Consider the following 102,175-nt stretch of genomic DNA (forward strand, 5'->3'; position numbering starts at 1 on the left):
AGGGATCCTGCTCGCCCTCTGGGTGCTGGCGTTGATGATCCACATGCAGGGAGCAAGCCAGGCCGCATTGCACAGCGCGGCGCGGGACAGAGCCCAGGCGCTGGTCGCCTACGCCGCCCGGGACATGCGGCGCTGGATCAAGGAGGACAAGGAGAGCGAGCTGGAGCGGCTGGCACAGGATCTCGCCGCCGAACCCGAGATCCTCGATGTCACACTCTATGATGCCCGTGGTATCCCGCTCGCCCAATCGGATCAAGCGGTACCTCTGGACAGCCTGTTGCCCATCGGCACCGACAACAAGTCACTGCCGGAGCAGGGCAAGGGGCGCACCCAGTTCGTGCAGGAGATCCAGGAGGGTAACCTGACCCTGGGCTACCTGAGGATCACGCTGGAGGAGCAGACGCTGATCGCCGCGCAAGACACCCATCTCAAGGTGAGTCAGGAGAAACAGCGGCTGATGCTGCTGGTGATGCTGCTGGCCGGCCTGCTCATCTCCTACGGGGTGCGCCGCAACTACATGCGGGTACGCAAGCACAAGAAGAGATCGGTGCAGAGCCAGGCCTCCGCCGATCACGCCCCGCCGCCCGGCATCGAATAAGGCGCAGTTCGCAAAACGCGTTGCTCATGTTATTCCCCCCAACTGTTCGAGCTTCTGATCGAACAGAGTATCGAGACACTTGGCATCGCGTCATCGCTGAGGCGTTCGTTAACGAAGTGACGATCCACGATCACCTCATGCCGCAGTTGCTTGAGCAGCCTATCCAGCCATTTTCGCTGTATCGACATCCAACTGTGCTGCGCCTAGTTCTTCTCCATCCCCAAGTACATTGATTGAATCTCAAGCCCACCGAAGGCGGTATCCCATAGCCCTTAACTTCTCAGGTCTGCCCACCTGACTTTGGTGACATCCTGGGGTTCAGGCGTAGCTTGAGACTGAAGCAAACGAATTTTTCACACCTTTCCAGCCGGTTTGGGGTGTGATCTCGATTAGTGGTTTATGTTTTCGGTATGAGACGCCCGCATTGAATGCAATGAGATACAACGTTTGTAGACATCTTCAGGCAAGAGGCGCATCAGCCACTCCAGCAGAAGGAAACAAGGTCATGAAGCAACCCCTATTTCGCCGTAGCGTGTTGGCGGCCGTGATTGCCCTCGGCACGGTATTGGCTGCCTGTAAAGAGGAGCCCCCCCCCGTCACGCAAAGTGTTCCGCCCAACGTAGCCTCTGCTGCCAACCCAACCAGTGATGCCAGCCCTGCGGTCGCACCGCAAGGGCAGCCCGTTAACGCACCTGCATCGACATATACCCCGGAGGCGCTCGAGACCCTGCTTGCGCCCGTAGCGCTTTACCCTGATGCGGTATTGTCTCAGGTGTTGGCCAGCGCCACCAATCCGCAAGAGGTGCTCGATGCCGGCAACTGGCTGGTCGCCCACCCCGATCTCAAAGGGAAAGAGCTGACCGCCGCCATTGCGCCGCTGGGCTTTACGCCGCCCACCATGTCGCTGATGCACTTCCCGACCGTCATGGACATGATGTGCTTGAAGATGGATTGGACGACCGAGTTGGGCAGTGCCTTCCTGGCTGATGAGCCGGGCGTACTGGCAGCCGTTCAGCGCCTGCGTCAACAAGCGATGGAGGTCGGCAACCTGAAAGACTCGGAGCAGATGAAAGTGGCCAAGGATGAGCAGAACAATCAGCAGATCGTCACCATTGCGCCAGCCAACCCTGACGTCGTTTATGTCCCACAATACGACCCGAGCGCTGTCTATAGCCCGCCAGCTGCCGGGCCAGCTCCCGCACCGGTGACCACAGCAACCACGACAACGACCGTGCCTGCGACAACGACCACGACAGTGGTGGAACATGACGATCACGACAACGATGATGAATACGACCGCGGTGATATGGTCTTGACGGGCTTGCTCGCCTTTGGCGCGGGCATGCTGGTCAACGAGGTCTTCAACGACGATGATGAGGGCGATTATTATTACCCTAGGTGGGGATCAGATTATCCCAGCGGTTATGCCCCCTATCGTTATAACCCCAACTATGGTAATGGATTCCGTCCCACCAGCGGGTACAACCGTCCGGTCAACTATCAGCGGGGCTCCAACAACAATATTTATATCAACGCCAAGGGGAACGATTACTTCAACAAGTTTGAGCGCGGCCCCAATAACTACCTGCGCCAAGCCGACAGCCCCATCACGGCGGTGCGCCCCAACCGCCCTGAGCTGGCTCCCCTGGGACAACGCTCGCAGAATAACGCGGCAGGGGCGGTCCAGCGAGATATCACACCGAAGGGGAGTTATGCAGGGATCAATCGCCAGCCTGAAGGCGCATACGCTGGCGCCCCGCGCGCTGTCAATGAGGTGAACAGAGAAGCTCGCGTCACCGCGCCGAAGGGAACCTATGCGGGAGCCAACCGCCAACCCAAGAGCGACAATGCCAAGGTGACGCGCGACGTCAGACAGGCAAACAGGGAAGCAAATGTGGCCCAACGCACGCCGCGCCAGGGCGACTACGCAGGAGACAAAGTCAGGCGGCAGCAAATCACGCCACAGACCGCAGGAGCCCGTGATCGCGGCTATGTCCAGCCACGCGCCACTCACAGCAAGAGCACAGCACAGACGGCGACGCGCAGAGCACCTGTTGCCTCAAAGAGTGCCTTCCAAGGGGTACAGAATTCGGGTAGAACCGAGCGCGCCGCCAGCCAACGTGGGCGTGAAAGTGTGGCTAGCAGCGCGCGTGCCGGGCGCACCACTCAACCCAGACGGAGTACGCGATAATGAAGCGTTTGTTGAAATGGAGTTGGGCCCCCTCATGGGGTTTGGCCCTGCTGGCTCTGACCGTTGCCTGCGACGCAAGCGCCATGGCACAGCGTACCTTCGCCACCCCGGATGAAGCGGTGCAGGCCCTGATCTCGGCCCTGGAGCGGAATGATGTCACCGCACTGACGCTGTTGCTCGGCGAAAATAGTGAGGAGGCCATTACCTCGGGGGATGAGGTGGCCGATGCCAATGATCGCACCGCCTTCGTCGCGAGCTTCAAGAGCAAGCACCAACTGATGGCCGAAGGTAAGGATAAAATGATACTGGTCGTGGGGGAGTCGGATTGGCCACTGCCCATCCCCCTCGTGGCCGCAGATGGCAAGTGGTATCTCGATGGTGCCGCCGGTGCCAAAGAGATCGCCTATCGCCGCATCGGTCGCAATGAGCTGGGGGCGATTGCGGTGTGCCGTGGCTTTATCGACGCGCAGATAGAATACGCCGCCATGGGGCATGATGGCCAAACTGCGGGGCTCTTTGCGGCAAAACTGCGTAGTGATGCAGGACAACAAAATGGACTCTATTGGCCTGTAGGCGAGGGGGAACCAGCAAGCCCGGCCGGAGAGGAGGTCGTCAGTGCCGCGGCAGAGGGCTACAAGACCGTGGTCGGTCAACGCACACCCTATCATGGCTACTACTACCGTATCCTGTATGCCCAAGGGGCCGCAGCCAATGGGGGGAGTAAAGAGTACTTTGTCGAAGGACAATTGAGAGACGGTGTCGCCCTGATCGCCTGGCCAGCCGATTATGCCAACAGCGGGGTGATGACCTTCATGGTGAATCACGAGGGGCGGGTTTACCAAAAGGATCTCGGCGCCGAAACGGCAACTGTCGTTGAGGCGATCCAGCTGTTCGATCCCGACAAGAGCTGGTCGCTGGTGGTTAGCGAAGAAGGTGATTAGGGTTCTTTATCTACCACTGGATCTTGGCGACTAGCATGGCGAGCGCGGCGTGATTGAGATCACAGGAGGTGATGCGGGGCCAGCAGGTTCCGTCATCGGCCAACAGAAAGGACATCGTTGTCGATCTGCGGATCTGCCAACCCTTGCCTCACCTCTCGCTGGCCCACGCGATGTTCGGCATCAGAATGAAGCGCCGCTGAGTCAGAATATGCCGTCGTTTCATGGTGTTGCTCTCGTGGTGGGCGGCCAGAAAGGATAAACGACACACCCAGCCCTCCGGGCTTCCTTCCCCAATTAGGCATAAAAAACGGCGACCCAAGGTCGCCGTTTTGCATGGAGCCGAAGCCGCGGGATCAGTCGCCCAGCAGCACGGAGTCCAGTGCGATTTCGATCATGTCGTTGAAGGTCAGCTGACGCTCTTCGGAGGTGGTCTGCTCACCGGTACGGATGTGATCGGAGACGGTGCAGATGGTCAGTGCCTTGGCACCGTACTCTGCGGCCACGCCGTAGATACCGGCGGCTTCCATCTCGACACCCAGGATGCCGTATTTTTCCATCACGTCAAACATGGAAGGATCCGGGGTGTAGAACAGGTCGGCGGAGAAGATGTTGCCCACGCGCACGGCCACACCCTTGTTCTTGGCGGCTTGCACGGCATTGGCCACCAGACCGAAGTCGGCGATGGCCGCGAAGTCGTGATCCTTGAAGCGCAGGCGGTTGACCTTGGAGTCGGTGCAGGCACCCATGCCGATCACCACGTCACGCAGTTTCACGTCTTCACGCACGGCGCCGCAGGAGCCCACGCGGATCAGGGTCTTCACGCCATAGTCCTTGATGAGCTCGGTGGCGTAGATGGAGCAGGACGGGATGCCCATGCCGTGGCCCATGACGGAGATGCGACGGCCCTTGTAGGTGCCGGTGAAGCCGAGCATGCTGCGCACGTCACACACCTGCTCGACGTTCTCCAGGAAGGTTTCGGCGATGTACTTGGCACGCAGGGGATCCCCTGGCATCAGCACGGTATCCGCAAAGGCGCCATCTTTCGCATTGATATGAGGAGTTGCCATTCTCTTGATTCCTTCACACTAGGTTGAGTTTTATTGTTTTATAAAATTGCCCGCCGCCGGAGTGGCGGGCGGGTAAGTTACAGGAAACTGGTGCCGTATTGCAGCTTGGGCAGACCGTGATAGGTCGCTATGCTCTGGCCGATATCGGCGAAGGTCTCGCGGCGGCCGACGGAACCGGCCTTGACCGGCTTGCCGTAGAACAGCACGGGGATGTATTCACGGGTGTGATCGGTGCCATTCCAGGTCGGATCGCAGCCATGGTCGGCGGTCAACACCACCACATCGCCATCTTGCAGTATCTCGAACAGCTCCGGCAGGCGGGAGTCGAAATACTCAAGCGCATCGGCATAGCCCTTGACGTCACGACGGTGGCCGTAGGAGGAGTCGAAGTCCACGAAGTTGGTGAAGACGATGGTGTTGTCACCAGCCGCCTTCACCTCTTCCAGGGTTCTGTCCCACAGCTCGATCAGGCCGGTGCCCTTCACCTGCTTGGTGATGCCTTGCTGGGCATAGATGTCGGCGATCTTGCCGATGGAGACCACCTGGCCACCCGCATCCTTCATGTAGTCCAGCACGGTCGGCGCCGGCGGCAGCACTGAGTAATCGTGACGGTTGCCGGTGCGCTTGAAGTTGCCCTTGCCGCTGCCCACGAACGGACGGGCGATGACGCGGCCTATGTTGTAGGGCTCCAGCAGCTCACGCACTATGTGGCACAACTCATAGAGCTTCTCGAGGCCGTAGGTCTCTTCGTGGCAGGCGATCTGGAACACGGAGTCGGCAGAGGTGTAGAGAATGGGCTTGCCGGTACGCATGTGCTCTTCGCCCAGGTCGTCCAGCACCTGGGTGCCGGAGGCATGGCAGTTGCCGAGGTAGCCCGGCAGACCGGCCTTCTCGACGATGGCGTCCAGCAGCGCCTGTGGGAAGCTGTTGTGGTGATCGTGGAAGTAACCCCACTCGAACAGCACGGGCACACCGGCGATCTCCCAGTGACCGGACGGGGTGTCCTTGCCGGAGGAGAGCTCCTGGGCGAAGCCGTAGGCACCGACCACCTCGATATCCTTCTTCAAGCCAGCCGGGAAGTAGCCGGAAGCCTGCTCCCCCGCGTGGCCCAGGCCCAGCTTGTTGAGGTTGGGCAGGTTGAGGGCGCCACGGCCTTCGATCTCACCGGCGGCGCAGGCCTTGGCGATATGGCCAAGGGTGTTGGCGCCCACATCTCCGAACTTCTCGGCATCGGCGGCAGCGCCAATACCGAAGGAGTCCATCATCAGAATAAAGGTACGTTTCATGGGTCTTCCCCTTGTTACAAATCGGCCAGACCGATGCGACGGTAAACCTCGGGCAGTGCCTGGGGTCGAGTGTCACCGATCTTGACGGCTGCCTGCACCATGCGGGCGGCCTCGGCAAATTGAGCTTCTGTCTGAGCGTGGATCAGCGCGAGCGGCTTGTCAGCCTCGACGCTCTGCCCCAGGCGGATAAAGTCGGTCAGACCGACCGCATAATCGAGTTTGTCCCCCGCAGCGCGGCGACCACCGCCCATGGCGACCACGGCCAGGCCCAGTTCGCGGGTATCCATGGCGGTCACGAAGCCGCTCTGCGCGGCATACACGGGGCGCACTATGCCAGCCTTGGGCAAATAGCTGTCGTAACGCTCCATGAAGTCCGCCGGACCACCGAGGCCGGTCACCATACGACCGAAGATCTCGGCAGCCTTGCCGTTGTCCAGCACTGCCTGCAACTTGGCACGGGCGTCATGCTCATCGCTGGCGAGGCCCGCGGAGATCAGCATCTCGGCACACAGCGCCAGGGTCACTTCGTGGATGCGCGGGTTGCGATACTCACCGGTCAGGTAGCGTACCGCCTCGCGCACTTCCACCGCGTTGCCAGCGCTGGAGGCCAGTACCTGGTTCATGTCGGTGAGCAGCGCCGAGGTGCGGCAGCCGGCACCGTTGGCCACGGCGACTATGCTCTTGGCCAGCTCCTCAGATGCTTCGAAGGTCGGCATAAAGGCGCCTGAGCCCACCTTGACATCCATCACCAGGGCTTCCAGCCCGGAGGCGAGCTTCTTGGAGAGGATGGAGCCGGTGATCATGGCGATGGATTCGACGGTGGCCGTGATGTCCCGTACCGCATAGATACGCTTGTCGGCCGGGGCGAGATCGCCGGTCTGACCTATGATGGCCACGCCGGCCTCTTTCACCACTTTCAGGAAGCGATCGTTGTCGACCGAGGTCTGGTAGCCGGGGATGGCATCCAGCTTGTCCAGGGTACCGCCGGTGTGGCCCAGGCCACGGCCGGAGATCATGGGCACGAAGCCACCGCAGGCGGCGACCATGGGACCGAGCATCAGGGAGACCACATCACCCACACCACCGGTGGAGTGCTTGTCGACGATGGGTCCCCCCAGGTTCAGATGATCCCAGGTCAGCACCATGCCGGAGTCGCGCATGGCGCAGGTCAGGGCCACCCGCTCATCCATGGTCATGTCTTTGAAGTAAACAGCCATGGCCAGCGCCGCAATCTGGCCCTCGCCTATGGTGTTGTTGGTAATGCCCTGGACGAAGAATTGAATCTCTTGGGTACTGAGCGCTTCACCGTTGCGCTTCTTGCGAATGATTTCTTGAGGCAAAAACATCTTTCATTCCCTCCGTGCGCCGTGCACGAACACAGACCGAACAGGGGACGGCGTGCCGCCCCCTGTCACCGCTTAGTAACCGCTGGTGTTGGCCGGCTTGTCGCCGTGGCCCAGGGTCGCCAGCAGGCTGGCCAGCAGGCTGGAAGCGCCGAAGCGGAAGGTGCGCGGGGAGACCCACTCCTTGCCCAAGATCTCTTCTGCCATGGCCAAGTACTGACCGGCAACGGCTGCGTCTTTCACGCCACCGGCAGGCTTGAAGCCCACCTTCGGGTTCTTGGCCTTGATCACTTCCATCATGATGCGGGCAGCTTCCGGGGTCGCATTGACCGGTACCTTGCCGGTAGAGGTCTTGATGAAGTCGGCACCAGCGTCGATGGAGATCTCGGAGGCGCGACGGATCAGCGCCTCTTCCTTCAACTCGCCGGTCTCGATGATCACTTTCAGCAGCACCTTGTCGCCACAGGCTTCCTTACAAGCTTTGACCAGATCGAAGCCGACCTGTTCATTGCCGGCCATGAAGGCGCGGTACGGGAACACCACGTCCACTTCATCGGCACCGTAGGCGACGGCGGCGCGAGTCTCGGCCACGGCGATCTCGATGTCGTCGTTACCGTGAGGGAAGTTGGTCACGGTGGCGATGCGCACGTCGGCAGCACCGATCTCACGCAGGGTTTTGCGAGCGATGGGGATGAAACGGGGATAGATGCAGACGGCGGCGGTGAGGCCAGCCGGAGACTTGGCCTTGCGGCACAGGTCGATGACCTTCTGATCGGTGTCGTCATCGTTCAGGGTGGTCAGGTCCATCAGGTTCAGGGCGCGTTGAGCGGCCAGTTTCAGATCAGTCATGCTATGTCTCCAAAGTCTCGATAAGTCCCCCCACCCACGATCAACCTCCAGCGAACACTCAGGATCGGCAAGAGAAGATCCCGGACGAACGGGATATGGAATTACAGCGCAAATGCACAGGCAATACGGCTGCAAATAAGGCAAGAGCCCTGTCACTTTCTTACAAAAGTGCGGACTTGGTTCCATGAAGACTTGAGAAAGGCCGACAACCGCAGACCCGACTTCCCAATCAATTCCATTTGACCGCCAACACCCACTTCATGTGGGCATTAGTCAATGCCAGCACCCTGCTGGCATCGCCTATTTCAGCCGAGATACCCCTTGTTTGCAAGCCGGATTTGCCAATTTCAGAGGTACCTCACACCCGGCAAATCCAGCACTGGTAGGTGCTTAAGAGAAGAAGCGGGTCAGGATCCAGGAGTAGGCAATCCCCCCCAGATAGACCCCCACAATCCCCATTACCCCGGACAGAACGGGAGGTGCCGGGATCGGCAACTTGAGGAAAGAAAACAACACGCCAACGATAAAGCCGGCAGCAATCGCCAGTAGCACTTCATTCATAAAACCTCCGATTTGACTCATTTTATTATTAGTCTAGAAAGGAAAACGGTTGTCACCGCCCCAAACGAGAACGCCACAGCTTTTCGCTGTGGCGCTCGTTTCAACTTGTCTGTCAGACAAGCATTACATGGCTGTCAGTGCCAAGAAGAAGCCTGCGATGGTGGCAGACATCAGGTTGGACAGAGAGCCGGCCAGCACGGCCTTCAGACCGAACTTGGCGATGGTGCCGCGACGGTTCGGCGCCATGGACCCCAGACCACCCAGCAGGATGGCAACGGAGGACAGGTTGGCGAAGCCGCACAGGGCGAAGGAGATGATGGCCTTGGTGTGGTCGGACATGGCCACGCCGTTGATCAGCACTTCATCCTTCAGGTAGGGAGCGAAGTTCAGGTAAGCCACGAACTCGTTCACTACCAGCTTCTGACCGATGAAGGAACCGGCCACGACGGCTTCGCTCCAGGGCACACCGATCAGGAAGGCCAGCGGGGAGAACAACCAGCCCAGCAGCAGCTCCAGGGAGAGCTCAGGCATGCCGAACCAGCCACCCACGCCGGAGAAGATGCCGTTGATCATGGCGATGAGGCCGATGAAGGCCAGCAGCATGGCACCCACGTTCAGGGCCAGCTGCAGACCGGCGGAGGCACCGGCAGCGGCGGCGTCGATCACGTTGGCAGGCTTGTCGTCCAGATCGCCATCGGCAGAGTTCTCGTCGTAGCTCGGGGTCTCGGTTTCCGGTACCAGCAGCTTGGCGAACAGCAGACCACCCGGGGCAGCCATGAAGGAGGCGGCGATCAGGTATTCCATCTTGACGCCCATGGAGGCGTAACCGGCCAGCACGGAGCCGGCAACGGAGGCCAGGCCACCACACATGACGGCGAACAGCTCGGAGTCGGTCATCTTGGAGATGAAGGGACGCACCACCAGCGGGGCTTCAGTCTGGCCGACGAAGATGTTGGCAGTGGCAGACAGGGATTCGGTACGGGAGGTACCCAGCACCTTCTGCAGACCACCACCCAGCAGCTTGATCACCCACTGCATGATGCCGAGGTAATAAAGAACAGCGATCAGGGAAGAGAAGAAGATGATGACGGGCAGGACACGGAAGGCGAAGATGAAACCACCGCCACCGAACACTTCGAACATCTTGTTGCTGACCAGACCACCGAACAGGAATTCGATGCCGTTCTGACCATAACCGATGACGCTGGAGACGGCGTTGGACACGCTCACCAGAATATCCCGGCCAACCGGGACATACAGCACGAAGGCACCCAGGCCTGCCTGAATGGCAAAGGCACCGCCCACGGTACGAATTTTGATTGCCTTGCGATTGCTGGAGAACAGCACCGCGATAAGGATGAGCGTTGCCATCCCCACCAGACCCATTATCAGATTCATTATTAACACTTCCTCTTTGGTAGCACCTGCCAGCTTGTTAACGTTTTGTGTATGAAAGCCGCTAATCAAGGGTGCGCATTATACTAATTACGGTGCGACAAAATAGAATACTGGTCACATTTTATAAGCCTGAAATGGGCTGAACGTCGTTTAATTAGACCGCAAACGATTTTTATGGGTCCTGTTTTTTATCACACCGGCATCAGTCGTTAATCCGCTGTTAAATTCATGGTCGCACGCGGGAAAAGCCGCAGAGTGGATTCATGTAACACCGAAATAACATCCGCCAGCGGTTGCTGCCGTAATTGCGCCAACAGCAGGGCTATGGTCGGCAGGCTGGCCGGGGTGTTGATCTCCCCCTGGCGCCCCTGCAGCGGCATGTCGGGGGCATCGGTTTCCAGCAACAAGGCCTCCAGCGGCATGGCGCGGATCGCCTCCCGGGTCTTGTTGGCCCGCTCATAGCTGATGACACCTCCGATCCCCAGCCTGAAACCCAGTTGCCAGAACGCCTCGGCCTGATGCAGGGAGCCGCTGAAGGCGTGAATGACACCGCCTCGCGCCGGTTTGAAGCGCCGCAGGATCTTGGCCACCGTGTCGTTGGCCCGCACCGAGTGGACGATGAGGGGCAGATCATGAGCCATGGCCAGCCTCACTTGAGCCTCTAACAGCGCGAGTTGCCCCTCCTGGGGCACCTGGGTGCGCAAGTCCAGCCCGCATTCGCCGATGGCCACCAGCCCCCTGGGCTTGCCCGCCAGCAAGGCCTCCAGCCTTGCCAGCGCCCCCTCCGTCTGGGCCCCCACATACCAGGGATGCACCCCCAGACCATAACGAATGCCTTGATGGTGCTCGGCCAGCGCCATCACGCGCCCCCAGTTTTCCTCTCCCACGGCGGGGATGATATACTCGCCCACCCCCAGCTGGCGCCACTGGGCCAGCAATGCCTCCCGATCGTCATCGAACACCGGAAAATCCAGGTGGCAGTGGGTGTCTATCAGTTCCATGTCGCGCTTACCTGTTTGTCGTACTCAATGGGTTGATTCCATGCCAAAACACCTTTCCTACGGCTTTACCCTGCTCGAACTGGTACTGGTCATCGTCGTGCTGGCCATACTCGCAGTCACCGCCCTGCCCCGCTTCATCAATATCCAGGACGACGGGCTCAAGAGCAGCGTCTCGGCGACCGCGGGCGGTTTTGCCAGCGCCGTGCAACTCGCCCATGCGGGCTGGGCGGTCAAGGTGAAGGGAGATCCGCTGGCACTCTATAACTTTAGCGGCATGGGCAAGCAGGATCTCGACATCAACCACTATGGCTGGCCAGTAGGGACCGATGAAAATCGACCTAGTATGGGGATTGACACCATTTTCCCTGGCGGAAAAAGCAATGAAATATCTGTCAACAGCAGAGCAGACTGCGAGCTTCTCTTCACCGGACTACTCGATACAGAACAAACAGTGGCGGATGAAGATAAAACAGGTGCCGAACCAGATTATATTTCGCAACTCATCCCTGCATACGATCAAACAGAGGCTGGAGGCCTAGAACACAGCAACTGCCGCTATACCCTGCGTGACTCCATCGGCCGCTTCCCCGCTTATCCGGACGGGTTGGGATTTGAGTACAACAGCGTTACCGGGGCCGTGACGCGCAATTTTGATTGAGTGGCGAGGCATCGCCCTCCGACGTCGGCTCCTCCTGCTCGTCTTCGTCATAACGCACCGGCACGCAGCAGCGCCGGTTCTCCGGAGTGAGTCCCCACTCCTGGCACCAGGCATCGTAGCGAGCCAGCCAACGCAGCAAAATCCCCTTCATGGGTCCTCCTCGTCTCTATTATCCTCCCGCTACAGCCTGCCCGAATCGTGTGCGCCGGGCCAGCATCACGGGTCCAGCGGCGCTATGGTGTAGTGGGCGGCAATAGCAGCCCCATGCTGATCTCGTCGACATAGCCCTCGTCCAGCCGATACGCCTGCCGCCGCAGCCCCTCATCCATGAAACCGCACTTGCGATAAAGTGAATGAGCCACCTCGTTATGAGCCATCACCCCCAGCTCCAGTCTGCTGATGCCGCAATCCGGTGCACTCGCGATCAGGGTACGCAGCAGCCGCTCGCCCCAGCCCTGGCCGCGCGCACTCGACCGCAATCCCATCACCACCTGGGCGCAGTGCCGGTTGCGCGCCAGGCCGCCGCCGATGAGCACGGCAAACCCCTGCACCTCTCCGGCCAGCACCAGCAGCCACATGGCCTGATTGGGGACCGCCGCCATGGCCTCGAGCCGCTGGCGCTGCCCCTCGATATTTGAGGGTCGCTCCCCCACCTCATAGAGCATGAAGCCGGTCTCCCGATCCAGCTGCCCAAAGAAGTGATCCAGCGCAGCTGCATCCTCCACGTCCGCCAAACGAATCATCACCCCGCTCTCCCTGACTGGTTGCCATGCCGGTCCACAGCCATAAAAAAACGACTCCATTTGGAGTCGTTTTTATCAGAGCCATCTGGCTAATGCCATGCCCTTATGGCGCAGCAGCCCGATCAGGCTTTCTCTGGCAGGCTCAGACGAGCGACCGCTTCCACGTGCATGGCATGGAGGAGGAACATGTCAATCTCTCCACACCAATGCCCGCTCAGGCTTTGGCCGGCAGGCTCAGGCGGGCGACCGCTTCCACGTGCATGGAGTGCGGGAACATGTCCACCGGCTGCACCTCGTCCAGCACGAAGCCCTGCTTGACCAGCCAGGCGAGATCCCGGGCCAGGGTCTGGGGGTTGCAGGAGACATAGACCAGCCGGCGCGGCGCCATGCCGACCAGGGTCTGCAGCACCGCCTTGTCACAGCCCTTGCGGGGCGGATCCATCACCACCACATCGGCAGTCACGCCCTGGGCGTGCAGCTCGGGCATCAGTTGCTCGGCCTTGCCCACGTGGAATTCGGTGTGCTCTATGCCGTTGAGATCTGCGTTGCGACGGGCATCGCTGATGGCGCTCTCCACCGACTCGATGCCCACCACCTTGGCGGCCTTGCCAGCCAGGAACAGGGAGATGGTGCCGATGCCGCAGTAGATGTCGAACACCGTCTCGTTGCCGGTCAGCTCGCTGTATTCCAGCGCCTTGGAGTAGAGCACATCGGTCTGGCTCGGGTTGTTCTGGAAGAAGGAGAGCGGCGAGATCTCGAACGCGAGCTCGTGGATCTTGTCGCGGATCACTCCTTCCCCCAGCAGCACGCGGTTGCTCGTCCCCAGGATGCGGTTGGTGCGCTCGTCATTGATGTTCTGCACCAGGGTAGTGATGGGCAGATCCCTCAGGGCCGCCAGCAGTTCGGCCTCGAAGGGCAGCTCCTCGCCCAGGGTCACCAGCACCACCATCAGCTCGCCGCTCTTGAAGCCCTTGCGGGTCATCAGGTTGCGCACGCAGCCGGTGTGGGCCACTTCGTCATAGGCGGCAATGTCGTGCTCACGCATCCAGCCGCGCACCCGGGCATTGAGCTCCACATGCAGGGAGTCCTGCACCGCGCAGTCGTCGGCGGTGATGAGATCATGGGAGTGCTTGCGATAGAAGCCGATCTCGGCGCCGGCCTCACTGCCACGCACGGCGTACTGCGCCTTGTTGCGGTAGGCGAAGGGGCTGTCCATGCCGAGGATGGGGTTGACCTGGGTCTCACCCAGCCCAACCTGCTCCAGCGCGCTCTGCACCAGAGATTGTTTCAGCTTGAGCTGGGCCGGATAGGCCAGCGGGCGCACCTGACAGCCGCCGCACTCGGTGTTGGGGCAGAAATCGGGAACCCTGTCGGCGGACGGCTGGGTCAGCTCGACCAGCTTGCCGTGCAGATAGTTCGGCTTGACCTCGGTCAACTCGACCAGCGCCTGCTCACCGGGCAGCAGACCCTCGACAAACAGGGGGCGATCGAACAGGCGACCCTTGCCATCCCCCTTGTCGGTCAGTTCCAGAATATCGATCTGATGTTGGTGTCCCACTAACGGCATGAGCGGCTCCGAAGGCATAGAAGAAAGGGTGGAAGCAGGGCTGACCCGGCTACCCCAAATAAAGGGTGGCAGAGTTTAGCGGAGATCCGGCCAAATTGCAGGCATAAAACATCCCTTGAAGGAAATAACGGCAGGCTGGATCAGGGGGCTCTGGATAGGGGGCGCCTCATGGGTCGCCATAAAAAACCGCCGGACAAGGCCGGCGGCAGGTGGTCAACGGGAGCCTGAGGGGATCACAGGCTGTAGGCTTTCTCCCCATGGCTGGTGACATCCAGCCCTTCCCGCTCGGCATCTTCCTTGACCCGCAGGCCAATCAGCAGATCCACCAGCTTGTAGGCCACGGCAGAGACCAGGGCAGTCCATGCCACCGTCACCAGCACACCGATGACCTGGATCTTCACCTGGGTCAGGATGGAATAGCCCTCGGCCACCTGGTTGGTCACATAGTCCCACACCCCGGTGCCACCCAGATCCGGGCTGGCGAACACCCCGGTCAACACGGCCCCCAGGATACCGCACACCCCGTGCAGGCCGAACACATCCAGGCTGTCATCGGCCCCCAGCAGGCGCTTGAGGCCATGCACGCCCCACAGACCGGCCACACCGCTCAGCAGGCCTATGATGAGGGCACCACCGACACCGACGAAACCGGCGGCAGGAGTGATGGCCACCAGGCCCGCCACCGCACCGGACACGGCGCCCAGCAGGGAGGGACGACCCTTCATCATCCATTCGGCCAAGGTCCAGGAGAGCGCGGCACCCGCCGGCGCCAACCAGGTGTTGACGAAGGCCAGGGCGGCCGTGCCGTTGGCTTCCAGCGCGGAGCCGGCGTTGAAGCCGAACCAGCCGAACCAGAGCAGGGCGGCGCCAATCATGGTCATGGTCAGGCTGTGGGGAGCCATGGGATCACGACCGTAGCCAACCCGCTTGCCGACCATGAAGGCACCGACCAGACCGGCGACCGCCGCGTTGATGTGCACCACAGTGCCGCCGGCGAAATCGAGGGCGCCGTGCTGGAACAGATAACCTGCGGTGGCACCGGCAGCCTCGGCGGCGGCGGCATCCGTGTAAGCATCCGGACCGGCCCAGTACCACACCATGTGCGCCATCGGAATGTAGGCGAAGGTGAACCAGATCACGGCGAACAGCAGCACGGCCGAGAACTTCATCCGCTCGGCGAAAGCACCGACGATGAGCCCGCAGGTAATGGCGGCAAAGGCCCCCTGGAACACCACATAGATGAACTCGCTGATCCCCACCCCTTTGCTGAAGGTGGCGGCAATAGACTCGGGGGTCACCCCGACCAGCAGCAGCTTGTCGAACGAACCGTAAAAGGCGTTCCCCTCGGTGAAGGTCAGTGAATAGCCGTAGATGACCCAGAGCACTGTGATCAGGCAGAACAGGGTGAACACCTGCATCAGCACACTCAGCATGTTCTTGGCGCGTACCAGGCCACCGTAGAACAGGGCCAGCCCCGGGATGGACATCAGGATCACCAGGGCGGACGCCAGCATCAACCAGGTGTTGTCTCCCTTGTTGATGGTCACGGTCGCGGCAGCCTGCACCACGTCGGCCTGAGCGGCTACCTCTTCTGCCCAACCTGGGGTGGCCATGGTGGCGCTCAGCGCCAGCAGGCCAGTCACTACGAGTCTCTTGAACATACAGCCCTCTCCTTGTCGTCCCGGCACCCGGCCGGGTCCATTTCCTGATATGAATGTCAAACTTGGCCACTTGCACACATCGTCACATCCAGCGTGCCACCCCCTCGGGCATGACTCGGCGGGCTCTTCATGGCGACCTGATTTATCTAAAGCATAAAGCAGGCCAGAAAATATAATTCTTTATTTTCAATCACTTGAATTTGATTGTGCGATCTGATGCACCATATTGGCGCATCCCGCCCACAATCAGGCAGGGAGGCGCACTTCGGCTGTGCAGTGCCGGGCGTTGCACCAGGATGGCACCTGGGCATACCAAACGGGAAAAATCCCGGGGCAACGGGGGCCCGGCTGGCCATGGCGCTCATTTATTGAACAAATGGGAAACGCCTTTGCATGACGAAGTCACATGATGGCGTAGGTTGGGCATCATCCATCTGAGGGAGAGGATGGGAGCGTAGAGGGGGATTCGCCGCCTGATCTGGTCTGAGCCCGATCTTCCTGACCATAGCGGCGCGACCAGGTTTGCCCTGTCACCCGAACGAGGAGCCTATACCCTGTCTCGCCATGCCCAAAATCAAGGCGTTCGTGCCTGCCCGCGACATCAGCCTCTCCAGGCAGTGCTATCAGGTTCTCGGCTTCACCCTGGCTTCCGACGGCGAGGGGTGGCCTATTTCCATTTCGGGGCGGTGAGCTTCCTGCTGCAAGACCATTACCACGAGGCGCTGGCCGAGCACTTCATGATGCTCATCCTGATGAAGGACGTGGCCGCCTGGTGGGCTCACGGGGAGGAAAGCCAGATCACCCCCGTTACGGCATCAGGGTCACGGAGATCGCCACCAAGCCGTGGCACATGAAGGAGTGCAGTCCCTACGACCTCTCAAACGTGCTGTGACGGATCGGCCAGAGCATCGATTGAGAGGCCGCGAGTGCTGAAAAACAAAAGGCCATCCGCGAGGATGGCCTTTTATCATGAATTAGTTGATGGTGCCCGGGGTCGGACTCGAACCGACACGTCTTGCAACGGCGGATTTTGAATCCGCTGCGTCTACCGATTTCGCCACCCGGGCAACTGCGAGGGATTATACGAATGGCGTTTTGCCATGCAAGGTGTTTTTCTTGCGCGGCCACCGTTTGCTCAATTATTCAACGCCTTGCCGATGTTCGGCCAGTTACATAGAATGCCCGCATCATATTAATGGAATAATCATCATGGCCAAGCGCAAGACCCCCTCCTCTCTCCAGCCTCCCCCCCAGCACCAGCACCCTTCGGCCGGCCTGCTGCGGCGCCTGGGTGCCCTGCTCTATGACTACCTGGTGGTCATCGCCTTGCTGATCATCGCCGGTTTCATCGGCATGGGGGTGGCGCAACTGCTGCTGGCTACCGGGATGGCGACAGTCCCGGAGGGCAAGGATGCGGCCTGGCTGCTCACCAGCCCTCTCTACAGCGCCTGGCTCGCCCTGGTGATCTGCGGCTTCTACACCTGGTTCTGGACCCGCGCCGGCCAGACCATCGGCATGCGAGCCTGGCGTCTGCGCATCCAGAATCTGGACGGCAGCAACATTCGTATCACCCAGGCCCTGATCCGGCTCGCAACCTCGGCCTTCGGTCTCGGCAACCTGATGTGCGTGTTCAATCGTGCACGGCCCCGCGCCTTCCAGGACATCTGGGCCGAATGTGAAGTGGTGGTGCTGAGCAAGCAGGAGAACCTGGAGCAGCTGAACAAGTGACCAGCCGAGTACGAGATGAGAAACAAGAAGGGCACCCAGTGGGTGCCCTTCTTGTTTCTTGTCGTCTCACACCACCGCCAGTGTCACTGCTTGCGGCTCAGGATATAGAAGGAGATGCCACCAAACAGCAGGCTGGGTGCAATGGCAGCCAGGATGGGCGGTACCGCATACACCAGGCTGACCGGGCCGAATACCCGATCGCTCACATAGACAGCGAAGCCGGTCATGATCCCCATCAGCATCCTGGCCCCCATGCTCACCGAGCGCAGCGGGCCGAAAATGAAGGAAGACGCAAGCAGTATCATGGCCACCACCGACAGCGGCGACAGCAGCTTGCGCCACATCTCCAGCTTGTAGCGTCCTGCGTCCTGCTTGTTGGCGTCCAGATAGCCGATGTAATCCCGCAGTCCCGAGATGGGCAGGTTTTCGGGATCAATGCTCACCACCCCCAGCTGCTTGGGAGTCAGCTCGGACTGCCACTGCATCTGGGCATGTTTCTCGTCCAGGATCTGCTTGGGATCGTCGAAGCGGGTGATGTGCACCTGCTTGAGCAGCCAGTGATGCTGCTCGAACACCCCTTCCTGCGCCTGGACCACGTCGATCAAGGCTCGGGACGGAGTAAAACGATACAGTGTGATGCCGGTCAGGGCGCCGTCGTTGCGCACCCCGTTGATATTGACGAAGTTGTTGCCATCCCGTGCCCAGACACCGTAGGCCGAGACGGTGAGTCGCCCTTCCGACATAGCACCCGCCTTGATGTCATCCGCCATCCGCTTGGCGGCCGGGGCGACGTACTCGCCCATCAGACCGACCAGCAGCATCAGGGGGATCGCCGTCTTGAGCGCCGCCATCACGATGCTGATCTTGGAGCGACCCGATGCCTGCATCACCACCAACTCGGAGCTGGTGGCGAGCTGCCCCAGGCCGATGAGGCCACCCAGCAGGGCCGCCAGGGGGAAGAACAGCACCGCCTCCTTGGGCATGGAGAGCAGTACGAAATAGAGGGCGTTGAGCATGTCGTAGTTGCCCTCCCCCACGGCTTTCAACTGCTCCACATATTTGATGAGCGCCGCCAGCCCGACCAGGGTCAGTTCACACAGCAGGATCGACATGAAGATGACCCTGCCGATGTATCTATCGAGAATGCCGAACATCAACAGAAACTCCTATGTTGCAGCATCATGCTGATTTGCCTTTGAAAAAGTGACCCTTGACCCCGTTCCACCAACTGGTGCCCTGCAGGTTGAGCGGCACCCCGATCAGCAGCAGATAGACCAGCGGCACCAGGAACATGCCTGGCCAGTGAGGCAGACGCCCGCTGTCGATGGCTGAACGGGCGGCACTGAGCAGCAGGAAATAGGAGAGATAGAGCAGGATGGCCGGCAACAGTTTGGCGTAACGCCCCTGGCGGGGGTTGACCCGGGCCAGAGGCACCACCAGAACAGTGAGCACCAGGATGGAGAAGGGCAGCGACAGACGCCACTGCAGCTCGGCCATCAGCTGATTGTCCTGGGTACCCAGCAGCGCCATGGTCGGCTTGGCCGCCGCCTTGCGGTTGGAGCGCTCCATCTCCTGCTGACGGATTACCAGGCTGTATTCGCTGAACTCGGAGACCTGGAACTGCTTGCCGGTGAACTGACCTTCATAGCGGGAACCGTCCTTCAGAGTCAGCCATTGCAGGCCATTGCTGTCGGCGGTCACCTGTCCCTCGTTGGCCACCACCACGGAAGGGGGCGAACTCCCTTCGGCACGCTGCAGCACGAAGATCTTCTGCAACTCGGATCCCTTGTCGTTCAGATCCTGGATGTAGGCAACCAGGCGCCCCTTGTCGAGCTCCATGAAACGGCCGGCCTGCAGGAAGGAGATGCCAGGATCGGCCTTGAACTCGTCGATCACCTGATACTCGCGCTCCTTGGCCTGGGGGGCGATCCAGCCGGTATTGAATGCGGCGACGGCTGCTGTCAGCAGAGCCAGCAGCAGGGCACTGCCCATCACGAAGCGGTGGCTGAAGCCTACCGCATGCATCACCGTCATCTCGCTTTCCGCATACAAACGACCGTGAGCAAACAGAATGGCTAAAAACAGACTGATAGGCAGCATCAACAGGGCCATATTCGGCAGGTTGAGCAGCAACAGGGTGGAAACCAGGCGCGTCGGCACCTCACCATCGGCAGCATCGCCGATGATCTGGATAAATTGCTGGCTGACGAAGATAAGCAGCAGTACGAACAGCACCGCCAGCTGGGTTTTCAGGGTCTCCCTGAACAAATATCGGAAAACGATCACAGTCATTCCCAAGTAAACTTGTGTTTTTAGTCGAATGCCTGAAAAATAGGGCCCTATATTGGATTTTTACCAGTTTGAACTGCGGAGCCTGTGGCTGTTCGCTCCGCCTCTGATACCCCAACAAGCACCGCATTATTCAATAAATGGTGCCTTTTGTCTTTAGGATGTAGGAGATTCCATGGAGTTCAGTGTAAAGAGTGGCAGTCCTGAGAAGCAACGCAGCGCCTGCGTCGTGGTCGGCGTTTTTGAGCCTCGCCGCCTCTCTCCGGTTGCCGAACAGCTGGACAAGATCAGCGACGGCTACCTCAGCTCGCTGCTGCGCCGCGGCGATCTGGAAGGCAAACCAGGCCAGATGCTGTTGCTGCATCAAGTACCGGGCGTGCTCAGCGAGCGCGTGCTGCTGGTAGGGTGCGGCAAGGAGCGGGAACTCGACGAACGCCAGTACAAGCAGATCATCAACAAGACCATCACCACCCTGAACGAGACCGGGTCCATGGAAGCGGTCTGCTTCCTGACCGAGCTGCACGTCAAGGGCCGGGATACCTATTGGAAGGTGCGCCAGGCGGTAGAAACCACCAAGGCGGGCCTCTACAGCTTCGATCAGTTCAAGACCAACAAGGCCGAACCTCGCCGTCCGCTGCGCAAGCTGGTATTCAACGTGCCGACGCGTCGGGAACTGACCATAGGCGAGCGCGCCATCACCCACGGCCTGGCCGTGGCGAAAGGGGTACGCATATGCCGCGACGTGGCGAACATGCCGCCCAACGTCTGCAACCCGGCCTACCTCGCCTCCCAGGCCCGCCGTCTGGCGGATGCCTATGACAATATCACCACCAAGGTGATCGGCGAGCAGGAGATGGCCGAGCTCGGCATGAACTCCTACCTGGCGGTGGCCCGCGGCTCCGAGAACGAAGCCATGATGGCCATCATCGAATACAAGGGCAACGCCGACGCCAAGCCCATCGTGCTGGTGGGCAAGGGGCTGACCTTCGATTCTGGTGGCATCTCCATCAAGCCGGCGGACGGCATGGACGAGATGAAGTACGACATGGGCGGCGCCGCCTCCGTGCTCGGCACCATGCATGCCCTGGCCCAGTTGCAGCTGCCCATCAACGTCATCGGCGTGCTTGCAGGCTGCGAGAACATGCCGGGCGGCAACGCCTATCGCCCGGGTGACATCCTCACCACCATGTCTGGCCAGACCGTCGAGGTGCTCAACACCGACGCCGAGGGTCGCCTGGTGCTGTGCGATGCCCTCACCTATGTGGACCGCTACGATCCCGAAACCGTGATCGACGTGGCGACCCTGACCGGCGCCTGCATCATCGCCCTGGGTCACCACACCTCGGGCCTGCTGGCCAACCACAACCCCTTGGCCCACGAGCTGCTGAACGCCTCCGAGCAGGCCGGCGATCGCGCCTGGCGTCTGCCGCTGTTCGACGAGTATCAGGAGCAGCTGGAGAGCCCGTTCGCCGACATGGCCAACATAGGCGGCCGTCCGGCTGGCACCATCACGGCCGCCGCCTTCCTGTCGCGCTTCACCAAGAAGTACAACTGGGCTCACCTCGACATCGCAGGGACCGCCTGGAAGAGCGGCAAGGATAAAGGCTCCACCGGTCGCCCCGTGCCCCTGCTGACCCAGTTCCTGCTCAATCGAGCCGGCGTGGCGGATGTCGAAGACAAGGAGTGATTCCTCACGCCCGCCGCACCCTGTGCGCGGCGGGGAGGAGTGACCCGGTACAACAAGGAAGAGGCCTGCCTCTTCCTTGTTTCATTGAGAGAATCCGGGAAGAGCGTGCCTGGCACGGCTCCCCGCAGACGGCCAATCGCTGTCCGTCACAGCCAAACGGGACCAACCTGATGAGCCAAGTGACCTTTTACCTGATGAGTGAGCCGGACGACGCGCAGGCGTCTGCGGTCGAACGGCTCGCCTGCCAGCTTGCGGCCGATGGCTGGAGTGCCGGCCACCTCTATCTGTTTTGCAACGACGAGGCCCAGGCCCTGCGCCTGGACGAGCTCTTGTGGCAACTGCCACCGGATCGTTTCGTGCCGCACCAGTTGCAGGGGGAGAGCGGCCAGGCCCCGGTGGAGATAGGCCATCAGCCACCGAAACGGCGCTATGCCCGCCTCATCAACCTGGCAGAGCAGACACCTTTGTTTGCAGGACACTTCGCTCAAGTGGTAGATTTTGTCCCCACTGACGAAACGCAAAAGCAGCAAGCCCGCGAGCGCTACAAGCACTATCGCCAGGCGGGCCACACCCTCGAAATGAGGGATCAGCCCGTCCTTGCCGCACCGGATCCGACGCAGCCCTGACTGCGCCACCCTCGATCCACGACGACTCAACACCAGACTCCATCCATCCAGAATACGGCGAGACCATGGAAAAGACTTTTAATCACAACGCCATCGAACAGGCGCTCTATCAGCACTGGGAAGCCCAGGGTTACTTCAAGCCCCACGGCGACACCAGCAAAGACTCCTTCTGCATCATGATCCCGCCGCCGAACGTCACCGGCAGCCTGCACATGGGTCACGCCTTCCAGCAGACCCTGATGGACACCCTGATCCGCTACAACCGCATGCAGGGCAAGAACACCCTGTGGCAGGCAGGCACCGACCACGCCGGTATCGCCACCCAGATGGTGGTGGAGCGCAAGATCGCCGCCGAAGAGGGCAAGACTCGCCACGACTACGGCCGTGATGCCTTCATCGACAAGATCTGGCAGTGGAAGGAAGAGTCCGGCGGCACCATCACCCGCCAGATGCGCCGCCTTGGCGACTCCGTGGACTGGGAGCGCGAGCGCTTCACCATGGATGAGGGCCTCTCGGCGGCCGTGCAGGAAGTCTTCGTGCGTCTGTATGAAGATGGCCTGATGTACCGCGGCAAGCGTCTGGTGAACTGGGATCCCAAGCTCAACACCGCCATCTCCGATCTGGAAGTGGAAAACCGCGAGATCAAGGGCCACATGTGGCACCTGCGCTACCCGCTGGCCAACGGCGCCAAGACCGCCGAAGGCCAGGATCACCTGATCGTCGCCACCACCCGTCCGGAGACCATGCTGGGTGACACTGCGGTCGCAGTGAACCCGGAAGACCCGCGCTACAAGGCGCTGATCGGCCAGCACATACTGCTGCCGCTGGTGAACCGTCTGATCCCCATCGTCGCCGACGAACACGCCGACATGGAGAAGGGCACCGGCTGCGTGAAGATCACCCCGGCCCACGACTTCAACGACAACGAAGTGGGCAAGCGCCACAACCTGCCGATGATCAACATCTTCACCCTGGACGCCCACGTGCGCGCCGAGGCCGAAGTGGTCGACACCAACGGCAACCCCAGCACCGCCTATGACGCCGCCCTGCCGAGCGAGTTTGCCGGCATGGAGCGCTTCGCCGCCCGCAAGGCCATCGTCGCCAAGCTGGACGAGCTGGGCCTCTTGGCCGAAATCAAGGATCACGTGCTGCAACAGCCCTACGGCGATCGCGGCGGCGTGCCCATCGAGCCCATGCTGACCGACCAGTGGTACGTGCGCGTGGCACCGATGGCCAAGACCGCCATCGAGGCGGTGGAAGATGGCCGCATCCAGTTCGTGCCCAAGCAGTACGAGAACATGTACTTCTCCTGGATGCGCGACATTCAGGACTGGTGCGTCTCCCGTCAGCTCTGGTGGGGTCACCGCATCCCGGCCTGGTATGACGACGCCGGCAATGTCTACGTGGGCCGTGACGAGGCGGAAGTGCGTGCCAAGCACAGCATACCGTCCGTGACCACACTGCGTCAGGACGAAGACGTGCTCGACACCTGGTTCAGCTCCGCCCTCTGGACCTTCTCCACCCTGGGCTGGCCGAACAACACAGAGGCGCTCAAGACCTTCCACCCGACCGACGTGCTGATGAGCGGCTTCGACATCATCTTCTTCTGGATTGCCCGGATGATCATGATGACCATGCACTTCATCAAGGACGAAAACGGCCAGCCGCAAGTCCCGTTCAAGACCGTCTACATCACCGGCCTTATCCGTGACGAAGAAGGCCAGAAGATGTCCAAGTCCAAGGGCAACGTGCTGGATCCCCTCGACATGATCGACGGCATCTCCCTGGAAGATCTGCTGGAGAAGCGCACCGGCAACATGATGCAGCCGCAGATGGCCGAGAAGATCGGCAAGCGCACCGCCAAGCAGTTCCCGGAAGGGATCGAGGCCCACGGCACCGACGCCCTGCGCTTCACCCTGGCGGCGCTGGCTTCTACCGGTCGTGACATCAACTGGGACATGAAACGCCTGGACGGCTACAACAACTTCTGCAACAAGCTGTGGAACGCCTCCCGCTACGTGCTGATGAACACCGAGGATCAGGATTGCGGTCTGCACGGTGGCGAGATGCAATTCAGCCTGGCGGATCGCTGGATCCAGTCCCAGCTGCAGGTGGCCATCCGTGACTTCCGCACCGCGCTCGATACCTACCGCTTCGATATCGCGGCCGGTGTGCTGTACGAATTTATCTGGAACCAGTTCTGCGACTGGTATCTGGAGCTGACCAAGCCGGTGCTGGGCAAGGGCTCGGAGGCCGAGCAGCGTGCCACCCGTCACACCCTGGTGACCGTGCTGGAGACCCTGCTGCGTCTGGCGCACCCCATCATCCCCTTCATCACCGAGACCATCTGGAAATCGGTCGCTCCGCTGGCTGGCGTACACGCCGACACCATCATGCTGCAGGCCTTCCCGCAGGTAGACGAGCGTAAGCTGGACGAAGCTGCCATGGCGGATCAGGAGTGGGTGAAGGAGTTCATCGTCGGCATCCGCAACATCCGCGCCGAGATGAACGTGGCGCCGAGCGTCGCCCTCAACGTGCTGCTCAAGTGCGATGGCAAGGACGCCCAGCGCGCCGGTGACAACGAGGCCTTCCTCAAGTCCCTGGCCCGTCTGGAATCCATCCGCGTGCTGGCGGACGGTGAAGTGGCTCCCCTGTCGGTGAAGAAGCTGATCGGTGCCACCGAGCTGATGATCCCCATGGCAGGTCTCATCGACAAGGAGGCCGAACTGGCCCGTCTGGCCAAAGAGGTTGCCCGTCTGGTCGGTGAGTGCGGCCGTATCGAAGGCAAGCTCGGCAACGAGGCCTTCGTCGCCAAGGCGCCGGATGCCGTCATCGCCAAGGAGCGCGAGAAGCTGGAAGATTACCGTCTCCAGCTGACCAAGCTGGAAGCCCAGCAGGCCGAGATCGCGGCGCTCTAAGTGCCCCTCGCCAGTCCAAAAAGCCCCCGTCTATCGGGGGCTTTTCATTTTCCGCCCCCGGATGACAAGCCCGCTTATATAGTCCCGCTGCCAATCTGACGACGAGTCCGTTCAGGGCTGATGCCCTCTTGTCATGGATGGAATTGAAAAATTCACGGGCCAAATCACTTCCTTTCACAAGCGCATCGCCCGCAAATTCATTACACTGCCAGCGATCTTTTCTACCGGGAGTGCTGCTGCAGTATGGAAATATTGATCCTGCTTGGATTGATTTTGCTCAATGGCGTCTTCGCCATGTCGGAAATCGCCATCGTCACCGCTCGCAAGGCCCGTCTCAGCAAGATGGCCAGCGAGGGGAGCCGCTCTGCCGCCATCGCCCTCAAGCTGGGGGAGAATCCGACCCATTTCCTCTCCGCCGTCCAGATCGGCATCACCAGCATAGGCCTGCTCAACGGCATCTACGGTGAGTCGCTGCTGGCCCAGCCCTTCGCGCAGTGGTTGCAGGAGTGGGGCCTCTCTCCCAAGAGCAGCAGCCTGCTCGCCACCGTGATTGTCGTGGTACTGGTGACCTACCTCTCCATCGTCGTGGGGGAACTGGTGCCCAAGCGCCTCGGTCAGCTCAGTGCCGAGCGCATCGCCTGTCTGGTGGCCCGCCCCATGCTCTGGCTGGCGACCCTGACCCGTCCCTTCGTCTGGCTGCTGTCCGCCTCCACCCACGCCAGCCTGCGCCTGCTGCGGGTCGATCAGAACAACAGCAACAACGTCACCCAGGAGGAGATCCACGCCATGCTGGTAGAGGGCTCCGAAGCCGGCGTGATCGAAGACCACGAACACACCATGCTGCGCAATGTGTTCCGCCTCGACGAACGCAGCCTCTCCTCCCTGATGGTGCCCCGTAGCGACATCCGCTACCTGGATCTCTCCCTGCCGCTCGAGACCAACCTGCAGCGACTGGTGGAGTATCGCCACAGCTTCTTCCCGGTCTGTGACGGCAGCCTCTCTGACCTGGTGGGCATCCTCAACGTCAGCAAGGTGCTGCACGCCTACATCAAGGGGGAGCCCATCGATCTGGCGGCCCTCACCCAGGATGGCAGCCTGCTGCCGGAGACCCTCAACGGCCTGGAGCTGCTCAACCACTTCCGCGCCCACGCCGAACACATGGTGCTGGTGGTGGACGAATATGGCGAGCTGCAGGGGCTGGTCACCCAGCAGGATCTGCTGGAGACCCTGGCGGGCGACTTCCAGCAGGAAGACGGGGAGAACAACTGGGCCTTCCAGCGTGCCGATGGCAGCTGGCTGCTCGACGGCTTGATCCCGCTGCCGGAATTGAAGGACTGTCTGGAGCTGGTTCGCCTGCCGGAAGAAGAAAAACATCACTATCACACCCTCGGAGGGCTTATCATGCTGCTCCTTGGCCGCCTTCCCCAGACCGGAGACCTGGTCACCCTGGAACAGTGGCAACTGGAAATCGTGGATATGGACGGCCTGCGCATCGACAAGGTGCTTGCCATGCCCTTGACCGACCAACCCAGCTAACCTGCGGAGTTTGCATGTATGGAGCAGTTTTACCACCTGGCTCACGCCTTCATTCATCAGGATCTGGCGACCCTGTCCGACCCCAAGATGGTCTTCATGGTCTACATAGTCCTGCTGACCTTCCTGGTGCTGGAAAATGGCTTCATCCCGACCGCCTTCCTGCCCGGTGACACCCTGCTGATCCTGACCGGCGTGCTCATCTATCAAGGGGTACTGCCGCTCGCCGTCATCCCGCTGCTGATCCTGGCGACCTTCTTCGGCACCTGGCTCGGTTACATGCAGGGGCGCTTCCTCGGCCACACCCAGATGTACCACAGGCTGATGTCCCATCTGGACGAGAAGCACAAGGAGAAGGTGCACTACCTGCTCAACAAGTACGGCATCATCACCCTGATCACCGCCCGCTACATCGCCTTCGTGCGCACCGCCTATCCCTACATCGTCGGCGCCAACGAGATACCCCAGGGTCGCTTCCTGGTGGTGAACCTCATCAGCTCCATCATGTGGATCTGCCCTCTGGTCGGGCTGGGTTACTACCTGAGCCACACCAAGCTGGCCGCGCAGTATGAGTCCCAGTTCCTCAGCATCATCCTCTGCCTGCCGCTGGTGCTGCTGGTGGGCGGCTTGATAGCGCTGGTCTGGCGCTGGCTGAGCAAACGCAAGGTCCACGTCTCAAGGGATTGAGACAAATCACAGGGGTCGCCGGCAGGCGGCCCTTTTTTATGGAAATAGTGACGAATTCCATCTTCTCGCTCTTGTAAAGCGAGGGCAAAAATGAGTGAATCTAGCGCCTTTTTTCGCTGTGGATGGAGTCGGTTGTATGGGGTGTCGAATTCGCGCAATCGCGCTGGTATGTGGATTGATGGGACTGCTCGGATCGCAGGCAGCCCTGGCGGCGCCCAACCCGGCCAAGCTGCAACTGAAATCGGGCAGTGCCCTGGTGATGGACATCAACACGGGCAAGACGCTCTACCAGAAGAACCCTGCCCAGGTGCGCCCCATCGCATCCCTCACCAAGCTGATGACAGCCTTGGTGGTGCTGGATGCCCGCCAGAACCTGAATCAGACCCTGACCATCGATCAGAACGACAGGGACAACCTCAAGCACACCTACTCCCGGGTGCGTATGGGCACCAAGGTGACCCGCCGTGACGCCCTGCATCTGGCGCTGATGTCCTCCGAGAATCGCATGGCCTCTGCCCTCGGCCGCCACTATCCGGGTGGCCGCTCGGCCTTCATTCGCGCCATGAACAACAAGGCCAGGCAGCTCGGCATGCGCAACAGCCGTTTCTACGACTCCACCGGCCTGTCGACCCGCAACGTCTCCACCGCCCGGGATCTCGCCAAGCTCATCGCCGCCGCCTATCGCCAGCCGCTGATCCGACAGTTCACCCAGGACACCAACAAGGAGATGCGCTTCAGCACGCCCGCCTACAGCCTGATGTTCAACAACACCAACCCCCTGGTGAAGAACCCGGACTGGGACGTGCGCCTCTCCAAGACCGGCTACACCGACGAGGCGGGCCGCTGCCTGCTGATGCGCGCCAAGCCGGACCAGCAGGAGCTCGCCATCGTGCTGCTCAACTCCGTGGGCAAACGCACCCCTGTCGGCGATGCGAATCGCATTCGCAAGTGGCTGAAAAGCTGACTCTCTCCACGAAGACAAGAAAGGATGCCGCGGCATCCTTTTTTATTGCCCGCCAAAGGCTGCTGTCGGCCACCAAGGCGTTCAACGTCCAGAGCCTGGGTTCATGCCGCCCTAGTGGTGCCAACGAGCCTGTAGCAGCGCGGTGAGCAGCTGGAGGTGGCATGGGGCTGGGATGACAAGACGCTGAGTGGCAGGGTCTGGTTCCGGATAGAGGGGAAGATAGGACGAAGACAGGGAGTGATGTGGCGGGAATAGCAAGTGTCGTTCAATACGGCGGCACATCGATCGCCATCAGGGCCACAGATCTCCAGGACCGGGAGAATGGCGCCCATAAAAAAACAGCCCCGACTAATGTCGAGGCTGTCTGTATGGTGCGCCCGAGAGGATTCGAACCTCTGACCACCTGGTTCGTAGCCAGGTACTCTATCCAGCTGAGCTACGGGCGCTCATCAACTTTTGGTACTGCTAAAATGGTGCGCCCGAGAGGATTCGAACCTCTGACCACCTGGTTCGTAGCCAGGTACTCTATCCAGCTGAGCTACGGGCGCTCACAAACTTTTGATACTGCTAAAATGGTGCGCCCGAGAGGATTCGAACCTCTGACCACCTGGTTCGTAGCCAGGTACTCTATCCAGCTGAGCTACGGGCGCTCATAAATCTTTGATTTCACTTTAAATGGTGCGCCCGAGAGGATTCGAACCTCTGACCACCTGGTTCGTAGCCAGGTACTCTATCCAGCTGAGCTACGGGCGCTCTGATTTAAAGCGATAAAAAAAGCTTACTCAACAGTAAGCCTTTTCTAGCGTACCGACCTGCCGACGGTCGACACATGACTCATCGTGAGTCTAATATGGTGCGCCCGAGAGGATTCGAACCTCTGACCACCTGGTTCGTAGCCAGGTACTCTATCCAGCTGAGCTACGGGCGCAAAATGGCGGAGAAGGGGGGATTCGAACCCCCGATGCGGGTATAAGCCGCATACTCCCTTAGCAGGGGAGCGCCTTCAGCCTCTCGGCCACCTCTCCGTTTGCGGGGCTGATAATACTTCACAGGGATTTTTAGTCAAACACTTTTTTGGAGAAAACAGCGAGTTCGCTCAGCATTTGGCCAAAGCGTGGAATATTCAAGCAATATCGACACTTACCCCCTGGTTCCGCGCCTCGCAAGGCGATTTGCAGGGCCCGGAAAAACAAAAGGCGACACCTGAGATGTCGCCTTGAGGCTGCCAATGGAATGGCTTAGAAATTCGGTTGGCCCGGTACTTTCTCGGCCTGTATCCGCATGTAGATCTCTTCGCGGTGCACGGAGACCTCTTTGGGTGCATTCACACCGATACGAACCTGGTTACCCTTAACGCCCAGCACGGTGACAGTCACTTCGTCACCGATCATCAGGGTTTCCCCTACACGACGAGTCAAAATAAGCATTCGCTTGCTCCTGTATCCTGTTTTGTATTTATATCGATATGCGCCATTATCTTACAAAGATACCGATATGGTAAATGGTTGAAACTAAATCAATCAGGGATTGTTCCCCAAGGGCTGCTCATGAGGCTCATTATCCAGCCCGAACGCTGAGTGCAACGAACGCACGGCCAGCTCCAGGTACTTCTCGTCAATCACCACGGATATCTTGATTTCAGAGGTGGAGATCAACTGCATGTTGATCCCCTCCTCACCCAATACCTTGAACATGGTGCGCGCGACCCCGGGATGATTCCACATGCCGACCCCGACGATGGAGACCTTGGCGATCTCCCCGTTACCCTGCACACAGGCGGCCCCCAACAGGGTGGCGGTCTCCTCCAGCAGGGCGCGAGCCCGGCGATAGTCATCGCGATTCACCGTGAAGGTGAAGTCGGCGGTGCCATCCCCCATGGTGTTCTGCACTATCATGTCGACATCTATGTTGGCGTCGCTGATCGGATTCAGGATCTGCGCGGCCACCGTCGGCCTGTCCGGCACTCCCAGAATGGTTAGGCTGGCCTCGTTGCGATTGAACGCAATGCCGGATACCAGGGGTGCTTCCATCCTCTCACCTCCATATGTGATTAAGGTTCCCTCTCCGTCGACGAAACTCGACAGCACCCGCAGCGGTACGCGGTACTTGCCCGCGAATTCCACCGAACGGATCTGCAGCACCTTGGCCCCCAGGCTCGCCATCTCCAGCATCTCCTCGAAGGTGATGGTGGAGAGGCGGCGTGCCTTGGGCTCGATGCGCGGATCCGTGGTATAGACCCCATCCACATCGGTAAAGATCTGGCATTCATCGGCCTTGATGGCGGCCGCCACGGCAACCGCCGTGGTGTCCGAACCACCTCGCCCCAGGGTGGTGATGGCGTTGTGCTCATCACGGCCCTGGAAGCCGGCGATCACCACCACCTTGCCCGCACCCAGCTCGGCCTGAACCTGCTCGGTGTCGATCTGGGTGATGCGCGCCTTGCCATGGGCGGAATCAGTGTGGATACGAACCTGATCACCGGTCATTGAGACCGCAGGGCAACCCCGTTTGTTCAACGCGATGGCCAGCAGCGCTATGGTGACCTGTTCACCGGTGGAGACCAGCACATCCATCTCGCGCCGGTTGGCATCCGGATCCAGCTGCTGGGCCATGCCCAGCAACCGGTTTGTTTCGCCCGACATGGCGGAGACGACCACCACCACATCATGCCCCTGGGCGCGGCTCAGCTGAACACGATCAGCCACCGCCTCGATCCGCTCCAGCGTGCCGACCGAGGTGCCGCCGTACTTCTGTACATAGAGTGCCACAGATCACCTCGCCCGTTTACAGGCGCTCTTCCAGCCAGGAGTGAACGGATTGCAGGGCCGCCGGCACCGCAGCAGGTTGGGTACCACCCGCCTGCGCCATGTCAGGACGACCACCACCCTTGCCACCCACCTGCTGGGCCACCAGATTGACCAAGTCACCGGCCTTCACCTTGGCGGTCAGATCGTTGGTCACACCGGCGATCAGGTTGACCTTGTCCTCGCTGCTGGTTGCCAGCAGCACGACACCGGACTTCATCTGATTCTTCAACTCGTCCAGCATGCCGCGCAGGGACTTGGGATCGGCACCTTCCAGCGCAGCAATCAGCACCTTCTGGCCATTGATCTCGATCACCTGGCTCAGCAGGTCGCTGCCGGCCTGCGCCGCCAGCTTGGCCTTGAGCTGTTCCAGCTCGCGCTCCATCAGCTTTGCCTTGTCCATCATCTGGCGAACCTTGTCGGCGATGGAGAACTGATCCCCCTTCACCAGGGCTGCCGCCTCTTCGATCTGCTCGCCCAGCTGGTGCATGAAATCGATGGCACCTTTGCCGGTGACCGCTTCGATACGACGCACCCCTGCGGCGATGCCGCTCTCGGCGATGATCTTGAAGAAGCCGATGTCGCCGGTGCGCTTGGCATGAGTACCGCCGCACAGCTCGGTGGAGTAATCCCCCATACGCACGACGCGGACATCATCTTCATATTTCTCGCCAAACAGGGCCATGGCGCCGGCGGACTTGGCGGCCTCCAGATCCATCAGCTCGGTGCTGACATCGTGGTTGGCACGTATCTGGGCATTGACCAGCTCCTCGACTCGGCGAATGGTCGCCATGGTCAGGCCTTCGAAGTGGGAGAAGTCAAAACGCATGCGCTCCGCACCGACCAGGGAACCCTTCTGGGTCACATGGTCGCCCAGCGCCTGGCGCAGGGCGGCGTGCAGCAGGTGAGTGACCGAGTGGTTCAGGGCGATGGCCTGACGGCGCTCGCCATCGACCACGGCTTCCACCTCGGCGCCCTTCTCCAGGGTGCCCAGTTCCAGATAACCTTTGTGAATGATGGCCTTGCCAGCTTTCTGGGTATCGGTCACGGCGAAGATGCCGTCATCCACTTTCAGAATGCCACTGTCGCCCACCTGACCACCGGATTCGGCGTAGAAGGGGGTCTCCGCCAACACCACCACAGCCTCTTCGCCGGCGATGAGACCGTTCACCTCGACGCCATCCTTGTAGATGCCGACCACGGTCGTCTTTTCGCTGAGCTGCTTGTAACCGGTAAATGGGGTTTCGAAATCGAGTTTCAACACCTCGTTGTAGTTCACCCCGAAGCTGGAGGCTTCCTTGGCACGGGCGCGCTGCTTCTCCATCTCGGCCTTGAAGCCTTCCTCGTCGATACCGATCTCGCGCTCGCGTACCACGTCGGCGGTGAGATCCGCCGGGAAGCCATAGGTGTCATACAGTTTGAACACCACCTCGCCCGGAATGACCTTGGCATCGCCGAGGTTCGCCAGCACGTCTTCCAGCAGCAGCAGGCCGCGGTCCAGGGTGCGGACGAACTGTTCCTCCTCGATGCGCAGCACGCGCTCGACCAGCGGCAGCTGGGCGATGAGTTCGGCAGCCACGTCCTTCATCTGCACCGCCAGTTCGGCAGCCAGCTTGTAGAAGAAGATCTCGGTGGCCCCCAGCTTGCGGCCATGACGCACGGCGCGGCGGATGATGCGGCGCAGCACATAGCCGCGGCCTTCGTTGGAGGGCATGACGCCGTCAGCCACCAAGAAGGCGCAGGAGCGGATGTGGTCGGCGATGACGCGCAGGGACTGGTTGCTCAGATCCTCGGTGCCGACGATCTCGGCCGCCTTCTTGATCAGCGCCTGGAAGATGTCGATCTCGTAGTTGGAGTGCACACCCTGCATGATGGCGGAGATGCGCTCCAGGCCCATGCCGGTGTCCACGGACGGACGGGGCAGCGGCTCCATGGTGCCGTCGGCCTGACGGTTGAACTGCATGAAGACCACGTTCCAGATTTCGATGAAACGATCGCCGTCTTCTTCCGGTGAGCCGGGAGGGCCACCCCAGAGGTGGTCGCCGTGGTCGTAGAAGATCTCGGTGCAGGGGCCGCACGGGCCGGTATCGCCCATCTGCCAGAAGTTATCGGAGGCAAAGGCGGCTCCCTTGTTGTCACCGATACGCACGATGCGCTCGACCGGCACACCGATCTCATTGGCCCAGATGTTGAAAGCTTCGTCGTCCGTTTCATAGACGGTCACCAACAGGCGCTCTTTGGGCAGCTTGAGGGTACCGGTCAGGAATTCCCAGGCAAAACGGATGGCGTCCTGCTTGAAGTAGTCACCGAAGCTGAAGTTGCCCAGCATCTCGAAGAAGGTGTGGTGACGAGCGGTATAGCCGACGTTTTCCAGGTCATTGTGCTTGCCGCCAGCCCGTACACAGCGCTGGGCCGTGGTTGCACGGTTGTAGCCACGCTTGTCTGCGCCAAGGAACACGTCCTTGAACTGGTTCATCCCTGCGTTGGTGAACAGCAAGGTCGGATCGTTGTGCGGCACCAGCGAGCTGGAGGAGACAACCTGGTGCCCCTGAGAGCGGAAATACTCGAGGAACGCTGAGCGTAACTCTGACGTGGACATATACATGGAAAATCCTGCTTGATTCGGATACGGACTTTTAATCGCAATAATGTAAGTTTTCTGCGGGGTAAAGTAAAACGCGCGGGCCCGTCACGGGTGAAAAAGCCCCCAATGGACGGGGCTGCAGCAGAACACCTGACAAGCGCAGGCGGAAAGGGGAGTCGGCTGGGTGGCAGATCATGGCGCCATGGCCCTCAGGGGCAGGATAAAACGAGGGAAATGCCTCCCATCTTACGCGCCGGAGGATCACGCCACCTGGCAGCACCATGGCCAGAACCAGCCCGTTAGTCGTCCCCCTGCTGCATGGCAGAGATGGCGTAACGCGCCTGCTCCTGGGTAAAACCCCGCCCAAGCAAATACTTGAGCCACTTCATCTTCAGCTTGAAATCACCGAGATCGGCGACTCTGGCACGCCGCTCGAGCAGGACGAACGCCAGTTCGAACCAGTCCAGCTCGGGCTGGTCAAAGGCGGCGTCGATCTGCATATCATCCAGCCCCTTGCGGCGCAGATCGAAGCGGATCTTGATGGGACCATGGCCCTTGGCCGCACCGGCCCGCACCGCCATGGCGCCGTACCGATCGTCATTGACCCAGTTGTAGCCACGGCAATACTCGACAACGGCCTCGATCACCTCTTCATTGAAGCCCTGCAGCCGCAGCCGCTTGGCCAGCTCCGACTCGGCGCTCTCGCGGCGAGCCAGACTGCGCATGGCAAAGGCGCGGGCGGCAGCAAACCGTTCTTCAAAGGAGAGTTCAACGGATTCGGGGGAAGATTCATCGACCATAAATGACAAGGCCGGGTATCAACCCGGCCTTCCTTGTTCCTTATTCGAACTCTTGTTCGCTTTCGTCTTCAAACTCTTCGGCGACCGCGGCCACCGGCTTCTCGACCGGTACGGCACCGGAGAGCAGCAGCTCACGCAGGCGGGCTTCCACCTCGGCAGCCATCACCTTGTTCTCGGCGAACAACTTCATCACGTTGGCCTTGCCCTGGCCGATCTTCTCGCCGTTGTAGCTGTACCAGGCGCCGGCCTTGTCGATCAGCTTGTGCTTGACGCCCAAGTCCACCAGTTCGCCCTCTTTGGAGATGCCGGCACCGTAGAAGATCTGGAACTCGGCCTGCTTGAAGGGCGGGGCCACCTTGTTCTTGACCACCTTGACGCGGGTCTCGTTACCGACCACTTCGTCACCTTCCTTGATGGCACCGATGCGACGGATATCCAGACGCACGGAGGCGTAGAACTTGAGCGCGTTACCACCCGTGGTGGTCTCGGGGCTGCCGAACATGACGCCGATCTTCATCCGGATCTGGTTGATGAAGATGCACAGGCAGTTGGCGTTCTTGATGTTGGCGGTCAGCTTGCGCAGGGCCTGGGACATCAGGCGGGCCTGCAGGCCGACGTGGGAATCCCCCATCTCGCCTTCGATTTCCGCTTTCGGCGTCAGGGCTGCCACCGAGTCGACGATGATGACGTCAACAGCGTTGGAGCGCACCAGCATGTCGCAGATCTCCAGCGCCTGTTCACCGGTATCCGGCTGGGAGATCAGCAGGTCGTCGACGTTGACCCCCAGTTTGGCGGCATAGATGGGATCCAGCGCGTGCTCCGCATCGACGAAGGCACAGGTCTTGCCTTTCTTCTGGGCTTCCGCGATCACCTGCAGGGTGAGGGTGGTTTTGCCTGACGATTCCGGACCGTAGATCTCGACGATGCGACCGCACGGCAGACCACCGATGCCCAGCGCCACGTCCAGGGAAAGGGAGCCGGTGGAGATGGCTTCGATATCCATGGTCTTGCTGTCGCCCAGACGCATGATGGAGCCTTTGCCAAACTGCTTTTCGATCTGGCCCAGCGCAGCCGCCAGTGCCTTCTGTTTGTTCTGATCCATGCCAATCTCCGCTGGGAATCGTGATGTAGAAGTGAAGTTGGGCTAAGTATACTGTTTATGCATACAGTATCAAGCCCAATTTATCTGAGCAGAGCCAGCAGTCCGGACAAGGCCTGCCTGACCGCCTGCTGGCGCACCTGATGGCGGTCGCCATCGAAACGGGCGAGCAGGGAGTGATGACGGCCTGTGCGATCCGCCCAGGCGAACCAGACGGTGCCGACCGGCTTGTCGTCACTGCCACCACCAGGCCCGGCGATGCCGCTGATGGCGACGCAGATCCCGGCATCGGAACGGGCGAGGCCCCCTCTGGCCATCTCCAGCACCACGGCCTCGCTGACGGCGCCATGGCGCAGCAGGCTGTCGATGCTCACCCCCAGCATCTGCTGCTTGGCTTCGTTGGTATAGGTAACAAAGCCGCGATCGAACCAGCCTGAGCTGCCCGCAATATCCGTGATGGCCGTGGCGACCCCGCCCCCGGTACAGGACTCCGCCGTTGCGGCCAGCCAGCCTCGCGCCAGCAATGCCTCGCCGAGCTCCCGGGATAGACGGTCGATTTCTGCCTCTAGTCCCATCCTCATGCCCTCTCTGATCCCTTTCGGGGGAAACATGGGGGTCATTATGCAGTTGCCCCGAATCACGAGCAACCTACCCGGGAGCGGCTGCGTCAGCGACCGGCATGGCCCTGCCGAGCATTTGGCGCAAGCGCGCCACAGTGGCAAGTCACCCACGCTTAAGCTCCAGTACATGGGGGCTTCCTATAATCAGCAGGCACCGCCCTGTATGCGGTTTCTATCTTTTTGGATACTGGAGAAAGCAGATGAAGCATCAATTTAAAGTCGCCATGACTGCCCTGGCGATCTGTTTTGCCACCAATACCTTCGCCGCCGAGAGCGCCCCCGAGCTGCAGAGCGAAACCACCCTGGCGCAAGAGCTGAACCTCTCCAGCGCACAGGTTGAACAGATCAAGAGCCTGCGTGAGCAGGCGGCCAAAGAGCTCGGCGCGGTCAAGCTCGACGCCATCGGTCAGGACGTCATCATCAACATGATCAAGACCGGCAAGTGGGACGAGGCGGCCGCCAAGAAGCAGTTGCAGACCATCAGCAACGTGCAGGCCGAGGCCCGCTACTACCGTGCCCATTACCTGTTTGAAGTCAGCAAGGTGCTGACCCCGGAGCAGAAAACCAAGCTGCACGAGATGCTCAGTGGCAACGAAGCCATGTATTGAGAGACGGCTCCCGTTTCTGTGATGCCAATCCCCGCGCTGATGGCGGGGATCTTGTTTCCCCTTCCACGCCTTGCGCACAATTCCCCGCTCCCGCCCTCCCGACACGGCTTGCCACTCCCCTCCCACGCCAGTGAAATCCCAGGACAGCCTTCCCCAAAGCGAGATAACCCCTCACCATCTCGGCCCGACCATGTAGAATGGCACCAGATTCAGACCCATTACGGCAGACGCTTGCCCGCAAGAGCCCCTTCTGGAATAGAACATGACCGCACAACACCACGCTACTGGCGCTGCGCCAAGCGCCAATCTCAGCGCCCACACGCCCATGATGCAGCAGTACCTTGGCCTCAAGGCCGAGAACCCGGAAATCCTGCTGTTCTACCGGATGGGCGACTTCTACGAGCTGTTCTATGACGATGCCCGCAAGGCCTCCCAACTGCTCGATATCTCCCTGACCAAGCGCGGCCAGTCGGCGGGCAGCCCCATCCCGATGGCAGGTGTTCCCTATCATGCCATCGAGGGTTATCTGGCCAAGCTGGTGCAGCTCGGCGAGTCGGCCGCCATCTGCGAACAGGTGGGGGATCCCGCCACCAGCAAGGGGCCGGTGGAGCGTAAGGTCATTCGCATCATCACCCCGGGCACCGTCTCCGACGAGGCGCTGCTCAGCGAGCGGCAGGACAACCTGATCGCCGCCGTCTACCACGATGGCCGCCGCTTCGGCTATGGCACCATGGACATCGGCTCCGGCCGCTTCTTCATCAACCAGTTTGATAAAGAAGAGACCCTGTTGGCGGAGCTGCAACGCACCAATCCGGCCGAGCTGCTCTATCCCGAATCGTTCGAGTTCCTGCACCACATCGAGGGTCGCCGTGGCCTGCGTCGCCGCCCCGAGTGGGAGTTTGAGCTGGGTACCGCCCGCAAGCTCTTGTGCCAACAGTTCGGCACCCAGGATCTGGTGGGCTTTGGCGTCGACAAGAGCGAGACAGCCCTGTGCGCCGCCGGTTGCCTGATGCAGTACGTCAAGGACACCCAGCGTACCGCCCTGCCCCACATTCGCAGCGTGCGCCTCGAGCAGCCCGATCACGCCGTCATCATGAATGCCGCCACCCGCCGCAATCTGGAGCTGACCCAGAATCTGGCTGGCGGCTACGAAAATACCCTGGCCGAGGTGCTGGACCGCACCGCCACCCCCATGGGTAGCCGCCTGCTCAAGCGCTGGATCCACCAGCCGATCCGCGATCGGGTGATCCTGAAAGGGCGCCAGAGCACCATCAAGGAGTTGATCGAGCAGAACCTCTACGACGAGCTGGGCAACCTGCTGCGTCAGGTGGGCGATGTGGAGCGGGTGCTGGCGCGCCTCGCCCTGCGTTCGGCCCGCCCGCGCGACCTCACCCGCCTGCGGCAGGCCTTCGCCCAGTTGCCCGAGTTGCAGCGCCTGCTGGCGGACAACGAGCACGAAGCGGTGCAGCAACTGGCCGAGCGCGCCAGCACCTTCCCCGAGCTGCTCGACCTGCTGGAGCGCGCGGTGATGGAGGTGCCGCCGGTGCTGATCCGCGATGGCGGCGTCATCCGTGACGGCTTCAACCAGGAGCTGGACGAGCTGCGGGATCTGGCCAACGGCGCCACCGCCAGCCTCGCCCGCATCGAGGAGCGGGAGAAGCTGCTGACCGGCATCAACACCCTCAAGGTGGGTTACAACAAGGTGCACGGCTTCTATATCGAGGTGAGCCGCGCCAACAGCCATCTGGTGCCGGCCCACTACATCCGCCGTCAAACCCTCAAGAACAACGAACGCTACATCATCGATGAGCTGAAGAAATACGAGGACAAGGTACTCACAGCCCAAGCTCAGGCACTGGCGCTGGAGAAGCGCCTCTACGAAGAGTTGCTCGACACCCTGCTGCCCCACCTCGGCGATCTGCAGGAGTCCGCTGCCGCACTGGCAGAGCTGGACGTGCTGGCCAATCTGGCGGAGCGGGCAGAAACCCTCGACTACCGCTGCCCGACGCTTATCGATGAGGATCAGATCCTGATCGAAGCGGGCCGCCATCCGGTGGTAGAGCAGGTAATGACAGACCCCTTTATCGCCAACCCCATCCGGCTCGAGCGGGAACGGCGGATGCTGATCATCACAGGCCCCAACATGGGCGGTAAATCCACCTATATGCGCCAGACCGCGCTGATCGTGCTGCTGGCCCATATCGGCGCCTTCGTCCCGGCCGACAGCGCCCGCATCGGCCCCATCGACCGCATCTTCACCCGCATCGGGGCGTCGGACGACCTCGCCTCAGGCCGCTCCACCTTCATGGTGGAGATGACCGAAACCGCCAACATCCTCAACAACGCCACCGCCCGCAGTCTGGTGTTGATGGACGAGATTGGCCGCGGCACCAGCACCTACGACGGCCTGTCGCTGGCCTGGGCCTGCGCCGAGCAGCTGGCGAGCAAGATTGGTGCCTACACCCTGTTCGCCACCCACTACTTCGAGCTGACCCGCCTGCCCGAGCTGATGAGCGGGCTGGCCAACGTCCACCTCGATGCGGTGGAGCACGGCGACACCATCGCCTTTATGCACGCGGTGCAGGAGGGGGCGGCCAGCCGCTCCTACGGTCTACAAGTCGCCGCATTGGCAGGGGTACCGAAATCGGTGATCCAGCAGGCCCGTCACAAACTGCACGAGCTGGAAAGCGCCACTCCGGTGGCCGCCGGTGAATCTCGCCCGGCTCCGGTGACTCTCGCCCCGCAACCCCATCCGGTGGTGGAAGAGCTGGAAGCGGTGCGTCCCGACGAGCTGACCCCCCGTCAGGCGCTCGATCTGCTCTATCGCCTCAAGCAGATGCTGTAAGCATCCGCCGCCTCGCAAGCATGCAAAAGGGGAACCGCGAGGTTCCCCTTTCATTTGCCTTAGCCTGTCATCAGCCCGGGCCGATGCGATCCAGCAGGCTCAGATTGACCGAGCCGGGATGGCGCTTGAGCTTCTGCCGGTATTCGAACTGGTGCTGGCTCTCCTGCTTGAGCCCCTGCATCAGCGAATAGCACATGGCCAGCATGATCAGCGAGAAGGGCAGCGCGGCTATGATGCTGGCCGCCTGCAAGGCCGCCAGGCCGCCGGAGACCAGCAGGATGGCAGCCACCAGCCCCTGACCCAGTCCCCAGATGGCGCGGTGCAATACGGGGGGATCCTGATCGCCGATGGAGAGCAGCGTCGTAATCACGAGCGTCCCCGAGTCGCTGGAGGTGATGAAGTAGGTGCAGATAAGCAGGGTCAGCACCCCCTTGGCAATCCAGCCGAAGGTCTCCCAGTGCATCAGTTCCACCGTCTTGTAGAGCGCCAGGGTCACGTCCTGATTGACTGCCGCCACCACGCCACCGCCGCCGAACAGCTCGAGATGCATGGCTGTACCGCCGAACACTGTGAGCCAGAACATGCCGAGCAGGGAGGGCACCAGCAGTACGCCGAGCACGAACTCGCGAATGGTGCGCCCCTTGGAGATGCGGGCGATGAACATGCCGACGAAGGGGGCCCAGGCTATCCACCAGCCCCAGTAGAAGGCGGTCCAGCTCGATTGCCAGGCCGAGGTACCGTTGGCTTCGGTGTTGGTCCAGAAGCTCAGTTTGACGATGTTCTGCAGGTAGTCGCCGATGTTCTGCACATAGGCGTTGAGGATGTAGGTGGTCGGTCCCAGCACCAGGAAGAGAGCGAGGATGAAGGCGCTGAGCCAGATGTTGAGCTCGGAGAGGATCTTCACCCCGCGCCCCACGCCGGAGATGGCCGACAGGGTGGCGATCAGACTGATGCCGCCGATGAGCCAGAGCTGGCTGTGTTGGGAGACTTCCATGCCGAACATCTGGTTGAGGCCGGTGTTCATCTGGGAGACGCCAAGCCCTAAGGAGGTCGCTACCCCGAACACGGTACCGAACACCGCCAGCACGTCAGCGGCATGGCCCCAGAAGCCGTAGATCCGCTCGCCGAGAATGGGGTAGAGCACGGAGCGAATGGCCAGCGGCAACTTGCGGCGGTAGCTGAAGAAGGCCAGCGACAGGCCGACGATTACATAGATGGCCCAGGGGTGCAGACCCCAGTGGAAGAAGGTGAGGCGCATGGCCATCTGGGCCGCTTCCGGCGTCATCCCTTCGGTGACGAAGGGGTTGCCCTGCAGGTGATACATGGGCTCGGCGATACTCCAGAACACCAGACCTATGCCCATGCCTGCGCTGAACAGCATGGAGAACCAGGCGAAGTAGCCGAACTCCGGTACCTGGTCGTCGTCGCCCAGTCGAATGCTGCCAAAACGGCTGAACATCAGGTAGACGGCGAAGAACAGGAACAGGGCAACCACCAGAATGTAGTACCACTTGAAGCCAGCAATGATGGTGTCCTTGGCGCCGGTGAACCAGGTTCCCGCGGTATCCGGGTCAAACACCCCGAACAACAGGAACAGGGTCACGACGGTCAGGGCCGTCATGGCCATGGTGGGATTGAGGCCTTTCAATAGCCCTTTGGTTGCTCTCATCTGGCCTCCTTAGTCATTGTTGAAAAAATCTTCACCCACGTGATCCCCCGCACCACCGATGGCGCGATAGACCAGTCGACCCGCCACCCGCTCGCGGTGATCCACCAGGGTGACCGAAGGCTGGCCGTTTACGGCGTGACGCTTGCCGAGGAAGATGGCCATGGGCACTCCCAGACTGGAGACCCCGCTGGTAATCCAGAGCCGGTTGAAGTCATAGGAGCCGCCGATGAACTCGAGCTGGGCCAGGCCATTGTCCAGACCGGCCAGGTAGAAGTTCATGGCACTCTCGTCGGGGAAGAGGTGCACCAGCACATAGGCGTAGCGCAATTCGTTCACCAACTCCTTTAGACTGAAAGAACCTGTGTCGCTGCAGGAGAGCGGTAGCTCACCATCATAGTGATGCACTTGCAGGTTGTTGGGATCCTCGTCATAGGCGGGCTGATAACGCACGAAAGCCGAGGTATCTGGCAGTTCATAGCGGACCCTGACCACGCGAAGGTCGGCAACCAGGGACTTGATATCCAGGTCGTCATTCATGATGTCACTCCTCAAATATCGGGTTTAAATGCGGCAATTGTCCAATAATCTAACATAAAATTCATTAGAGCAGAAATGATTACACCAAAAACCATATTGACCTTGTTGTGGATTAGGCGGAGAATTTTGCGCCTCTCCACTGCCCTGCGATGACCTCCGACTCCATGGAAAAACATGATGAAGTGCTGATTGCTCTGCGCCAGATCATCCGTGCCATCGACATGCACTCCAAGCGCCTGATCAAGGAGGCCGGGCTGACCTCGCCGCAGCTCCTGCTGCTAAAGGGGATCAACGAGCTTGGCCAGATCTCCATGCGCCAGCTCGCCGATCACACCAACATGAGCCAGGCCACCGCGACCACCATCATGGACAGGCTCGAGAGCCGCCAGCTGGTGCAGCGCATCCGCAGCGAGACCGACAAACGCAAGGTGCATGCGACACTGACTGACGCGGGGCGCGCCCTGCTCGCCCAGGCCCCTACTCCGCTGCAGGAGAGCTTCATCCAGCGCTTCCAGGCCCTAGAAAACTGGGAACAGGGATTGCTGCTCTCCTCCCTGCAACGGATCTCGGCCATGATGAATGCCGACGGCATCGACGCGGCGCCCGTGCTGAGCGTCAGGCCGCTCACCGAAGAGCGCGCCTGAACAAACGACGGCCATAAAAAAAGCTCCCGAATGGGAGCTTTTTTTATGGGAAGCGTGCGGGGAGATCACTCTTCCAGGCTGATGCCTATGTTGGAGACGCCGTCCTGGGCAGCGAAGGTGCGAATGGCCAGGATGCGATCACTGTCGCGCTCATGAGCGACCCGCTTGAGCAGTTCGACCTGGAACTCCAGCTCGGCTTCCATGTATTCATGCTCGTAGAGCTCTTCGTCGCTGAGATCCCGCTCTTCCAGCATCTCGATGAAACCGGCCACGGTACCGATCGAGGCATGACTGGCATCGTTGGCCTCTTCACCCACCCGGCAGATCACCGAGTTGTAGGCGCAACCCAGCGCCACACAGGCATCCAACGCCGGATAGGCGCCGTAAGACTCAAATTTGCCAGGCTCGGGAATATAGACTTCAAACGCCTCCAGGATCGCTCCCAGATTGACGCGGGAACCCTTCACCGTCAGGTAATTCCACATCTGATCCAACGCGTGGCGAAATGCCTTCGCATCCCCGAAGCCGGAGGCCTGGGTAAACAGCGCATAGTTGGGATACATGCGCTCTGCCAGCGCCAGGGTGTAGACGGTCTGCTGCCAAGGCTGTAGCTCGGCCAGTCGCTTATAAAACTTGTCACCAAACACTGGAGTCGGATCCTTTGCAAAATGTGGGGCAGATTGTAGCCCACGAGGGGCGTGGCGAAAACGAAAAAGCGCCCTGGTCGACTATCTTGCCCGATCAACTGGGGTAAGATGAGGACAGACCCCTCCTCCTCCGTGCCGTAAACATGATAAGGAACAAGAGTATGAGTCAACGTACCCTGCTTCTGCTCAGCCAGGACAACAACCACTATGAACGCCTGCTCAAGGCCGCCCGCCTTCCTCATCTGCACATACTGCGGGCCGACAACCAGAGCGACGCCGAGAAGCTGATCGGTGATGCCCATATCCTGATGGCTGAGCCGGCACGGGCCAGACCCCTGCTGGCCAAAGCCGGCAGGCTGAGCTGGCTCCAGTCCACCTACGCCGGGGTCGACGTGCTGCTGGATGCCAGCTGCCGCCGTGATTACCTGCTCACCAATGTGCGCGGCATCTTCGGGCCGCTGATGAGCGAGTATGTGTTCGGCCACCTGCTCAGCCTGTCGCGACAGTTGCCACTCTACCGCGAACAGCAGCAGCAGCGACTGTGGCAGAGCCATCCCTACCTGGGGCTCAAGGGACGCACCATGTTGATCCTGGGCACCGGCAGCATAGGTCAGCACATCGCACACACCGCCAAGCACTTCGGCATGCGAGTGCTCGGCATCAGCCACGGTGGCAATGAGCGCGCGGGCTTTGATCAGGTGTATCAGCTGCCGGCGCTGAACAAGATGCTGGCCCAGGCAGACGTCATCGTCAGCGTACTGCCGGCGACCCGCGAGACCCGCCATCTGTTCACCACCGATCGGTTCAATCACTGCAAACCGGGCGCCATTTTCTTCAACGTCGGCCGGGGCAATGCCGTCCATGAAGGCGACCTGCTGGCAGCATTGCGCGGCGGCAAGCTTGGTACGGCTGTGCTGGATGTGTTCGAGCAGGAGCCCCTGCCCGCCGACAGCCCGCTCTGGCATCAGCCCAATCTCATCCTCACTCCCCACAACAGCGCCTACAGCTTCCCGGAAGATGTGGCCCAGATCTTCATACGCAACTACATCCGCTTCATCGACGGTCAACAGCTCGATGGCCGCATCGACTTCGACAAGGGCTACTGAGTCCAGGCCTCCAGCAAAAAGGCCCCGCCAGATTGGCAGGGCCTTTTGGTATCCGGAGAGAGGGGATTAACCCGCCTCCATCTCCTTGCGATAGCTCTTCACCTTGGCAAGGAACTGGCGCTTGTCTTTGCCGGAAAGCGGTTCCGCCATCGGCAGCTTGACCTTCATGGCATCCACCGGACGGTTGTTGAGCCGCACCTCATAGTGCAAATGAGCGCCGGTTGAGCGGCCCGTGTTGCCGGAGAGCGCTATCTTGTCTCCCATCTTCACCTTCTGGCCGGGTTTGACCAGCAGCTTGCTCAGATGCAGATAGCGAGTCATCAGGGTACGACCATGCTTGATCACCACATAGGTGCCCGCGAGGGGGTGACGAGTCGCCTTGAGCACAACACCGTCGCCGGTCGCCATCACGGGCGTCCCCACCGGCAGGGCAAAGTCAGTCCCCTCATGGGGGCGAACCTGACCGGTAATGGGATGGCGCCGGGCCGGGTTGAAGTTGGAGCTGACCCGATAGCGACTATGGGTCGGGTAACGGCGGAAACCTCGCTCCAGGCTGTTCGCCTGGCCGTCATAATAGTTGCCATCTTCCGACAGCCAGGCCGATACCGTCTTACCCTGGCTGAACACTTCCACTCCCAGCAGCTGGGTGTTACCCGTGCTCTTGCCCTCGACCGTCTCCTGTCTCACCAACACCTTGAACTTGTCGCCTCTTTGCAGATCCTTGGCAAAATTCAGGCGCCACTGGAACAGGTTGGCAATTTTCTGAATGTGGTTGGCCGGGATCCCCGCGTTGCGGGCGCTGACGTAGAAGCTGCCATTGATGACGCCATCATAACTCTTCTGCTGCCACTCAACCTCTTCATTGAGCATGTTGGCGCTGTAAGTGTCATCGGTTCGCTCCAGCACCAGAGTTTGCTTGATGTTCAGACGGATCTTCAGCTGCTGCAGTATGTTGTCCTGATCGATCAGCAACTCGATGGTCTGACCGGGCTTGAGGCGGGCCAGATTATTCTTGGCATCCGCATCCAGCACCTTGTAGAGGGTGGTGGTGGAGAGGCCGAGATTGTTGAAGATGGTGGTCAGATTCTCGCCGTTACGTACCCGATAATCCTGCCACTGGGGCGTGCCGTCGGCCGGAATGTCATCTTCCGGCGCCGCTGCTTCCACCAGTTCGTGGTCGGGGATGTCGTTGAAGTCGGTGTTGTCTTCGTTGGTTGCGGTACCAGTGGTGGCAATGGGCAACTCCAGACGCAATGGCCGCTCAAGGATGTCACCTGGAGCCGGCAATACGGCTACCGCTGACAGCGTCATGGCCGTGAGCAATAGCATGGCATAAAAATGTTTGCGGGGAACCGGGGGTTCCCAGTTGGCAGCCTGCGCTACCAAGGGACGGAGACGTTTCATCCGCTATCCTGTTATTAGATCTAAGGGTGGTAGTTGTGGGTCTGTTTTTATGATTTTTTATTATGAAAACCGAATATCTGGGTTTTAGACCCAAATACTTACAAAAAGTTCATCACGATATGCACGAAACTCACATTTTATGCATAACCTTCTCGCATGGGCAGAAATGATCGCCTTTTTCAGCCAATTTTTTCTATTTTTAAGAACCAAGTCCGGTTGCGTTCACCCCCGGGCGGCCAGATGTTGCAAAAACATTTCCAGGGAGTGGGTATGTCATTGGCAAGATTGTTAAATGTAATCATTCTGATCCTGTTCGCCATAGGTGCCATCCTGCTGCTCATGCTGGAGATCACCACGGTACGGCAATCCATCCTCGATCAGATGTCGGCCAACCTGGAGACGGCCATCACGGCACTCGGCCTGGTGCTGCAAGGTACCCTGCTCAACGACGACAAGGTGCTGGCGGAAACCATCGTCAACGCCATGTTCGATGGCGGTTTCGTCAGCTCGGTCACACTGCTGGATCCCGATGGCCAGTTGCTGTTCCAGAAAGTCTTCCACACGGCCCAGCAAAATATTCCCGTCTGGCTGCCGACTGTCGTCCACATGCCACCGGTCAAGGTCGAGCAGGAACTCACCGATGGCTGGCGCATTCTGGGCACCCTCACCCTCGAAGGACACGAAGGGTATGCCTACCAGCACCTCTGGAACGCCATCAGCCGCACCGGGCTGGCACTGCTCGCGGGTCTGCTGGTATTCACTCTGGTCATCACCTGGGTGTGCAACCGCCTGTTGCGCCCTCTCGAACAAGTCAGCCTGCAACTGGTGCAGATCCGCAAACGCCAGTTCAGCGGTACTCTGCCAACTCCATGGCTTCGTGAGCTGCAGGAGGTCGTGGCTTCCATCAATCAACTGGTCTCCGAGCGTAAACGAGATCTGCTGCAGCAAAGACTCAAGATCACCCAGCTCGGCAAACATGACAGTCTTCGGGCTCATCAGAAACTAACTGGGTTGACCGACATCGCCAACGGCATGTATATGCAACACTTTTTCTCCACTCAAGGACACATCCGACTGTATAGCCGGTTGCTGCCCAAGACCCCCCCCACCACAGACAGCTCGCCGGATGAAATCCGGACGCTGATCCACGACTGGCTGACCCAGAAGACGGAAGGGATCCAGCTCCCCCTCAGCCTGCTCAATCATCCTGACTGGGCACAGTTTGCATCTTCCTTGGCCAGCGCCAGGGGAAAAATTCTGGACTGGCGCTGGGATCTGACAAGCTTCCCTCCCATGGCTGAGGAGCGTCTGGGTGCACTTCAGGCTCTGGGGATCGAGATGGCATTCAGCAATGTGCCCATGAACAACGACAACCTGACAAAGCTCGACCCCATCAAGCCAGTCTTCATCAGTTGCCAGCTGACTCAGGCCCCCCTCTACTGGAACCTGCTTTCCCAGTGCCTGCATGCCTCCGGCTATACCCTGCTGGCAGAAGCCGGTGACATCAACGACGTGGACACCCTGCGCAGTTGGGGTATCGATGGCTATGCCAGCCAGGAGGCATCATGAAACTCCCCATCCTATTGCTTGCCCTGTTGTGGCAGCCCAGTCTGCACGCAGTATCCGTGACCATTGGCACGGGAGGAGAACAGGGCATCTATTACCAGGTCATCAAGGAGTTCTGCCGGCTGGCCCACAAGAGCGACCCCACTGTGCAATGCAAACCGCAGGCCAGTTCGGGCTCCATCGAAAATCTGCGTCTGCTGCAAGCCGGAGAGATCCCCTACGCCCTCGTCCAGTCTGACTGGCTCTATCAGGCCAGTCAGGGCACGGGGCCATTTGCCAGGCAACCCCAGCCCGAATTGAGAACCCTCTTTGCTACCCATGCCGAGCCTTTCACCATAGTGGTGCGGGCCGATGGCGATATCACCACCCTGGAGCAACTCAAGCTGGCCCCCATCGACATGGGGCTGAAGAATTCGGGTACCCGTCAAACAGCATTGGCACTGTTCAGCGTGCTGGGGGCAAAGGAACAGGATCTCGATCTGAAGAGCGTGGCCAATCTATCCGACGCCTTGTGCAGCAAACAGATCGATGCCTATGGACTGGTGATGGGTCACCCCAACCGGATCGTGCTGGAGACATCCAAGCGCTGTGCCATCCGTTTCATGTCCGTCGAGGGCGCAATCCGGGAGCAATTGTTGCAAGGCGTCAAATATTATCAGCGCAGTCAGATACCGGCCCGCATCTATCCCGGCAATCTGAAAGCCACCCCCACCTTTGCCATCGCCGCCACTCTGGTGACCAATGCCATCACGCCGGATAAGGATGTCTATCACCTGACCAAGGCGATGCTGAGACAGCAGACCAGCTTCAACGAGCAGACCTATGGCTATGCCAACCTGTTTCACAAGGCGCGCAACAAAACAGGCCCGGTGCTCAGCGTCACTCAGCATCCGGGGGCAGCGAGGTATTTCGAGGAGTTGAAAGCCGCAGGCAAGCTATAGCTGGCGACGGGGAGCACGCAGATGCTCGCTGGAGAAGCGGCTCTGCATCGACGTCCACTGGGTCAGGCGATCGGCACTCCCGGCCAGGGTTCCCTCACGACGTGACTTCATGACCCAGATGCTCTTGGCATCGAAACTGTACACGGGTTGCAGATCATTTCGCTGGCTGCCGGGCAGGATACGACCGTTGATGTTGTCCAGCACCAAGGGATCGGACTTGGTCGTCGGGAAGTAGAGCGTCACCATGTGAAACTGGTTGTAGCGGATCGCCTTCACATAGGCCAGCCGCAGTTTCTTCTCGTCGACGCCGAGTTCCATCAGGGTGTAGTACTTGGAGATGCTGTAATCCTCGCAGTCCCCCCCCCTGGCCCCGATAAATTCCAGCGGATTGGCCCAGTAGTCCTCATCTCCCCATAGCCTGGGATCCTCGCTGTAGGTCAGATTGTTGAAGTAGTTGTTGACCAGTTCCAGCTTCTGCTGATCCGTCGTACCCGCCCTGGGTGTGAGCAGGCGTGAAAAGGCCTCGGCGCGCTGGATGGCCCGGGCACCATACACTTCCTGCATTTTGACCTTCAGCTCAGGGCTGGCAAGGTGCTCGGAGAGGCGGGAGGCCTGCACGTTGGCACTCAACACTACCAGCGTGCAGGTGGGGACAAGCAACCATCTCATAACTGACACTCCATATCAGACGCTGGAGGTCAGTATAGTTGGCCGCGGCTACCCCATCGGGCAAGCCTGGGAGTGACTCAACGGCACTGAGCGAAGGCGTCGGCCAGCTGTTGCATGAATTGCAGATAAGAATCAGGACCAAGCGGAACTCCCTCGCCCACTTCATCCAGCAACAGCACCTTGGCTCCGGTGTTGCGGGCAACCGACTCGATCACCGCTGGCGAGAATTGCGGCTCGGCATAGATGCAGCGTGCCTGCTTCTCTTCCAGCGCCTTGCGGATCTCTACCAGCGTCTTGGCGCCGGGACGACGCTCAGGGCTCACAGTGAAGTGTCCCTTGGAACTCATGCCGTAGTGACGCTCCCAGTAACCATAGGCCTCGTGGAACACGAAATAGCCTTTCTGGTTCACCGCCTTCATCTGCCCGGCGATCACCTCGTCCCTGGCGTCCACCTTGGCATCGAATGCGGCGAGGTTGGCGGCATAACGGGCCTGATTGGCCGGATCCTGCTTGCCAAGCTCGGTCGCGATCGCCTTGGCAATCACCTTGGCTTGGGTCGGACCCAGCCAGAGGTGGGGATCCACCCCCTCATGGTGATCTCCCTCATGCCCTTCATCATGGTCACCGTGTGCGTGGGCCTCGTGTTCATGATCGTGGTCGTTTTGGCTCTCCTGAGTCACGTAGTTGAACAGGGGCATGCCCGGCACCTGAGTCAGGGTCAGCGCATGGGGGTGCTTTGCAAGAGGCTTTGTCATGAAACCTTCCAGCCCGGGGCCGATCCACACCACCAGATCGGCGTCATTGATGCTGCGAATATCGGAGGGGCGCAGGGAGAAGTCATGGGGAGAAGCGCCGGTCGGCAGCAGTACCCTGGGCTCACTCACGCCATCGGTGATGGCGGCCGCGATAAAGCCAAGGGGTTTGATGGTGGTCAGTACCTCGAGGGCGCGGGCAGGCAGACTCACCGCCAGCAGGGCAGTGATCAGTGTAAGAATTCGCATAGATATCTCGTCAGGGAGTGAGTGTGTGATAATATAACAAACCAATGCTGTTGTTATATTATAACTCTCACAGGCTGTAAACCCCGGAGCTGTCATGACCCAACTGGTGGAGCTGAAAGAGGTCTGTCTGTCATTTGATGGACGATCCGTGCTCGACAAGGTCTCCTTTACCCTGAACAAAGGCAAAATCACTACCCTGGTCGGTCCCAACGGGGCGGGCAAGAGTACCCTGAGCAAGCTGGTACTGGGCCTGCTCACGCCGGATTCGGGCCAAATCACCCGCAGCCGTGACCTGCGGGTCGGTTATGTGCCCCAGCGCCTCTATCTGGATCCTACCCTGCCGTTGACGGTGCGCCGTTTCCTGCAGCTTGGCAAGAATGGCCGCCTCTCCATCGAGGAGGCGTTGAACCGGGTCGGTGCGGAAGATCTCTTGGACAACCGGATGCAGAAACTCTCCGGCGGCGAGATGCAGCGGGTGCTGCTGGCCCGTGCCCTGCTGGTCAAACCCGAGCTGCTGGTGCTGGACGAGCCGGTGCAAGGGGTGGACATCAACGGCCAGATCGAGCTCTACGCCCTCATCAGCCAGCTGGCAGCCGAGTTCAACTGCGCCGTGCTGATGGTTTCCCACGACCTACACCTGGTGATGGCCAGCACCCACGAGGTGATCTGCCTCAACCGCCACGTCTGCTGTCACGGCGAACCGGAGAGCGTGGCCCGCCACCCCGAATTTGCCCGTCTGTTCGGCCGACCGGAACAGGAGGTGCTGGCGGTCTACACCCACCATCACCACTGCGACGGCGAACACCATCATCATGAACCGCAGGCCCCCGTCATTCGCCTGCCCTCCCGCAATCAATAACGTACCCGACAGGATCATCAAGTGGACAGCTTTCTGTTATACGCCCTCGCGGCCGGCCTCGGCATCGCCCTGCTGGCCGGTCCCCTCGGCAGCTTCGTGGTGTGGCGCAAGATGGCCTATTTTGGCGACACCCTCTCCCACGCCTGCCTGTTCGGCATCGCGCTGGGTATTTTGCTGCAGGTGGATCTCACCCTCGCGGTAGTGGTCTGCTGCCTCGCCATGGCCATGCTGCTGGTGATCATGAGCCGCAGCCAGCAGGTGGCGACCGATACCCTGCTGGGCATCCTGGCCCATAGCGCCCTGTCGTTGGGTCTCGTCACCTTGAGCTTCATGGACAACGTGCGGGTGGATCTGATGGCCTACCTGTTCGGCGACCTGCTCTCGGTGCAGCCCATGGATCTGCTCTGGATCTACGGCGGCGGAGCCCTGGTGCTGCTCACCCTGTGGCGGCTGTGGGATCCCCTGCTCTCCATGACCATCTCGGAGGAGCTGGCGCGGGTGGAAGGGGTGCGGGTCGACGTGCTGCGCTGCGTGCTGATGCTGTTGATTGGCCTGGTGATCGCCGTGGCGATGAAGTTTGTCGGGGCGCTTATTATCACCTCGCTCCTGATCATTCCCGCCGCCACCGCCCGCCGCTTCAGCCAGACGCCGGAGCAGATGGCCGGCTTCGCCGCCCTGATCGGCTGTCTCGCCGTGCTGGGTGGGCTGACCCTCTCCTGGTACCAGGACACACCGGCGGGCCCCTCGGTCGTGGTCTGTGCCACCAGCCTCTTCATCCTGAGCCAGTTCAAACGAGCTTAAACACCAAAGCTCCTGATAACGGTGGGTTCTCCAACGTTATCAGGAGACTCCCAAGTACGGCACCTTGATCCAGGTCTGTGCCACCAGCCTCTTTATCCCGAGCCAGGTCAAACACGTCTGAGGGGCTCGCTCTCCCCGGGACGCAGGTTCGCCTGCGCCTCCTGCCAGAGCCACTGTCGCAGCCGGCTGATGGCGGGTTCATGGGCGCGCGAGCGTTTGCAAACGAAATAGAAGTTGTCGCCGGTTTCGAGGACGTGCAGCGGCAATCGTACCAGACCGGGATCCTCCGGCTGCAACATGTAGTCGTTGATGAGCGCCACCCCCTGATCCCAGCTGGCGGCCTCCAACGCCAGCAGGATGTGGCTGAAGTGGTGCATCCTCGCCTCGGGGGGGATGGTCAGCCCGCCCACCTCGGCCCAGCGCCGCCAGTCCTCACCCTTCTCCTTGTAGATCGCCTGGATGGAGAGCAGCGGTAATTGCCACAAGGCCGCGGGCCACTCTCCCTCCACCTGTTGCCACAGGCGCCGGCTGCACACCGGCATCAGCCGCTCCCGGTAAAGCAGATCGTGCAGGTAGCCGGGCCCCTCGGGGGAGACTGTGATGAAACCATCCGCCACCCGATCGGAGAGTTCGGGATCCTCCGCCACCATCTCCAGACTCAGATCCAGTTCTGGGTAGAGCTGGCGCAGCCCGGCCAGCCTGGGGATCAGCCACTTCACCGCAAACGAGCTGTAGACCGCGAGCCGCACCCGCATCTCGCCGCCGCCGCGCAACTGCTCGCTGCTCTGGGCGATCTGGCCGAGCCCGGCGGAGATCCCCTCGAAATAAATCTCCCCCTGGGGCGTCAGCGACAACAGCCGACCCTGGCGCAACAGCAGCCGCTCCCCCAGAAAGTCCTCCAGCAGGCGGATCTGGTGGCTGACCGCGCTCTGGCTGACATTCAGCTCCAGGGCCGCGCGGGAGAAGCTGAGCAGGCGGGCAACCGCCTCGAAGTATTGAACGGCACGCAGGGGGGGCAGCTTCATTATCCAAAATTCTCATGCATGGTGATTTTTTATCATTTTACTGGATAACTAGGCGCGGGCTACCCTCACCTCATCTGAATCTGGAGGTGGTATGAACGCAGTCGGAATAGGCATCCTCTATCTGGTGCTGGGCAACATGGTGGCGGTCTTCTCCGATGCGCTGGTCAAGGTGCTGGAGCCGAGCCAGCCGGTGTTCCAGTTCGTCTTCTTCCGCCAGCTCTCCGCCGCCCTCCTGCTGGCGCCCTGGCTGCTCTGGTCCTGGCGGCGCAACCCGCCGGTAGCCATCAAGTGGCACCTGCTGCGGGCCCATATCTGGGCGGTCGGTGTCTGCCTGATGGTGGTCGCCCTCACCCGCTTGCCGCTGGCCACCGCCAACGCCCTCTTCTATGCGGCCCCCCTGCTGATGGTGCCGCTGGCGGTGTGGCTGGCAGGGGAGGCACTGTCGCGCCAGAAGGTGCTGACGGCGCTGATCGGCTTCATAGGGGTACTGATCGTGTTGCGCCCGACCGAGGTGAACTGGGCCGCCCTGGCAGCGCTCGGGGTGGCGCTCTCCATGGCGGTCAACAACCTGCTGATCAAGCGGATCCCGCTCAAGCAGCCCATCGCCCAGACCCTGTTCTTCACCAACGTGCTGAGCATGCCCTTCATTCTGGCGCTGGCGTGGTGGGAAGGGGGGGATTGGCAATGGCAGATGTGGTGGCCCGCCTTCGGCTCCTCTGCGCTGATCATGGTGTATGCGGGCTTGTGCGTGGTGGCCTATCGCAAGGCGGAGGCGAGCAAGATCGCCTCGGCGGAATACACCGGCCTGCTGATGGCGGTCGCCATCGGGGTCTGGCTGTTCGACGAGCAGCCCGGTCTGCCGCTGCTGCTGGGGTGCCTGTGCATCATACTGCCGCTGGTCGCCATGGCGCGCGGCAAGTCAAAACCGCTGGCAGAGCCGGCAGTCTGAATCAAAGCAGCAAGGGGGCAACCCTCTGCTGCAGATGGGGGATCACCTCCTGCTCGAACCAGGGGTTCTTCTTGAGCCAGAAGGTGTTGCGCGGGGACGGGTGCGGCAACGGCAGCCAGCCGGGACCATACTCCCGCCAGCATTGCACCGTCTCGGTAAGGGACTCCTTGCCCGCCTCCCGCAGATAGTGGCGCTGGGCGTACTGGCCGATAAGCAGGGTCAGCTCTATGTTGGGCAACAGCATCAGCACCTTGTCGTGCCAGGTGGGCGCACATTCTGGGCGCGGCGGCAGATCCCCCGACTTGCCCTTGCCGGGGTAGCAGAGCCCCATCGGCATGATGGCGATGCGGGATTCGTCGTAGAAGGTGACCTTGTCGACCCCGAGCCACTGACGCAGCCGATCGCCGGAGGGGTCATCCCAGGGGATGCCGCTGGCATGGACACGGGTACCGGGCGCCTGCCCGATGATCAGCAGGCGAGCGCGCTCGCTACCGCGGATCACCGGCCTGGGCCCGAGCGGTAGGTGAGCCTCGCACAGGCGGCAGGCCCGGATCTGTTCAAACAGGATATCGAGTCGGTTCATGGCCTGATGGTAACAGAGTTTCCGGCAGGATCCCGCTTGTGGAACCGGCGGCAGATACTTATCATGCGGCCACATTTGTTTAATTTAATAAACGGAAAGCGATGAAGAACTGGCTGGGCCCCGGCAGTGCGGCCCTCTCCTTCGTGCTGTGGGGCATGCTGCCCCTCTATTACCAGTTCATGCCCGAGATCAACATGTGGGAGCTGCTCTCCCACCGGGTGCTCTGGTCTGTTGTCCTGCTGGGCGGCCTCTTCCTGCTGCTCGGGGTACGGGTACCCTGGGCACGCCTGCACAGCGAGCCCCGCCAGCTCGGCCTCATCCTGCTGGCGGGGCCCATCATGTCCATCAGCTGGTGCATGTTCACCTGGTGCCTGACCACGGGCCAGGTGCTGGCCACCAGCCTCGCCTTCTTCATGACGCCGCTGTTCAACATCGCCTTCGCCGTGCTCTTCCTCAAGGAGAGGCTCACCCCCCAGAAACATCTGGCGGTCGCCCTGGCCCTGGCGGGGCTGGCCTACATGCTGTTCTCCTACGGCGAACTGCCCTGGTTCTCCCTGATCATGGGGGCCAACTTCGCCTTCTACGGCCTCATCAAGAAGAAGGTGCGCCACGATGCCGGTGTCAGCCTCTATCTCGAGTCCCTGGCCCAGCTTCCCGTCGCCCTCCTCGTTCTCGGCTACCTCGGTGCCCAGGGTTCCAGCCAGTTTATGGCAGGAGACTGGGCCGACAAGCTGCTGCTGATGGGCAGCGCCCCCGCGACCCTGCTGCCGGTAGGCCTGTTCTGCTACGCCGTGGCACGCACCCGCATGAGCACGGTGGGGCTGCTGCAATACATAGAGCCGAGCCTCGCCTTCCTGCTCGCCATCTTCTGGTTTGGGGAGATCCCGGATCCGGTGAAGTCGGTGGGTTTCGCCTTCGTCTGGGCCGGTCTGCTGGTGAGCCTGCTACCCCTGCACCTGCTCGGGCGCTGCCGGGTCCAGTGGAAAGAGTCATGACAACGGACGCCTGTACAGATAAACCTGCAACTAACTGGTTTATCTATCTGGTGCGTACCGGCGCGGGCTCGCTCTATGCGGGGATCAGCACGGATCCCGAGCGGCGACTGCGCCAGCACCAGAGCGGCAAGGGTGCCCGAGCGCTGCGTGGCAAGGGGCCGCTGACCCTGGTCTGGCGCCAAGGGGTGGCGGACAAGGGCGCGGCGCTGCGCCTCGAGTATCGCCTCAAGCAGCAGACCAAGGCATTCAAGGAGCGCCTGGTGCTCGACCCCGGACTCTGGCACGACTGGAGCCAACCCTGGCTGAGCGCCGATACGGCCCCCATCGATCCGTCCCCCTGAACCAGTCGCTCCCGCCATAAAAAAGGCCGCTGGGAGCAGCGGCCAAGGAAGGATCCGATAGCAGAGAGGCTTAACGGTAGGTGTTCGAGTGCTTGCGCCTGTTGCTGAGCAACCAGCACACCGCCAGCACCAGCAGCAGCCAGGGCGCCAGCTTGATGATGAGGGCAAACATGCCGGCCAGGGCGCCAAACAGCACGAAGACCCCGCTCACCAGCAGCATGGCCAGCACGGTAAACCCGGTCAGCGCCATGGTCACCAGTACCAGCATCAAGACGATAAATTCCAGCATGTTGTGCTCCTCACAGGCTTGCAGTGGCCAGCGAGTCTGATCCGGGGATCAGTCCAGCCAGCGTTTCAATTCACGACGGGGCGGCATGACCAGCACCGCCAGCAGATAGAGAGCCAGGGCCAGGGGCGGCATCAGGATAAGCGCCAGCAAGGCCAGCACCCGCACCGTCACCCTCGAGATCCCAAGCCCCCTGGCCAGACCGGCACAGACCCCGGTCAGCTTGCGATGGGCCAGATCTTTGGGCCAGGGGCTCATGGTTATGCCTCCGCCTTCCGGCTTTTCAGACGAGCCAGCTCGCGCTCAATCTCGTCGTTCAACTCCAGCTCGCGGAACTGGGCCTCCAGGGAGGGATTCTGCCCCAGGGTCGCCGCCTCCAGCTGGGCTTCCAGCTGATCTACCCGGCCCTGAAAGCCGTCGAAGCGGGCCATCAGCTCATGCATGCGCTGGTTGTCCACCTGGGCGCGGGCACGGATCCGGCTGTGGACTGTCTGCTCGCGCAGGGTCAGCATCTTCTGCTTCTCGCGGGCCTCGGTCAGCTTGGTCGCCAGCCGCTCGCTGTCGGCGGTGAGCTGGGCCAGCACCTCGGCCACCCGGGCCTTGTCCTGCTCCAGTTGATCGCACTTCTTGACCTCGGCCAGCTTCTCCGTGAGGGCGGCACGGGCCAGATCCTCACGTCCCTTCTGGATGGCGAGCTCGGCCTTGGCAGACCACTCCTGGATCTGGTGGCGCAGCGCCTGCTGATGGCGCTCCAGCTGTTTCTGTTCGGCGATGACGCGGGCGGCCTGGGTTCTCATCTCGATCTGCACCTGCTCCATCTCTTCGATCATCAGACGCAGCATCTTCTCCGGCTCTTCACTCTTGTCGAGCAGGCTGTGCAGGTTGGCATTGATCACGTCGGTCAGGCGGCTGAATACGCTCATAGTCTGGCTCCTTGTTGATGGGATGTCACTCTCTTCCCATGGCATTACAAGAGCCGTGCCAAGATAATTTATTGTTGTTTTACAGATAGATGGAGACTTGGCATTGCCATCTCAAGGCCATGAGTTGGTGAAAATCGCCAACAGCGTGGTGATTTTAACCAATAAAAAAGGGAGCCAGCGGCTCCCTTCATGCAGTTGGGTTCAACCTCAGGCGGCCGGGCGATGGCCCAGCTTGCCATCCAGCTCCGCCAGCTTGGCTTCCATCCTGGCCCGGCAGGTATCCGACAGATCGCGGATGCCGGCGGCGCCGTGCTCCTTGCTGCACAGAGGGGGCAGCATCTCCAGCAGCACCTCGCCGTTGTCCCAGCGGTTCAGGTCAACCTGACCGAAGTAGCTGGAGCAGACGATGGGCACCACGGGCACTTCGGCCTGGACGGCGGTGTGGAAGGCGCCGGCCTTGAACGGCAGCAGACCGCGGCCCTGGGAGCGGGTCCCTTCCGGGAACATCCAGATGGAGGTGCCGTGGTGCTTGATGCGATCCACCACCTGGCCTATGGTGCCGATGGCGCGGGAGCGGTTGGATCTGTCGATCAACACGTTGCCGGAGAGCCAGAAGATGAGGCCAAAGAAAGGCAGCCACAGCAGACTCTTCTTGCCCACCGCCACCACGCCGGGGCGTACGGCACCGGTCACGGTGAAGATGTCGAAATTGCTCTGGTGATTGCAGACATAGACGGCAGGCCCCACCGACTTGACCTCGTCCGGAATGGTGACCCGGACCTTGAGCCCGATGAGCGGGCAGACGGCATGGTACATGCGGGCGAAAACATAGACGTTGTTGGGGTGGCGCGGACGCACCAGACAGAGCAACAAACCAAACACGAACCAGAAGATGAGCAGCAGGGTAAGCAGCAGCACACGGGCAATTTTGAGCATCGAACACCTCGGAATTTGACTCGGCGCAGTATACTGGTCCCCCTTTTAGCGAACAAGCGTTCGCCAGACAGAACCGACCACCCCAGATGGAGCACGTGCTCTCATCGAATCCCGCTGGCTTGCTCACGCCACCATTGATCGATAGGATATGCCCCATTCAACAGGGTAGGACGAGCATGATTTTGCGACAACGCGTGGCGACAAGACTCCTGCTGCTGGTCTGCATTCTGGTGCTCAACTGTGCGGCCCAGCCGCTGGCCAGATTGGCACAGCTTGACCAGGCCCTGAGTTGCCAGGCTCTTCCCCTCCCCTCGCCCAGCGCCGATGCCGACGAGGGGCAAACCGCGACGCCCCAGCCCAGCAGTTGCCAGCTCAACGGCAAGTGGCTCAGTGCCGCCAACCTGCTCTGCGCCGAGCAGATCTTCTTTGCCATCGCCTTCGTGATTGCCCTGCTGGCGCCCCTGTCGCGCCGCGCCCCTGCGCTTCCCCCTCCCATCAATATCTCGCCCCCCGAACGGCGACTGCACCTCACCCTCTGCGTCTGGCGGGAATGAGTCTGCGGCGGTTTTCTCCACCCTGACTTTCATTTTCAAGAGACAAACACATGTCAAACATCATCAAGACCGCCCTGTTGCTGAGCGGTCTGCTGTGGCAATCCTTTGGGTTGGCCAGCGACACCGGCTGGCTCACCAGCCCCCAGAACGATCACGCCAAGGTGCGGCTGCAAGCTGACACCCGGGATCCCGCAGCCCCCCGGGTGCTGCTCAGCCTGCAGCTTGAATCCGGCTGGAAAACCTATTGGCAGAACCCGGGGGAAGGCGGCATAGCCCCCGAGATCCTCTGGGATAAGCCCGAGCCGGCGGCGCAGCGGCACTGGCCAGTGCCCAGACGGTTCGACGTCAGCGGCATCTCGACCCAGGGCTATCAGGGGGACGTCAGCCTTCCCATCAGCCTCACCCGCAGCGGCGGCGAGGCGCTGACGGGTACCCTGCGCCTCTCGACTTGCAGCAACGTCTGCATCCTGACCGATTACCCCTTCACCCTGGCGCTGGACGGCGCTGCCCCTGACGGGTTCGACCTTGCCTATGCGAAGGCGATGAGCACACTGCCACAGGCCATGCCGGGCACGGTCACCCTCGAGGCGGGCTACCGGCAGAACCAGTTGCAACTGACCGCCGACAACCCCCAGGGCTGGCAGGATCCCCAGGTCTTCCTCCAACGCCTGGAGGGAGCCGAATTTGGCGAGCCCAGCCTGGACGTCCAGGGCAACACCCTGATCGCCCGCATTCCGGTCAGCGATGGCTGGCAGGGGGATGCCCCCGATATCCGTCATCAGCCACTCGGGTTGGTGCTGGCGAGCGGCGAGCAGGCCTGGCAGAGCGAGGTCAGCATAGGTGACCCCCTGACCCTGCCGAGCGGCGGCCAGTCGCTGCTCTGGTTGCTGGGAGCTGCGCTGCTGGGGGGCCTCATCCTCAACCTGATGCCCTGCGTGCTGCCGGTGCTGGCCCTCAAGCTGGGATCCGTGCTGCAACTCGAGAGCCGGGAGCGCCGTCCGGTGCGCCTGCAATTCCTGGCGGCCAGTGCCGGCATCCTGGTCTCCTTCTGGGCGCTGGCGCTGATGAGCACCCTGCTGCGCGCCACCCAGGGAGCGGTCGGCTGGGGCATACAATTCCAGAGCGTCTGGTTTATCGGCTTCATGGTGGTGGTGACGGCGCTGTTCTGCGCCAACCTGCTGGGGCTGTTCGAGCTGCGGCTGCCGAGCAACCTCAATACCCGCCTGGCCACCAGCGGCGGCCAGGGGCTGGGGGGTCATTTCCTGCAGGGCTGCTTTGCCACCCTGCTGGCCACCCCCTGCTCGGCGCCCTTCCTCGGCACTGCGGTCGCCTTTGCGCTCGGGGCGCCGCTCGGTCAGCTCTGGCTCATCTTTACCGCGCTCGGTGTGGGCATGAGCCTGCCCTGGCTGCTCATTGCCGCCGTCCCCCGCCTGGCGCTCTGGCTACCGAAGCCGGGCCTCTGGATGGGGCGCCTGCGCACCCTGCTCGGCCTGATGATGCTGGGCTCCAGCCTCTGGCTGCTCAGCCTGCTCGGCAACCACGTCGGCCCCTTCTGGATGCTGATCCTGATGGCGCTGATGCTGGTCGCCCTGCTGCTGGCCGTGGTGTGGCGCCATGGCATACGCACGCTGACTTTGGGGCTGGCACTGAGTTGCCTGCTGGGTGGGGCCCTGCTGCTCGGCGGCGCCTTCACCCTGGACGGCAAACCCCAGCAGGACAGGGTCGACTGGCAGCCGCTCTCGGAGCAGGCCATCGCGCTGGCACTGGCTCAGAACAAGCGAGTCTTCGTCGATGTGACCGCCGACTGGTGCATCACCTGCAAGGCCAACAAATTCAACGTACTGCTGCGAGATGATGTGCAACAGGCCCTGAGCGCCCCCGATGTGGTGGCCCTGCGCGGGGACTGGAGCCGCCCCTCCAACACCATCGCCAGCTTCCTGCGCCAGCGCGGCAGCGTGGCCATTCCCTTCAACCAGATCTACGGGCCCGGCCTGACGGATGGCGAGATCCTCTCCCCCCTGCTGGACCGATCGACCCTGCTTGCCACCCTGTCGCAAGCCGGTATTGCCCACTCTCAAGGAGAAACCAAATGAAACCGACCCTGCTCGCCCTGACCCTGCTGGGCACCTTGTTGACCCCGGCTCTGCACGCCGCCCCCTTCACCCCGGAGCAGGAGGCCCGCATCAAGGAGCTCATCCGCGAGACCCTGGTCCAGAACCCGAAGATCCTCGATGAAGCGGCTGAATCCTGGGAGAAACAGAACGCCGCCGATCAGGCGGCCCAGCTCGGCGACTTCATCAAGGGCAACCAGGACGTGCTGTTCAACAGTGCCACCAGCCCGCGCCTGGGGGCCAAGAACCCCAAGCTGACCCTGGTGCTCTTCACCGACTACAACTGCCCCTACTGCAAGCAGTTCGACCCCGCGGTGGCCAAGCTGCTCAAGGCCTATCCGAACGATCTGGGGTTGGTGATCAAGCTGCTGCCGTTCAAGGGGCAGACCTCCGCCAAGGCGGCCCAGTACAGCCTGACCCTGTGGCAGCAGGATCCGGCCCGCTTCCTCGCTCTGCACGACAAGCTGATGAGCAAGCAAGGCATGCTGACCGAGGCGGACATCAACAAGGCGCTGGCGGCCACCGGCAATGTGGCGCTCAAACCCGAGGGCAAGGCCACCGAGGAGCTGCGCAATAGCCTGCGTATCGGCACCCTCTTGGGGGTGCAGGGCACACCGGCGACCCTGATCGGCAATCAGCTGGTGCCGGGGGCCCTCCCCTATGATCAACTGGAGCAACTGGTGAAGGCCGAGCTGGCCAAACGGACATGAGGAAACTACCCGTGGAGCTGCGTCCATACAATCAGCGAATCGGCACCTTGCTGGGCGTGCAGGGCACACCGGCGACCCTGATCGGCAATCAGCTGGTGCCGGGCGCCCTCCCCTACGAGCAGCTCGAACAGCTCGTGAAAACTGAACTGGCGAAACTGGGGTAACGAATGACCGAGACGGCAACCCCCAGACCCCGCTGGCGACGCTGGGGCAAGGAGGCGCTCTGGCTGCTGCTGTTTGCCCTGATCCTCTCGACCGTGCTGGATCTGTGGCGCAGCCCGGCGCTGCCGGAGGGCAGCCCGCTGCCAGTGCTGACCCTGCAAGATGGCACCCGGGCCAATCTGCAGGCCATGAGCCGGGGGCGGCCGCTGCTGATCTACTACTGGGCCAGCTGGTGCGCCGTCTGCCGCTTCACGACCCCGGCAGTGGAGCAGCTCTGGCAAGACGGTGAGAACGTGCTGACGGTGGCACTGCGCTCCGGTGACAACGCCAGACTGCAACAGGGCATGGCCAGGAAGGGGCTCAGCTTCCCGACCCACAACGATGAGCAGGGGACGCTCGCCGCCCGCTGGCAGGTAAACGTCACCCCCAGCTTCCTCATCCTCAAGGACGGCAAGGTGGTGAGCAGCACCACGGGCTGGAGCAGTCGCTGGGGCTTGCAGCTACGGCTGCTGTGGGCCAGCTGGCTGGCTTGAGCCCCATCACAATGAGCAGAGCCCGGTATGACTACCGGGCTCTTTTTTCATCTTGAAGGTGGTTCCCTTCACTTCAGGCTCAGACCTATTGCGCCGGGGACATCATCCCCTGGCCGAGCCGGGCCTTGACGTTTGCCCGTTCGGCCTCGTCGATCACGCCGTCACCGTTCTTGTCCAGACGGGTGAAGAGGGTCTCATGGCGTTCCATGAACTGCGCCTTGGTCGTATCCTGCATCGGCCTCATGTTGCCCATCTTGCCCGGCATGGCCTTGCCCGATTGCTTCATCGCCTCTTGCATCTTGGCCATGGCGGCCTCTTTCTCGGCAACCGACAGGGTGCCATCACCGTTGCTGTCTTGCCGGGCGAAGCGCTGCTCGGCTCTTTCCATGAACTGGGCCTTGGTGATATCCCCCTTGAGCATCACCAGCGGCTCATCGAGACTCTCATCGGCGGCGATGGCGACACCGCCCAGCAGTACCAGAGGCAGAAGATAACGTTTGAACATGATGTCTATTCCTTGTGATGGCCCCGGCCTTGCCGGGTCCTGATGCCTATCCCCAGGGCAGGATCCTTGTCACATGCACGCCCGACGATGTGGTTCCAGCATGAGTACACTGTCGCCCGTCACGGATACCCTCTGTCAGTGTAGTCCCCATGCCGGGCCCTTCATGTCTGCAGGGCTGACAAGCCGCTCTGTGACGAGCGGGATCCGTGCCCGTCCCGGGCTGCCGTCATCTCGTGTCCTATTCATGGCGGTGGCCGGTAGTTTCCGTTAAAATGACGGGTTTTTACCGTGCCTGGTTCCCCCAAGCCCCATCAGGCGCCAGCATTGTGACTCTGATGATGCCAGTGATGCAGGATCTGCCATGAACAACTACTTTCGGGTGCTGGGCGTCAAGTCCAACGCCAGCGAAAACGACATCAAGAAAGCCTATCGACGGCTCTCGAACCAGTACCACCCCGACAAGTTGCACGGGGCGAGCGAAGAAGAGAAAGAGCAGGCAGCCATCAAGCTGCATCAGGTGAAGAAGGCCTATGAGGTACTTTCCGATCCCAAGGCGAGAGCCGCTTTCATCAAGGATTTCAACAACGTCATCGTGACCGATCCCGCTGCTGCCATGCAGGAGATGTGGGACCAATTCTACCCCTGAGGGCGCTATGCAAAAAAAATGGGACCAGGCGCGCATCAAAGCGCTGATGAGTGACGCGGGCGAGAACATCGAATCCTACCGGGATCAGGATCAGCCCAAGGCGCTCGAGCAGTTCACCGGCAAGATGAAGGCCCTGCTGCTGGCCGATATCAGCATGCTGGAGTTCATGCCCGAATACCTGCCGCTCGCCCTCTATGGTCGGGTGCAGTTCCCGCCCAAGGCGAAACCGGAGTGGGCCAGGTGGCTCGCCGACGGCGTACAACCCTCATGGGACGCGTTCAAGGTATCGGTGGCGTTCAACAACGCCGATCTGCCGCTGGTCAAGGCGGTGCGGGCCCAGAGCGAAGATCAGCTGATCGAAGCCTGCGCCGTGCTCTATCTGCTGGACAATCCCCTGCCCCGCGGCGGTCGCCGTGCCGATGACGACTTTGAGCTGCGGGACGACGAGGATGACGACGGGGAAGATGCCGACGCCGACTATCATGGCGGCGAGGGTGAGGAAGACGATCAGGACATGTACGACGAAGTACGTTTCTAATTGGGGCAAGGCATGAGCAATAGTCTGATAGAAATTACCGCCATCGAGATCAAAGAGCTGGCCGTGGTCGAACCGAAACAGGCGAGCGAGAAGTTCGAGCTGATCGCCAAGACCATGTCCGACGAGCAGTTGGCCGAAGTGATTGAAAACATTGATATCGTCACCCTGACCCAGATCAACGGCCAGCACGACATTTCCTTCCCGTCCATCATCTCCGAGCTGATGACCCCGGAGCGGATCCGCGACATCGTCTGCCAGCAGCCGCTCTACTGGGAAGAGGCCATCAAGAACAATGCCGAAGAGCTGCAGCAGCACACCTTCGATTTCCTCAACTACCTGATCCGCACCCAGGACAGCGAGGCCAAGCAGACCGAGATCCTGGAGTGCATCGCCGACGATCCCGCCGGGCTCTTCTACCTCGCCATCCCCTTCATCGAGTTCTATCGCGGCGATCGCTACGAGGATGAAGAGGGCTATCGCGACGCCCTGCACGCCGAAGAGGAAGATCTCGAGGAGTCCCTCGCCTACAGCGAGCGCCAGCAGAGCGAAGATACCCACGACTACCCGCTGGATGACCCGAGAAGCCTCTTGATGCTCATTCGCGAGCAGGCTCCCGAGGTGGAGAAAGCGATCAAGTCGCTGCTGCGCAGCGAGAACGCAACCTGGGATGGCATCATCAACAAGTTCGCCAACGAGCTGGTGATGCAGGCCAAGGAGAAGAATCAGGTCAGCGACGAGTACGACGAAGTGGACGACATGTTCAGCTTCCTGGATTGAGGAGAGCCCTATGCAGCTAGTCATCCGCGAGGCCAACGAAGGCCCCTTCCTCACCCAGGTACTGCGTTTTGGCCGCGACAACGAACGCCTGAGCGACCAGCAGCTTGCCGCCATCAAGGGCAAGGCGGTGCTGATGAGCCTGAAATTCGCCGACAAGTACTACAACAAGTACAAGATGCACCTGCTGGAACAGGCCGCCCACGACGTCATCGGCGTGGTGAGCCTGGGGTTGCAGGAGCTGTCGCAACGGGATCCGGCCAAGGCGCTGGCCCTGCTGCAGGCGCCGGAGGGACCCATCAAGCCGTTCCAGAAGGGCTGGTCCATGCTGATCTCCGTCAGCCCCAGGCAGACGGGCAACAGCCTCTACGGTGACGTGGATGCCAGGCTGCTGGACAAGATCTCGAGCCCCCCCGACATCGAGGAGTGGCAAGGGTGGCAGGAGTACGAGAAGGCGCTGGCCGAGCACAACAAGGTCCGCCTGATGGGGCTCATCGACCAGCACTTCTTCGCCAGCGAGAGCGATCACCCCACCATGGAGGACAAGCTGGCCGAGGCCCTGCTCTACCGCATCCTCTGCGGCAAAGGCAGCGGCGCCGCGCCCCTCAAGGTGAAGCAGGATCTCAAGCGCAAACTGGCGCGGGAGATTGAACTCGACGAGGCCTGGTACGATACCGACTATCTCGCCGCCCAGCTTGTCCTGATGCTCGCCGAACTGCCCGCCGACATGGCCGCCGCCCTGCGCCAGGAGCTGAGCCCGGGCTTCGTGCCCAACCTGCTGCACACCCTGGGGTTTGTGCGCCAGTATCAGCAGCTGCAAAGGGACAACGCCTCGCCGGAGAAGCTCGACAACATCGAGATGCGCGCCGGGCTCCGTCACCCTCTGCTCGGCTGGCCCCTCTACCACGACTTCTAGGGCGCATTTTCACCGCCCACACCATAGTCCCACAACGCCCGGCTTGCCGGGCGTTGTGCTATCTGCCTGGCAGTAGGCGCCGCCGAACAAGCACTGCCAATAGAACACGCCCCTATATAAGCACTGACGTACAACCAACCCAATTGTGAGGCGTCGAGCGCTCCTCTCGGAACGCTCGCAGGTCATTGCAACCATACCCGTATCGGCCCAGTCAGTTTCGAAGGGGATCGCCGATCTCTGTATAACAGAAGCGCTCACCTCTTAAATACTGTCATTTTGATACACAATCGCCCCCCAATATTGGCTGCCATTACCTGTTTGGCGAGTCCATCCATCTGCCTCCAGTTGTCTGGCGATCATTCGATTCATAAAGCCATGACCGAGCAGCAGCACCGGTCCTTCGCTGGCAAGGGATTGAAGTCGTTGAGCTGCCGTGCTGGCGCGCCTCTTCGCAGTGCCGACAGATTCGACTCCATGTGAGTAACCCCACAACCATAAAATTCGCAGGATAAACGCCCAGACAAACGGCGATAGCCGTGGCAGTCTCCAGTGGCCATAAGGCAGTGGCGCTTCACGAAATAGCCCGTCGACGAGGGCGGGTTTCAGGCCGAGCGCCTGAACTGAGGTCAGCGCACGAGGCAGGTTGCTCGAGACTATCACCTTGGCGGTGGCGGCGAGTTGCTTGCTGGCTTCCGGGACGGGGTGCTTGGTAATGTCGGAGCTGTCGTACTGCTCGATCCAATCTTTCATCTCGAGCGCTGACATTTTGTCGGTTGCGGCCAGCTTGGGCTGGCCGTGACGCATCAGGATTATTTTTCTGCTCACTGTCTCACTGTCCGTTTACGCCCTTGTCCTGATGTGTTCCAAACCAACCGTGATCACGGTACCACACCACTGTGTCGGTGATGGTTTGCTCCAACGCCCGGAAACGCAGATCAAGCTCTCGCTCACTCTTGCCGTGATTGAAACAGGTGCGGTCCTTTTCTCGTATCAACAGGCGCAACGTAGCCATGCTCAGCAGAATGGGCTTGCCAGTAATACGCGCGTAGACCTCCTGCACCGCCGCCAAGGCGTATAAAAAGGGCAGCGGCAGTTGTCGAACGGGTGTCTTGACGCCAGCGATACGCCCAAGAACAGGTATCAGCTCACGCATTGTCATATGCCGGCCCGCCGCGAGATAGCGCTCACCCCGGCGCCCATACCTGGCTGCAGCGATCAGCGCCAATGCCACATCGCGGGCATCGACAACGGAGAAGCTACCGGGGATAAGTCCGGGCAATTTGCCGCGTACGACATCGTTGACCAACTGTCCCGAGGAGGTCGGGCCAATGTCGGCAGGACCCCACATCCAGCCAGGCAGGACCATGCAGGCATGCATCTCGGGATGGGTTTCCAGGAACGACAGGACGACACGGTCGGCGAGGATCTTGCTGCGGTAATAGTCATCCGCGTCAGCGTCGGCCCGCAGACAGTTTTCATCAATTGACGTGCCGGGTGCGCCGTCGAGCACGGCAATGGAAGACGTATGGATAAACCGTCTTATGCCAGCGCTGTAGGCCTGGCCAAGCAGGTTCCGTGTACCGGACACATTAATCTTGTCGAGCTCCTCCCAGTGACTGCCGCCCTTGTAGCTGTCGCGAAAGTACGCTGCAGTGTGGAACACCGTATCACAGCCTTGTAGCGACGCAGCGAACGCATCGACATCAGCCATGTCGCCCACCACCAGTTCCACACCCGGCAGATCCTTGAACTGTTGTTCACCTTTGGCTCTTGAACGAACCAGGGCTTTGACTGCGTGACCACGAGCGACCAGTTCACACACCAGGTTGTTGCCCAGCAAGCCGGTCGCGCCAGTGACAAATGTGTTATGCATGCATCACCCCTCACTCTGATCGGCTAACGGCATCAATACCACACGGTCGAAGAAAACTTCTTCACGTATGACCAAGCCGTCTCTGAAGGTGAGGTGTGCGGCGTAATACAAGGTAATGTGGCGCCCATGAGGTGGAATCACCCGGTCCGACAGCACTAATGGTGCCGTGAAGGTGCCGGTCAGGAAGACGATCAGTGCCAAACGATCGTCAGTGACAACAAATGGGCTCAAGATCACTTTGGCATCGGGGAATGCTTCGAGTAGCGCAAGCTCTCGCTTGTGCATGGCCTCACGACCTGTTTGTATCCCTATGCCATCGAAGTAGCTAACGTCTTCGGAAACCAGTGCAAGCATCGCCTCCAGGTCTCGGCAATTAAAGGCGCTGGCGGCACGTGCCGCATAGCCATTGGAACCAGTTGTCATACAGTCCATTCCATTCTTTTCGAGGGAGTGTAGATATACCGTTGACGCCGCTATCTAAAAACAGCGACTACTGCATAATGGCTTTGCAAATTTGCAGATCAGGCAAGATATGGAGCATGGCTTTGCAAGCAAACTGGGACGATCTTCGCCTGTTGTTGGCAGTCTCGCGACGTGGCAGCTTTCTTCAGGCTGGCCAATTGCTGGGGATCGCAGCCTCTACTGTGGCGCGACGGCTGACTCAGCTTGAAGGCGCACTGGGCGAGCCACTCGTCGAGCGGGGAGTTGAAGGATGCAGATTGACCCCACGAGGCCAATCCCTCGTGGACGTTGCCCTGGCTGCAGAAGCAGGCTTGAGACGTCAAACCGTTACGGGCATATCTGATCCGCACACAGAGCTATCTGGCAATATCGTGGTCAGCGCAGGAGAGGGGTTCTCGTCTTGCGTGCTGGAGGCCGCGAGTCGTTTCACCACTCTGCATCCGCGATGCTCGGTGGAGTTGCTGGTCACAGCCGATTTTCACAAGATCGTCCGCGGTGCCGCAGACATTGCTGTACGCACGACCCACCTGGGCGAACCTTCGCTTATTTATCGCTTCATAGACAGGCTCGCTTACGGTGTCTTCGCCGATGCGGCTTATCTGAAGCGGTTTCCGGGGCTGACTCCAGCCACTGCGGTCAATATTGGCCTGCTTCCTCCGCTGGACATGTTGCCTCAAATGCGTGCGGCAAAGGCCGCAGGTCTGGACCACACGCCGATCAGCGTGAACTCGTTTTCGGTTCAACTCGAATCGGTGAGGCGAGGTATGGGGGTGGCGGTGCTGCCCCGTATTCTGGCGAAGGATCTGATCGAATTGTTCCCGGAACTCCAGCTTCCAGATATGGAGGTCTATCTGGTGACTCGGCCACAGGTATTGAAACAGGCTCACATCAAATGTTTTTTTGTCATCCTGGAGAAGGTTCTCATTGAAGCCCTGTCCATGAAGAGTGTCGACGATCACCTCTTGGGAGTCGCGCCGAAATGAGTGCGTCATATACAGGAGCTTCAGACTCAACCAATTGAAATAGATATAAAAACACTTCGTTTGTGATCTCGTTTATCGCCAAACAAAATCAACACGCGCGAAGCCTATGACCATTATCAATGCTGATGACTAACTCCTGGCTCCCGCCGTACTCGAACACATTGCCCGGCTGGCCGCTCTACCACGACTTCTAGGGCGCATTTTCACCGCCCACACCATCGTCCCACAACGCCCGGCTTGCCGGGCGTTGCGCCATCTGCCGGGCAGTAGGCGCAGCCGGACTACCTCCTAAGCGTCATTGGCCCACATTTTGTCAGGGATATAATGACTCCCCTATACGACCGCAGGGGAAGAGCCATGAGCAGAAAGCCGGACAGGATCACCGCGATGCAGCAGATCATCGACGCCGTGAAGCAAGAATTCCCGCTCTATCAGCCGGATACCTTCAAATGTGGACCAGACAACACCTGCATCGGCTGCCCCAAGAAGCTGATGGAGCTGGTGGACACCGACCTCTCCTACTGGCAATACCAGATCGATCGCGGCATCCCGCCCAGCTTCGACGAGATCCAGCGCTTCGGCAAGATGTGCAAGAACATCCGCCGGGCCCTGGTGCGCAACGGCCGCATCCCCGCCTGATTTCGCATACACCTTGATCACCCATAGACGGCCCTCCGACGAAGGGGCCAAGGAGCAGACCATGACTCAGGAAAGGATCCAGACCCAATACCGACTCGGTGGCCCCTTCGCCAGCCAGGCCGAGCTGGAGCAGGCCATCACCCGGGCAATCGAAGCCCACAGGTCAGACTTCTTCCCCCTGCTGGAGCGGCTGGTGGATGAGGGCAATCCCGGCGTCCACCTCAGCCAGGAGCACCCGCCCCGGGTGCTGGGCATCTCACTCGATCAGGATGGCGCCCGGGGGCTGGCCCGCCTCGGCTACGAATCCAACTTCTTCGAGGGCTGCCTTATCGTCGACAGATATGAGCAGCACCAGATCGACCTGCCCTTTCGCCTCGAAGAGGATGCGCTTCTCTTCGATATCGAGCTGCCCATCGCCTGGAATTTCAATAACTGAGGGGTTCGCGATCTCGCCTGGCATCATCACAAGAAAGGAGCCTTACCGGCTCCTTTTTCGATGCTCCCCGCAGATGGCTGGCGAGGCGGCTTCGCCCCTCCGCCCGCGTCAGGTGAGATAGTAGCGCCACGACCGGACCGGCTCGGCGTAACCGACCCGGATGCAGAAGGGCGCCAGCTCGTGATTGGCCTGCTCCAGACTGAGGGTCTGGTGGGCATCTTCCTGGCACCACTGCACGAACTCGTCGCTGTTGAAGCTGTAGTGATCCCCGTGAAAGGCTCCGTGAGCCTCGATCAGTCCGATGGCTTTCTCCGTTTCCATGTTTGGCCTCCTGGCACTGTGCTGTTCCTTTCAAGCTTAGCGAGCAGAGGCAACTTGCGGGACATCACCAACCACACCCTTGATCCATGACAATTGGCAAAGGGAGGCAAGAGGGGTTACCAGCAGGGCCGCAGCAGCCGGTTTTCGCGAACCTCTGATTACGCTTCGCTAATCACTGGTGCACAATGGCCGTATTTCCCGCCTGAGGGCCCGAGTCGCTGCCGGGCGTGAACAGGAGCCAGCAAGGCCGAAACATCCCGCCACAGGCAACACCCGAGAGGAGCAGACCATGACCCAAGAAAGGATACAGACCCGCTACACCCTGAATGGCCCCCTTGCCAGCCACGCCGAGCTGGAACAGGCCATCGCCCGGGCTATAGAGGCCCACAAGCCCGACTTCTTCCCCCTGCTGGAGCGGCTGGTGGACGTGGGGGACAGCCGGGTCAAGCTCAGCCAGAAGGACCCACTGCGGGTAGTGAAGGTGGAACTCGACGATGCTCGCACCGGAGGCAGTGCACGCCTCAGTTACGAATCCAACTTCGCCGAGAGCTGCCGGCTTATCGACGAATATGACCAGCACCAGACCAGCGTGGCCTTTCGTCTCGACGGGGATCAGCTGATATTCGATCTTGAGCTGCCCATTGTGTGGAACTTCGACAACTGATTGGCGGCGGTGCCATTCCCCTGGCTTGTTGTACCCAATGGCACCTCCCCTCACCCTGACCCTCTCCCAAGGGGAAAGGGGGCTGTATCGAGCCAGCCTAGTGCTCTAGCTACCTTCTTCTAAGCCACGCATCACCAGCCCCTTATGTCACCGCCATCCGATTTAGCTACGAGCAGCGTTCCCTTTTCCCCTTGCGGGAGAAGGGCTGGGGATGAGGGATAGCAAAAGAAATAACTACCAGCCATATTGCACCAACCGGCTCTCGCGAATGCCTGATTACGCTTTGGTAATCAAACCTACGACCCTCATCACATTGCATGTATAAATAATCAGCGGCATCATATGGCTATATGGAAGTAGGTTCAGATCACGGTAATCAATACCTATAGCCTGATAAACTATCTCAAAAAATGAAATCAATTAAAAACACCAAATTTATTTTAGGGGGATTGCATGGCAATAATGTTTCCAAACTTCGGGCCGAAAAGTAACGATAGTTATTCTGCCGAACCCCTCATCTATGAGCAATTAAAAAATCAACTAGATGATAGTTACTATGTATTGCATAGCATTCCGTGGTTGTCTTCCTTTGTTCAAGAATTCCATGGAAACAAAAGTCCAATTGGAGAAATTGATTTTCTTATTTTACACCCACGAAATGGAATTTTAGCCATCGAGGCCAAGGGAGGTAGAATCGCACATGGCACACAAGGTTTCTACTTTAGCCAATCTAGTAACCACACCTTATTTGACCCCGTATTCCAATTAAAAAGAGGTGTATTCGCAATTCAAAACTGGATTAAAGAAAAAGGAATATCTGTTCGCATTGGTCATGCATATTTCTTTCCTGAATCAAAAGCATCTATCAATGAGCTACCTCCAGCAATGGTTGATTATGATAATGGAATGCCGATTAATCTTTTATTAGACATTAAAGACCTGCATAATTTATCAAAAAGAATAGAGGAGATAATGCTATTTTTTAAAAAAACATTATCTTCACTTGATATGACCAACCACACAATAGAAACTATTATCTCTATGATAGTACCAGACAAAGATTATTCACCATGCTGGTACTCAAGAATCAACAACGACACAAAACTATGGTTAAAATTAACAGAAGAGCAAATTGAATGCATGGAGCTATGCCTAAGAGAAGATAATTCCAGCGTTATTGTTAGTGGTTGGCCAGGCTCTGGAAAAACAATAGTTGCAATTCAAATTGCAAGAGAACTTTCCACTAGTGGCAAGAAGGTTTTAGTTATAACATTCAACAAACTCCTATCACATAAAATATTATCTGAGCTTTCATCATATAAAAGTTGCGAAACTTATAACATACATATGCTCTGCCAAGAGATGTCTAGGAAAACAGGTGAAAACCCTATTATAGATCAAGAGTGGTTTAATAATGGCGCTTATGACAGCTTAAGGATTGCATGTAATGAAGGCTTATTAAAAAAATATGATGCATTAATTGTCGATGAAGGCCAGGTAATTAAAAAACATGCTTGGGATGTACTTGTCTCTGAATTTGAAAACCGAAAAATAATTGTAATGTGTGATGCTGCTCAAGCATTTCAATACGAGTCACCCGTAACTGTCTTGCAGTTAGAAACTTACTTAAAAACTCAAGCCTACTATCTAACAAACAGCTTGAGAATGCCTAAGAAAGTTTGTGAAAGAATTAAATTATTCAATAAACCAAATTATTCCGTGATAAATCCTAGGCCAGCAGAAGATGACACATTATTAGAAATAATATCACATGAACCAATACAGACTCTAAAAAACACTATTCTACAATTACTGGCTGATAGAATACCTCAATCATACATTGTAGTTCTTAAGCCGTCATATGTATCTGTACCTAATGGCATTGTACCACAAGGCGTTGAAGTGGAATCAATAGGAAAATATAGGGGATTAGAAAAACCTATTGTCATAATATATGCATCAGAAGAAATGACAGACGTCGATTTTTTCTGTTCTTATTCTAGAGCAACCAGTAGATGCTTAGTAATACTAGATGCTCTCTCTCTAAAAAATGGCAAGTTTGATTCTTTAGGGAAAATAAAACTCCAATCAGATAAAGACATGATTTACAGCGAGGCAAAAAAATCGCTTGTAACCTTCAAAATAAATCAGCAGCATCTTAATAAAGAGATAATTTCAGATGATTTATTCGAACTGTCATGGTGTTATGACTGGGGACTTTATATATTACAAGCAGGGAGCGACGATATATATAGAGCTTTAATAGTCAGTTATTTACTTAGTGTAAAACAACCAGCATTCATTACTTGGAAAGCTGCTGATGATAACAGTGTACTTTTATTAAACCATTCCGAAAAGTATAGTCACATCAGCTTAACCTTAGATTATTGTGATAAGTGTAAACGCCAGTCCCTATTTCTCACTCCTTATTCACCATCGGAAATAGTGGTTGACTGTATTACTTGCCAAGGCATCACTAGCTATCGAGATTATAACTTTGAGAATTCTATATATAATATCTTACACCTATTGTTAAACCCAGAAAAATATACCCTTGAATATAAAAAATCAATATCCCCATATATATTTGCAATAGGTGTTTTAATAAAATCAGGCATTAACATAAGTAACCAAGAGATCGCACCGCTGCTTAATTCAATCACCAGTCCAAAAGGTAGGATTGCATTCATTTTCGTGTTGTCATTTATCTCAAGAGAGTATATTGGTAAGAAAAGGCTAACATTTAGCATTAAAGAGGTAGCCAATCTCACTCACTCATGGAATAGAACCATATCGCAATTTAGCTATCAAAAATGGCAAGGATTTGTAAATGATGCATTTAGTCGACTGGTTAAGCATGAAATATCTATCAGCGTGAGCAAAGGAATTCGAGAAATAAAAGAAGATAAAATCATGAGCATTGTGAATGCAATATCTACCATTAAAAGCTGCAATAACACCAAGAAGGAATAATATCATTATAAATATTTATTGCTTATTTAAATATAAAAGGGCGCTTTCGCGCCCTTCTATATTAATTATCCTTCCTGATTTTCCCCGGCTGCCGGTTCGGCGCCGGCGACGGCTTCAATCTCGATTCGGTCCACCCGCTGCAAACCGCGGGGCAGCTTGGCACCGCGGCGGCCGCGCTCGCCGCGGTAGTAGTCGAGATCCGAGGGTTTCAGAGTCAGCTTGCGCTTGCCGGCAAACAGGGTGACATATTGCCCCTGCGGGATAATGGCGGCCATCACCATAAACTCCTCCCGCGCCTTCACGCGAGCGGACGGTATGCTGATCAGCTTGTTGCCCTTGCCCTTGCCGAGCACCGGCAGGGTGCTGAGCGGGAACAGCAACATGCGCCCCTCATTGGAGATGGCCATGCAGAGATCGGTCTCTGGCGATCCAATCTTCTGGGGTGCCATCACCTGGCCACCTTCCGGCACCGTCAGCAGCGCCTTGCCGTTCTTGTTCTTGCCAATCAGGTCGTCATATTTGCAGACGAAGCCGTAACCGGCGTCGCTCGCGATCAGATACGGCTCCCCCTCGTTGCCCATCACCAGATGGCGCACCTCTTCCCCCGCCCCCAGCGCGAAGCGACCGGTGAGCGGCTCCCCCTGACTGCGGGCAGAGGGCAGGGTGTGCGCCTCCAGAGAATAGGTACGGCCCAGGCTGGAGAGGAACACCGCCTGCTGGTTGCTGCGCCCGCAGGCGTGGGCGAGATAACCGTCCCCCGCCTTGTAGGAGAGCCCCATAACGTCCACATCGTGGCCCTTGGCGGCACGCACCCAGCCCTTGTCGGAGAGGATGACGGTCACCGGCTCGCTCGGGGTCAGCTCCTTCTCGGTCAGGGCCACGGCGGTGGCACGCTCCACCAGGGGGGTGCGGCGATCGTCGCCGTACTTCTCGGCATCCGCCAAGAGCTCTTTTTTGAGCAAGGTGTTGAGGCGACGCTCGGAGCCCAGGATCAGCTCCAGCTTGTCGCGCTCCTGCGCCAGCTCTTCCTGCTCGGCACGCAGCTTGAACTCTTCGAGCTTGGCCAGATGGCGCAGTTTGAGCTCGAGGATCGCCTCGGCCTGGGTCTCGCTGATGTTGAAGCGCTCCACCATCACCTTGCCCGGCTCATCCTCGGTGCGGATGATCTCGATCACCTCGTCGATGTTGAGGTAGGCGACCAGCAAGCCTTCGAGGATGTGCAGGCGGGCCAGCACCTTGTCGAGACGATATTGCAGACGGCGACGCACCGTCTCGCGGCGAAAGACGATCCACTCGGAGAGGATCATCTTGAGGGTCTTCACCTGGGGTCTGTTGTCTAACCCCAGGATGTTGAGGTTGACCCTGTAGTTCTTCTCCAGATCCGTGGTGGCGAACAGGTGGGCCATCAGCCCCTCCACATCCACCCGGTTGGAGCGGGGAATGATCACCAGACGGGTCGGGTTCTCGTGGTCAGATTCATCCCGCAGGTCGGTGACCATCGGCAATTTCTTCGCCACCATCTGGGCGGCGATCTGCTCCATGATCTTGGCGCCGGAGGCCTGATGGGGCAGCGCCGTGATGACGATGTCGCCATCCTCCTCGCTCCACACAGCCCGCTGCTTGATGGAGCCCTTGCCGGTCTCGTAGATTTTGCGGATGTCGTCTCGCGGGGTGATGATCTCGGCGTTGGTCGGATAGTCCGGCCCCTGAATGTGCGCCATCAAGGCATCGAGCCCCGCATTGGGGTTGTCCAGCAGCTCGGCGCAGGCATAAGCCACTTCCCGCGCGTTGTGAGGCGGGATATCGGTCGCCATCCCCACCGCGATACCGGTCACCCCGTTGAGCAGGATGTGGGGCAGGCGGGCGGGCAGCACCACGGGTTCCTTCATGGTGCCGTCGAAGTTCGGCGTCCACTCCACCGTGCCCTGGCCGAGCTCGGAGAGCAGCAGCTCGGAGAAGCGCGACAGCCGCGCCTCGGTATAACGCATGGCGGCGAAGGACTTGGGATCGTCCGGCGCCCCCCAGTTGCCCTGACCGTCCACCAGCGGGTAGCGGTAGGAGAAGGGCTGGGCCATCAGCACCATGGCTTCGTAACAGGCGCTGTCGCCGTGAGGGTGGTACTTACCCAGCACGTCACCCACGGTACGGGCGGACTTCTTGTGCTTGGACAGCGCCGACAGTCCCAGCTCGCTCATGGCGTAGATGATGCGCCGCTGCACGGGCTTGAGGCCGTCGCCGATATGCGGCAGGGCCCGGTCCATGATGACGTACATGGAGTAGTTCAAGTAAGCCTGCTCGGTGAAGGCGCGCATAGGCTGGCGCTCTACCCCGTCCAGACTGAGCTCTAGATCGCTCATAGATTTGTTCTCTTTCGGTTATAGAGTCGGTTGGCGCTCTACTTCATCCACAGACTGAGCTCGATAGCATCACTCATGTGATTATCTCTTTCGGTTCGGGAGCCGCCCCTGGGCGACTCCGGCTGATACTTGCTGACCCGCGCGGGCCAGTCGATGGCTTAGATGATGGCAAGGTTGCCCTTCTCCTCTAGCCATTCACGGCGATCCGGGGCGCGCTTCTTGGCCAGCAGCATGTCCATCAGTTGCAGGGTATCTTCCCCCTGTTCGTCCATGGTGAGCTGCACCAGGCGGCGGGTATTGGGATCCATGGTGGTTTCCCGCAGCTGTTTCGGGTTCATCTCGCCCAGACCCTTGAATCGGGTCACCATCACCTTGCCCTTCTTCTTTTCCGCCTCGACCCGTTGCAGCACGCCGTTCTTCTCATCCTCGTCGAGGGCGTAGAAGACCTCCTTGCCGATGTCGATCCGGTAGAGCGGCGGCATGGCGACGTAGACGTGGCCCTTGTTGACCAGGGTACGGAAGTGCTTCACGAACAGGGCGCACAGCAGGGTGGCGATGTGCAGACCGTCCGAGTCCGCATCCGCGAGTATGCACACCTTGCCGTAGCGCAGGCCGGAGAGATCCTCGGAGTCCGGGTCGAGCCCGATGGCCACCGAGATGTCGTGCACCTCCTGGGAGGCGAGCACCTGACCGGCCTCCACCTCCCAGGTGTTCAGTATCTTGCCGCGCAGCGGCATGATGGCCTGAAACTCGCGATCCCGCGCCTGCTTGGCGCTACCGCCTGCGGAGTCACCCTCCACCAGGAACAGCTCGCCTTGCATGGGGTCGGCGCAGTTGCAGTCGGTGAGCTTGCCGGGCAGGGCCGGGCCCTGGGTTATCTTCTTGCGCACCACCGTCTTGGCGGCGCGCATCCGGCGCTGGGCGCTGCTGATGCAGATCTCGGCTATCTGCTCCGCCAGCTCGGTGTTGCTGTTCAAATAGAGGCTGAAGGCATCCTTCACCACCCCCGACACGAAGGCCGAGCTCTGGCGGGACGACAGCCGCTCCTTGGTTTGACCGGCGAACTGGGGATCCTGCATCTTGACCGAGAGGATGTAGGCGCAGCGATCCCAGATGTCTTCCGGGGTCAGCTTGACCCCGCGAGGCAGCAAGTTGCGGAACTCGCAGAACTCGCGCATGGCGTCCAGCAAGCCCTGGCGCAGGCCGTTGACGTGAGTGCCGCCGAGCGCGGTAGGAATCAGGTTCACATAGGATTCGGCGAGGCATTCGCCCCCTTCCGGCAGCCAGCACAGGGCCCAGTCCACCGCCGATTGATCCGTGCTGAAGGCGCCAACGAAGGGCTGCTCCGGCAGGCAGGTGAACTGCTTGACCGCATCGATGAGGTAATCCTTGAGGCCATCCTCGTAGCACCATTCCAGCTTGATGCCGGTATTCTTGTCGAGGAACTTGATGGTGAGGCCGGGGCAGAGCACGGCCTTGGCCTTGAGCAGGTGCTCCAGCTTGGAGACCGAGAAGCGGGGCGAGTCGAAGTAGCTTGCCTGCGGCCAGAAGCGCACCCGGGTGCCGGTGTTGCGGCGCCCGCAGGTGCCGGTGATGGTCAGCTCCTGTACCTTGTCGCCACGCTCGAAGGCGATGTCATAGACCTGGCCGTCCCGGCGCACCGTCACCTCGACCCGATCGGACAGGGCGTTCACCACGGAGATGCCCACCCCGTGCAGACCGCCGGAGAACTGGTAGTTCTTGTTGGAGAACTTGCCCCCCGCGTGCAGCTTGCAGAGGATCAGCTCCACCCCGGAGACCCCTTCCTCCGGGTGTATGTCGACCGGCATGCCACGACCGTCGTCGATCACCTCGAGGGACTGATCTTCATACAGGGTCACCTCCAGGGTGCGGGCATGGCCCGCCAGCGCCTCGTCGACGCTGTTGTCGATGACCTCCTGGCCGAGGTGATTGGGCCGGGTGGTGTCTGTGTACATGCCGGGGCGACGACGCACCGGTTCGAGGCCATTGAGGACCTCAATGGCATCCGCATTGTATTGAGTGGACATGGAGGGCCTTGCGAATTGACGTTTGGAGGGAATCTTAACTGCTCGGCGGAGGCAGAACAAACTCCCAGCACAGAAAGCTTGATCTGGACAGGTACCCTGCCATTTTTCGGGAAAGGGCCGGGCCGGGCCGGCGTTGCTTTAACGATCGGCGGGATGATTGACCCCGTCCAGCACTGGCACCTCGCCGAGCGCGAACGGATTGACCCCCTCCAGGCAGGCGAGGTTGTAACCATACTCGGCCGGATTGGAGCGGCGCTGATGGTGGGTGTAGATGCCGCAGACGCCGCAGAAGTAGTGCCTGGCGGTATGGGTGTTGAACTGGTAACAGCGAAGCTCGGCCTCTCCCTGCAGGATGCGGATGCCCGAGAGCGGCACCGAGGCGACGATGGCCCCCCGCCGCCGACAGAGCGAGCAGTCACAGCGGCGGGGATCCACCACGCCGTCCGGCAGGCTGAGCTCCAGCACCACGGCGCCGCAATGACAGCTGGCCCTGTGTTTCCCCTGGATGAGGGTGTTGCCGATGCGCTTGATCATATGGCCTCCTTGCCACCGGGCTCAGCGTCCCGGGTGTGTCAGTCAAACAGGGTGTGGCGCCGCCCCTGCCGCACATGGTCGTGCAGGCTGCGCAGCTGGGACTCCACAACCCGGTGACGGGAGAGCTCGGGCAGGGCATCGATGGGGAAATAAGCCGCCCCCCGGGTCTCGTCAGTCTCGGTGAGCAGCGATCCGCCCGTCACCTCGCACAGGAAGAAGGCCTTGTGGGCATGGGGCAGTTGCGGCGGATGGGGATGCTTGAGCTTGTCGAACAAGGCCAGCAGTTGCACGGCCCGGCATTCGAGGCCGGTCTCTTCGCTCACCTCGCGTACCACGGCGCCCGCCGGCGAGTCGCCGATGTCGCACCAGCCCCCCGGCAGGGTCCAGAGCCCGTCGCTGCGCTCCTGCACCAACAGGAGATGACCGTCATCGTTTTGAATAAAGGCCCGCACATCCAGCTTGGGGGTGGGGTAGCCACTATCCAGGGCAATCCACTGGGCGATGGCCTCGGGCGCCAGCTCGCTCTGGCTGACAATGAGGGCGGCAGTGGCCGCTCTCAGCGCCTCGAAGCGGGCGATATCGAAGGGATCGTTGGAGTAGGTGAGTCCGGCCTGGGCCGTGGCCAGCACCTGTTCCAGAAAGGTGGCCAACGGCGGTTGCACGGCTAAAGCCCGAGGAAGTGAATGATCTGAGCCGGATAGCGTTCGAAGCCAACGAAGGCGTGGTTGCCACCGCACTCCAGCGACAGGCGGGCAAACTCGTATTCCCTCAATGCCTTGCGATAGTCGAGCACCTCATCTTCCTGCTGTTGCAGGATCCAGAGCCGTTCGGGGGCGGTTACCGGCACCGCCAGCGCCCGCAGCTCGTCCATGTGGGTTGGCAGCAACTCATAGCGTTCGTCGGTGTAGGGATTGACCTGGGGGCCCAGGTAATCGCAGAGCAGTTCATGGGGGCGCACCGCCGGGTTGATCAGGGCCGCGCGGCAGCCATACAACTCACTGACTCTCGTTGCCATGAAGCCGCCGAGGGAGCTGCCCACGGCACCGAGCCTGAGCCGGCCATCATGGCGAGCCCTGGCCTCGGCAATGACACGCTCTATGGCTTCCCAGGCCGCCGCCGGCGTATTGGGCTGGGCCGGGATGAGCACCTCGATGTCGGGCCTGTGTTCGGCGACCCAGGCAGCCATCTGCTGCGCCTTGGCGGAGCCCGGCGAGGAATTGAAACCATGCAGATAAAGGAGAACCGGGGTCATGGTGGCGGACTCCTCAATACCCGGTGGCATCGGGGTCGGGCACGAACTGCCCCACCGGCAGACGCCACACCTGGCTGGCAATGCGACCATCAGGATGCAGGGTGAGGTAGCGCCAGCCTGGGCCGGACTCGTCCAGGGCGAAACCATCGGACAGCGGCTTGAACTGGATACAGGTGGAGGGGCTGGCGATCAACCTCACCCCCTGGTGCACCTCGTCAAACTCCTGATGCACATGGCCGAACAAAATGGTTTTCTGCTGGGGGTGGCGGGCCAGCACGGCGAAGAGATCGTCGGCATTCTTGAGATTGTGCTGATCCAGCCAGGCACAGCCCACCGGCACCGCCTGATGGTGCAGGGCGATGAGGGCGTGACGTTCGGGATGCTGGCGCAGGGCGCTGTCCAGCGCCGCCAGCTGGTGATCGCCGAGCACACCATGGGGTTTGCCGCGCACCTGGGTATCGAGCAGGATCACCTGCCAGTGCTCCCCCACCAGTTGCTTGGCTTCGCTGATCCCGGCGGCGTGGAGGTACTCCGTCATCAGGGGGCCGTCGTCGTGGTTGCCGGGCAACCAGTAGATGGGGCGCGCCAGCGGCGCCATCATGGAAGCAAACCGCTGATAAGACTCCGGGCTGTGATCCTGGGAGAGATCCCCGGTGGCGAGGATCAGATCGAACGGATGCGCGTTGGCCTGCACCTGCTCCAGCACGGCAGCCAGGCTCTCTGCGGTTCGCACGGCCAGCAGTCGTCCCTCGGCACTGGCGAAGAGATGGGTATCGGTAATCTGTAACAGGCGCACACTGCCGTCCGGCGCCTGAGGTAGCTCTGTTTCCAAAATCACGCTTCTTTTTTATTGGGTTCGACTAGAGGATGTTGATCAGGCTGGTGCCATGTTTGAGACAAAATCTTAGCCAATCGGCCAGGAATAGATTTACCTGCTCTTTTTCATCCCTGTGATGCATTTTTTTATTGGGATAATCATAACGTGGTTGCAACATTGAAATCTGTTGCGCCGCACACACTTCCGCCATCCGCACGTCGTGGTACAAACGAATCTCGATGCGAGCCTGCAAGTAGCTCGGCAACTCGGGATTGTGCTGGGCCAGGATCACCTGGCTGGTGAAGCGGCTCTCCTCGGTGACGGTGAGCTGGAACTGCAGGCCGTTGCCTACCTGATAACGGCGCTCCGCCCCCACGGAACCACCGGGGGGCAACAGCTTCATCAAGGCCATGTAATTGACCTCGCAGGTACGCTGCAAGGACATCAAATCAGGCACATAGCGCTTCATCGGGCTCTGGACTAATGGCATATCGCAGCTCCATCAGTCACAACCCGCAGGCAATATTGAACGAACAACACCTTAGCGCCCCGCCAGCCAGCGGGCCTGCAGCTCGCCATGATTGAGGGCCAGCCATTGCAGGGCGATGACGGAGGCGGCATTGTCGATGCGGCCCTCTTTGAGCCAGGCGTAAGCCTGCTCGCGGCTCACCACATGGACCCGGATGTCTTCACCCTCTTCCGCCAGACCGTGGATCCCCGCCGCCTGGCTGGCATCCACCTCCCCCACATAGACCTCGATCCGCTCTGTGCTGCCACCCGGACTCACCAGGTAGCTGATGGCATGCTCACAGCGACCCACCTCGATGCCCGCCTCTTCTACCGCCTCGCGGCGCACCACAGCCTCGGCGGTCTCCCCTTCATCTATGATGCCGGCCACCAGTTCCAGCAACCAGGGAGTCGGGCTGGTCTCGATGGCACCGATGCGGAACTGCTCCACCAGCACTATCTGGTCGCGCACGGGATCATAAGGCAGCAACGCGGCCGCATGGCCTCGCTCGAACAGCTCGCGAACGATGGGCTCATTCCAGCCGCCGGCAAATAACCTGTGTTGCAGTCGATAGACGTTCACTTTGAAAAAGCCGTTGTATCCCGATGATTTATCGATGATTTTCACATCATCACCGGAATAATGACTGGTTTGAGGCAAGGCTTGCTGTGACATACGAGACTCCTACCAGCTTGACTTGGCTTGGTTTGACCATAATATTCGGGGGCATGAATGAACATTCATTCACTCGCTCTCGCCGACGATGAGGGATGGATTTTAGCAGCCACAGGACATTTGGCTAGGCGCGTTGCCGAGAAAACTCGCCCTGACTCTTGACGTTTCTGTCGCTGGAAAAGAGACAGTTCGCAATGAAATCTGCTTATAGTAGAGTGGTTAAGCTGAAATCAAGCTTGGTCGATGACAATCCCCCCTCATCCAGCGGACAGCTTTGGGTTGATATATAAGGTTAAAACTATCATATGAAAAGAACACTCTTGTCAGTCATGGTGATGCTGGGTGTGAGCAGTGCCGCTCATGCCGAAAACCTGCTCGAAATCTACCAACAAGCCCAAGTCAAGGATACCCAACTGCTGGAATCCAAGGCCAAGCGAGACCAGGCTTTCGAGAAGATCAACGAATCCCGCGCAGCCCTGTTGCCACAGATCAATCTGGGTGCCGGCCTGAACTATCTGCAGAACAAGGACGATACCCAGACCAACAGCGGCGCCACCGGCTCAGTGACACTGGATCAGTCCATCTACCGTCGCAGCAACTGGGTCAACCTGGACTTGACCGAGAAGAGTGCCACCCAGTCCGACGTGAGCTACAACCTCGAGTACCAGAATCTGATGCTGCGTACCGCCCAGGCCTACTTCAATGTGCTCAAGGCGATGGACACCCTGGAATTTGTTCGCGCCAACAAGGTCGCGGTTGAGCGTCAACTGGAACAGACTCAGCAGCGCTTCGAAGTGGGCCTGACCGCCATCACCGACGTGCATGAGGCCGAGGCCGAGCGCGATCAGGCGCTGGCAGACGAGATCAATGCCGAGAACACCCTGGACAACAGCTATGAGAGCCTGCGCGAGCTGACCGGCATCGATCATCGCCAACTGGACGTGCTCAACACCGAGCGTTTCGCCCCGCAGAAGACGCCGTTCAACTCTGACAAGTGGTTGGAGCTGGCACTGGACAAGAACCTTGAGCTGCACAACGCCCGCATCGGCAAGGACATCGCCAAGGAGCAGATCGACCTGGCCAAGACGGGTCACGAGCCGACCCTGGATCTGGGCGCCGGCCTCTCCGCCGGTTACAACGACTACAAGGACGAGATCCGCAACCCCGAGAGCAACAGCAATCAGGGCAATATCGGCCTGAACTTCAACCTGCCGCTCTACACCGGGGGTGCTACCACCTCCCAGGTCAAGCAGGCCCAGTTCAACTACGTGGCCGCCAGCGAGCAGCTGGAGCGCAGCTTCCGTTCGGTGCAGAGCACGGTGCGTTCTTCTTATAACAACGTGAACGCCAGCATCGGCTCGGTGCGTGCCTACGGCCAGTCCGTCATCTCCGCCGACAGCGCCCTCAAGGCAACCGAAGCCGGTTATGAAGTGGGTACCCGCACCATAGTCGACGTGCTGGACGCTACCCGCAAGCTGTACCAGGCCAAGCAGAAGCTCTCCGAGGCCCGCTACAACTACATCCTCAGCATCCTCTCCCTCAAGCAGGCCGCCGGCATACTGGAGCAGAAGGATCTGGAAGACGTGAACCAGGGCCTGATGCCCGCCGCCCAGGTCACCAAGAAGTCCTGAGCCGGATTCACGGCATGAAAAAAGGCGACCCCCGGGTCGCCTTTTTGCTGCCTGATTGCCGGCTCCCGAGGGCGCCGACGATGGTCACGTTAGTTCGCCTCAGCCGCGCTCGCGGATGGTCTTGATGATGTCGCTGGTGGAGCAGCCATCCTCGAAGTTCAGCACCCGCACCTCGCCGCCGTTGGCGGTCACTTCGGCATAGCCGGCGATCTCTTCGGGCTTGTAGTCGCCCCCCTTGACCAGCAGGTCAGGCAGGATTTCGGCGATCAGCCGCTGGGGCGTGTCCTCACCGAAGGGCACCACCCAGTCCACGGCACCCAGCGCCGCCAGCACAGTCATACGGCGCTCGGTAGGGTTGACCGGACGGCCCGGCCCCTTGAGACGACGCACGGACTCATCGGTGTTGACCGCAACGATCAGGCGGTCCCCCAGCTTGCCCGCATTGGCGAGGTAGGAGACGTGGCCCGCATGCAGGATGTCGAAACAGCCGTTGGTCATCACCACCTTCTCGCCGCGCAGGCGGGCGGCCTGCACGGCCACCTTGAGCTGGGCCTCGGACATGACGCCAAAGCCGGTCTCCTGCTCGGTGTAGAGCGCGTTGGCCAGCTCCACCGGGCTCACGGTAGAGGTCCCCAGCTTGCCGACTACGATGCCGGCGGCGGTGTTGGCCAGGGCGCAGGCCTCGTCCAGGCTCATGCCGGCGGCAAGGGATGTCGCCAGGGTGGAGATGACGGTGTCACCGGCACCGGTGACGTCATAGACTTCGTGAGCCTGGGCCGGCAGGTGCAGCTCCGGCTGTCCTTCGCGGATCAGGGTCATGCCATTCTCGGAACGGGTCACCAGCAGGGCGTCCAGCTCGAAGCGCTTGACCAGCTCCAGCCCCTTGGCGACCAGCTCCTCTTCGCTCTTCACCTTGCCCACCACGGCCTCGAATTCGGACATGTTGGGGGTCAGCAAGGTGGCGCCGCGATATTTCTCGAAATCCGTCCCCTTGGGATCCACCAGCACCGGGATGCCGGCGGTGCGAGCGCGGGCAATCATGCCAGGCACGTCGTTCAAGGCGCCCTTGCCGTAATCGGAGAGGATCATCACGTCGGCCCCTGGCAGCGCCTGCTCCACCTTGCCCATCAGCAGGCTGGCGTCCACGTCGTGGAAGGCCTCTTCGAAATCGAGGCGCAACAGTTGCTGGTTGCGGGACAGCACCCGCAGCTTGGTGATGGTCGGGTAGTCGGTCAGACGAACGAAATCACAGGCGACCTTGACCCCTGCCATCTGGCCGGCCAGGGCATCGGCGGCCTCATCCCGGCCGGTCAGCCCGAGCAACACGGCCTGGGCACCCAGGGCGGCGGAGTTCAGGGCCACGTTGGCGGCGCCACCCGGGCGCTCCTCGATGTGCTCGACCTTGACCACGGGCACCGGCGCCTCCGGCGAGATCCGGCCGGTGGGGCCATGCCAATAGCGATCCAACATGACATCGCCAACGACCAGAACGCGGGCTTTCTCAAACTCGGGCAGGGTGATTTTCATCTGTATCGGCTCTCAAAACCTGAAAATTTCAGCGGGCGATTTTATCACACTCTTTTCCAGGACGTGAAAAAAGCACTGCCATGCCCGCCATGGTGCTCCCCGCCTGACCCCTCTGACCAGGTGACGGCGATTCGCACCCGCCCCCGTTTTTCGGATAGAATCCCCAGATTGTGAGTGACAGCCTATCCACGGGCTCCGATACCCCCGTGTCGGCTGGGCTCCCTTCCTTGCCTTTGTGAACAAGAGACTCTTCATGGCCCAAGAACATGCTCCCCGCCTCGAACCCCGTCTGTTCCATCCCCGTTACTGGGGCAGCTGGTTCGGCCTGTGCCTGCTGTGGCTGCTGGTGCTGCTGCCCTGGCGCAGCCAGATGTGGCTGGGTCGTCAGCTCGGCACCCTGGCCCGCAAGGTACTGAAATCCCGCGTCAAGATTGCCCGTCGCAACCTGGAGCTGGCGATGCCCGAGCTCAGCCGGGATCAGCGGGAAACCCTGCTCAAACAGAACTTCGAGAGCGTGGGCTGCGCCATCTTCGAGGTGGGCATGGCCTGGTTCTGGCCGGATTGGCGGATGCGCCGCCTGATGAAGGTGGAGGGGGAAGAGCATGTCATCGACGCCATCGAGAAGGGTCAGGGCATGCTGCTGCTCTCCTGCCACTTCCTCACCCTTGAGCTCAACGCCCGCTGCTTCGGTTTGGTACGCCCCGGGGTCGGTGTCTATCGCCCCAACACCAATCCGGTGCTGGAGTACGCCCAGTACCACGGTCGCTGCGCCTCCAACAAGTACCTGGTGGATCGCATGGACGTGAAGGGGATGATCAAGGCGCTGCGCAACGGCGACGCCCTCTGGTACGCGCCGGATCACGACTACGGCAGCCACGCCAGCGTCTTCGTGCCCTACTTCGCGGTGGAGCAGGCGGCCACCATCACGGGCACCGCCACCCTGGCCCGGGTCAAGAACACCGTCACCCTGCCCTGCTACAACATCCGCACCCAGGACGGCTACACCCTGCACATAGGTGCGCCGCTGGAAGACTACCCGAGCGGCGACGACCTGGCCGATGCCGCCCGCGCCAACCGAGAGATTGAAGCCGCCGTGCGCAAGGCCCCCGAGCAGTACATGTGGCTGCATCGCCGCTTCAAGACCCGCCCCAACCCTGAAGATGCAGGTTACTACTGAGAGGCATGCATTGCTCCCTCAAGACCCGCTCCGACCCAGAGGAACCCGGTGACTACTGAGATAACCCCCTTCGGTCAGGAATGAAAAAGCCCTCGCAGTGCGAGGGCTTTTGTTATCTGCTTTTCACCACCGAATTACTGGCGGACCAAGCGGTAGATGGCGTAACCGGGGTGCTTGGCGTCATCCATCGGCAGGGTGGACTGGTACGCCAGATCCGCACCGGCCAGGGCCTTGGCCTCCTCACCCGGGGAAGAGTAGAGACGCACGTCAACGCCTGCGGGCAGCGCCTTCATGTGCCAGTTGTTGTTGGCCGCCGGGCTGAAGCCAGCCGGATTCTCCGCAGACTGGGCCTTCAGGTACTGGGCGATGATCTCCCGTGTCTCGGAGGGATCTTCGTGCACTATGTTGCTGCCGTCGATGCCCGGGAAGTGACCGCCACCGCTGGCGCGATAGTTGTTGGTCACCACGTAGAACTTCTGGGCCGGATCCATGGGCTGGCCATTGAAGGTGAGCCCGCTGATGCGCTGACCGTCGCTGACCTTGAGCCCTTCCTTGCTGTAACGGGCCGGCTGGGTGATGTCCACCTCGTAGCTCACCCCGTCGATCACATCAAAGTTGTAGGTGGGGAAGCTTTCGTTCACCAGCCACTGCACCTCTGTCTTGCTGGCGTCGATCCGGTTGAACTGGCCGGCGCTCATCTCCAGCCACTCCTTGACCGTGGCCCCGTTCACCTCGACCACCTGCAGGGTGTTCGGATAGATGTAGAGGTCGGAGACGTTGCGCAGGGAGATGTTCCCCTGAGCCACATAGGTGAAGTCATTGATGCCGTTGCGCCCGCCGCGGAAGGGGGCCGCCACCGACAGGATGGGATAGGGCTCCTTGAGCAGACCGTCTTGTTGCAGTTGTTCGGCGTAGCGGCGCTGGGCATCGCTCACCAGTTGCACCGAAGGGTCGTCCTGCACCAGGGCGAAGAAGCTGTGGATGGGAGAGGTGATCTTGCCAAGCGGCTCGTCCAGCCACTGGTTGGTGGCGTCGTGATCCGCCTGCACCAGATCCACCACCCGCTGATCCACGGCACTGCCTTCGCTGGAGTCGATCTTGCGCAGGCTGGCCTGGCTCTGCTTCACCTGCCACTTGCCATCCACCTGCTCCAGCTTGAGATCGATGATGCCGAGGTGGTTGCCCCAGTAGCCGGGCATCACGGTCGGGATACCGCTCAGGGTACCGGCCTGATTGTCCACTTCTGGCAAGTCAGGGAAATCACCCGGGAAGTTCTTGTGAGCATGACCCAGCATCAGGGCATCTATCCCCTTTACTTTGGCCAGATGCCAGGCGGAGTTCTCCATCATGGCCTCATAGCTGTTGGCGTTGATGCCGGTGTGGGCAACCACTACCACCAGATCGGCCCCTTTGGCGCGCAGCTCGGGCACATAGTGGTTGGCGGTCTCGACCATGTCGGCCACCACCACCTTGCCTTCCAGATGGCGTTTGTCCCACTGCAACACCTGTGTCGGCGTCAGACCCAGGATGCCCACCTTGACGGTCTGCAGCTGGCCCTTGTCATCGGTGACCTGGCGCTCCAGCAGCAGGTAGGGGGTGAATTTGTTGCCACTCCAGTCAATCTGTCCCTTGGCGTCGCGCTTGAAGGCGCCCGCCTCGAACACGTTGGCGTTCACATAGGGGAATTCGGCCCCCGACAGCACCTTGCCGAGGTAATCCAGCCCGTAGTTGAACTCGTGGTTGCCGAGGTTGCCCGCGTCATAGTCGAGCTCGTTCATGGCCTTGAACACCGGGTGGGCCTGCTTCTCGAGGTAGCCGGCACCGGACTGCTCGAAGATGTAGTCCGCCAGCGGCGTACCCTGGATCAGGTCACCGTTGTCGAGCAGCAGGTTGTTGGGATTTTCGGCGCGCGCAGCGCGGATCAGCAGGGCGGTACGGGAGAGGCCGAACTTGCGGTCTTCCTTGTTCTGGTAGTAGTCATACCCCAGCACGTTGGAGTGGATATCGGAGGTCTGGATCAGGCGCAGAGAGACGGTCCCCGGCTGCGCCTTGCTGTCGTTTTCATTGCTGCAGGCAGTTAGCAGCACGATGGCGGCGATGGCCCCCAGCTTCATGGAGTTATTCACTGTATTTTCCCTTTTATTATGAGTAACGCTTTACCAGCGGCGGGAATTTAACAGACGAATATGTCAGCAGATGAAGCCGGGACTCATTTTTATGAAGCACGGCACAAAAATAGCCTTATGAGGCCATCCATGCCCCGCTGGCCAGCTTGACCGCCAGCACCAGCATGATGAGACCGACAACAAGATCAATGGCTTGCTGTACCCGGCCTCGGGCAAGCCAAGGGGAAAGCGCCGCCGCCCCGACCGCCAGCCCGTAAAACCAGACCAGGGAGGCCAGCATGGCTCCGGCCGCGAAGGCGGGCCGCAGATCCTCGGCAAACTGGCTGCCGAAGGAGCCGAGCAGCATCAGGGTATCCAGATAGACGTGGGGGTTGAGCAGGGTCACCCCCAGCGTCATGGCCAGCACGCTCTTGACCCCCATCAGCTGGGGAGAGTCCGCCAGGGCTGCACCCTGCCCGCGCCAGGCACTGCCAAGGGATCGCACCCCGAACCAGCCGAGAAACAGCACGCCGCCCCAGGTCAGCAGCGCCAGCCCGATGGGGCTGGCCGCCAGCAGGTTGGCACCACCAAACACTCCTATGCCGATCAGCACGAGATCGCACAGGCAGCAGAGGGTCGCCGCCAGCAGATGGTGGTTGCGGTGAATGCCCCGGCTCAGCACGAAGGCGTTCTGGGCACCGATGGGGATGATCATGGCAAGGCCGAGGGTAAAGCCTTGCAGTGTGGTCGCGAACATGGACAAACCTTTGAGTGGGAGATCTAGCCGCACTATAAGGGGAGGCATGAAATCAGAGAAATTCATTCATTTTCTGATGCATTCAAAAAACTGATAACACGGGGCGAAAAACGATGCTTTGTAGACTGTCAATTGCAGGATCTGACAATTGTGGGGCCACAGCCCCGCCCCGAGAATCGGCGGCAGGATGGGACGGCGCAGGACAGCGGTGATGGCGACAGAGGGGATGCCAGGCGACGAGCCGGTGCCGCCGGGCCTGTATTCACTGCAACAGTCTGGGGAAGTTGGTGACCACGACCTGCTCCAGATTCGGCAGCAGGATGCCACTGCTGACCCCCTTGGCGATGGCCTGGTAGCGATTCATCGACCCCGTCTTGCGGGTGACCTGGTTGAGGTGATAGTTCACGGTGCGCTCGGTGATCCCGAGGATGCAGGCGATCTCCCCCGATGTCTTCCCGTCGCTGGCCCAGAACAGGCACTCGGTCTCCCTTTCCGTCAGGGCCTCCTGGGGATCATCTTCCCTCATGCTCTGGCGCACTATCCGGATCGCCGCCTCGAAGATGTAGTTGGACATCCAGGAGAGAATGGGCGAGGACTCGAGCAGCAGGTCGCTGGACGCCCGCTCCCGGGTGATGAACGACAGTATGCCGTTCTCCCCCGCCGCCCCGTGCAGCGGAAACGAGATGCCGTTGCGCAGCCCGAACTCCGCCGCCAGTCCCATAACATCCATGCTCCCCTCTTGCAGGAAGCGCGCCTTCTCGTCCAGCCGGTTCCAGTAGATGGGCAGGGTCTGTGTACGGGCGAGCTGGATGATGGGATCGCAGGCCAGCATGTTGTTCACCGTGTAGGCCTGCACCCAGGAGTCCGGGCACTGGTTGAACAACACCACCTTGGGCCTTTGCATCGACATGGGCAGGATGAGCGCAAAGCGATAGTAGTCGTAGCCCATTCCCAGGGTGAAGCGGCCGATCAGCTCGGCCAGCCGGTTTCCATCCGTTACCAGCGTGAAATGTTCCAGATACTCAAGCAGTTGGTCGCGTGTCATAGGCTAGCCTCCCCTGGCCAAGGCCTTGGATTATAGCGCCTAACCATGAAATGGAGAGACATGAATGCTTGTTTTCAAAGGAAAATTGAAAGAACACCCCAGATGGGAGGTCGAAAACGAGCTTTATCGCTTTCGCAAGCGAGTCTTCTCCGATCGGCTCGGCTGGGATGTGGAGTCCCACCGGGGTCTGGAGCGGGACAGCTTCGACAAACCCGATACCCACTGGGTGCTGATTGACGATGAGCAGGGTCTGTGCGGCTGCATCAGGTTGCTCAGCTGTGCCCAGGATTACATGCTGCCCAGCATCTTTCCCGGTGCCCTCGCCGGCGAACGGGCCCCTTGCGGCGCCGATGTCTGGGAGCTGACCCGCCTCGCCATCGATGCCGGCCGCGCGCCCATGCTCGACAACGGCATCAGCGAACTGACCTGCGTCATCTTTCGGGAGGTCCATGCCTTCGCCAGGGAGCAAGGGATCCGGGAGCTGGTCGCCGTGGTCAGCCTGCCGGTGGAGCGCATCTTCCGCCGCCTCGGCCTGCCCATCGAGCGGCTCGGCCACCGTCAGGCGGTGGATCTGGGGGCGGTACGCGGGGTCGGGATCCGCTTCCATCTGGACGAGCGCTTCGAACGCGCCGTCAACCGCCCACTGCGGGGGGAGTACGTACCGGCAGGAGAGCTGCTCGGCATGAGCTGACCCCATAAAAAAGTCCCGGGCTGACACCCGGGACCAAAACTCTCGCTATGGCCCGTTTCCACCCCATGCAAAAACGGACCAAATGAGTATCTTATGAATCTCATCCTGTCGCTACTGTCACATCTCACAGTGACAGGCCCGTGATTCCCCCGCACGGGGCACCCGCCAGTGTCGGCCAGGTTGCCCTGCCGCCATCACTCCAGTAGCATCCTTGTTCAATCCCCTTCTCTGATAAGGAATGCTGATGAAGACGCTGGACTACAAGCTGCTGCTGGCGCTGGATGCCGTGATGCAGGAGCAGAACTTCGAGCGCGCCGCCCAGCGTCTGCACATCACCCAGTCCGCCATCTCCCAGCGCATCAAGCAGCTGGAGCAGCAGTTTGCAGAGCCGCTGATCATCCGCAGCCAGCCCTTGCAGGCCACCGCCCTCGGACAGAAGTTGCTGGCCCACTACCGCCAGGTACGCCAGCTGGAGCTGGAGCTGGCGGGGGAACTCTCCCCCAGCGAACCCCAGGCGCCGATCCGGATCAGCATAGCCGTCAACGCCGACAGCCTGGCCACCTGGTTTCTGCCCGCCCTGGCGCCGCTGCTGGAGCAGCACCCCATAGAGCTGAACCTGCTGGTGGATGACGAGAGCCGCACCCTGGACCGGGTGCGTGAGGGCCAGGCATTCGGCGCCGTCAGCCTGCAACCCCAGCCGCTGGCAGGCTGCTGCGTCGACGAGCTCGGCGAGATGCGCTACCTGCTGACCGCCAGCCCCGCCTTCGTCGCCCGCCACTTTCCCCGCGGGCTCACCCCGGCGGCGCTGGCCAAGGCACCGGCAGTGGCGTTTGATCAGCGCGACGACATGCATGTCAGCTTCATGGCCCGTCACTTCGCGCTGGCCCCCGGCGGTTACCCCTGCCACACGGTGCGCTCGTCGGAAGCCTTCGTCGCCATGGCCGAGCAGGGGCTCGCCTGCTGTCTCATCCCCGAGTTGCAGATCCGCCAGCAGCTGGCACAGGGACTGCTGCTCGATCTCAGCCCGGACAATCACCTCATCGAGCGCCTCTACTGGCACCGCTGGGTGCTGGAGCGGGGGCTGCACAAGCAGATCTCCCAACGCCTGATCGAGCAGGGGCGCCGAGCACTGCAACCCCGCTGAGGGGGCCATTCACCTTGGCTTTGGAGGGGTAAAAACGTATAGTGCTGGGCGATCCTTCATCAGGTCTCCACCCAGGTTTTCCACTTCAGGTTCCTCACTTATGTTCCAAGACAATCCGCTGCTGGCCCAGCTCAAGCAACAAATCCGCGAAAACATCCCCAAGAAAGAGGGTGTGATTCGCGCCTCCGATCGGGGCTTCGGCTTCCTGGAGGTCGATGAGAAGACCAGCTATTTCGTGCCGCCTCCCTACATGAAGAAGGTGATGCATGGTGACCGGGTGAGCGCCCTGATCCGTACCGAGAAAGAGAAGGAAGTGGCCGAGCCGGATGCCCTGCTGGAGCAGGCCGTGGTCCGCTTCGTCGGTCGCGTCAAGATGTTCCGCGACCGCCTCAACGTGGTGCCTGATCACCCTCTCATCAAGGACGCCATCAAGGCCCGCGCCAAGAAGGGTCTGGACGAAAAGTCCTTCAAGGAAGGGGACTGGGTGGTGGCGACCCTCAAGCGCCACGCCCTGGTGGATGGCAACTTCTCCGCCGAGATCACCCAGCTCATCGCCGACAAGGATGATCACAACGTGCCCTGGTGGGTGGTGCTGGCACGCCACAGCTTGGCTCAAATAGAACCGGCGGACCTGCCGGAGTGGAAGGTGATCGAAGAGGAAGAGCTGCCCCGTCGCGATCTGACCCAGGTGCCCTTCTTCACCGTCGACGGCGCCAAGACCAAGGACATGGATGATGCCCTGGCCATCACCAAGCTGGACAACGGCTGGGAGCTGCTGGTCGCCATCGCCGACCCGACCGCCTATGTGGCCGAAGGCAGCGAACTGGACCAGGAAGCCGCCAAGCGCGCCTTCACCGTCTACATGCCGGGTCGCAACGTGCCCATGATACCGCGCACCCTCTCCGACGAGCTCTGCTCCCTGAAAGAGGGGGAGGAGCGCAACACCCTGTGCGCCCGCCTGCTGATCGCCGAGGATGGCCTGCTGCTGGAAGAGACCGAATTCTTCGCCGCCCGCATCGTCTCCCACGCTCGTCTGAACTATGACGAGGTCTCCGACTGGGCAGAGCACGGCAAGGCGCTGGACATAGACGCAGGCGTCATGGCCCAGCTGCCCCTGATGAAGGCCATGACAGAAGCGCGTATCAAGTGGCGTACCGAGCACGCCCTGGTGTTCCCGGACCGCCCCGACTACGACTTCGAGCTGGGTGAGAACGGCGCCGTGCTGGCCATCCACGTGGAGCCCCGTCGCATCGCCAACCGGATGATCGAAGAGTCGATGATCGCCGCCAACATCTGCGCCGGTCGCGTATTGGGCAAGAGCGTCGGCTACGGCATCTTCAACGTCCACACCGGTTTTGACGAGGAGTCGCTCGACGGCGCCATCGACCTGCTCAAGAGCGCCGAGGCGCCGTTCGAGAAGGAAGATATCGCCAGCCTGTCCGGCTTCTGTGCCCTGCGCCGCTGGATCGACAGCCTGGACACCCGCTGGCTGGACGGCAAGATCCGCCGCTTCCAGAGCTATGCCCTGATGTCCGCCGAGCCGGGTGCCCACTACGGCCTGGGGCTGGATGCCTACGCGACCTGGACCTCGCCTATCCGCAAATACGGCGACATGGTCAACCATCGTCTGCTCAAGGCCGTCATCGCCGGCAAGACCCCGGGGATGCGCCCAAGCCAGGAGCTGACCGAGCACCTGACTGAGTGTCGCCGCCTGCACCGCAGGGTGGAGCGCGACATCGGCGACTGGCTCTATGTCCGTTACCTCCAGGCCGCCGCTGGCACCGATCAGGTGTTCAACGCCGAGATCATCGACGTGATGCGGGCCGGCCTCAAGCTGCGCCTTCAGGAGAACGGCGCCGTGGTCTTCATGCCCGCTCGCCATATCCTGGACAACAAGGACAGGCTGGAGTGCAACTGGGACAACGGTCGCGTCTACCTGGACAAGACCGAGGTGGTCTATGAGCTTGGTCAGATCATCGAGGTGAAGCTGAGCGAGGCGGTGGAAGAGACCCGCTCCCTCATCGCCAAACCGGCGGTGGCTCTGGTACCTGGCCCTGCACCGGTCGCCCCGGCCGTAGAAGAGGCGTCGACCGAGGCTGACCCCAAGAGCGAATAAGCCTGCCCACCAGCCGCTGACCACCAAAAAGCCCGCATCTTGCGGGCTTTTTTTCACACGCCTGCGCCTTGTAGTTAGCTTCCCCTGGCAGGGCACCCTGACACGCTGCTGGTTACGACCGTCGTCGGCTTGCCATTCCAGCTCGATGGCGCTCCACGCCCGCATGAGAGGCTGATGCACCACCTCATGTGGCGGAAGCCTGAAAGTGGGTTACAAAATAGATCATTCATCGCTCATGACCATCAATATGGGCAAGATCCATCGTCAGGACCCCGGGATTCCCCTCATCACCACATGACTCATTTGAATGCAAAATTAATATTTGTGATTAACATCACATTGACACGACATTTGCGCAAACAACAAAGAGTGATATTCATCACAAAAATAACGATGTTTTGACCAGAAAGATCGAAATGTAGCCGAAGCACAGCGTTCGAATGTGATCGAGATCTCTGTTGTTGAAGGGGGGGAATGGGGGTAAACGAGAGGTGCATCACAAGATGCCCCGTTTTCAGCCTAATTTGATCACAAGCTGGTAGATTGAAGTTGCTTAGACGACAGGGATGGGGGTTCGGCAAAACCCGTCATCCCGACTACCACTTTTAATCACACAGGCTTAAAACGGGGTCCCGACATGTTATCACCGGATACCAAAGTCAAGATACAGAATTTTGGACGCTTCCTGTCCAATATGGTCATGCCCAACATAGGCGCCTTCATCGCCTGGGGCTTCATTACCGCCCTCTTCATCCCCACCGGCTGGCTGCCAAACGAAACCTTGGCCAAGCTGGTCGGCCCCATGATCACCTACCTGCTGCCGCTGCTGATTGGCTACACCGGCGGCAAGCTGATCGGGGGTGAGCGGGGTGCCGTGGTCGGTGCCATCACCACCATGGGCGTCATAGTGGGGACCGACATCCCCATGTTCATGGGCGCCATGATGGTCGGCCCGCTCGGTGGCTGGGCCATCAAGCGCTTCGACAAGGCGATGGAGGGCCGGGTCAAGAGCGGCTTCGAGATGCTGGTCAACAACTTCTCCGCCGGTATCATCGGCATGTTGTGCGCCATCCTCGCCTTCTTCGTCATCGGTCCCTTCGTCAAGGTGCTCTCCGGCGCCCTGGCCGGCGGTGTCGACTTCCTGGTCGCCCACAGCCTGCTGCCGCTGACCTCCATCTTCGTCGAACCGGCCAAGATCCTCTTCCTCAACAACGCCATCAACCACGGCATCTTCTCGCCGCTGGGGATCCAGCAAGCCACCGAACAGGGTCGTTCTATCTTCTTCCTGATCGAAGCGAACCCGGGTCCGGGTCTGGGCGTGCTGCTGGCCTACATGGTGTTCGGTCGTGGCGCCGCCAAGCAGTCCGCCGCCGGTGCCTCCATCATTCACTTCTTCGGTGGCATCCACGAGATCTACTTCCCCTATGTGCTGATGAACCCGCGCCTCATCCTGGCGGTGATTGCCGGTGGCATGACCGGGGTCTTCACCCTGACCCTGTTCAACGCAGGTCTGGTCTCCCCCGCCTCCCCGGGCTCCATCTTCGCCGTGCTGCTGATGACACCGAAAGCCTCCCTGATCGGGGTGCTGCTCTCCATCATCGCCTCGGCCACCGTCTCCTTCCTGGTCGCCGCCGTGTTCGTTCGCGCCCAGCAGCCGGAAGCCGACGAGGCCGACGCCCTGGGTGAAGCCACTCGCAAGATGAAGGCCATGAAGGGTGCCAAGCCCGAGACCACAGCGGCCAAGAAGCCGGGTGCCGAGCTGACCGCAGTGCGCAACATCGTGGTCGCCTGTGATGCGGGCATGGGTTCCAGCGCCATGGGCGCCGGCATGCTGCGCAAGCGGGTGCAGGCTGCCGGTCTCGACATCAGCGTCACCAACCGTGCCATCAACAACCTGGACGATCAGGTGGATCTGGTCATCACCCACAAGGATCTCACCGACCGTGCCCGTCGCCATGCACCGCATGCGCAGCACATCTCCCTCTCCAACTTCCTCGACAACGCCCTCTATCAGGAGCTGGTGCAAAACCTCAGCCTGGCCAACGCGGCCAACGACGACGTGGCCAACCCGCAACTGCTGGTGGCGGCCAACGACGACAGCTACGAGCCGCAGGCAGCCGAGGTCTTCACCCTGAGCCTGCAGGACGTGCACCTGGGCCTCAAGGCCGACAACAAGGAGGCCGCCATCCGGGCTGCCGGCAAGCTGCTGGCGGAGCGGGGCTACGTGGCGCCGGATTACGTCAACGCCATGCTGGAGCGCGAGCAACTGGTCTCCACCTACCTCGGCGAGTCCATCGCCGTTCCCCACGGCACCATAGCCGCCAAGGAACACGTGAAGCGTACCGGCATCGTCATCTGCCAGTACCCGGCCGGGGTCGCCTTTGGCGAGGACGCCGATGAAGTGGCACGCCTGGTGATCGGCATCGCCGCCCGCAATGACGAACACATGCAGGTCATAACCCGTCTGACCAATGCACTGGATGAACCCGGTCTCATCGACCGGCTGGCCAGTACCCAGGATCCCCAGGAGTTCCTGGATCTGCTGGGCGCCGAACAGGCCGCGTAGTCATCCTTCATCGTCTTTGGTTGTAGAGGTTAATATCATGAAAACATTGCATTTTGGTGCCGGCAATATCGGTCGTGGCTTCATCGGAAAACTGCTGGCGGACGCCAGCCATCAGGTCACCTTCGCCGACGTCAACGAAACCCTGATCGATCAGCTCAACCACCGTCAGGAGTACAAGGTGCACGTGGTGGGCACGGACCAGAAGTTGGATGTGGTACGCAACGTGGCGGCGGTCAGCTCCGCCGGACACGAGGTGATCGCCCGCATCATCACCGCCGATCTGGTCACCACTGCGGTCGGGCCCAACATCCTGGACAAGATTGCCAGCACCCTGGCCAAGGGGCTGCAGGCCCGTTTCGATGCCGGCAACCTGACCCCCCTCAACGTCATCGCCTGCGAGAACATGGTACGCGGCACCAGCCACCTCAAGCAGGAGGTACTCAAGTACCTGCCGGTCGCGTATCATGCCACCCTCGACAACTGCGTCGGCTTCGTCGACTCGGCGGTGGATCGCATCGTGCCCCCTGCCGCGGCCAACGATGATCCGCTGGAGGTGACGGTGGAGAGCTTCAGCGAATGGATCGTCGACCAGACCCAGTTCAAGGGCGAGCTGCCCCAGGTGGCGGGCATGGAGCCCACCGACAACCTGATGGCCTTCGTCGAGCGCAAGCTGTTCACCCTCAACACCGGGCACATCGTCACCGCCTACCTCGGCAAGCTGAGAGGCTACCGCACCGTGCGCGAGGCGATCGAGGATCCGGTGATCCGCAGCAAGGTGCGCCGCGCCATGGAGGAGAGCGGAGCTGTGCTGGTGAAACGCTACGGCTTCGATCCGCGCCTGCACGCCGCCTACATCGAGAAGATTCTGTCCCGCTTCGCCAACCCCTATCTGGTGGATGAAATCGACCGGGTCGGCCGTCAGCCACTGCGCAAGCTGGCGGCGGGGGACAGGCTGGTGAAGCCGCTGCTCGGCACCCTGGAGTACGGCCTGCCCAGCGATCACTTGCAGGAGGGCATAGCCGCGGCGCTGCTCTATCGCAACGATGATGATCCCCAGGCGGTGGAATTGCAGGCCCTGCTGGCAGAGCTGGGCCCTGCCAGGACCCTGGCCCGGGTGACCGGGCTGGAGGAAGAGAGCGAGATCGTGCGCGCCATCGTCGCCCGTTATGACAATTTGAAGTGACCCCATGGGGCCTAAGGGCCAACCGCCATCACACGGCGAAATGGTCACTATGCCCCATATGATAAAAACCGGGAGAGAGCCTGGCTCTCTCCCAGTCAGCCGGACCCTGAACACCTATGACCACACACCAGGAAGATGATGTACTGGAGCGACTGAACGAGCAGGATGGCCCCCGTGGCTTCTTTCTCGAGGTCGTGACCATCCTGGAAGAGGCGGTCGACTCCCTGATGCGGCGCGCGTTCCGCCAGGAGGAGTATGCCGTCAAATACGCCATCGAGCCCCTGCTCAACCAGAGCGGCCCCCTCGGCCAGCTGGAGGTGCGCCTCAAGCTCATCTTCGCCCTCGGCCTCATTTCCCTCGAGCGCTATCAGGATCTCGAAGCCTACCTGAAGATCCGCGATTTTCTGGTACGCGACCCCAAGGATTACCGTTTCAGCGACAAGCCGATCCGCGACCTGCTAGGCCGCCTGCATGCCATCCATCAGACCAGCATGATGCCGCAGGATCCCCCAGCCAATGAGGAGGACTGGCCCCTCTATCAAATGCAGCTCAACCGGCTCGATCAGATGGTGCGCTCCGCACTGGTGCTGGCGGTGACCGACTGCGTCACCGAACTCCACAAAGAGAGCCCCATCTGATCAGGCCAGTCCGCTAAGGATCTGACCAGGCATCCGAGATCCCGGCCTCCCCGAGGCCACCTCTACCGGGTGTCAATTTGCTCTCCTTCCCCGCTACACTAGGTCCAACCCCATCACCCACTCGAGGTTGGCATGATTGCACTCTCCCTGGCCGGGATCGCCCTGATCTCGCTGCTGGCACAGTGGCTCGCCTGGTCACTGCGCGTCCCCGCCATCCTGTTCCTGCTGCTGAGCGGCCTCTTGCTCGGCCCGATGACGGGCATGCTAGACCCCGACGCCCTGCTCGGAGAGCTGCTGTTTCCGCTGGTGTCGCTCTCGGTCGCCATCATCTTGTTCGAAGGGGCGCTGACCCTGCACCTGACCGAACTCAAGGGGATAGGCAAGGTGGTGCGCAACATTTGCTCCACCGGCATGCTGGTCAGCTTCGCCGTCATCGGCGCCGCCAGTTACTGGCTGCTGGGCCTGGACTGGCGGGTCGCCATGGTGCTCGGCGCCGTGCTGGTGGTGACCGGCCCGACCGTAGTCGCCCCCATGCTCAACGTGATCAGGCCGGTGCGGGAGGTGGACAAGATCCTGCGCTGGGAGGGGATCGTCATCGATCCCATCGGTGCCCTGTTTGCGGTATTGGTGTTCGAGGCGGTTCGCATCGGCAGCCAGGGGGATCTCATCGATCACACCCTGCTGGCCCTGGCCAAGACGGTGGGGGTCGGCTCCCTCATCGGGGTGGCAGCCGGCTGGATCACCACCCTGATCATGCGCAAGGACTGGCTGCCGGTCAGCCTGCACAAGTTCGGGGTGCTGGCGCTGGTGCTGGTCACCTTCACCCTGTCGGACTGGCTCAGTCACGAATCCGGGCTGCTGGCGGTCACCGTGTTCGGCATCTGGCTCGCCAACCAGGAGGGACTGGATCTGGAGGAGGTGCTGGCCTTCAAGGAGGATCTCGCTGTCATCCTCATCTCTTCCCTGTTCATCCTGCTGGCGGCCCGCCTCGATCTGGCGCAGCTCTGGCAACTCGGCCCCATGGTGCTGGCGCTGCTCTGCGTGGTGCAGTTCGTGGCCCGCCCGCTCTGCATCCTGGTCTCGACCCTGGGATCGGATCTCCCCTGGCGCGCCCGGGCCCTGCTCGGCTGGATAGCCCCCCGGGGCATAGTGGCGGCGGCGGTCAGCGCCTCCTTCGCCATCAGCATGCACGAGGCAGGCATTGAAGATGCCGACAAGCTGGTGCCCCTGGTGTTTGCCGTCATCATCTTCACCGTGGTGTTGCAGAGCCTGACGGCGACCCCGCTGGCCAGACTGCTCGGCATGCGCCAGAGCGCTCCCGACACCTGGCTGCTGATCGGTGCCAATTCGGTGGCCCGCGCCATAGGCCGGGCACTGGCGGATCAGGGCATCCCGGTCCATCTCTCCGATCCGGCCTGGGAACATTGCAAGCTGGCCCGCATGAGCGGCCTGCCCTGCTACTTTGGCAATCCGCAATCGGAACACGCCGAGCTGCACCTGCCTCTCACCAGCATTCATACGGTGCTGGCGCTTTCACCCAACCGTCACAACAACGCCCTCGGGGTGCTGCACTTTGCCCACCTGTACGGGGAGGATAAGGTCCACTCCCTGCGCTCCAGCGAGCAGCACGGCAAGGCGAACCGGGAGAGCGCCACCTTCCGCGCACGCCAGGATCTGTTCGGGCCGGAGATAAATTTCGCCCGCCTGAGCGGCCTGCTGAGCCGGGGCGGCCAGATCAGGGCGACCCGGCTGAGCGACGCCTTTGACTGGAGCCAGTATCAGGACGCCAATCCCGGCGCCATTCCCCTGTTCATCGTCGATGCCAGGGGCAAGCCCAGGGTCGTCACCGGTCCCGTTGTCCCCCTGGCAGGGGAACTGCTGATCGCCCTGCAGCCACCACGGGAGCCCCAGGCGGCTTGATGCGCCATCCGGCGAGCCGGCTCTCGGCACCTGCAATCACTGCGGGCGACTAGACTTGAGGGTGGCGCCATGAGTCACAGGAGGGTGTCATGACAGTCAGCGAATTGCGTGCGTTTCATCAGCAGCACAGGTTCAGGGAGGCGGAGATCATGCATGACATCATCTCTCCCGGCTGGGTAGTGGAGTTTCGGGGTCAGGACGGCCATCTCTACATGATGACGGACACCCTGGGTTGCCCGATGAGTTTCTCCTCAACCGAGGAGGCCCGCGACCATATCCACCTCGTGGCCGATTGCCCCATCCAGGTAGAGCACCTCTATCGCTTCTTCGAGCGTTGAGACAGATGCCAGCAAAAAGGCTCCCGAGGGAGCCTTTTCTCATTCCGGCTGCAGTGGCTCGGCGTCCTTGCTCTCCAGCCGCCTGACCGGCTTTTGCAGGATCAGGTTGGCCGGGTAGGTCACCAGATCACCGTTGTCATCCCGCACCCTCAGGTAGAACAGGCCTATCTCGGTGATGACGCCGGTCACCGAATCGTCCTTGTCGAGGATGCGGATCCGGTCACCTATCTTGTAGGGGAAGGCGAAGAAGATGGTGATGCTGGCGGTGATGTTGGAGAGGATCGACCACTGGGCCACCATGGCAACACCGAGCACGGCGAAGAAGGAAGACGCGAGCACCACCAGCCGGGAGAAGTCGAGCCCCCACACCCCCGCCAGGATCAGCAGGGTGGCGCAGCCGAGCAGGAAGTGGAACACATGCTCCACGTAGAGCACCCGGTTTTCGCTCACCTGCCGGCTCTGGCCGAGCGCCATCAGGCTCTTGTGAATGAGGCCGCGGATCAGGGTGTGTCCCAGCAACAGCAGCAGGGTCACGCCAAAGGATTCCCATGTCGTCATGTGCGTTCCTTACCACCAGCGTCGATATTTGAGCCAGACCGCCAGCCCGGTCGCCAGCGCCAGCAGGGAGCCGCAGAAGACCCAGAAGGCAGTCGGGCTCTCGGCACCGGGAATGCCACCCAGGTTGATGCCAAACAGGCCGGTCAGGAAGCTGGCCGGCAGGAACATCAGCGCCATCACCGACATCTGGTAGGCACGGCGGTTGGTGGCCTCTGCCGTCAGGTTGTTGATCTCGTCCGCCAGCACGGCGGAGCGGGCCACCCCGGCATCCAGATCGTCCAGCCAGCGACGCAACCGGTCGGCGATGTCGAGCAGACGACGGCGGTCATCCTCATCCAGCCAGCTGAGCTTCTCGTTGGCGAGGCGCGCCACCAGATCCCGCTGGGGAGAGAGGTAACGACGGATCATGATGAGTTGCTTGCGGATCCGTGCCAGCCGGCCGTTGGCGGGCAGTTCACGCATCAGCACAATCTCTTCCAGTTCCAGGATCTGATCGTGCAGCTCCTCGACAAACTCCCCCGCCCTGTCGGTCAGGGCATCACAGATCTCCACCAGCCAGTCGGCGCTCGAGATGGCGCCGCCCCCCAGCACCAACTGCTGGAAGACATCTTTTTCCGACAACAGGGAGCGACGGCGACTGCTGAGAATGAAATCCGGGGTGATGTAGATGCGCAGCGCCACCATCTCTTCTGGCCTGTGATCCTTGTTGTGATTGATGCCACGCAGGATCAGCAGCACAGTCTCCCCCATCCGCACCAGCTTGGGTCTGTTGCTCTGGCCGAGCAGGGATTCGCGCGCGGCGTCATTGAGCAAGGGCGTCTGCAACAGCCAGCGCGCCGACTCTGGATTGCCGTAATCCAGATGCACCCAGCTGGGCTGTGCCGCCGGGATCTCGCTGCCTGTGGCCAGCGGAGTCATCCCCCCCTTGCCATCCAGGGTCAGGCCATAAATTACGTCACTGGGCACCCGATCCATCTCGTTTCCTTCTCGTTTCATGCTCAGGCCCCAGCTTACACGAAAGCGGGGGCCGACTCAGCTTCGCACCGGGAAGGGTACGTCTGTGCTACCATGGCCGCTCTCGTGTTATGCCCGTTTCAACTACAGGAAACCATGCCATGCCCATCTGGGTCGATGCCGATCTCAGAGATCCCCTCATTTTTAGAGACTCAAATAATTCCAAGTGGGCGGGTATATAAGCGGTGTTGCTTCAGGTAGTAGATAAATTTATCCATCAACAAGACCGCATTGGC

At 60.5% G+C, this 102,175-nt stretch carries 96 protein-coding genes, 7 tRNA genes and 1 pseudogene (1 of these 104 running past the window's edge); 47 read left to right on the plus strand and 57 right to left on the minus strand.

Going from position 1 to position 102,175, the window contains the following annotated elements; genetic code table 11:
* The 3 genes from ACB039_RS09615 to ACB039_RS09625 all read left to right on the plus strand — a co-directional run.
* Positions 1–598, plus strand: the 3' portion of a protein-coding gene (locus tag ACB039_RS09615; protein WP_041207088.1) for an AhpA/YtjB family protein. It extends 41 nt beyond the left edge of the window; only the last 598 of its 639 coding nucleotides appear in the window; its start codon lies off the left edge, out of view; the stop codon is at positions 596–598.
* A gap of 505 nt (positions 599–1,103) precedes the next feature.
* Complete coding sequence (locus tag ACB039_RS09620; RefSeq protein WP_371165550.1) at positions 1,104–2,789, plus strand: DUF3300 domain-containing protein; 1,686 nt, start codon at positions 1,104–1,106, stop codon at positions 2,787–2,789.
* On the plus strand, positions 2,789–3,730 hold the full coding sequence (locus tag ACB039_RS09625; protein WP_081805783.1) for a DUF2950 domain-containing protein: 942 nt from the start codon (positions 2,789–2,791) through the stop codon (positions 3,728–3,730). The genes ACB039_RS09620 and ACB039_RS09625 overlap by 1 nt, the downstream gene beginning before the upstream one ends.
* Positions 3,731–4,083: 353 nt before the next feature.
* On the opposite strand, the gene deoD is transcribed toward ACB039_RS09625, so the two are convergent.
* The 7 genes from deoD to ACB039_RS09660 all read right to left on the minus strand — a co-directional run bounded on the left by deoD (position 4,084) and on the right by ACB039_RS09660 (position 11,235).
* The gene (gene deoD / locus ACB039_RS09630) at positions 4,084–4,797 is read right to left on the minus strand and encodes a purine-nucleoside phosphorylase (protein ID WP_005332225.1); all 714 of its coding nucleotides are present in this window, start codon (positions 4,795–4,797) and stop codon (positions 4,084–4,086) included.
* A gap of 77 nt (positions 4,798–4,874) precedes the next feature.
* Entirely contained in the window at positions 4,875–6,083 is a 1,209-nt protein-coding gene (locus tag ACB039_RS09635) for a phosphopentomutase (RefSeq protein ID WP_317841886.1), read from the minus strand.
* Positions 6,084–6,097: 14 nt separating this feature from the next.
* A complete protein-coding gene (gene deoA, locus ACB039_RS09640) occupies positions 6,098–7,429 on the minus strand; it encodes a thymidine phosphorylase (RefSeq protein WP_005332220.1) in 1,332 nt (443 codons plus the stop codon).
* A gap of 72 nt (positions 7,430–7,501) precedes the next feature.
* Positions 7,502–8,275: a deoxyribose-phosphate aldolase gene (gene deoC / locus ACB039_RS09645; RefSeq protein WP_005332219.1), complete on the minus strand. Its 774-nt coding sequence runs from the start codon at positions 8,273–8,275 to the stop codon at positions 7,502–7,504.
* Positions 8,276–8,665: 390 nt separating this feature from the next.
* The gene (locus tag ACB039_RS09650; protein WP_005332215.1) at positions 8,666–8,836 is read right to left on the minus strand and encodes a XapX domain-containing protein; all 171 of its coding nucleotides are present in this window, start codon (positions 8,834–8,836) and stop codon (positions 8,666–8,668) included.
* Positions 8,837–8,959: 123 nt separating this feature from the next.
* On the minus strand, positions 8,960–10,234 hold the full coding sequence (locus ACB039_RS09655; RefSeq protein ID WP_042649780.1) for a NupC/NupG family nucleoside CNT transporter: 1,275 nt from the start codon (positions 10,232–10,234) through the stop codon (positions 8,960–8,962).
* Between the two features lie 209 nt (positions 10,235–10,443).
* Positions 10,444–11,235 (minus strand): TatD family hydrolase, encoded by a 792-nt coding sequence (locus ACB039_RS09660; protein WP_042649779.1) that lies wholly within the window; start codon positions 11,233–11,235, stop codon positions 10,444–10,446.
* Between the two features lie 40 nt (positions 11,236–11,275).
* Between ACB039_RS09660 and tppF the strand changes: the two genes are divergently transcribed.
* Entirely contained in the window at positions 11,276–11,893 is a 618-nt protein-coding gene (gene tppF, locus ACB039_RS09665) for a type IVa pilus pseudopilin TppF (RefSeq protein ID WP_139751262.1), read from the plus strand.
* Here tppF and ACB039_RS09670 read toward each other — a convergent pair.
* The 4 genes from ACB039_RS09670 to amt form a co-directional block, all read right to left on the minus strand.
* Positions 11,862–12,044, minus strand: a complete 183-nt coding sequence (locus ACB039_RS09670) for a DUF5363 family protein (protein WP_082030117.1) — start codon at positions 12,042–12,044, stop codon at positions 11,862–11,864. The genes tppF and ACB039_RS09670 overlap by 32 nt on opposite strands.
* Before the next feature lie 82 nt (positions 12,045–12,126).
* The gene (locus ACB039_RS09675; RefSeq protein WP_171269508.1) at positions 12,127–12,636 is read right to left on the minus strand and encodes a GNAT family N-acetyltransferase; all 510 of its coding nucleotides are present in this window, start codon (positions 12,634–12,636) and stop codon (positions 12,127–12,129) included.
* Between the two features lie 214 nt (positions 12,637–12,850).
* A complete protein-coding gene (gene rlmD, locus ACB039_RS09680; RefSeq protein ID WP_042649963.1) occupies positions 12,851–14,203 on the minus strand; it encodes a 23S rRNA (uracil(1939)-C(5))-methyltransferase RlmD in 1,353 nt (450 codons plus the stop codon).
* Between the two features lie 233 nt (positions 14,204–14,436).
* On the minus strand, positions 14,437–15,864 hold the full coding sequence (gene amt, locus ACB039_RS09685; RefSeq protein ID WP_005332207.1) for an ammonium transporter: 1,428 nt from the start codon (positions 15,862–15,864) through the stop codon (positions 14,437–14,439).
* 662 nt (positions 15,865–16,526) lie between these two features.
* Between amt and ACB039_RS09690 the strand changes: the two genes are divergently transcribed.
* A complete protein-coding gene (locus ACB039_RS09690) occupies positions 16,527–16,718 on the plus strand; it encodes a hypothetical protein (protein ID WP_197069655.1) in 192 nt (63 codons plus the stop codon).
* A gap of 128 nt (positions 16,719–16,846) precedes the next feature.
* On the opposite strand, the gene ACB039_RS09695 is transcribed toward ACB039_RS09690, so the two are convergent.
* A tRNA-Leu gene (locus ACB039_RS09695) sits at positions 16,847–16,931 on the minus strand.
* A 142-nt stretch (positions 16,932–17,073) separates the two neighbouring features.
* Here ACB039_RS09695 and ACB039_RS09700 point away from each other — a divergent pair.
* On the plus strand, positions 17,074–17,592 hold the full coding sequence (locus tag ACB039_RS09700; RefSeq protein ID WP_005332441.1) for an RDD family protein: 519 nt from the start codon (positions 17,074–17,076) through the stop codon (positions 17,590–17,592).
* An 83-nt stretch (positions 17,593–17,675) separates the two neighbouring features.
* On the opposite strand, the gene lptG is transcribed toward ACB039_RS09700, so the two are convergent.
* Together lptG and lptF are read right to left on the minus strand one after the other, a co-directional pair.
* On the minus strand, positions 17,676–18,746 hold the full coding sequence (lptG, locus tag ACB039_RS09705) for an LPS export ABC transporter permease LptG (RefSeq protein WP_041206454.1): 1,071 nt from the start codon (positions 18,744–18,746) through the stop codon (positions 17,676–17,678).
* 25 nt (positions 18,747–18,771) lie between these two features.
* Positions 18,772–19,884: an LPS export ABC transporter permease LptF gene (gene lptF / locus ACB039_RS09710; protein WP_005332438.1), complete on the minus strand. Its 1,113-nt coding sequence runs from the start codon at positions 19,882–19,884 to the stop codon at positions 18,772–18,774.
* Positions 19,885–20,056: 172 nt separating this feature from the next.
* Here lptF and pepA point away from each other — a divergent pair, with 172 nt between their 5' ends.
* The 6 genes from pepA to pbpG all read left to right on the plus strand — a co-directional run bounded on the left by pepA (position 20,057) and on the right by pbpG (position 28,296).
* Positions 20,057–21,568, plus strand: a complete 1,512-nt coding sequence (gene pepA / locus ACB039_RS09715; RefSeq protein WP_041206455.1) for a leucyl aminopeptidase — start codon at positions 20,057–20,059, stop codon at positions 21,566–21,568.
* A 170-nt stretch (positions 21,569–21,738) separates the two neighbouring features.
* Positions 21,739–22,194, plus strand: coding sequence for a DNA polymerase III subunit chi (locus ACB039_RS09720; protein WP_371165551.1), 456 nt, complete (start codon positions 21,739–21,741; stop codon positions 22,192–22,194).
* Between the two features lie 65 nt (positions 22,195–22,259).
* Positions 22,260–25,112, plus strand: a complete 2,853-nt coding sequence (locus ACB039_RS09725) for a valine--tRNA ligase (RefSeq protein ID WP_371165552.1) — start codon at positions 22,260–22,262, stop codon at positions 25,110–25,112.
* A 243-nt stretch (positions 25,113–25,355) separates the two neighbouring features.
* Positions 25,356–26,648 carry a hemolysin family protein gene (locus ACB039_RS09730; protein WP_371165553.1) on the plus strand — a complete coding sequence of 431 codons (1,293 nt, stop codon included), beginning with the start codon at positions 25,356–25,358 and terminating at the stop codon, positions 26,646–26,648.
* An 18-nt stretch (positions 26,649–26,666) separates the two neighbouring features.
* Positions 26,667–27,332: a DedA family protein gene (locus ACB039_RS09735; RefSeq protein ID WP_005332433.1), complete on the plus strand. Its 666-nt coding sequence runs from the start codon at positions 26,667–26,669 to the stop codon at positions 27,330–27,332.
* A 136-nt stretch (positions 27,333–27,468) separates the two neighbouring features.
* Positions 27,469–28,296 (plus strand): D-alanyl-D-alanine endopeptidase, encoded by an 828-nt coding sequence (gene pbpG, locus ACB039_RS09740; RefSeq protein ID WP_041206457.1) that lies wholly within the window; start codon positions 27,469–27,471, stop codon positions 28,294–28,296.
* A 369-nt stretch (positions 28,297–28,665) separates the two neighbouring features.
* On the opposite strand, the gene ACB039_RS09745 is transcribed toward pbpG, so the two are convergent.
* From ACB039_RS09745 to pncC, 12 genes are all read right to left on the minus strand, one after another.
* A tRNA-Arg gene (locus ACB039_RS09745) sits at positions 28,666–28,742 on the minus strand.
* Between the two features lie 25 nt (positions 28,743–28,767).
* A tRNA-Arg gene (locus tag ACB039_RS09750) sits at positions 28,768–28,844 on the minus strand.
* A 25-nt stretch (positions 28,845–28,869) separates the two neighbouring features.
* A tRNA-Arg gene (locus tag ACB039_RS09755) sits at positions 28,870–28,946 on the minus strand.
* 26 nt (positions 28,947–28,972) lie between these two features.
* Positions 28,973–29,049 (minus strand) — tRNA-Arg (locus ACB039_RS09760).
* Between the two features lie 98 nt (positions 29,050–29,147).
* Positions 29,148–29,224 (minus strand) — tRNA-Arg (locus ACB039_RS09765).
* Between the two features lie 4 nt (positions 29,225–29,228).
* Positions 29,229–29,321, minus strand: a tRNA-Ser gene (locus ACB039_RS09770).
* A 213-nt stretch (positions 29,322–29,534) separates the two neighbouring features.
* Positions 29,535–29,723 (minus strand): carbon storage regulator CsrA, encoded by a 189-nt coding sequence (gene csrA / locus ACB039_RS09775; protein WP_005315760.1) that lies wholly within the window; start codon positions 29,721–29,723, stop codon positions 29,535–29,537.
* Between the two features lie 93 nt (positions 29,724–29,816).
* Positions 29,817–31,064 (minus strand): aspartate kinase, encoded by a 1,248-nt coding sequence (locus ACB039_RS09780; protein ID WP_005332431.1) that lies wholly within the window; start codon positions 31,062–31,064, stop codon positions 29,817–29,819.
* 16 nt (positions 31,065–31,080) lie between these two features.
* Complete coding sequence (gene alaS, locus ACB039_RS09785; protein WP_371165554.1) at positions 31,081–33,705, minus strand: alanine--tRNA ligase; 2,625 nt, start codon at positions 33,703–33,705, stop codon at positions 31,081–31,083.
* A 278-nt stretch (positions 33,706–33,983) separates the two neighbouring features.
* Entirely contained in the window at positions 33,984–34,484 is a 501-nt protein-coding gene (locus ACB039_RS09790) for a regulatory protein RecX (RefSeq protein ID WP_005324576.1), read from the minus strand.
* A gap of 40 nt (positions 34,485–34,524) precedes the next feature.
* Positions 34,525–35,586, minus strand: coding sequence for a recombinase RecA (gene recA / locus ACB039_RS09795; RefSeq protein WP_005324574.1), 1,062 nt, complete (start codon positions 35,584–35,586; stop codon positions 34,525–34,527).
* A gap of 80 nt (positions 35,587–35,666) precedes the next feature.
* Complete coding sequence (pncC, locus tag ACB039_RS09800; protein ID WP_041207091.1) at positions 35,667–36,158, minus strand: nicotinamide-nucleotide amidase; 492 nt, start codon at positions 36,156–36,158, stop codon at positions 35,667–35,669.
* A gap of 245 nt (positions 36,159–36,403) precedes the next feature.
* Between pncC and ACB039_RS09805 the strand changes: the two genes are divergently transcribed.
* Both ACB039_RS09805 and mutS read left to right on the plus strand, forming a co-directional pair.
* A complete protein-coding gene (locus tag ACB039_RS09805; protein ID WP_042649970.1) occupies positions 36,404–36,811 on the plus strand; it encodes a Spy/CpxP family protein refolding chaperone in 408 nt (135 codons plus the stop codon).
* 262 nt (positions 36,812–37,073) lie between these two features.
* Positions 37,074–39,656: a DNA mismatch repair protein MutS gene (gene mutS, locus ACB039_RS09810; protein WP_042649971.1), complete on the plus strand. Its 2,583-nt coding sequence runs from the start codon at positions 37,074–37,076 to the stop codon at positions 39,654–39,656.
* Between the two features lie 70 nt (positions 39,657–39,726).
* On the opposite strand, the gene ACB039_RS09815 is transcribed toward mutS, so the two are convergent.
* A complete protein-coding gene (locus ACB039_RS09815; protein ID WP_171272729.1) occupies positions 39,727–41,325 on the minus strand; it encodes a BCCT family transporter in 1,599 nt (532 codons plus the stop codon).
* A gap of 9 nt (positions 41,326–41,334) precedes the next feature.
* The gene (locus ACB039_RS09820; RefSeq protein ID WP_025325616.1) at positions 41,335–41,862 is read right to left on the minus strand and encodes a hypothetical protein; all 528 of its coding nucleotides are present in this window, start codon (positions 41,860–41,862) and stop codon (positions 41,335–41,337) included.
* A 164-nt stretch (positions 41,863–42,026) separates the two neighbouring features.
* Between ACB039_RS09820 and ACB039_RS09825 the strand changes: the two genes are divergently transcribed.
* Positions 42,027–42,506 carry a MarR family winged helix-turn-helix transcriptional regulator gene (locus ACB039_RS09825; protein ID WP_025325615.1) on the plus strand — a complete coding sequence of 160 codons (480 nt, stop codon included), beginning with the start codon at positions 42,027–42,029 and terminating at the stop codon, positions 42,504–42,506.
* Between the two features lie 65 nt (positions 42,507–42,571).
* Here ACB039_RS09825 and ACB039_RS09830 read toward each other — a convergent pair whose 3' ends face one another.
* Positions 42,572–43,153, minus strand: a complete 582-nt coding sequence (locus tag ACB039_RS09830; protein ID WP_371165555.1) for a YjaG family protein — start codon at positions 43,151–43,153, stop codon at positions 42,572–42,574.
* Between the two features lie 161 nt (positions 43,154–43,314).
* Between ACB039_RS09830 and ACB039_RS09835 the strand changes: the two genes are divergently transcribed.
* Complete coding sequence (locus tag ACB039_RS09835; RefSeq protein ID WP_270823609.1) at positions 43,315–44,259, plus strand: D-2-hydroxyacid dehydrogenase; 945 nt, start codon at positions 43,315–43,317, stop codon at positions 44,257–44,259.
* A gap of 66 nt (positions 44,260–44,325) precedes the next feature.
* On the opposite strand, the gene mepM is transcribed toward ACB039_RS09835, so the two are convergent.
* Positions 44,326–45,663 carry a murein DD-endopeptidase MepM gene (gene mepM, locus ACB039_RS09840; protein ID WP_042649974.1) on the minus strand — a complete coding sequence of 446 codons (1,338 nt, stop codon included), beginning with the start codon at positions 45,661–45,663 and terminating at the stop codon, positions 44,326–44,328.
* Positions 45,664–45,933: 270 nt separating this feature from the next.
* Between mepM and ACB039_RS09845 the strand changes: the two genes are divergently transcribed.
* A complete protein-coding gene (locus ACB039_RS09845; RefSeq protein WP_371165556.1) occupies positions 45,934–47,232 on the plus strand; it encodes a LapD/MoxY N-terminal periplasmic domain-containing protein in 1,299 nt (432 codons plus the stop codon).
* The gene (locus ACB039_RS09850; protein WP_371165557.1) at positions 47,229–48,170 is read left to right on the plus strand and encodes a TAXI family TRAP transporter solute-binding subunit; all 942 of its coding nucleotides are present in this window, start codon (positions 47,229–47,231) and stop codon (positions 48,168–48,170) included. Before ACB039_RS09845 ends, ACB039_RS09850 begins: the two co-directional genes overlap by 4 nt.
* Here the strand turns inward: ACB039_RS09850 and ACB039_RS09855 are convergent.
* Positions 48,165–48,839, minus strand: coding sequence for a transglutaminase-like cysteine peptidase (locus tag ACB039_RS09855; protein WP_041206463.1), 675 nt, complete (start codon positions 48,837–48,839; stop codon positions 48,165–48,167). The two genes, ACB039_RS09850 and ACB039_RS09855, sit on opposite strands and share 6 nt — an antisense overlap.
* 77 nt (positions 48,840–48,916) lie before the next feature.
* A complete protein-coding gene (gene znuA, locus ACB039_RS09860) occupies positions 48,917–49,840 on the minus strand; it encodes a zinc ABC transporter substrate-binding protein ZnuA (RefSeq protein WP_371165558.1) in 924 nt (307 codons plus the stop codon).
* A gap of 94 nt (positions 49,841–49,934) precedes the next feature.
* Here znuA and znuC point away from each other — a divergent pair, with 94 nt between their 5' ends.
* Positions 49,935–50,699, plus strand: coding sequence for a zinc ABC transporter ATP-binding protein ZnuC (gene znuC / locus ACB039_RS09865; protein WP_017411255.1), 765 nt, complete (start codon positions 49,935–49,937; stop codon positions 50,697–50,699).
* A gap of 21 nt (positions 50,700–50,720) precedes the next feature.
* Positions 50,721–51,500, plus strand: coding sequence for a zinc ABC transporter permease subunit ZnuB (gene znuB / locus ACB039_RS09870; RefSeq protein ID WP_139751111.1), 780 nt, complete (start codon positions 50,721–50,723; stop codon positions 51,498–51,500).
* Positions 51,501–51,607: 107 nt separating this feature from the next.
* On the opposite strand, the gene ACB039_RS09875 is transcribed toward znuB, so the two are convergent.
* On the minus strand, positions 51,608–52,525 hold the full coding sequence (locus ACB039_RS09875; RefSeq protein WP_371165559.1) for a LysR substrate-binding domain-containing protein: 918 nt from the start codon (positions 52,523–52,525) through the stop codon (positions 51,608–51,610).
* 91 nt (positions 52,526–52,616) lie between these two features.
* Here ACB039_RS09875 and ACB039_RS09880 point away from each other — a divergent pair, with 91 nt between their 5' ends.
* Positions 52,617–53,474, plus strand: coding sequence for a DMT family transporter (locus ACB039_RS09880; RefSeq protein WP_139751113.1), 858 nt, complete (start codon positions 52,617–52,619; stop codon positions 53,472–53,474).
* A gap of 1 nt (position 53,475) precedes the next feature.
* On the opposite strand, the gene ACB039_RS09885 is transcribed toward ACB039_RS09880, so the two are convergent.
* Positions 53,476–54,057 carry a uracil-DNA glycosylase family protein gene (locus ACB039_RS09885; RefSeq protein ID WP_042649981.1) on the minus strand — a complete coding sequence of 194 codons (582 nt, stop codon included), beginning with the start codon at positions 54,055–54,057 and terminating at the stop codon, positions 53,476–53,478.
* 101 nt (positions 54,058–54,158) lie between these two features.
* On the opposite strand from ACB039_RS09885, the gene rarD reads away from it, so the two are divergent.
* Both rarD and ACB039_RS09895 read left to right on the plus strand, forming a co-directional pair.
* Complete coding sequence (gene rarD / locus ACB039_RS09890; RefSeq protein ID WP_042649982.1) at positions 54,159–55,052, plus strand: EamA family transporter RarD; 894 nt, start codon at positions 54,159–54,161, stop codon at positions 55,050–55,052.
* A complete protein-coding gene (locus ACB039_RS09895; RefSeq protein ID WP_042649983.1) occupies positions 55,049–55,393 on the plus strand; it encodes a GIY-YIG nuclease family protein in 345 nt (114 codons plus the stop codon). Before rarD ends, ACB039_RS09895 begins: the two co-directional genes overlap by 4 nt.
* 70 nt (positions 55,394–55,463) lie before the next feature.
* Here the strand turns inward: ACB039_RS09895 and pspG are convergent, their stop codons facing one another.
* The 4 genes from pspG to ACB039_RS09915 all read right to left on the minus strand — a co-directional run bounded on the left by pspG (position 55,464) and on the right by ACB039_RS09915 (position 57,538).
* Positions 55,464–55,682: an envelope stress response protein PspG gene (gene pspG / locus ACB039_RS09900; protein ID WP_042649984.1), complete on the minus strand. Its 219-nt coding sequence runs from the start codon at positions 55,680–55,682 to the stop codon at positions 55,464–55,466.
* Positions 55,683–55,730: 48 nt separating this feature from the next.
* Positions 55,731–55,937, minus strand: a complete 207-nt coding sequence (locus tag ACB039_RS09905) for a PspC domain-containing protein (RefSeq protein ID WP_042649985.1) — start codon at positions 55,935–55,937, stop codon at positions 55,731–55,733.
* Between the two features lie 2 nt (positions 55,938–55,939).
* Positions 55,940–56,602, minus strand: coding sequence for a phage shock protein PspA (gene pspA / locus ACB039_RS09910; protein ID WP_371165560.1), 663 nt, complete (start codon positions 56,600–56,602; stop codon positions 55,940–55,942).
* Between the two features lie 207 nt (positions 56,603–56,809).
* Positions 56,810–57,538 (minus strand): 1-acylglycerol-3-phosphate O-acyltransferase, encoded by a 729-nt coding sequence (locus ACB039_RS09915; RefSeq protein ID WP_042649987.1) that lies wholly within the window; start codon positions 57,536–57,538, stop codon positions 56,810–56,812.
* Positions 57,539–57,714: 176 nt separating this feature from the next.
* On the opposite strand from ACB039_RS09915, the gene ACB039_RS09920 reads away from it, so the two are divergent.
* From ACB039_RS09920 to ACB039_RS09940, 5 genes and pseudogenes are all read left to right on the plus strand, one after another.
* Entirely contained in the window at positions 57,715–58,092 is a 378-nt protein-coding gene (locus tag ACB039_RS09920; protein ID WP_139751114.1) for a hypothetical protein, read from the plus strand.
* Between the two features lie 50 nt (positions 58,093–58,142).
* Entirely contained in the window at positions 58,143–60,185 is a 2,043-nt protein-coding gene (locus ACB039_RS09925) for a protein-disulfide reductase DsbD family protein (protein WP_371165561.1), read from the plus strand.
* Positions 60,182–60,913 (plus strand): DsbA family protein, encoded by a 732-nt coding sequence (locus ACB039_RS09930; protein ID WP_139751116.1) that lies wholly within the window; start codon positions 60,182–60,184, stop codon positions 60,911–60,913. The genes ACB039_RS09925 and ACB039_RS09930 overlap by 4 nt, the downstream gene beginning before the upstream one ends.
* A gap of 35 nt (positions 60,914–60,948) precedes the next feature.
* A pseudogene (locus ACB039_RS09935) lies at positions 60,949–61,077 on the plus strand (DsbA family protein); the annotation flags it as partial.
* A 3-nt stretch (positions 61,078–61,080) separates the two neighbouring features.
* Positions 61,081–61,608 (plus strand): protein disulfide oxidoreductase, encoded by a 528-nt coding sequence (locus ACB039_RS09940; RefSeq protein ID WP_371165562.1) that lies wholly within the window; start codon positions 61,081–61,083, stop codon positions 61,606–61,608.
* An 85-nt stretch (positions 61,609–61,693) separates the two neighbouring features.
* Here ACB039_RS09940 and ACB039_RS09945 read toward each other — a convergent pair whose 3' ends face one another.
* The gene (locus ACB039_RS09945) at positions 61,694–62,113 is read right to left on the minus strand and encodes an EF-hand domain-containing protein (RefSeq protein WP_042649992.1); all 420 of its coding nucleotides are present in this window, start codon (positions 62,111–62,113) and stop codon (positions 61,694–61,696) included.
* Between the two features lie 361 nt (positions 62,114–62,474).
* On the opposite strand from ACB039_RS09945, the gene ACB039_RS09950 reads away from it, so the two are divergent.
* Genes ACB039_RS09950 through ACB039_RS09965 form a run of 4 tightly spaced genes read left to right on the plus strand, consistent with a single transcriptional unit; the run spans position 62,475 to position 64,987 of the window.
* On the plus strand, positions 62,475–62,759 hold the full coding sequence (locus ACB039_RS09950) for a DnaJ domain-containing protein (protein ID WP_025325592.1): 285 nt from the start codon (positions 62,475–62,477) through the stop codon (positions 62,757–62,759).
* Between the two features lie 7 nt (positions 62,760–62,766).
* Positions 62,767–63,297 carry a hypothetical protein gene (locus tag ACB039_RS09955; protein ID WP_371165563.1) on the plus strand — a complete coding sequence of 177 codons (531 nt, stop codon included), beginning with the start codon at positions 62,767–62,769 and terminating at the stop codon, positions 63,295–63,297.
* Between the two features lie 12 nt (positions 63,298–63,309).
* Positions 63,310–64,074, plus strand: coding sequence for a hypothetical protein (locus ACB039_RS09960; protein ID WP_371165564.1), 765 nt, complete (start codon positions 63,310–63,312; stop codon positions 64,072–64,074).
* 10 nt (positions 64,075–64,084) lie between these two features.
* Entirely contained in the window at positions 64,085–64,987 is a 903-nt protein-coding gene (locus ACB039_RS09965; protein ID WP_371165565.1) for a hypothetical protein, read from the plus strand.
* A gap of 261 nt (positions 64,988–65,248) precedes the next feature.
* Here ACB039_RS09965 and ACB039_RS09970 read toward each other — a convergent pair whose 3' ends face one another.
* The 3 genes from ACB039_RS09970 to ACB039_RS09980 are packed head-to-tail and all read right to left on the minus strand — an operon-like array spanning position 65,249 to position 67,283.
* Entirely contained in the window at positions 65,249–65,812 is a 564-nt protein-coding gene (locus ACB039_RS09970) for a histidine phosphatase family protein (RefSeq protein ID WP_371165566.1), read from the minus strand.
* 4 nt (positions 65,813–65,816) lie between these two features.
* The gene (locus ACB039_RS09975; protein ID WP_371165567.1) at positions 65,817–66,860 is read right to left on the minus strand and encodes an SDR family oxidoreductase; all 1,044 of its coding nucleotides are present in this window, start codon (positions 66,858–66,860) and stop codon (positions 65,817–65,819) included.
* 3 nt (positions 66,861–66,863) lie between these two features.
* On the minus strand, positions 66,864–67,283 hold the full coding sequence (locus ACB039_RS09980; protein ID WP_371165568.1) for an ester cyclase: 420 nt from the start codon (positions 67,281–67,283) through the stop codon (positions 66,864–66,866).
* Between the two features lie 116 nt (positions 67,284–67,399).
* On the opposite strand from ACB039_RS09980, the gene ACB039_RS09985 reads away from it, so the two are divergent.
* From ACB039_RS09985 to ACB039_RS09995, 3 genes are all read left to right on the plus strand, one after another.
* A complete protein-coding gene (locus ACB039_RS09985; RefSeq protein WP_218410255.1) occupies positions 67,400–68,305 on the plus strand; it encodes a LysR family transcriptional regulator in 906 nt (301 codons plus the stop codon).
* A 387-nt stretch (positions 68,306–68,692) separates the two neighbouring features.
* Positions 68,693–68,944, plus strand: a complete 252-nt coding sequence (locus ACB039_RS09990) for a hypothetical protein (protein ID WP_005330471.1) — start codon at positions 68,693–68,695, stop codon at positions 68,942–68,944.
* Positions 68,945–69,005: 61 nt separating this feature from the next.
* Positions 69,006–69,380 (plus strand): hypothetical protein, encoded by a 375-nt coding sequence (locus ACB039_RS09995; protein ID WP_371165569.1) that lies wholly within the window; start codon positions 69,006–69,008, stop codon positions 69,378–69,380.
* A 108-nt stretch (positions 69,381–69,488) separates the two neighbouring features.
* Here ACB039_RS09995 and ACB039_RS10000 read toward each other — a convergent pair whose 3' ends face one another.
* Positions 69,489–69,701 (minus strand): hypothetical protein, encoded by a 213-nt coding sequence (locus ACB039_RS10000; RefSeq protein ID WP_371165570.1) that lies wholly within the window; start codon positions 69,699–69,701, stop codon positions 69,489–69,491.
* 289 nt (positions 69,702–69,990) lie between these two features.
* Here ACB039_RS10000 and ACB039_RS10005 point away from each other — a divergent pair, with 289 nt between their 5' ends.
* Together ACB039_RS10005 and ACB039_RS10010 are read left to right on the plus strand one after the other, a co-directional pair.
* The gene (locus ACB039_RS10005) at positions 69,991–70,365 is read left to right on the plus strand and encodes a hypothetical protein (RefSeq protein WP_371165571.1); all 375 of its coding nucleotides are present in this window, start codon (positions 69,991–69,993) and stop codon (positions 70,363–70,365) included.
* Positions 70,366–70,818: 453 nt separating this feature from the next.
* Positions 70,819–73,338, plus strand: coding sequence for an NERD domain-containing protein (locus ACB039_RS10010; protein ID WP_371165572.1), 2,520 nt, complete (start codon positions 70,819–70,821; stop codon positions 73,336–73,338).
* Between the two features lie 65 nt (positions 73,339–73,403).
* Here the strand turns inward: ACB039_RS10010 and parC are convergent, their stop codons facing one another.
* The 8 genes from parC to nudF all read right to left on the minus strand — a co-directional run bounded on the left by parC (position 73,404) and on the right by nudF (position 81,529).
* A complete protein-coding gene (parC, locus tag ACB039_RS10015) occupies positions 73,404–75,695 on the minus strand; it encodes a DNA topoisomerase IV subunit A (RefSeq protein ID WP_371165573.1) in 2,292 nt (763 codons plus the stop codon).
* Positions 75,696–75,853: 158 nt separating this feature from the next.
* Positions 75,854–77,743: a DNA topoisomerase IV subunit B gene (gene parE / locus ACB039_RS10020; protein WP_371165574.1), complete on the minus strand. Its 1,890-nt coding sequence runs from the start codon at positions 77,741–77,743 to the stop codon at positions 75,854–75,856.
* Between the two features lie 138 nt (positions 77,744–77,881).
* Positions 77,882–78,277, minus strand: a complete 396-nt coding sequence (locus ACB039_RS10025; protein ID WP_226171201.1) for a GFA family protein — start codon at positions 78,275–78,277, stop codon at positions 77,882–77,884.
* A 38-nt stretch (positions 78,278–78,315) separates the two neighbouring features.
* Positions 78,316–78,939 (minus strand): NUDIX hydrolase, encoded by a 624-nt coding sequence (locus ACB039_RS10030; RefSeq protein ID WP_371165575.1) that lies wholly within the window; start codon positions 78,937–78,939, stop codon positions 78,316–78,318.
* A gap of 2 nt (positions 78,940–78,941) precedes the next feature.
* Positions 78,942–79,529, minus strand: coding sequence for a YqiA/YcfP family alpha/beta fold hydrolase (locus ACB039_RS10035; RefSeq protein WP_171272750.1), 588 nt, complete (start codon positions 79,527–79,529; stop codon positions 78,942–78,944).
* A 13-nt stretch (positions 79,530–79,542) separates the two neighbouring features.
* Positions 79,543–80,361 carry a 3',5'-cyclic-AMP phosphodiesterase gene (cpdA, locus tag ACB039_RS10040; protein ID WP_371165576.1) on the minus strand — a complete coding sequence of 273 codons (819 nt, stop codon included), beginning with the start codon at positions 80,359–80,361 and terminating at the stop codon, positions 79,543–79,545.
* A gap of 28 nt (positions 80,362–80,389) precedes the next feature.
* On the minus strand, positions 80,390–80,815 hold the full coding sequence (locus tag ACB039_RS10045; RefSeq protein ID WP_005327139.1) for a DUF1249 domain-containing protein: 426 nt from the start codon (positions 80,813–80,815) through the stop codon (positions 80,390–80,392).
* Between the two features lie 72 nt (positions 80,816–80,887).
* The gene (gene nudF / locus ACB039_RS10050; protein ID WP_025325572.1) at positions 80,888–81,529 is read right to left on the minus strand and encodes an ADP-ribose diphosphatase; all 642 of its coding nucleotides are present in this window, start codon (positions 81,527–81,529) and stop codon (positions 80,888–80,890) included.
* 305 nt (positions 81,530–81,834) lie between these two features.
* Between nudF and tolC the strand changes: the two genes are divergently transcribed.
* Positions 81,835–83,160: an outer membrane channel protein TolC gene (tolC, locus tag ACB039_RS10055; protein WP_042649405.1), complete on the plus strand. Its 1,326-nt coding sequence runs from the start codon at positions 81,835–81,837 to the stop codon at positions 83,158–83,160.
* Between the two features lie 99 nt (positions 83,161–83,259).
* Here the strand turns inward: tolC and hldE are convergent, their stop codons facing one another.
* Complete coding sequence (gene hldE / locus ACB039_RS10060) at positions 83,260–84,687, minus strand: bifunctional D-glycero-beta-D-manno-heptose-7-phosphate kinase/D-glycero-beta-D-manno-heptose 1-phosphate adenylyltransferase HldE (RefSeq protein WP_371165577.1); 1,428 nt, start codon at positions 84,685–84,687, stop codon at positions 83,260–83,262.
* Positions 84,688–84,940: 253 nt separating this feature from the next.
* Between hldE and lpxL the strand changes: the two genes are divergently transcribed.
* Entirely contained in the window at positions 84,941–85,864 is a 924-nt protein-coding gene (gene lpxL / locus ACB039_RS10065) for an LpxL/LpxP family Kdo(2)-lipid IV(A) lauroyl/palmitoleoyl acyltransferase (RefSeq protein WP_041206487.1), read from the plus strand.
* Between the two features lie 134 nt (positions 85,865–85,998).
* Here the strand turns inward: lpxL and ACB039_RS10070 are convergent, their stop codons facing one another.
* The 3 genes from ACB039_RS10070 to ACB039_RS10080 form a co-directional block, all read right to left on the minus strand.
* Positions 85,999–87,978 (minus strand): bifunctional 2',3'-cyclic-nucleotide 2'-phosphodiesterase/3'-nucleotidase, encoded by a 1,980-nt coding sequence (locus ACB039_RS10070; RefSeq protein WP_371165580.1) that lies wholly within the window; start codon positions 87,976–87,978, stop codon positions 85,999–86,001.
* 127 nt (positions 87,979–88,105) lie between these two features.
* On the minus strand, positions 88,106–88,726 hold the full coding sequence (lysE, locus tag ACB039_RS10075; RefSeq protein ID WP_005324974.1) for an L-lysine exporter: 621 nt from the start codon (positions 88,724–88,726) through the stop codon (positions 88,106–88,108).
* Positions 88,727–88,988: 262 nt separating this feature from the next.
* Complete coding sequence (locus tag ACB039_RS10080; protein WP_005324972.1) at positions 88,989–89,771, minus strand: LuxR family transcriptional regulator; 783 nt, start codon at positions 89,769–89,771, stop codon at positions 88,989–88,991.
* A 64-nt stretch (positions 89,772–89,835) separates the two neighbouring features.
* Here ACB039_RS10080 and ACB039_RS10085 point away from each other — a divergent pair, with 64 nt between their 5' ends.
* From ACB039_RS10085 to ACB039_RS10120, 8 genes are all read left to right on the plus strand, one after another.
* Complete coding sequence (locus ACB039_RS10085) at positions 89,836–90,462, plus strand: acyl-homoserine-lactone synthase (protein WP_139751750.1); 627 nt, start codon at positions 89,836–89,838, stop codon at positions 90,460–90,462.
* Between the two features lie 244 nt (positions 90,463–90,706).
* Positions 90,707–91,606, plus strand: a complete 900-nt coding sequence (locus tag ACB039_RS10090) for a LysR family transcriptional regulator ArgP (protein WP_139751749.1) — start codon at positions 90,707–90,709, stop codon at positions 91,604–91,606.
* Between the two features lie 100 nt (positions 91,607–91,706).
* Entirely contained in the window at positions 91,707–93,722 is a 2,016-nt protein-coding gene (locus tag ACB039_RS10095; protein ID WP_226171185.1) for an exoribonuclease II, read from the plus strand.
* A gap of 637 nt (positions 93,723–94,359) precedes the next feature.
* A complete protein-coding gene (locus tag ACB039_RS10100; protein ID WP_041206491.1) occupies positions 94,360–96,288 on the plus strand; it encodes a PTS mannitol transporter subunit IICBA in 1,929 nt (642 codons plus the stop codon).
* 37 nt (positions 96,289–96,325) lie between these two features.
* On the plus strand, positions 96,326–97,471 hold the full coding sequence (locus ACB039_RS10105; RefSeq protein ID WP_042649400.1) for a mannitol-1-phosphate 5-dehydrogenase: 1,146 nt from the start codon (positions 96,326–96,328) through the stop codon (positions 97,469–97,471).
* A gap of 116 nt (positions 97,472–97,587) precedes the next feature.
* Positions 97,588–98,109 (plus strand): MltR family transcriptional regulator, encoded by a 522-nt coding sequence (locus tag ACB039_RS10110; protein WP_005332927.1) that lies wholly within the window; start codon positions 97,588–97,590, stop codon positions 98,107–98,109.
* A 132-nt stretch (positions 98,110–98,241) separates the two neighbouring features.
* Positions 98,242–100,029 carry a cation:proton antiporter gene (locus ACB039_RS10115; protein ID WP_371165578.1) on the plus strand — a complete coding sequence of 596 codons (1,788 nt, stop codon included), beginning with the start codon at positions 98,242–98,244 and terminating at the stop codon, positions 100,027–100,029.
* A gap of 89 nt (positions 100,030–100,118) precedes the next feature.
* Positions 100,119–100,367, plus strand: a complete 249-nt coding sequence (locus ACB039_RS10120) for a hypothetical protein (protein WP_042649398.1) — start codon at positions 100,119–100,121, stop codon at positions 100,365–100,367.
* 39 nt (positions 100,368–100,406) lie between these two features.
* Here ACB039_RS10120 and ACB039_RS10125 read toward each other — a convergent pair whose 3' ends face one another.
* Together ACB039_RS10125 and zntB are read right to left on the minus strand one after the other, a co-directional pair.
* Positions 100,407–100,925, minus strand: a complete 519-nt coding sequence (locus tag ACB039_RS10125; protein ID WP_043132579.1) for a mechanosensitive ion channel domain-containing protein — start codon at positions 100,923–100,925, stop codon at positions 100,407–100,409.
* Between the two features lie 9 nt (positions 100,926–100,934).
* Complete coding sequence (gene zntB / locus ACB039_RS10130) at positions 100,935–101,900, minus strand: zinc transporter ZntB (RefSeq protein ID WP_043132582.1); 966 nt, start codon at positions 101,898–101,900, stop codon at positions 100,935–100,937.
* Between the last annotated feature and the right edge of the window lie 275 nt (positions 101,901–102,175).

Source organism: Aeromonas sp. S2(2024), assembly GCF_041402505.1.
GTDB lineage: Bacteria > Pseudomonadota > Gammaproteobacteria > Enterobacterales > Aeromonadaceae > Aeromonas > Aeromonas media.

Coding starts and splice junctions, on each gene's coding strand:
- ACB039_RS09620 (WP_371165550.1), top strand. CDS start 1,104: ATGAAGCAACCCCTATTTCGCCGTAGCGTGTTGGCGGCCGTGATTGCC.
- ACB039_RS09625 (WP_081805783.1), top strand. CDS start 2,789: ATGAAGCGTTTGTTGAAATGGAGTTGGGCCCCCTCATGGGGTTTGGCC.
- deoD (WP_005332225.1), bottom strand. CDS start 4,797: ATGGCAACTCCTCATATCAATGCGAAAGATGGCGCCTTTGCGGATACC.
- ACB039_RS09635 (WP_317841886.1), bottom strand. CDS start 6,083: ATGAAACGTACCTTTATTCTGATGATGGACTCCTTCGGTATTGGCGCT.
- deoA (WP_005332220.1), bottom strand. CDS start 7,429: ATGTTTTTGCCTCAAGAAATCATTCGCAAGAAGCGCAACGGTGAAGCG.
- deoC (WP_005332219.1), bottom strand. CDS start 8,275: ATGACTGATCTGAAACTGGCCGCTCAACGCGCCCTGAACCTGATGGAC.
- ACB039_RS09650 (WP_005332215.1), bottom strand. CDS start 8,836: ATGAATGAAGTGCTACTGGCGATTGCTGCCGGCTTTATCGTTGGCGTG.
- ACB039_RS09655 (WP_042649780.1), bottom strand. CDS start 10,234: ATGAATCTGATAATGGGTCTGGTGGGGATGGCAACGCTCATCCTTATC.
- ACB039_RS09660 (WP_042649779.1), bottom strand. CDS start 11,235: ATGGAACTGATAGACACCCACTGCCACCTGGATTTTCCGGTGTTCGAT.
- tppF (WP_139751262.1), top strand. CDS start 11,276: ATGCCAAAACACCTTTCCTACGGCTTTACCCTGCTCGAACTGGTACTG.
- ACB039_RS09670 (WP_082030117.1), bottom strand. CDS start 12,044: ATGAAGGGGATTTTGCTGCGTTGGCTGGCTCGCTACGATGCCTGGTGC.
- ACB039_RS09675 (WP_171269508.1), bottom strand. CDS start 12,636: ATGATTCGTTTGGCGGACGTGGAGGATGCAGCTGCGCTGGATCACTTC.
- rlmD (WP_042649963.1), bottom strand. CDS start 14,203: ATGCCGTTAGTGGGACACCAACATCAGATCGATATTCTGGAACTGACC.
- amt (WP_005332207.1), bottom strand. CDS start 15,864: ATGTTCAAGAGACTCGTAGTGACTGGCCTGCTGGCGCTGAGCGCCACC.
- ACB039_RS09700 (WP_005332441.1), top strand. CDS start 17,074: ATGGCCAAGCGCAAGACCCCCTCCTCTCTCCAGCCTCCCCCCCAGCAC.
- lptG (WP_041206454.1), bottom strand. CDS start 18,746: ATGTTCGGCATTCTCGATAGATACATCGGCAGGGTCATCTTCATGTCG.
- lptF (WP_005332438.1), bottom strand. CDS start 19,884: ATGACTGTGATCGTTTTCCGATATTTGTTCAGGGAGACCCTGAAAACC.
- pepA (WP_041206455.1), top strand. CDS start 20,057: ATGGAGTTCAGTGTAAAGAGTGGCAGTCCTGAGAAGCAACGCAGCGCC.
- ACB039_RS09720 (WP_371165551.1), top strand. CDS start 21,739: ATGAGCCAAGTGACCTTTTACCTGATGAGTGAGCCGGACGACGCGCAG.
- ACB039_RS09725 (WP_371165552.1), top strand. CDS start 22,260: ATGGAAAAGACTTTTAATCACAACGCCATCGAACAGGCGCTCTATCAG.
- ACB039_RS09730 (WP_371165553.1), top strand. CDS start 25,356: ATGGAAATATTGATCCTGCTTGGATTGATTTTGCTCAATGGCGTCTTC.
- ACB039_RS09735 (WP_005332433.1), top strand. CDS start 26,667: ATGGAGCAGTTTTACCACCTGGCTCACGCCTTCATTCATCAGGATCTG.
- pbpG (WP_041206457.1), top strand. CDS start 27,469: ATGGGGTGTCGAATTCGCGCAATCGCGCTGGTATGTGGATTGATGGGA.
- csrA (WP_005315760.1), bottom strand. CDS start 29,723: ATGCTTATTTTGACTCGTCGTGTAGGGGAAACCCTGATGATCGGTGAC.
- alaS (WP_371165554.1), bottom strand. CDS start 33,705: ATGTATATGTCCACGTCAGAGTTACGCTCAGCGTTCCTCGAGTATTTC.
- ACB039_RS09790 (WP_005324576.1), bottom strand. CDS start 34,484: ATGGTCGATGAATCTTCCCCCGAATCCGTTGAACTCTCCTTTGAAGAA.
- recA (WP_005324574.1), bottom strand. CDS start 35,586: ATGGATCAGAACAAACAGAAGGCACTGGCGGCTGCGCTGGGCCAGATC.
- pncC (WP_041207091.1), bottom strand. CDS start 36,158: ATGGGACTAGAGGCAGAAATCGACCGTCTATCCCGGGAGCTCGGCGAG.
- ACB039_RS09805 (WP_042649970.1), top strand. CDS start 36,404: ATGAAGCATCAATTTAAAGTCGCCATGACTGCCCTGGCGATCTGTTTT.
- mutS (WP_042649971.1), top strand. CDS start 37,074: ATGACCGCACAACACCACGCTACTGGCGCTGCGCCAAGCGCCAATCTC.
- ACB039_RS09815 (WP_171272729.1), bottom strand. CDS start 41,325: ATGAGAGCAACCAAAGGGCTATTGAAAGGCCTCAATCCCACCATGGCC.
- ACB039_RS09820 (WP_025325616.1), bottom strand. CDS start 41,862: ATGAATGACGACCTGGATATCAAGTCCCTGGTTGCCGACCTTCGCGTG.
- ACB039_RS09825 (WP_025325615.1), top strand. CDS start 42,027: ATGGAAAAACATGATGAAGTGCTGATTGCTCTGCGCCAGATCATCCGT.
- ACB039_RS09835 (WP_270823609.1), top strand. CDS start 43,315: ATGAGTCAACGTACCCTGCTTCTGCTCAGCCAGGACAACAACCACTAT.
- mepM (WP_042649974.1), bottom strand. CDS start 45,663: ATGAAACGTCTCCGTCCCTTGGTAGCGCAGGCTGCCAACTGGGAACCC.
- ACB039_RS09845 (WP_371165556.1), top strand. CDS start 45,934: ATGTCATTGGCAAGATTGTTAAATGTAATCATTCTGATCCTGTTCGCC.
- ACB039_RS09850 (WP_371165557.1), top strand. CDS start 47,229: ATGAAACTCCCCATCCTATTGCTTGCCCTGTTGTGGCAGCCCAGTCTG.
- ACB039_RS09855 (WP_041206463.1), bottom strand. CDS start 48,839: ATGAGATGGTTGCTTGTCCCCACCTGCACGCTGGTAGTGTTGAGTGCC.
- znuA (WP_371165558.1), bottom strand. CDS start 49,840: ATGCGAATTCTTACACTGATCACTGCCCTGCTGGCGGTGAGTCTGCCT.
- znuC (WP_017411255.1), top strand. CDS start 49,935: ATGACCCAACTGGTGGAGCTGAAAGAGGTCTGTCTGTCATTTGATGGA.
- ACB039_RS09875 (WP_371165559.1), bottom strand. CDS start 52,525: ATGAAGCTGCCCCCCCTGCGTGCCGTTCAATACTTCGAGGCGGTTGCC.
- ACB039_RS09880 (WP_139751113.1), top strand. CDS start 52,617: ATGAACGCAGTCGGAATAGGCATCCTCTATCTGGTGCTGGGCAACATG.
- ACB039_RS09885 (WP_042649981.1), bottom strand. CDS start 54,057: ATGAACCGACTCGATATCCTGTTTGAACAGATCCGGGCCTGCCGCCTG.
- rarD (WP_042649982.1), top strand. CDS start 54,159: ATGAAGAACTGGCTGGGCCCCGGCAGTGCGGCCCTCTCCTTCGTGCTG.
- ACB039_RS09895 (WP_042649983.1), top strand. CDS start 55,049: ATGACAACGGACGCCTGTACAGATAAACCTGCAACTAACTGGTTTATC.
- pspG (WP_042649984.1), bottom strand. CDS start 55,682: ATGCTGGAATTTATCGTCTTGATGCTGGTACTGGTGACCATGGCGCTG.
- ACB039_RS09905 (WP_042649985.1), bottom strand. CDS start 55,937: ATGAGCCCCTGGCCCAAAGATCTGGCCCATCGCAAGCTGACCGGGGTC.
- pspA (WP_371165560.1), bottom strand. CDS start 56,602: ATGAGCGTATTCAGCCGCCTGACCGACGTGATCAATGCCAACCTGCAC.
- ACB039_RS09915 (WP_042649987.1), bottom strand. CDS start 57,538: ATGCTCAAAATTGCCCGTGTGCTGCTGCTTACCCTGCTGCTCATCTTC.
- ACB039_RS09920 (WP_139751114.1), top strand. CDS start 57,715: ATGATTTTGCGACAACGCGTGGCGACAAGACTCCTGCTGCTGGTCTGC.
- ACB039_RS09925 (WP_371165561.1), top strand. CDS start 58,143: ATGTCAAACATCATCAAGACCGCCCTGTTGCTGAGCGGTCTGCTGTGG.
- ACB039_RS09930 (WP_139751116.1), top strand. CDS start 60,182: ATGAAACCGACCCTGCTCGCCCTGACCCTGCTGGGCACCTTGTTGACC.
- ACB039_RS09940 (WP_371165562.1), top strand. CDS start 61,081: ATGACCGAGACGGCAACCCCCAGACCCCGCTGGCGACGCTGGGGCAAG.
- ACB039_RS09945 (WP_042649992.1), bottom strand. CDS start 62,113: ATGTTCAAACGTTATCTTCTGCCTCTGGTACTGCTGGGCGGTGTCGCC.
- ACB039_RS09950 (WP_025325592.1), top strand. CDS start 62,475: ATGAACAACTACTTTCGGGTGCTGGGCGTCAAGTCCAACGCCAGCGAA.
- ACB039_RS09955 (WP_371165563.1), top strand. CDS start 62,767: ATGCAAAAAAAATGGGACCAGGCGCGCATCAAAGCGCTGATGAGTGAC.
- ACB039_RS09960 (WP_371165564.1), top strand. CDS start 63,310: ATGAGCAATAGTCTGATAGAAATTACCGCCATCGAGATCAAAGAGCTG.
- ACB039_RS09965 (WP_371165565.1), top strand. CDS start 64,085: ATGCAGCTAGTCATCCGCGAGGCCAACGAAGGCCCCTTCCTCACCCAG.
- ACB039_RS09975 (WP_371165567.1), bottom strand. CDS start 66,860: ATGCATAACACATTTGTCACTGGCGCGACCGGCTTGCTGGGCAACAAC.
- ACB039_RS09980 (WP_371165568.1), bottom strand. CDS start 67,283: ATGACAACTGGTTCCAATGGCTATGCGGCACGTGCCGCCAGCGCCTTT.
- ACB039_RS09985 (WP_218410255.1), top strand. CDS start 67,400: ATGGCTTTGCAAGCAAACTGGGACGATCTTCGCCTGTTGTTGGCAGTC.
- ACB039_RS09990 (WP_005330471.1), top strand. CDS start 68,693: ATGCAGCAGATCATCGACGCCGTGAAGCAAGAATTCCCGCTCTATCAG.
- ACB039_RS09995 (WP_371165569.1), top strand. CDS start 69,006: ATGACTCAGGAAAGGATCCAGACCCAATACCGACTCGGTGGCCCCTTC.
- ACB039_RS10000 (WP_371165570.1), bottom strand. CDS start 69,701: ATGGAAACGGAGAAAGCCATCGGACTGATCGAGGCTCACGGAGCCTTT.
- ACB039_RS10005 (WP_371165571.1), top strand. CDS start 69,991: ATGACCCAAGAAAGGATACAGACCCGCTACACCCTGAATGGCCCCCTT.
- ACB039_RS10010 (WP_371165572.1), top strand. CDS start 70,819: ATGGCAATAATGTTTCCAAACTTCGGGCCGAAAAGTAACGATAGTTAT.
- parC (WP_371165573.1), bottom strand. CDS start 75,695: ATGAGCGATCTAGAGCTCAGTCTGGACGGGGTAGAGCGCCAGCCTATG.
- parE (WP_371165574.1), bottom strand. CDS start 77,743: ATGTCCACTCAATACAATGCGGATGCCATTGAGGTCCTCAATGGCCTC.
- ACB039_RS10025 (WP_226171201.1), bottom strand. CDS start 78,277: ATGATCAAGCGCATCGGCAACACCCTCATCCAGGGGAAACACAGGGCC.
- ACB039_RS10035 (WP_171272750.1), bottom strand. CDS start 79,529: ATGACCCCGGTTCTCCTTTATCTGCATGGTTTCAATTCCTCGCCGGGC.
- ACB039_RS10045 (WP_005327139.1), bottom strand. CDS start 80,815: ATGAAGCGCTATGTGCCTGATTTGATGTCCTTGCAGCGTACCTGCGAG.
- nudF (WP_025325572.1), bottom strand. CDS start 81,529: ATGTCACAGCAAGCCTTGCCTCAAACCAGTCATTATTCCGGTGATGAT.
- tolC (WP_042649405.1), top strand. CDS start 81,835: ATGAAAAGAACACTCTTGTCAGTCATGGTGATGCTGGGTGTGAGCAGT.
- hldE (WP_371165577.1), bottom strand. CDS start 84,687: ATGAAAATCACCCTGCCCGAGTTTGAGAAAGCCCGCGTTCTGGTCGTT.
- lpxL (WP_041206487.1), top strand. CDS start 84,941: ATGGCCCAAGAACATGCTCCCCGCCTCGAACCCCGTCTGTTCCATCCC.
- ACB039_RS10070 (WP_371165580.1), bottom strand. CDS start 87,978: ATGAAGCTGGGGGCCATCGCCGCCATCGTGCTGCTAACTGCCTGCAGC.
- lysE (WP_005324974.1), bottom strand. CDS start 88,726: ATGTTCGCGACCACACTGCAAGGCTTTACCCTCGGCCTTGCCATGATC.
- ACB039_RS10080 (WP_005324972.1), bottom strand. CDS start 89,771: ATGACACGCGACCAACTGCTTGAGTATCTGGAACATTTCACGCTGGTA.
- ACB039_RS10085 (WP_139751750.1), top strand. CDS start 89,836: ATGCTTGTTTTCAAAGGAAAATTGAAAGAACACCCCAGATGGGAGGTC.
- ACB039_RS10090 (WP_139751749.1), top strand. CDS start 90,707: ATGAAGACGCTGGACTACAAGCTGCTGCTGGCGCTGGATGCCGTGATG.
- ACB039_RS10095 (WP_226171185.1), top strand. CDS start 91,707: ATGTTCCAAGACAATCCGCTGCTGGCCCAGCTCAAGCAACAAATCCGC.
- ACB039_RS10100 (WP_041206491.1), top strand. CDS start 94,360: ATGTTATCACCGGATACCAAAGTCAAGATACAGAATTTTGGACGCTTC.
- ACB039_RS10105 (WP_042649400.1), top strand. CDS start 96,326: ATGAAAACATTGCATTTTGGTGCCGGCAATATCGGTCGTGGCTTCATC.
- ACB039_RS10110 (WP_005332927.1), top strand. CDS start 97,588: ATGACCACACACCAGGAAGATGATGTACTGGAGCGACTGAACGAGCAG.
- ACB039_RS10115 (WP_371165578.1), top strand. CDS start 98,242: ATGATTGCACTCTCCCTGGCCGGGATCGCCCTGATCTCGCTGCTGGCA.
- ACB039_RS10120 (WP_042649398.1), top strand. CDS start 100,119: ATGACAGTCAGCGAATTGCGTGCGTTTCATCAGCAGCACAGGTTCAGG.
- ACB039_RS10125 (WP_043132579.1), bottom strand. CDS start 100,925: ATGACGACATGGGAATCCTTTGGCGTGACCCTGCTGCTGTTGCTGGGA.
- zntB (WP_043132582.1), bottom strand. CDS start 101,900: ATGGATCGGGTGCCCAGTGACGTAATTTATGGCCTGACCCTGGATGGC.